This is a genomic window from Occallatibacter riparius (genome assembly GCF_025264625.1).
Classification (GTDB): domain Bacteria; phylum Acidobacteriota; class Terriglobia; order Terriglobales; family Acidobacteriaceae; genus Telmatobacter; species Telmatobacter riparius.
On the sequence record NZ_CP093313.1, the window covers coordinates 2,990,028 to 3,105,370 of the forward strand.

General features: G+C 61.4%; 90 protein-coding genes (2 of these 90 cut by a window edge). 50 read left to right on the plus strand and 40 right to left on the minus strand.

The annotated features are described in order from the left end of the window. From MOP44_RS12095 to MOP44_RS12140, 10 genes are all read left to right on the plus strand, one after another. Positions 1–1,422 carry the 3' portion of an ABC transporter permease gene (locus MOP44_RS12095; RefSeq protein ID WP_260796290.1) on the plus strand. It extends 1,140 nt beyond the left edge of the window, so 1,422 of the gene's 2,562 nt are visible here — the last part of the coding sequence; its start codon lies beyond the left edge, outside the window; it ends in the stop codon at positions 1,420–1,422. A 57-nt stretch (positions 1,423–1,479) separates the two neighbouring features. After that, on the plus strand, positions 1,480–3,924 hold the full coding sequence (locus MOP44_RS12100) for an ABC transporter permease (protein WP_260796291.1): 2,445 nt from the start codon (positions 1,480–1,482) through the stop codon (positions 3,922–3,924). Positions 3,925–3,966: 42 nt separating this feature from the next. Further along, positions 3,967–6,564 carry an ABC transporter permease gene (locus MOP44_RS12105; protein WP_313901069.1) on the plus strand — a complete coding sequence of 866 codons (2,598 nt, stop codon included), beginning with the start codon at positions 3,967–3,969 and terminating at the stop codon, positions 6,562–6,564. Positions 6,565–6,578: 14 nt separating this feature from the next. After that, entirely contained in the window at positions 6,579–9,047 is a 2,469-nt protein-coding gene (locus MOP44_RS12110) for an ABC transporter permease (RefSeq protein ID WP_260796292.1), read from the plus strand. Between the two features lie 17 nt (positions 9,048–9,064). Then, positions 9,065–11,557: an ADOP family duplicated permease gene (locus tag MOP44_RS12115; RefSeq protein ID WP_260796293.1), complete on the plus strand. Its 2,493-nt coding sequence runs from the start codon at positions 9,065–9,067 to the stop codon at positions 11,555–11,557. A gap of 8 nt (positions 11,558–11,565) precedes the next feature. After that, positions 11,566–14,097 (plus strand): ABC transporter permease, encoded by a 2,532-nt coding sequence (locus MOP44_RS12120; RefSeq protein ID WP_260796294.1) that lies wholly within the window; start codon positions 11,566–11,568, stop codon positions 14,095–14,097. A gap of 66 nt (positions 14,098–14,163) precedes the next feature. Continuing rightward, on the plus strand, positions 14,164–14,865 hold the full coding sequence (locus MOP44_RS12125; RefSeq protein ID WP_260796295.1) for an ABC transporter ATP-binding protein: 702 nt from the start codon (positions 14,164–14,166) through the stop codon (positions 14,863–14,865). Then, positions 14,862–16,919, plus strand: coding sequence for a TolC family protein (locus MOP44_RS12130; protein ID WP_260796296.1), 2,058 nt, complete (start codon positions 14,862–14,864; stop codon positions 16,917–16,919). Before MOP44_RS12125 ends, MOP44_RS12130 begins: the two co-directional genes overlap by 4 nt. Positions 16,920–16,997: 78 nt before the next feature. Further along, a complete protein-coding gene (locus MOP44_RS12135) occupies positions 16,998–18,335 on the plus strand; it encodes a sigma-54-dependent transcriptional regulator (RefSeq protein WP_313901073.1) in 1,338 nt (445 codons plus the stop codon). Further along, positions 18,325–19,665 (plus strand): sensor histidine kinase, encoded by a 1,341-nt coding sequence (locus tag MOP44_RS12140; protein ID WP_260796297.1) that lies wholly within the window; start codon positions 18,325–18,327, stop codon positions 19,663–19,665. The genes MOP44_RS12135 and MOP44_RS12140 overlap by 11 nt, the downstream gene beginning before the upstream one ends. 4 nt (positions 19,666–19,669) lie before the next feature. On the opposite strand, the gene MOP44_RS12145 is transcribed toward MOP44_RS12140, so the two are convergent. Next, positions 19,670–20,518, minus strand: a complete 849-nt coding sequence (locus MOP44_RS12145; RefSeq protein ID WP_260796298.1) for an isocitrate lyase/PEP mutase family protein — start codon at positions 20,516–20,518, stop codon at positions 19,670–19,672. Between the two features lie 6 nt (positions 20,519–20,524). Then, a complete protein-coding gene (locus MOP44_RS12150) occupies positions 20,525–20,980 on the minus strand; it encodes an NIPSNAP family protein (RefSeq protein WP_260796299.1) in 456 nt (151 codons plus the stop codon). Between the two features lie 52 nt (positions 20,981–21,032). On the opposite strand from MOP44_RS12150, the gene MOP44_RS12155 reads away from it, so the two are divergent. Then, positions 21,033–21,737 (plus strand): ArsR/SmtB family transcription factor, encoded by a 705-nt coding sequence (locus tag MOP44_RS12155; RefSeq protein WP_260796300.1) that lies wholly within the window; start codon positions 21,033–21,035, stop codon positions 21,735–21,737. A 4-nt stretch (positions 21,738–21,741) separates the two neighbouring features. On the opposite strand, the gene MOP44_RS12160 is transcribed toward MOP44_RS12155, so the two are convergent. Then, positions 21,742–23,193: a retropepsin-like aspartic protease gene (locus MOP44_RS12160; protein ID WP_260796301.1), complete on the minus strand. Its 1,452-nt coding sequence runs from the start codon at positions 23,191–23,193 to the stop codon at positions 21,742–21,744. Between the two features lie 104 nt (positions 23,194–23,297). Here MOP44_RS12160 and MOP44_RS12165 point away from each other — a divergent pair, with 104 nt between their 5' ends. Both MOP44_RS12165 and MOP44_RS12170 read left to right on the plus strand, forming a co-directional pair. Further along, positions 23,298–25,763 carry a serine/threonine-protein kinase gene (locus tag MOP44_RS12165; protein WP_260796302.1) on the plus strand — a complete coding sequence of 822 codons (2,466 nt, stop codon included), beginning with the start codon at positions 23,298–23,300 and terminating at the stop codon, positions 25,761–25,763. Between the two features lie 59 nt (positions 25,764–25,822). Next, entirely contained in the window at positions 25,823–27,268 is a 1,446-nt protein-coding gene (locus tag MOP44_RS12170) for a glycoside hydrolase family 125 protein (RefSeq protein WP_260796303.1), read from the plus strand. 85 nt (positions 27,269–27,353) lie between these two features. On the opposite strand, the gene MOP44_RS12175 is transcribed toward MOP44_RS12170, so the two are convergent. Then, positions 27,354–29,615: a beta-glucosidase gene (locus MOP44_RS12175; protein WP_260796304.1), complete on the minus strand. Its 2,262-nt coding sequence runs from the start codon at positions 29,613–29,615 to the stop codon at positions 27,354–27,356. Between the two features lie 186 nt (positions 29,616–29,801). Here MOP44_RS12175 and MOP44_RS12180 point away from each other — a divergent pair, with 186 nt between their 5' ends. The 3 genes from MOP44_RS12180 to MOP44_RS12190 all read left to right on the plus strand — a co-directional run bounded on the left by MOP44_RS12180 (position 29,802) and on the right by MOP44_RS12190 (position 31,769). Then, positions 29,802–30,413 carry a GWxTD domain-containing protein gene (locus MOP44_RS12180; RefSeq protein WP_260796305.1) on the plus strand — a complete coding sequence of 204 codons (612 nt, stop codon included), beginning with the start codon at positions 29,802–29,804 and terminating at the stop codon, positions 30,411–30,413. 140 nt (positions 30,414–30,553) lie between these two features. Then, positions 30,554–31,129, plus strand: a complete 576-nt coding sequence (gene efp / locus MOP44_RS12185; protein ID WP_260796306.1) for an elongation factor P — start codon at positions 30,554–30,556, stop codon at positions 31,127–31,129. 61 nt (positions 31,130–31,190) lie between these two features. Beyond that, positions 31,191–31,769 carry a DinB family protein gene (locus tag MOP44_RS12190; RefSeq protein ID WP_260796307.1) on the plus strand — a complete coding sequence of 193 codons (579 nt, stop codon included), beginning with the start codon at positions 31,191–31,193 and terminating at the stop codon, positions 31,767–31,769. A 74-nt stretch (positions 31,770–31,843) separates the two neighbouring features. On the opposite strand, the gene MOP44_RS12195 is transcribed toward MOP44_RS12190, so the two are convergent. Together MOP44_RS12195 and MOP44_RS12200 are read right to left on the minus strand one after the other, a co-directional pair. After that, a complete protein-coding gene (locus MOP44_RS12195) occupies positions 31,844–33,562 on the minus strand; it encodes an NAD-dependent malic enzyme (RefSeq protein ID WP_260796308.1) in 1,719 nt (572 codons plus the stop codon). A 96-nt stretch (positions 33,563–33,658) separates the two neighbouring features. Next, positions 33,659–34,861 (minus strand): metallophosphoesterase, encoded by a 1,203-nt coding sequence (locus tag MOP44_RS12200; protein ID WP_260796309.1) that lies wholly within the window; start codon positions 34,859–34,861, stop codon positions 33,659–33,661. A gap of 10 nt (positions 34,862–34,871) precedes the next feature. On the opposite strand from MOP44_RS12200, the gene hemW reads away from it, so the two are divergent. Next, positions 34,872–36,083: a radical SAM family heme chaperone HemW gene (gene hemW, locus MOP44_RS12205; RefSeq protein WP_260796310.1), complete on the plus strand. Its 1,212-nt coding sequence runs from the start codon at positions 34,872–34,874 to the stop codon at positions 36,081–36,083. 345 nt (positions 36,084–36,428) lie between these two features. Then, the gene (locus tag MOP44_RS12210; RefSeq protein ID WP_260796311.1) at positions 36,429–39,488 is read left to right on the plus strand and encodes a two-component regulator propeller domain-containing protein; all 3,060 of its coding nucleotides are present in this window, start codon (positions 36,429–36,431) and stop codon (positions 39,486–39,488) included. A 22-nt stretch (positions 39,489–39,510) separates the two neighbouring features. Here MOP44_RS12210 and MOP44_RS12215 read toward each other — a convergent pair whose 3' ends face one another. The 10 genes from MOP44_RS12215 to MOP44_RS12260 all read right to left on the minus strand — a co-directional run bounded on the left by MOP44_RS12215 (position 39,511) and on the right by MOP44_RS12260 (position 49,089). Continuing rightward, positions 39,511–40,305: a GlcG/HbpS family heme-binding protein gene (locus tag MOP44_RS12215; RefSeq protein ID WP_260796312.1), complete on the minus strand. Its 795-nt coding sequence runs from the start codon at positions 40,303–40,305 to the stop codon at positions 39,511–39,513. A gap of 21 nt (positions 40,306–40,326) precedes the next feature. Then, complete coding sequence (coxB, locus tag MOP44_RS12220) at positions 40,327–41,373, minus strand: cytochrome c oxidase subunit II (protein ID WP_260796313.1); 1,047 nt, start codon at positions 41,371–41,373, stop codon at positions 40,327–40,329. Continuing rightward, positions 41,373–41,912, minus strand: a complete 540-nt coding sequence (locus tag MOP44_RS12225) for a c-type cytochrome (protein ID WP_260796314.1) — start codon at positions 41,910–41,912, stop codon at positions 41,373–41,375. Before MOP44_RS12225 ends, coxB begins: the two co-directional genes overlap by 1 nt. Further along, complete coding sequence (locus MOP44_RS12230) at positions 41,909–42,781, minus strand: substrate-binding domain-containing protein (protein WP_260796315.1); 873 nt, start codon at positions 42,779–42,781, stop codon at positions 41,909–41,911. The genes MOP44_RS12225 and MOP44_RS12230 overlap by 4 nt, the downstream gene beginning before the upstream one ends. Then, entirely contained in the window at positions 42,765–44,606 is a 1,842-nt protein-coding gene (locus MOP44_RS12235) for a PQQ-dependent dehydrogenase, methanol/ethanol family (protein WP_260796316.1), read from the minus strand. The genes MOP44_RS12230 and MOP44_RS12235 overlap by 17 nt, the downstream gene beginning before the upstream one ends. After that, positions 44,594–45,007, minus strand: coding sequence for a c-type cytochrome (locus tag MOP44_RS12240; RefSeq protein WP_260796317.1), 414 nt, complete (start codon positions 45,005–45,007; stop codon positions 44,594–44,596). The genes MOP44_RS12235 and MOP44_RS12240 overlap by 13 nt, the downstream gene beginning before the upstream one ends. Then, entirely contained in the window at positions 45,004–45,429 is a 426-nt protein-coding gene (locus tag MOP44_RS12245) for an alkaline shock response membrane anchor protein AmaP (protein ID WP_260796318.1), read from the minus strand. Before MOP44_RS12245 ends, MOP44_RS12240 begins: the two co-directional genes overlap by 4 nt. Then, complete coding sequence (locus MOP44_RS12250; RefSeq protein ID WP_260796319.1) at positions 45,416–46,042, minus strand: cytochrome c oxidase subunit 3; 627 nt, start codon at positions 46,040–46,042, stop codon at positions 45,416–45,418. The genes MOP44_RS12245 and MOP44_RS12250 overlap by 14 nt, the downstream gene beginning before the upstream one ends. Then, complete coding sequence (locus tag MOP44_RS12255) at positions 46,039–47,922, minus strand: cytochrome c oxidase subunit I (RefSeq protein WP_260796320.1); 1,884 nt, start codon at positions 47,920–47,922, stop codon at positions 46,039–46,041. The genes MOP44_RS12250 and MOP44_RS12255 overlap by 4 nt, the downstream gene beginning before the upstream one ends. Before the next feature lie 189 nt (positions 47,923–48,111). Continuing rightward, positions 48,112–49,089: a GGDEF domain-containing response regulator gene (locus MOP44_RS12260; protein ID WP_260796321.1), complete on the minus strand. Its 978-nt coding sequence runs from the start codon at positions 49,087–49,089 to the stop codon at positions 48,112–48,114. A gap of 254 nt (positions 49,090–49,343) precedes the next feature. On the opposite strand from MOP44_RS12260, the gene MOP44_RS12265 reads away from it, so the two are divergent. The 4 genes from MOP44_RS12265 to sixA all read left to right on the plus strand — a co-directional run bounded on the left by MOP44_RS12265 (position 49,344) and on the right by sixA (position 51,922). Then, positions 49,344–49,604 carry a hypothetical protein gene (locus MOP44_RS12265; RefSeq protein ID WP_260796322.1) on the plus strand — a complete coding sequence of 87 codons (261 nt, stop codon included), beginning with the start codon at positions 49,344–49,346 and terminating at the stop codon, positions 49,602–49,604. 48 nt (positions 49,605–49,652) lie between these two features. Continuing rightward, entirely contained in the window at positions 49,653–50,576 is a 924-nt protein-coding gene (locus tag MOP44_RS12270; RefSeq protein WP_260796323.1) for a hypothetical protein, read from the plus strand. A gap of 32 nt (positions 50,577–50,608) precedes the next feature. Beyond that, complete coding sequence (locus tag MOP44_RS12275; RefSeq protein ID WP_260796324.1) at positions 50,609–51,310, plus strand: class I SAM-dependent methyltransferase; 702 nt, start codon at positions 50,609–50,611, stop codon at positions 51,308–51,310. Positions 51,311–51,388: 78 nt separating this feature from the next. Further along, positions 51,389–51,922 carry a phosphohistidine phosphatase SixA gene (sixA, locus tag MOP44_RS12280; protein ID WP_260796325.1) on the plus strand — a complete coding sequence of 178 codons (534 nt, stop codon included), beginning with the start codon at positions 51,389–51,391 and terminating at the stop codon, positions 51,920–51,922. On the opposite strand, the gene MOP44_RS12285 is transcribed toward sixA, so the two are convergent. Together MOP44_RS12285 and MOP44_RS12290 are read right to left on the minus strand one after the other, a co-directional pair. After that, the gene (locus MOP44_RS12285) at positions 51,874–53,463 is read right to left on the minus strand and encodes a Ppx/GppA phosphatase family protein (protein ID WP_260796326.1); all 1,590 of its coding nucleotides are present in this window, start codon (positions 53,461–53,463) and stop codon (positions 51,874–51,876) included. The genes sixA and MOP44_RS12285 overlap by 49 nt on opposite strands. 93 nt (positions 53,464–53,556) lie before the next feature. Beyond that, positions 53,557–54,489 (minus strand): alpha/beta hydrolase, encoded by a 933-nt coding sequence (locus MOP44_RS12290; RefSeq protein WP_260796327.1) that lies wholly within the window; start codon positions 54,487–54,489, stop codon positions 53,557–53,559. A 120-nt stretch (positions 54,490–54,609) separates the two neighbouring features. On the opposite strand from MOP44_RS12290, the gene MOP44_RS12295 reads away from it, so the two are divergent. Then, positions 54,610–56,595: an ArnT family glycosyltransferase gene (locus MOP44_RS12295; RefSeq protein ID WP_260796328.1), complete on the plus strand. Its 1,986-nt coding sequence runs from the start codon at positions 54,610–54,612 to the stop codon at positions 56,593–56,595. Between the two features lie 122 nt (positions 56,596–56,717). Here MOP44_RS12295 and MOP44_RS12300 read toward each other — a convergent pair whose 3' ends face one another. The 8 genes from MOP44_RS12300 to MOP44_RS12335 form a co-directional block, all read right to left on the minus strand. Continuing rightward, positions 56,718–58,358 (minus strand): DHA2 family efflux MFS transporter permease subunit, encoded by a 1,641-nt coding sequence (locus tag MOP44_RS12300; protein WP_260796329.1) that lies wholly within the window; start codon positions 58,356–58,358, stop codon positions 56,718–56,720. Between the two features lie 144 nt (positions 58,359–58,502). Next, positions 58,503–61,163, minus strand: coding sequence for an ABC transporter permease (locus MOP44_RS12305; protein WP_260796330.1), 2,661 nt, complete (start codon positions 61,161–61,163; stop codon positions 58,503–58,505). Between the two features lie 16 nt (positions 61,164–61,179). Beyond that, positions 61,180–61,509, minus strand: coding sequence for a PadR family transcriptional regulator (locus tag MOP44_RS12310; RefSeq protein ID WP_260796331.1), 330 nt, complete (start codon positions 61,507–61,509; stop codon positions 61,180–61,182). 135 nt (positions 61,510–61,644) lie between these two features. Continuing rightward, entirely contained in the window at positions 61,645–64,299 is a 2,655-nt protein-coding gene (locus MOP44_RS12315; protein ID WP_260796332.1) for an ABC transporter permease, read from the minus strand. Between the two features lie 65 nt (positions 64,300–64,364). Next, entirely contained in the window at positions 64,365–64,694 is a 330-nt protein-coding gene (locus MOP44_RS12320) for a PadR family transcriptional regulator (protein WP_260796333.1), read from the minus strand. A 176-nt stretch (positions 64,695–64,870) separates the two neighbouring features. Next, entirely contained in the window at positions 64,871–65,110 is a 240-nt protein-coding gene (locus tag MOP44_RS12325) for a hypothetical protein (RefSeq protein ID WP_260796334.1), read from the minus strand. Between the two features lie 99 nt (positions 65,111–65,209). After that, the gene (gene ppk1, locus MOP44_RS12330) at positions 65,210–67,390 is read right to left on the minus strand and encodes a polyphosphate kinase 1 (protein ID WP_260796335.1); all 2,181 of its coding nucleotides are present in this window, start codon (positions 67,388–67,390) and stop codon (positions 65,210–65,212) included. 95 nt (positions 67,391–67,485) lie between these two features. Next, positions 67,486–67,911, minus strand: coding sequence for a DUF3788 domain-containing protein (locus MOP44_RS12335; RefSeq protein ID WP_260796336.1), 426 nt, complete (start codon positions 67,909–67,911; stop codon positions 67,486–67,488). 228 nt (positions 67,912–68,139) lie between these two features. Here MOP44_RS12335 and MOP44_RS12340 point away from each other — a divergent pair, with 228 nt between their 5' ends. From MOP44_RS12340 to MOP44_RS12350, 3 genes are all read left to right on the plus strand, one after another. After that, complete coding sequence (locus MOP44_RS12340; RefSeq protein ID WP_260796337.1) at positions 68,140–68,832, plus strand: RNA polymerase sigma factor; 693 nt, start codon at positions 68,140–68,142, stop codon at positions 68,830–68,832. Between the two features lie 237 nt (positions 68,833–69,069). Continuing rightward, positions 69,070–70,524 carry a TolC family protein gene (locus MOP44_RS12345; RefSeq protein WP_260796338.1) on the plus strand — a complete coding sequence of 485 codons (1,455 nt, stop codon included), beginning with the start codon at positions 69,070–69,072 and terminating at the stop codon, positions 70,522–70,524. Positions 70,525–70,526: 2 nt separating this feature from the next. After that, positions 70,527–71,753: an HlyD family secretion protein gene (locus MOP44_RS12350; RefSeq protein ID WP_260796339.1), complete on the plus strand. Its 1,227-nt coding sequence runs from the start codon at positions 70,527–70,529 to the stop codon at positions 71,751–71,753. A gap of 595 nt (positions 71,754–72,348) precedes the next feature. Here MOP44_RS12350 and MOP44_RS12355 read toward each other — a convergent pair. Then, positions 72,349–73,587: a VWA domain-containing protein gene (locus MOP44_RS12355; RefSeq protein ID WP_260796340.1), complete on the minus strand. Its 1,239-nt coding sequence runs from the start codon at positions 73,585–73,587 to the stop codon at positions 72,349–72,351. Positions 73,588–73,690: 103 nt separating this feature from the next. Here MOP44_RS12355 and MOP44_RS12360 point away from each other — a divergent pair, with 103 nt between their 5' ends. The 6 genes from MOP44_RS12360 (at position 73,691) to MOP44_RS12385 (ending at position 80,425) form a co-directional block, all read left to right on the plus strand. Beyond that, the gene (locus MOP44_RS12360) at positions 73,691–74,368 is read left to right on the plus strand and encodes a metal-dependent transcriptional regulator (protein ID WP_260796341.1); all 678 of its coding nucleotides are present in this window, start codon (positions 73,691–73,693) and stop codon (positions 74,366–74,368) included. 75 nt (positions 74,369–74,443) lie between these two features. Beyond that, positions 74,444–75,769, plus strand: a complete 1,326-nt coding sequence (locus MOP44_RS12365; protein ID WP_260796342.1) for an Nramp family divalent metal transporter — start codon at positions 74,444–74,446, stop codon at positions 75,767–75,769. A gap of 686 nt (positions 75,770–76,455) precedes the next feature. Then, positions 76,456–77,634 (plus strand): chorismate synthase, encoded by a 1,179-nt coding sequence (aroC, locus tag MOP44_RS12370; protein WP_260796343.1) that lies wholly within the window; start codon positions 76,456–76,458, stop codon positions 77,632–77,634. Between the two features lie 9 nt (positions 77,635–77,643). Continuing rightward, on the plus strand, positions 77,644–78,153 hold the full coding sequence (gene def / locus MOP44_RS12375; protein WP_260796344.1) for a peptide deformylase: 510 nt from the start codon (positions 77,644–77,646) through the stop codon (positions 78,151–78,153). A gap of 4 nt (positions 78,154–78,157) precedes the next feature. Next, a complete protein-coding gene (gene fmt / locus MOP44_RS12380; protein ID WP_260796345.1) occupies positions 78,158–79,105 on the plus strand; it encodes a methionyl-tRNA formyltransferase in 948 nt (315 codons plus the stop codon). A 3-nt stretch (positions 79,106–79,108) separates the two neighbouring features. After that, entirely contained in the window at positions 79,109–80,425 is a 1,317-nt protein-coding gene (locus MOP44_RS12385) for a transcription antitermination factor NusB (protein ID WP_260796346.1), read from the plus strand. A 10-nt stretch (positions 80,426–80,435) separates the two neighbouring features. On the opposite strand, the gene MOP44_RS12390 is transcribed toward MOP44_RS12385, so the two are convergent. The 9 genes from MOP44_RS12390 to MOP44_RS12430 all read right to left on the minus strand — a co-directional run bounded on the left by MOP44_RS12390 (position 80,436) and on the right by MOP44_RS12430 (position 88,973). Beyond that, on the minus strand, positions 80,436–80,933 hold the full coding sequence (locus MOP44_RS12390) for a heme-degrading domain-containing protein (protein WP_260796347.1): 498 nt from the start codon (positions 80,931–80,933) through the stop codon (positions 80,436–80,438). 36 nt (positions 80,934–80,969) lie between these two features. Next, positions 80,970–82,319 carry an MFS transporter gene (locus MOP44_RS12395; protein ID WP_260796348.1) on the minus strand — a complete coding sequence of 450 codons (1,350 nt, stop codon included), beginning with the start codon at positions 82,317–82,319 and terminating at the stop codon, positions 80,970–80,972. A 38-nt stretch (positions 82,320–82,357) separates the two neighbouring features. Beyond that, a complete protein-coding gene (locus MOP44_RS12400) occupies positions 82,358–83,149 on the minus strand; it encodes a PASTA domain-containing protein (protein WP_260796349.1) in 792 nt (263 codons plus the stop codon). Next, on the minus strand, positions 83,146–83,565 hold the full coding sequence (locus MOP44_RS12405) for an OsmC family protein (protein WP_260796350.1): 420 nt from the start codon (positions 83,563–83,565) through the stop codon (positions 83,146–83,148). The genes MOP44_RS12400 and MOP44_RS12405 overlap by 4 nt, the downstream gene beginning before the upstream one ends. Positions 83,566–83,577: 12 nt before the next feature. Further along, a complete protein-coding gene (locus tag MOP44_RS12410) occupies positions 83,578–85,005 on the minus strand; it encodes a cation-efflux pump (RefSeq protein WP_260796351.1) in 1,428 nt (475 codons plus the stop codon). 16 nt (positions 85,006–85,021) lie between these two features. After that, entirely contained in the window at positions 85,022–85,762 is a 741-nt protein-coding gene (locus MOP44_RS12415; protein ID WP_260796352.1) for a ubiquinone/menaquinone biosynthesis methyltransferase, read from the minus strand. Beyond that, complete coding sequence (aroB, locus tag MOP44_RS12420) at positions 85,762–86,862, minus strand: 3-dehydroquinate synthase (RefSeq protein ID WP_260796353.1); 1,101 nt, start codon at positions 86,860–86,862, stop codon at positions 85,762–85,764. The genes MOP44_RS12415 and aroB overlap by 1 nt, the downstream gene beginning before the upstream one ends. 56 nt (positions 86,863–86,918) lie before the next feature. Then, complete coding sequence (locus MOP44_RS12425) at positions 86,919–87,683, minus strand: Crp/Fnr family transcriptional regulator (RefSeq protein WP_260796354.1); 765 nt, start codon at positions 87,681–87,683, stop codon at positions 86,919–86,921. A 564-nt stretch (positions 87,684–88,247) separates the two neighbouring features. Then, positions 88,248–88,973 (minus strand): ferric reductase-like transmembrane domain-containing protein, encoded by a 726-nt coding sequence (locus MOP44_RS12430; protein ID WP_260796355.1) that lies wholly within the window; start codon positions 88,971–88,973, stop codon positions 88,248–88,250. A gap of 120 nt (positions 88,974–89,093) precedes the next feature. Here MOP44_RS12430 and nadB point away from each other — a divergent pair, with 120 nt between their 5' ends. Continuing rightward, on the plus strand, positions 89,094–90,701 hold the full coding sequence (nadB, locus tag MOP44_RS12435) for an L-aspartate oxidase (RefSeq protein WP_260796356.1): 1,608 nt from the start codon (positions 89,094–89,096) through the stop codon (positions 90,699–90,701). Positions 90,702–90,706: 5 nt separating this feature from the next. On the opposite strand, the gene MOP44_RS12440 is transcribed toward nadB, so the two are convergent. Both MOP44_RS12440 and MOP44_RS12445 read right to left on the minus strand, forming a co-directional pair. Continuing rightward, complete coding sequence (locus MOP44_RS12440) at positions 90,707–91,879, minus strand: lactonase family protein (RefSeq protein WP_260796357.1); 1,173 nt, start codon at positions 91,877–91,879, stop codon at positions 90,707–90,709. A gap of 414 nt (positions 91,880–92,293) precedes the next feature. Beyond that, positions 92,294–92,893 (minus strand): hypothetical protein, encoded by a 600-nt coding sequence (locus MOP44_RS12445; protein ID WP_260796358.1) that lies wholly within the window; start codon positions 92,891–92,893, stop codon positions 92,294–92,296. A gap of 894 nt (positions 92,894–93,787) precedes the next feature. On the opposite strand from MOP44_RS12445, the gene rpe reads away from it, so the two are divergent. Continuing rightward, positions 93,788–94,453, plus strand: a complete 666-nt coding sequence (gene rpe / locus MOP44_RS12450; protein ID WP_260796359.1) for a ribulose-phosphate 3-epimerase — start codon at positions 93,788–93,790, stop codon at positions 94,451–94,453. Positions 94,454–94,801: 348 nt separating this feature from the next. Continuing rightward, entirely contained in the window at positions 94,802–96,343 is a 1,542-nt protein-coding gene (gene bamD / locus MOP44_RS12455) for an outer membrane protein assembly factor BamD (RefSeq protein WP_260796360.1), read from the plus strand. A 189-nt stretch (positions 96,344–96,532) separates the two neighbouring features. Here bamD and MOP44_RS12460 read toward each other — a convergent pair whose 3' ends face one another. After that, entirely contained in the window at positions 96,533–96,709 is a 177-nt protein-coding gene (locus MOP44_RS12460) for a hypothetical protein (RefSeq protein ID WP_260796361.1), read from the minus strand. Positions 96,710–96,864: 155 nt separating this feature from the next. Here MOP44_RS12460 and MOP44_RS12465 point away from each other — a divergent pair, with 155 nt between their 5' ends. The 10 genes from MOP44_RS12465 (at position 96,865) to MOP44_RS12510 (ending at position 109,602) form a co-directional block, all read left to right on the plus strand. Then, positions 96,865–97,515, plus strand: coding sequence for a DUF3761 domain-containing protein (locus MOP44_RS12465; protein ID WP_260796362.1), 651 nt, complete (start codon positions 96,865–96,867; stop codon positions 97,513–97,515). Between the two features lie 250 nt (positions 97,516–97,765). After that, positions 97,766–98,941 carry a dipeptidase gene (locus MOP44_RS12470; RefSeq protein ID WP_260796363.1) on the plus strand — a complete coding sequence of 392 codons (1,176 nt, stop codon included), beginning with the start codon at positions 97,766–97,768 and terminating at the stop codon, positions 98,939–98,941. Between the two features lie 69 nt (positions 98,942–99,010). Next, positions 99,011–101,803, plus strand: coding sequence for a valine--tRNA ligase (locus tag MOP44_RS12475; RefSeq protein ID WP_260796364.1), 2,793 nt, complete (start codon positions 99,011–99,013; stop codon positions 101,801–101,803). A 251-nt stretch (positions 101,804–102,054) separates the two neighbouring features. Further along, positions 102,055–102,939 carry a carboxylating nicotinate-nucleotide diphosphorylase gene (gene nadC / locus MOP44_RS12480; RefSeq protein ID WP_260796365.1) on the plus strand — a complete coding sequence of 295 codons (885 nt, stop codon included), beginning with the start codon at positions 102,055–102,057 and terminating at the stop codon, positions 102,937–102,939. Positions 102,940–102,945: 6 nt separating this feature from the next. After that, positions 102,946–103,722 carry a biotin--[acetyl-CoA-carboxylase] ligase gene (locus tag MOP44_RS12485; RefSeq protein WP_260796366.1) on the plus strand — a complete coding sequence of 259 codons (777 nt, stop codon included), beginning with the start codon at positions 102,946–102,948 and terminating at the stop codon, positions 103,720–103,722. Between the two features lie 27 nt (positions 103,723–103,749). Next, positions 103,750–104,595: a type III pantothenate kinase gene (locus tag MOP44_RS12490; RefSeq protein WP_260796367.1), complete on the plus strand. Its 846-nt coding sequence runs from the start codon at positions 103,750–103,752 to the stop codon at positions 104,593–104,595. Between the two features lie 8 nt (positions 104,596–104,603). Next, on the plus strand, positions 104,604–105,317 hold the full coding sequence (locus MOP44_RS12495) for a hypothetical protein (protein ID WP_260796368.1): 714 nt from the start codon (positions 104,604–104,606) through the stop codon (positions 105,315–105,317). Then, the gene (locus MOP44_RS12500) at positions 105,314–106,696 is read left to right on the plus strand and encodes a class I SAM-dependent RNA methyltransferase (RefSeq protein ID WP_260796369.1); all 1,383 of its coding nucleotides are present in this window, start codon (positions 105,314–105,316) and stop codon (positions 106,694–106,696) included. The genes MOP44_RS12495 and MOP44_RS12500 overlap by 4 nt, the downstream gene beginning before the upstream one ends. A 36-nt stretch (positions 106,697–106,732) precedes the next feature. After that, a complete protein-coding gene (locus MOP44_RS12505; RefSeq protein WP_260796370.1) occupies positions 106,733–109,426 on the plus strand; it encodes a ComEC/Rec2 family competence protein in 2,694 nt (897 codons plus the stop codon). Then, positions 109,426–109,602 carry a hypothetical protein gene (locus MOP44_RS12510; RefSeq protein ID WP_260796371.1) on the plus strand — a complete coding sequence of 59 codons (177 nt, stop codon included), beginning with the start codon at positions 109,426–109,428 and terminating at the stop codon, positions 109,600–109,602. Before MOP44_RS12505 ends, MOP44_RS12510 begins: the two co-directional genes overlap by 1 nt. Before the next feature lie 332 nt (positions 109,603–109,934). Here MOP44_RS12510 and MOP44_RS12515 read toward each other — a convergent pair whose 3' ends face one another. Next, complete coding sequence (locus MOP44_RS12515; protein WP_260796372.1) at positions 109,935–111,659, minus strand: DHA2 family efflux MFS transporter permease subunit; 1,725 nt, start codon at positions 111,657–111,659, stop codon at positions 109,935–109,937. Between the two features lie 81 nt (positions 111,660–111,740). Between MOP44_RS12515 and MOP44_RS12520 the strand changes: the two genes are divergently transcribed. The 5 genes from MOP44_RS12520 to MOP44_RS12540 form a co-directional block, all read left to right on the plus strand. Beyond that, the gene (locus MOP44_RS12520) at positions 111,741–112,640 is read left to right on the plus strand and encodes a hypothetical protein (RefSeq protein ID WP_260796373.1); all 900 of its coding nucleotides are present in this window, start codon (positions 111,741–111,743) and stop codon (positions 112,638–112,640) included. 8 nt (positions 112,641–112,648) lie between these two features. After that, a complete protein-coding gene (locus tag MOP44_RS12525) occupies positions 112,649–113,008 on the plus strand; it encodes a c-type cytochrome (protein WP_260796374.1) in 360 nt (119 codons plus the stop codon). 263 nt (positions 113,009–113,271) lie between these two features. Next, positions 113,272–113,802, plus strand: a complete 531-nt coding sequence (locus tag MOP44_RS12530) for a DUF4136 domain-containing protein (RefSeq protein ID WP_260796375.1) — start codon at positions 113,272–113,274, stop codon at positions 113,800–113,802. Between the two features lie 38 nt (positions 113,803–113,840). Continuing rightward, positions 113,841–114,569, plus strand: a complete 729-nt coding sequence (locus MOP44_RS12535) for a hypothetical protein (RefSeq protein WP_260796376.1) — start codon at positions 113,841–113,843, stop codon at positions 114,567–114,569. Positions 114,570–114,803: 234 nt separating this feature from the next. After that, positions 114,804–115,343: the 5' end (the start) of a DUF6600 domain-containing protein gene (locus tag MOP44_RS12540; protein WP_260796377.1), read on the plus strand. The gene runs 1,950 nt beyond the window's last position; the window shows 540 of its 2,490 coding nt (coding positions 1–540); it begins with the start codon at positions 114,804–114,806; its stop codon lies beyond the right edge, outside the window.

The following is a 115,343-nucleotide window of genomic DNA, read 5'->3' on the forward strand; positions in this document are numbered from 1 at the left end:
GTGCTCAAGCTTGCCTTTACCGGGCCCAACTTCTGGGTTCCCATCGATGCTACGCCTTCCGTTCCGGTGCTCCTGTTTGCGCTTGGTATTTCCCTGCTGACCGGCGTTCTGTTCGGAATCGCGCCGGCGTGGACTACGTCGCATGCTGAGCCGGTGGAGGCTTTGCGCGGCGCGAATCGCTCTACGGAGCACAGCACGCGGTGGTCGCAGAAGGCGCTCGTGGTCGCGCAGGCATCGATTTCCCTCGTGCTCATCAGCTCCGCGGTCATGCTGGCGCAGAGCCTGCGTAACCTGAAGAACCAGAATTTCGGCTTTGATGTTGAGGGCCGATACATGATCTCGCTCGACGTTCACCAGGCTGGTTACAAGCCGGAACAACTCGAATTGATTTACCGGCGGATATTCGACCGCATCCTGCAGATCCCTGGAGTGCAGGGCGTCGCCGGCGCTACTTATGCTCCGATGAGCGGCGATAGCTGGAACGATGGAATTCGCATTCAGGGCAAGCCTGAGCCGCACTCGGGCGATGACGATGGGGCCACGTTTACCCGCGTGACGCCGGAGTTCTTTTCCACTCTGAATAATCGCATCGTGATGGGGCGCGCGATTGATGAGCACGACACTAAGGACGCGCCGCTTGTGGCCGTGGTGAACGAGGCCTTTGCGAAGAAGTTCTTGAAGGGCGAGAACCCGATCGGCAAGCGATTCGGCGAGAACGAGATGATTCACGCAGGCGATTACCAGATCGTCGGCGTTGCCGCCGATATGCGCTATCTGAACTACGGATTCAAGGATCCTGATCGGCCGATGTATTTTTTGCCGACTGCCCAGCACACCCCCTACACGAAGCCAAACGAGATCGAGGGCGAGAAGAGTGGGCACTATCTGGAAAATCTCATTCTCTGGGCGCCGGGGAAACCCGAAGGCTTGGAGATGCAGGTGCGCAAGGCGCTCTCCGAGATCGATCCGAACATCCCGCTCCTGGATTTTGCGAGCTATCACGAGACACTCGCACGTGACTTCGGACAGCAGGACATGATCGCGAAGCTGACGCTGATCTTTGGCGTGCTGGCGCTCGGACTCGCGGCGATAGGCCTGTATGGCGTCATGTCGTACTCGGTGGAACAGCGCACCAGCGAGATCGGCATTCGCATGGCGCTGGGAGCAAACCGCGGAACTGTTCTGGGTATGGTGTTGCGCAGTGCGTTCCTGCAGGTTGCCATCGGGCTCGCTATCGGAATTCCGACGGCCATACTGGCCGGCCGTGCAATCACCGATCAGCTGTACGCGGTGAAGCCCTACGACCCTGTGATTCTTTCGCTCGCCGTGATTGTGCTGGGTGCCGCCGCGCTGATTGCGGCCGCAATCCCGGCGCGGCGCGCGGTGAATGTGAACCCGACCGAAGCCCTGCGGGCCGAATAGTGATTCTGCACCTCGAAACCGGGTAAGTTGTGTACGGCCGAACGGGAACGGTGAACGATGATGAGCCATTTGCTTCAGGATTTGCGTTACGCGATGCGGCAACTGCGCCGCGCCCCGGGTTTCACGCTGGCGGCCGTGCTCACGCTGGCCCTGGGCATCGCCGCCCTTACCACCGTGTTTACCTGGATCAAGGCCGTGCTCTACGATCCGTGGCCGCACGTGCGCGATCCCCGGTCGCTTCGCTTCATCGATGCAACAGTGCGCGGTTCCGAAGGCTATTCGGTTCACTTCGATCAGGTAGAGTATCTGCGCGAGCGCAACAAGAGCCTCGATGATCTGACCGCATTCATGGTCAACTCTGTCGACTTCGCGTCGCAAGGAGCAGCGCCTGAGGCAATTTCGTCTGGTCTTGTTTCCAGCAACTATTTCCGGCTGCTTGGCGTGGCTCCGCAGCTCGGCCGGTTCTTCGATCCCAACGCGAACGACCGCGCTTACGGCTCGCACGACGAGGTTGTGCTGAGCGACCGCGAGTGGCGCGTCCGCTTCGGAGCCGATCCCCAGGTGATCGGCCGCGCAGTGTGGATCAACCGGCACCAGTTCACAGTAGTCGGCGTGGCGCCGCGCGATTTCCTGGGAATTTTCGGCGGCATGGCAGAGGACATGTGGCTGCCGCTTTCAGCTGCGCGATCACTGCAAGCTGATCCGGGTGCCGATCCGCTGAAGACTATGGGGCTGATGGCCGGCGGCAGGCTGCGCCCCGGCGTGTCAGCCGCACAGGCAGCAGCGGAACTCCACACACTGGCGCGCCAATACATGCACGAGAAGAACTTCACCGGATGGGATTTGAACCTGCGCGACTCTGCGCATTTCGAACGCGGATTGTTTGGCATCCTCGGTGAACAAATGCCAATCCTGCTCGGGGCCTCAGTTCTTCTTTTGCTCCTGGTGTGCGTGAACACGGCATCCTTGATGGGGCAGCGCGCCGTGCGCCGCAGCCGTGAGATCGCCATCCGCACATCTCTCGGCGCCACGTCGCGTCGCATTGCTCGGCAACTGCTGGTGGAAGCACTGCTGCTTGCAATGGGAGGCGGACTGATTGGCTGGGCTGCGAGTCTCCTCCTGTCGCATTCGCTGTATGTGCTGCTGCCGACCTTCGGGATGCCGATCAGCTTCAACCTCTCGACCGATTGGCGCGTGCTCGGCGTCGTTGCTGGGCTGGTAATGATTGTTGCCCTCCTGTGCGGCATGATGCCCATCCGGCAGGCGCTGCGCGGTTCGCAGAAAGATGCGCTGCGTGAAGGCGGCCAGTCCATTGTGGGCGCGGCGCGCGGCCGCTGGGCCAAGACCGCTGGCCTAGGGCTCCAGCTTGGGCTTTGTTTCGTTGTCCTGGCGAGTTGCGCGCTGCTGACGCGAACGATGTTGAAGATCGTCGAACGCGCACGCGGTTTCGAGCGCGAAGGCTGCCTGACCGCAAGCCTCTCCCTTTCTCGATCCGGGTATACGGCTGCCAAGGGCTTGGCGTTCCAGCAGAGCTTGCTCGACAACCTGCGTGCTGCGCCCGGCGTGCTCGATGCCACTATGACCACGCATCTGCCCATGGGCGATGACGGATCGGGCAATACATGGGGCTTCGACGTGCCGGGCTACAAATTCGGTCCCGACGAGAGCAAGGTCGTCGTTACGGATCTCGAAGGGCCCGGCTTCTTTCATGCCATGCGCATCGCGATGGAGCAAGGCCGCGAGTTCACCGATCAGGATCGCGACGGCGCGCCTGCAGTAGCGGTGATCAATGAAGACATGGCGCACCGTTACTGGCCGAAGGGGAATGCGTTGGGAAGCACGGTGATGGTTGAGAAGAAGCCTGTTCAGATCGTCGGCATCGTGAAGAACTACGCGTATTACAGCCCGGCCGATACCGATCCGTTGCCGGTGCTGTACATCCCGCTTCTACAGCATTATCAGGGTCACGTCTTCATCGCGGTCCGCTCGCGGAGCACGGAAGGTGCGGCGCTGCCCGCGCTGACGAATACGGTTGCCAAGCTTGACTCCGCATTGCCTCTGGAAAATGTGCAGTCGCTCAAGACGGTCACTGAAACCAGATATCAGATTGCGAGTATTCCCGCCGAACTGCTGGGCGTATATGCATTGGCGAGCCTGCTTGTAGCCAGTCTCGGACTCTACGCCGTGATGGCGTATGCGGTGACAGAGCGCAGCCGCGAGTTTGCGTTGCGCATGGCGGTGGGTGCAACGCGCGGGCAGGTCGTCAGCTTGGTGATGCGCGGCGGGCTGGAAACGGTGTTGGCGGGGCTTCTAATCGGAGGCATCGGTAGCTTCTTTGCGGTGCGGCTGCTGCGCTCGGCTTTATTCGGTGTGGGCCTGTTCGATCCGGTCAGCTTTGCCGGAGCCGCTGCCGTTTTGGTGGTTACGGTTCTCGCAGCAGGCATCGTGCCCGCGCGCCGCGCTGCAACGATTCAACCCATGCAGGTGCTAAAGACTGAGTAGGGTCTGCGCGTGCCAGACCAGAAAGTGAATTGGAGGATGTAATTGCATTCAGCACGAACCAGGGAGGCCGGCTGGCCGGCAGAGATGATGAACCAGGTGATTCAGGATATCCGCTATGCGGTGCGCCAGTTGCGCAAGTCGCCGGGCTTTGCGCTTACGGCAATCGTTACGCTGGCATTGGGCATTGGAGCGAACACCGCCATATTCACACTGGTGCAGGGCATTCTTCTGCGTTCGCTTCCGGTGGCCGATCCCTCTCGCCTTTATCGCATCGGTGACACTGACGATTGCTGCGTGAACGGCGGCTTCGTCGGCGACAATGGCGACTTCGACATCTTCTCCTACGACCTCTACCAGCACTTCAGGAAGTCGGCGCCCGAGTTCGAGCAACTGGCCGCTGTGCAGGCCGGGCAACCCATGTTCAGCGTTCGCCACGGCCAGGCGCCGGCGCAGGAAATTCATGGCGAGTTTGTCTCGGGCAATCTGTTCTCGACGCTGGGAGTGCAGCCGTTCGCTGGGCGCATGATGAGCGAGGCCGATGACCAACTCAATGCCGCGCCCGTGGCGGTACTCAGCTTTCGCGGATGGCAGGCTGACTTTGGCGGCGATCCTTCCATTGTGGGATCGACCATATCGATCCAAGCGCACCCGTTCACGGTAATCGGCATTGCTCCGCCCGCATTCTTCGGTGACCGCGTCACAGACAGCCCAGCGGAGTTCTGGATTCCGATCTCGATGGAGCCGTTGGTCCACGGTGAAGAGCAGGCCATCCTCCATCATCCCGATCAGCATTGGCTTTATCCAATCGGCAGGGTCAGGCAAGGCACCAACATCGCCGCACTGCAGTCGAGGCTCTCGGGTGTGCTGCGCGCGTGGCTGTACTCGCGCGAGGCTTACACCAAGAACGGCGGCAACACGATCATCCCCAAGCAGCACGTCGTGGTTGTGCCGGGCGGCGGCGGAATCCAGAACATGCAGCAGGAGACCGGAAAAGGTCTCAAGATGCTGATGATCCTGTCCTCTGTTGTGCTGCTGATCGCCTGTGCGAATATCGCAAATCTACTTCTGGCGCGCAGCACAGCCCGTCGCGCCGATATAGCTGTACGCATGGCGATGGGAGCTGGTCGTCGCCGCGTTATCCGGCAGGCGATTACCGAGAGCGTGCTGCTGAGCTGTATCGGCGGCCTTGCCGGCCTTGGCATCGCCTATGCAGGTTCGCGCACGATTCTCGCCTTAGCGTTTCCTGAGGCGCACCATCTGCCGATAAGCGCGAGCCCGTCACCGCTGGTACTGGCTTTCGCTTTTCTTGTGTCTCTGATAACCGGTGTGCTGTTCGGCCTTGCGCCGGCGTGGCTTGCTCTGCACGCGCAGCCTGCTGAAGTGCTTCGTGGCGTGAATCGCACAACGCGCGATCGCTCATCCTTGCCGCAGCAGGTCCTGGTGATTCTGCAGGCGGCGCTCTCCATCGTGTTGCTGGCCGGAGCGATTCTGATGACTAAGTCGCTTGGCAACCTGGAGAACCAGAATTTCGGCGTAGCCATAAACAATCGCTACGTCATGCACGTCGATCCGGCTGGCGCCGGTTACAGCATCGATCGCCTGCCTGCTTTGTATCGAGAGATCGAAGACCGATTCTCTGCGCTGCCGGGTGTCGCACATGTCTCCATGGCGCTCTATAGCCCTCTCGAAGGCGATAACTGGGGCGAGTGCGTAATTCAGCAGGGCCATCCTGCTCCCGGCCCGAATGACCGCTGCGGATCGACGTGGGATCGCGTGAGCCCGGGATTCCTGCCGTCGATCGGCGTGCCGATCATTCGAGGCCGCGACATCAGCCAGCAAGACACGGCCGCTTCCCAGCAGGTTGCCGTGGTGAACCAGACGTTTGTCGATCGCTTCTTCGCCAAGCAGGATCCGATTGGGCAGCACTTCGGTATTGACCTGCCACAGTACTCCGGCTCGTTTGAGATCGTCGGCGTCTTCCGCGACTTCAAGATGAACAATCCGCGCAGCAAGATACGCCCGGTGTTTCTGCGTCCGCTGGCTCAGAGTTTCAATGGATACAAGGAACCGCCGCTCAAATCAGGCGAACAGCAGTCCATGTTCATTGATGCGATCATCGTGAACTTCGGTGCGCCGCAGCAAGACGCGGATGCGTTGCTCCGGCGGACTCTTGCTTCCATTGATCCGAATCTCACGGTTGTGGACCTGCGGCCCTTCCAGACGCAGGTTATGGGGAACTTCGACCAGGAGCGTCTGGTCGCGCGGCTAACGAGTTTGTTCGGAATCCTCGCGTTGGTGCTAGCGTCCATCGGACTTTATGGCGTGATGGCGTACTTTGTCGTTCGACGCACCAGCGAAATTGGAATCCGCATGGCGCTTGGTGCGACACGCTCAAACGTAATCGCTATCGTGATGCGCGGGATCGGGATCCAGGTCGGGATTGGACTTGCCCTGGGCATTCCCGCGGCGCTGTTGGCAGGTCATCTGATGGCCAGCCAGTTATATGGAGTGGGTGCTTACGATCCCTGGGCCCTTACTGGAGCAACGCTGGTGCTCGCCTTGTGCGCTGCTGTTGCCGGGCTTGTTCCAGCGCGCAGGGCGGCGTCAATTGACCCAATGCGGGCTCTGCGTACGGAGTAAGAGGAGAGATCCTTATGATCATGCGCGATATTCGTTACGCTTTACGCCAGCTTGCAAAAGCTCCCGGCTTCGCGGCGACCGCTATATTGACGCTGGCCTTTGGTATCGGCGCAACTGCCGCGATCTTCTCCATTGTGGAAGGCGTGTTGCTGCGGCCGCTGCCCTTCGGGAATCCGCATGAATTGATGCTCATAGGCGACACCATTGAGGGCGCAGGATTTCCCGGAGTGTCGGCTCCCGCTCCCGAGATGCTCCAGTACATCCGTGACACGCACGGCTTCTCAAGCATCGGCGGCTTCCGCGACACCTATTACGAGCTTTCCGGCGCAGGCGAACCCGCGCAGGTCAACGCCACTCGCTTGATGGCGAATGTGTTTCCAACTCTCCAGGTGTCACCGGCTCTGGGCCGCGTATTCACACAGCAGGAAGACCAGGGCAAGGTGCAGGTCGCGGTTCTCAGCTATCAGACCTGGCGCAGTCGATTCCACGGTGATCCCCAGGTGCTCGGCCGCACCATACAACTCGATCGCAAGCCTTACGAAATCATTGGAGTCATGCCGCGCGCGTTCGAGTTCCCCTTGGTTCCCGGTCAACTGAATCGCAGTGAGCTTTGGGTGCCAATGAGCCTGACCCAGGCGGATATCTCCAATGCCGGAAGCTGGAACTTCCGCATGGTAGCGAGACTCAAGCCCGGCTTGACCGCGCTGCAGGCGCAGCAGGATATGGACGTGGTCTCTCAAGACATCATGCGGCATTTTCCGGCGGGAATGGCGAGCCTGAAGATTCACGCCAACGTGCAGCCGCTCGACGGCTACACCGTTGCGAGCGCGCGACCGCTGATCCGCACGCTCTTCATGGCTGTCGCGGTTGTGCTGTTCATCGCATGCGCCAATCTTGCCGGACTTCTGCTGGTTCGAGTGATCCGTCGCCGCCGCGAGATCTCTGTGCGGCTTGCGCTTGGTGCGAGCGCTAAAGCAGTACTGACGCAGAATCTGATTGAAACGCTAGTCCTCAGCGTGTCCGGCGGCATTCTGGGCCTTGTCCTTGCGTGGCTTGCCTTGCGCGTTGGAATTCGAGCTCTACCCGAGACACTTCCGCGCGTGAACGCCATCGCTCTTGACGGTAAGGTTGTGGGATTCGCTCTTCTGCTGGCCATCATCACGGGATTGGCTTGCGGTCTGCTGCCCGCCCTCGCAGCCTCGCGTACCCAGGTGAATGATGCGCTCAAAGAAGGTGGGCGCACCGGAACCGCTGCTGGCCATACACGATTGCGCGGCGCGCTCGTGGTCACGCAGCTTGCAGTAGCGCTTGTGCTGCTCACCGCGGCCGGACTCCTGCTCAAAAGCTTCGAGAAGCTGCGCGAGGTCGATCTCGGATTCCACACCGATCACATGCTGACCGCTTCGTACAGCCTGCCGCGTCAGCAGTATTCAACACAGGCCAGTGTGGACAATTTCGATCAGGCACTGATTGCTCGCTTGCAGGAACTGCCTGGGGTTCAGGCAGCGGGCATCACATCGGCGCTTCCCGCTTCCGGCAATGAGGACAATACCGGATTCTTCCCGGAAGGATATGAGCCTGCCAGGGGCGAGACGCTCTTCTCCGGATGGCCATCCGCGATCATCGGCGACTATTTCCATGCGGCAGGTATTCCCATCCTGCGCGGCCGCAACTTTACACCAGCGGATCGCGATGGAGCGCCTCTTGTCGTGATCGTGAACCACGCCCTTGCGCAACGCTATTGGCCCGGCCAGGATCCCATCGGCAAGCGTATCCACATCGGCATCAAGGAAACTCCGCTGCCGTGGATGACCATTGTTGGAGAGATCGGCGACATCAAAGAGACCAGCGTGGATCAGGACACGCGCCCGCAGTTCTATCAACCCGCTGCGCAATCCAGAGCGTCGCTCGGACAATTTGCCACGGAAGGATCGCTGAACGGCGACGGCGGCTCGATTGTTCTCCGCAGCTCCATTCCCCCTGAACAAATGGCCGACTCGCTTCGCTCCGTGGTCCGCGCGATCGATCCGCAACTGCCGCTCACGCAGGTAGAGTCCATGGACCATGTGGTGTCGGAAGGCCAGGCGCCGCGCAGATTTAACACGGCACTCATCTCGGCCTTTGCCGGAGCCGCGGTGCTACTGGCACTGATGGGCATCTACAGCGTCATCGCATTTTCGACGGCGATGCGCACGCAGGAGATGGCCATCCGACTGGCGTTGGGTTCGCAGCGCTCGGGCTTGCTACGGTTGGTGCTGATTTCGGGCGCAAAGCTCGCATTGGCGGGATGTGGGATCGGCCTGATCGGCGGAGTCTTCGCCACGCGTCTGATGCGAACTCTGCTGTTCCAGGTCGATCCTATCGATCCATCGGTGCTCTCTGTAGCGACATTGGCCGTTTTCATTCTTGCTCTTGCTGCTTCCTACATTCCGGCGCGGCGAGCCGCGTCCATCGAACCCATGCAGGCTCTACGCAGCGAATAGAAGGGAGGAACGCCGCAATGAACGCATTATTAAAGGATGCCCGCTATGCTTTGCGCCAGTTGAGGCGTTCGCCCGGTTTCACGCTCACAGCGCTGCTCACGCTCGCGCTCGGACTTGGCGCGACCGCCGCAGTCTACAGCGTGGTGCAGTCTGTCTTGCTGGAACCGCTGCCATACCCAGACGCTGACCGACTGGTGGGCCTGGCGTTTACATTTCCCCACGAGGGGCCCAATGCTGAGCAGACCGGAGCCGCTGCAGAGTTTGTCCGCGATCATACTGACGCTTTCGCCTCCGTCGCCGTAATGGACGACGGTAGCGCCGCCGTGAACCTGTCCGTTGCCGGAGGCCGCGCCGAGCAAGTCAGTTCGCTGCACGTCTCGAACGGATATTTCCGCACGCTGGGTGTTATGCCGGCGATGGGCCGCACGTTCAGTGTGGATGAAGACCGTCCCAACGGGCCACGTGTTGCGATTCTCAGCCACGGACTGTGGCAGCGCGCTCTGAATGGGGATCCAAATATCGTCGGACGCACCGTGCGAATAAACCAGGATACCTTCACCGTCGTCGGAATCATGCCTGCAAGCTTCATAGTGAGCGCGGAGAGCGCGCCCGGCGTGATGGGGACTCCCGACCTCTGGACTCCGCTGCAGCTCAGCCCGAAGGATCCGGGCTACAGCGGTGACAACTACCAGATGATCGGCCGGCTTCGTCCCGACCTTTCGCTGGCGCAGGCACAACAGCAGCTATCTGCGCTGCAAAGCGCGTTCTACGCCCAGTTTCCCAATTACAGGAACTGGACTGATGAGTCGGCGGCAAAGACCCTGCACGAATTCCGCGCGTGGAAATTGCAGGACGTCGTTGTTGCGAATGCACGCCGCAGCCTGATTGCTGTGCTGGGCGCTGTCGTGGCCGTCCTGCTGGTTGCCTGTCTAAACCTTGCCGGCCTTATGATGGCGCGGTCGATGCGCCGCGCACGCGAGCTATCTCTCCGTACCGCGCTCGGCGCCACGCGCACACGGTTGGTTCGCCTCATCGCAGTGGAGGGACTGTTGCTCGCATTGGCCGGAGGTGCGTTGGGTATAGTCGTCGCCCGTGTGACGACTGGTTTTCTCTTGAAGGCCTCGCCGCTGCCGATCCCCAGACTCCACGGCGAGCCGGCGTTCTGGCTGCTCTCCGCCGTTGTACTTGTTCTTGCCGTACTTTCTGCGCTGGTCTTTGCGATCTTGCCCGGATGTTTCGCCTTGGGGAGCCGTTCGAGAGAAGCGCGTCTAAATGGTCCAACGCTGGGAGAAACCATATCGCACGCGCGAATCTCGCGCATGCTCGTCGTTGCGCAGGTTGCCATGGCGGTGGTTCTTGTTTCAACCGCGTCGATTCTCCTCGGTACGTTCCTGCGTTTGCACGCGCTGCCTTCAGGCGTTGAGCAGAAGCAGCTCTCGGTCTTTCAGGTCACGCTGAAGGGCGATCGATATGCAAGCACGCAGCGTACCGGACAATTCGTTAGCACTGTCCTTGAAGAGTTGCGCCACATCCCAGGGGTCGACCGCGTGGCTGCGGTGAACGGCCTTCCTTTGGATCGCGGCTTGAACCAGGGAGGCAATCCTGCGGACCGCCGCGACCTGCGCCAGACCGTCGAGTTTCGCGCCATCACTCCGGGTTACTTCGTCACCATGGGGATGCATTTGATTGCCGGGCGCGATATTACCGATGCCGATCGTGCTGGGTCCGATCGTGTTGTTGTGATCGGCGCATCAGCCGCGCGGAAGTGGTGGCCCGGCCGATCACCCATCGGCGAAAGTGTTCAACTGGGCGGTCCGGTTCGTTGGCGCATCGTCGGCGTTGTGCCTGATGTGCAGATGCATTCGCTGGTCGAAGCGCAGGGAATCGAAATCTACGGCCCGATGGCCCAGCTCTCCGACGAATCGACAGCGGTCCTAAATGGATGGTTCCCCACTACGTTTGCAATTCGCACGGCTGCGCATGTGAACCTCGCGGCGAGCGTTCAGAACGCCGTGGAGAAAGCCGATCCTGAAATCCCAATTGCGCGCTTTACAACGATGCAGGATGTCATCGACTCTACGATTCAAGCCCCGCGCTTTTTCTCGATGATCTCAGCGGGATTCTCAACGTTCGCTTTGGTGCTCACCATCATTGGGATCTTCGGCCTGCTTAGTTACCAGGTCACGCAGAGAACACGCGAAATCGGTGTCCGCATGGCGTTGGGGGCTAGCCGCCGCTGGGTTTTGGGTTCCTACCTGCGGCGCGGCATGGTTCTTACAATCTCCGGAGTAGCGCTCGGCCTGATTGTTTCGACCTTGCTTCGGCCCATCGTCCAAGATCTTCTGGCTGACGCCGGAATCGATACCATCGCTCAGAAATTTGTTGTGAACGGCGTCTCGGCAACGGCCATTGCCGTGTGCGCAGTTGTTGCGGCAACACTCGCAGCAAGCTGGCTGCCGGCCCTTCGCGCAGCTTCGATCGAACCCATGCAGGCACTGCGCACGGAATAGGAGAGATCATGCACTCGTTGATTCAGGACCTTCGATACGGCCTTCGCCAGTTGCTCAAATCGCCGGGATTCACGGTGACCGTGGTGCTGACGCTGGCGCTCGGAATCGGCGCCAATGCCGCTATCTTCACTCTGTTTGATCAGGTGCTGCTGCGCATGCTGCCGGTGAAGAATCCCAAGGAGTTGGTGCGGCTCGATTGGAGCGGAGCGTTTTCTGGATCAATGAGTTCCTTCGGCGGCGACCTGCCGGATCGCCACAGCTACTTCTCCTACCCCATGTACAAGGACCTCCGCGACCAGAACAAGGTATTCCAGGGAGTGATGGTTGCCGATAGATCGCAACTCGGCCTCTCGTGGCACAACGAAGCCGAGAGCAGAGACGGAGAAATCGTCAGCGGGAATTACTTCGACCTCCTTGGGCTCAAACCCGCCGCTGGGCGGCTCTTCACCCCTCAGGACGAGACAGCCAAGAATGCCAACGCCGTCGTGGTTCTGAGCTACGACTATTGGCGCACTCGATTCTCCGGATCCCGCGATGTTCTTGGCCAGACGCTCCTCGTCAACGGACATCCATTCACAGTAGTTGGCGTTGCACCAAGTCATTTTGATTCGGCCATCGGAGGCTACCGGCCTGCAGTCTTTGTTCCGGTCACGATGGTTGAGTACGCAATTCCCTGGCGCGCGCAGCTCGACGACCTGAACAATCACAAGTCGGCATGGCTGACCGTAGTTGCTCGTCTGAAGCCCGGAGTAAGCGCTGCCCAGGCGCAAGCCGCACTTGCGCCGCTGTGGCGCTCGCTGCGCACCTACGAGTTCTCGCTTTACAAGTCGCAATCGGAGCGATTCCGCCAGCGTTTCATCGATGCCTCGCGGCTGAGTGTCGTTGACGATTCCCGAGGGTTCAATCCCAACCGCGCCGATCTCCAAAAGCCGCTCGTCATTCTAATGAGCATGACCGGCCTGCTGGTGTTGATGTGCACAATCAACGTTGCCACGCTGCTCCTCCTGCGAGCGTCCGCTCGGGCAAGAGAGATGTCGATGCGCTATGCGCTCGGTGCTCGCCGGGGCCGCATTCTTTCGCAGCTGCTCGTTGAGGGCGGCATGCTCGGCCTGGTCGGTGCTGCCGCAGGACTGGCCTTTGCACCACTCGTGACGCGCCTGCTCATCCGCATCATGACCAGTGCCGATCCGGGCACCGAGCCATACTCCAGCGCCATTGATGTGCGCGTGCTTCTGTTCACGCTCGGAGTCTCACTCTTCGCCAGCCTGCTCTTCAGCATCGCGCCCGGCTTTCACTTCATGCGTCCGGACCTCGCCGGCTCGCTGCGCCAGTCTTCGGGAACAGCCTCGCGCGAGTCGCAGCGCTTCCGCAAGATCGCGGTCGGCGCGCAGATCGCTCTAAGCGTCATGCTCCTTGGTGGCGCTGGACTGTTCGTTCGCACACTCGACAATCTTCGTCACGAGCAGGTGGGCTTTGAAACCAGCCATCTCGCCACGTTCGTCCTTGATCCAACCAACTCCGGATATGGTGAGGACCGCACACCGCAGATCGTCACCAGTGCCATTGAATCACTGGATCGCATCCCGGGCGTTGCTCAGGCTGCGGGCACCACAGATCCCGAACTCACCGGAGACAGCAACACGTCGAACTTTTCCATTCAGGGCTACAAACCTGGTGAAGAAGAGAACATGAACTTTGAGGCGGGGACGGTCACGCCGGGCTACTTCTCAACACTGCACCAGCCTGTGCTTGCGGGCAGAGAATTCACGGTCGCCGATGCCAAAGGCCAGCCCAACGTTGCAGTCGTCAACGCAGCGTTCGCAAAGCGTTTCTTCGGGTCGCCGCAGAATGCGATTGGCCGCCAGTTGGGCAAAGGCTCAGGCAACGATACCAAGTACGACATTACGATCGTCGGCGTCGTAGGCGACATCCGTCACACCGATCTTCGTACGCCGCTTGGCCCGGCAGTCTATAAGCCCTACTTCCAGGAAGAGCACCCAACCGGTGTGGAGATGTATGTGCGCACAGTACAGCCGCCGCAGATCATCGAGCCCGCCATCCGCCGCGCGATGCATGAGCTCGATGCAAACCTCGTGGTCAACGGCCTCCGCACCATGGAAGAAGAGATCGACCGTAGCGCATCCGACGAGCGCGCGCTTGCACTGCTGGCTATCGGCTTCTCGCTGCTCGCTGTGATCCTCGCCGCAGTTGGGCTCTATGGTGTGCTGGCCTACTCTACCGAGCAGCGTACGCGCGAAATCGGCGTACGGCTTGCGCTCGGTGCGCAGCGCTCCAGCGTGGTTGCTCTTGTGCTTCGCGAGATGGTGCTCATCGCAAGCATCGCTGTGGTCGTGGCTCTGCCTTCCACCGTGGCTCTAGCGCACCTGTTTACCAGCCAGCTCTATGGCGTAAAATCAACCGACCCAATCACCCTTGCAGTAGCTGTAGTCGTCACGGCTCTCATGGTCATGCTTGCGGCCGCTCTTCCGGCGCGGCGCGCCGCCGGTGTTCAACCCATGCGTGCATTGCGCACCGAATAACGAGGCCGCGCCGGCTCCCCGCCGCAGTCGACCCCAGTCAGGTTTTCGAGATCGGAGTAAACACAAATGATTGACCTCAAGAATGTAGAACGCAGTTACAAGACCGGACACACCGAGACGTGGGTGTTGCGCCGCGTCGGCCTCACCATCAATGAGGGCGAGTTCGTGACCGTCATGGGACCCTCCGGAGCAGGGAAGTCATCGCTCCTGAACGTGCTTGCCCTGCTCGATGACGGCTGGTCAGGCGAGTATTGGTTCGGCGGCACTGCGGTGCACGCGCTTAACCGCAAGCAGCGCGCGGATCTAGCGCGACAGCGCATCGGCATGGTCTTCCAGAGTTATCACCTGCTCGACGATCTCACGGTTGCTGAGAACATCGATCTTCCGCTCTCCTACAAGAACCTCGCCGCGAAGCAGCGTGCCGGCATGGTGGCCGACATTCTCGATCGTTTTCAGATCGTGGCCAAAAAGGATCTCTTTCCCAATCAGCTCTCCGGCGGCCAGCAGCAGCTTGTCGGCATCGCGCGCGCCGTGGTTCACGCGCCGTCATTGTTGCTCGCCGATGAGCCTACCGGCAACCTGCACTCTACGCAGGCACGCGAAATCATGGAGCTGTTCCGCGAACTCAACAAGCAAGGTACCACTATCGTGCAGGTCACGCACTCTGAGGAAAATGCCCGCTACGGCTCGCGCATTCTCGAACTCCACGACGGATGGCTCACCAAAGACATTGCCGTCGATTCTCCAGTTGTCACGGGGGCCCAGTGAAAGACGATCGAAATCAGAAAGCATTCGACACGCAGATGAATTGCCGCACTCATGTTCCTATGCGCACGCGCCTGCAGGCCGTGCTTGCCATTCTCCTTCTGCAGGCTAATTTGGCGTTGGCTTTTGAGCCCGCGCCCGCCCAGCAATCAACTCAGGCGCCGCCTGCTGTTGCGCCCGACACGCCTGCGCCCACGGCGACTACGGCGCCGGCGACGCAGCCAACGCTCGCGCAGACCATGCAGCAGCAGGCTGCTGTGCCGCCGCAACAACCGTTTTATGTGGAACTCCCGCATTCGCGGAAGCCGTTCTCTCCATACAGGCCCAGCACGGCGCCCGAGTTGAACCTCGCCAATTCGCCGCGTCTGCAAAACCTCATGCGCGACGGCAAGCTCTACATCTCGCTGGACGACGCGATTGCTCTTGCGATTGAAAACAACCTCGATCTGGCCTACTTCCGTTACAACTTCCCCATTTCCCAAACAGACTATGCGCGTACCAAGGCCGGCGGCAGCGCAAATGGCGTCAATACGGGGATTGTGCAGTCATCCACGCAGGGTGGTTTTTCCGGCGGCAATTCAGGTGGCGGTGGTAGCAGTGGCGGCGGTGCGGCTGCGGGAGCAGGCGGCATCGTCACCTCCACGCTGGGTGCCGGAACTGCGGTCCCCTCATTCGATCCCTTCATCAACTTCAAAGGGTTCGTGGACCACAATGTCACCCAGGAGGCAAATCAATCTCAGGTCGGTGTCCCTCTCTTCAAAGAGAATACGATTGAGGGTTTGGTGTATTACACCCAGTCATTTCCGCTGGGCACAAACGTGAACATTAATTACCAGGGCGAGCGCCTCACCAACAATAGCCCCTACTTTGCCATTAATCCCGAGCTCTTTTCAAATTTCCAGTTTGTACTTTCGCAGCATTTACTGGCCGGCTTTGGATTCGCGACGAATCGTCGCTACATGCAGATCGCGAAGCAGAATATGCAGATCACTGATCTGGCCTTTCGCCAGCAGGTGATTGCGACGGTCACGCAAGTCGAGAACATCTATTGGGACCTTGTGAATGCCTATCAGGACGAGCAGATCAAGGAGAATCTGCTGGCGTTTTCGCAGAAGACTCTGTCCGACGACCAAAAGCAACTTGAGCTTGGCGCCATTCCCGCGATGCAGGTCATGAAGGACGGATCGGACGTTGCTACCAGCGAGGGCGATCTTACAGTGGCGCGCGCCACGCTGCGTCTGAATGAACTCCTGATGAAAAACGCGATCACCAAGACCGACGATCCGACCATTGCCGTGATGCCGGTGATCCCTCTCGATACCAAGGGTCCGGACAATCCCAACGCAACGAAATCGATTGACGACCTGATTGCCCAGGCCGAAAAGAAGCGCCCCGATGCCGCCCAGGACGAGATCGCAATGCAAAAGGCGGCGCAGAATCTGCAGTCCATCAAAAGCACCCTGCTCCCGACATTGGACGCCTATGGTGTGTATGCGGGATCGGGAACGGCCGGAGAGAAGAATCCAAACTGCCATCTAGGCGCGGATCAATGCGCTTCGGATGTCCCCCCGGGGTTCGGCGACATGTTCAAAAACACCTTCAACTACACCGCGCCTGAATATCAATTCGGCATCAATCTGCAGATCAATCTGCGCAACCGCCAGGCCAAGGCCGATCAGTTCAGAACCGTCTTGGAGTATCGGCAGACACAGATCACATTCGAGGAGCAGAAGAAGACTATCCGCTTCGACGTGCGCAACTCGCAGTTCGCCTTGCAGCAGGCGCAGGCCCGCGTAGACGCAGCACAGAAGTCGAATGATCTGGCGCAGCGTACATTTGACATCACCAAGGAGGAACAGAAGCTCGGAGCCAAGTCCAACTACGACACGCTGGTCGCGCAGCACGCGCTGGCCATCACCCAGTCCGCTCTCGTGGCTGCAAAGACCGAGTATGAGAAGCGTAAAGTGGACATCGATCGCGCCACTGGCGAGACTTTGGAACGCATGGGTGTTTCGATCGATGATGCCAAAACAGGGGTCGTCTCGCATGCGCCGTAAAATGTCAGAAGTATCCGTAAAGAAGAGCGGCGCAGTGGGAGGCTAGCCATTCCAAGTAAGCAACCGAAAATCCGCGTTCTGGTAGCCGACGATCAACCGCACATCCTCGAGGCTGTAGAGTTGCTCCTGCAGCCTCAGGGGATCATTGTCGATTGCGTCCGCTCGCCGCAGCTAGCTCTTGAAGCGCTAGGCCAAACCGACTACGATGTACTGCTCATCGACCTCAATTACACGCGCGACACGACCTCCGGGCAGGAAGGTCTCGACCTTCTGGCCCGCATCCAGGAGATGGACTCGCGCCTCCCTGTGATCGTGATGACAGCCTGGGGCAACATCGACCTGGCTGTCGAAAGCATGAAGCGCGGAGCACGCGATTTCATCCAGAAGCCGTGGGAGAACGAGCGACTCATCAGCCTCATCAAGGTCCATGCCGAACTGCACCAGGCCTTGCGCCGCGCCCGCCAGCTTGAGTTGGAGAACCGCCTTCTGCGCGCCGAAGGCATGCCGGAATTTGTTGCCAGCGCTCCTTCCATGCAGCCGGTACTCGAGCTCATCGCTCAGGTTGGCCCGTCGGACGCCAACGTGCTTATTACCGGTGAGCACGGCACCGGCAAAGAAATCGTCGCCAAGCTCCTGCACGCTGCATCGCCGCGCTCGCGCATGCCATTGGTCGCGGTGAACGCCGGCGGATTGCCTGAAGGCACGTTCGAGAGTGAGATCTTCGGCCATGTCAAGGGTGCATTCACTGACGCCCGCACTGACCGCATCGGCCGCTTCGAACTCGCCAACAACGGCACGTTGTTCCTCGACGAAATCGCCAACGTCCCTATGCGTCAGCAGGCCAAGCTGCTCCGCGTACTTGAGACCGGAGAACTTGAGCGCGTCGGCTCATCGCAAACGCGCCGCGTCGATGTTCGCGTGCTCTCCGCAACTAACGCCCAACTTCACGAAGAGGCTGTGGCCGGCAATTTCCGCGAAGATCTTCTCTTCCGTTTGAACACGGTGGAGATTCATCTCCCCGCGCTGCGCGATCGCCGCGAAGACATCCCGCTGCTGGCGGTGCACTTCCTCAATCGCAGTCGCGCGCGCTATCGCAAGCAGGTCACCGGCTTCTCGTCCGCCGCGATGCAGCAGATGATGCAATATGCGTGGCCGGGCAATGTTCGCGAGCTCGAGCATACAGTCGAGCGCGCAATCCTGCTCTGTCGCACAGATGAGATCGACCCATCGAATCTGGCCATCTCAACGGCGCGTGCCACTACACCCTCTTTCGATAATATGAGCATCGACGAAGTCGAGGCTCTTCTGATCCGCAAAGTGCTTCGCCGTTGCGACGGCAACATCTCGCAGGCTGCCGACGTGCTGGGGCTCAGCCGCGCCGCACTATATCGTCGTATCGAAAAATATGGCCTCTGAGCGGAAGCCGCGCAGGCGCCGCCCACGCTCTGCGGTGCGGCGGGCGTGGCTCTTCTGTTTCTGGCTCTCACTGCCGGGACTGCTGTTCGCGAGTATTCTTCTTTACCAACAGAAGCTCAGCACCGGCGCGGCGATCCTGATCGCATGCTCGCTTCTGCTCTATCTCGTCTTGATCGCCGCGGCACTGATCGAGTCTCTCGTGCGCCCGTTGCAGACCCTGTCGAATGTCGTTGCGTCCATGCGCGAGGCCGACTACTCATTCCGCGCACGTGGAGCGGGCTCGCCCGACGCTCTGGGCGAACTCGCCACGGAAGTCAACCTCCTTGCTGACCTGCTTCAGAAGCAGCGCGTCCGCTCCCTCGAGGCTACTGCGCTCCTCGCTCGCATTCTCGAAGTCATGCACGCACCGCTCTACGCGTTCGATCGCGAAGACGTACTGCAGCTCGTGAACACGGCAGGAACACAGCTTCTGAACAGACCCTACGCGCGGTGCTTCGGGCACTCGGCACAGGAGCTTGGCTTGGAAGATCTGCTCAAATCAGCTGACCAGACGATACATTCCTTCGGCGACAAGGGCACTCGCTGGCTGCTCCGCAAAACGTCATTCCGTCAGGAGGGAATCCCTCATACACTGCTCTTGCTCGCGGATGTCAGCGTGCCCCTGCAGGAAGAGGAGCAGGCAGCGTGGAAACGGCTCATCCGCGTGCTGGGGCACGAACTTTCCAATTCGCTAGCGCCGATTAAATCCATTGCCGGCAGCCTGCTCGCGCGCGTCGATGCAATGGATGGCGACCCCGACACCATGCGCGATTTCCGGCGCGGCCTTGGTGTGGTAGAAAATCGCGCTGATTCGCTGCACCGTTTTGTGCAGTCCTATCGGCTCCTTGCGCAATTGCCGCCGCCGCACCTCAAATCCGTTTCGCTGCATCGCCTTCTTGAGCAGGTCGTCTTGCTCGAGCAGCGCCTTTCCGTTGTGCTCGAGGCGGGCCCTCCCATTACTCTGCACGCCGACCCGGATCAACTCGAACAAATGTTCATCAACCTGCTCGCCAACGCGGTGGATGCCACAGTCGCCAACAATGCGCAATCCGTACACGTCGGATGGCGCGTTGCCGATTCCGCTGCCTGGGTCACCATTGAAGACACAGGTATGGGCATTGCGAACACCGATAATCTGTTCGTGCCTTTCTATACCACAAAGCCTAAGGGCAGCGGCGTGGGCCTGGCTCTGGCACAGCAGATCGCCCGCGCCCATGGCGGTGAGATTCGCCTTGTAAATCGAGAAGGAGACGAAGGCGCACGCGCGACGGTCCGGCTTCCCATAGCCTGATGAGTCAGTTCTGGCCGGAAGATTTGCGCCAGGATTCCAGCAGTGGCACCACATCTTTCGAGTTCGCTGCTGCCCCCTCTACAAACCCGAACGTGCCGTGAATCGCCATCTCTTTTGCGCTCAGAAGGAAGCCTCCTAGCGCCGCGCGGGCCAACGCGCTACCTGTGCTGATGCGCTTCACGCCGATCGCCGAAAGCTCCGCCGCGCTCAGCCGCATTGCCGGCATCCCCGCCAGCACATTCACCGGCCGATCCACCGACCCTACTACCGCCGCGATGTCTTCTCTGCTCGTGAGCCCCGGCGCATAGAGAACATCCGCGCCGGCCTCCTGGTACGCCTGCAGCCGGAGAATCGTGTCCTTCAGATCGGGCCGGCCATGCAGAAAGTTCTCGGCCCGCGCCGTCAGCGTAAAGGTGAACGGCAACGCCCGTACAGCCTCTGCTGCAGCCTGAATGCGCTCTCTTGCCTGCTCCAGCCTATAAATTGGATCCGCCTCATTCCCCGTCGCATCTTCAATCGATCCGCCCGCGAGCCCTTGCCCTGCGCCCATGCGAATCGTCTCTGCAACAGTCTCAGGAGAGTCTCCGAAGCCGTTCTCCAGGTCGGCGCTCACCGGCAGATCCGTCGCAGCCACCAGGTCCGCTACGTGCGCCATCATCGCATCGCGTCCCACTGCGCCATCAACAGTGCCGCGCGAAAACGCATAACCTGCGCTCGTAGTTGCCAGCGCTTCGAAGCCAAGTTGCGCGAGCATGCGCGCCGTTCCCGCATCCCACGGGTTCGGAATGATGAATGCCCTATCGCGCTCATGCAGCGCGCGAAACCTCTCTGCTTTTACCGCTTGCGTCACCATGACAGCTCACCCGTTCTGTTTCATATGCGATGGACGATGAATGGTCCCTTCGACACCTTCTACAAACGTCCGCTCCTCTCGCAGAATAAAGCGCAAATGTTGCGCCGTCGAGAAGTTCTCCATTGCTTCGCGATCCTCGCGCAGCCGCTGCCGATAAGCCTCGTATTCCGCAAGGCTGGCAAACGAGATTAGGCCCCAAGCAATGTCATTGGTGCCTTCGCGAGGCAGAAAATAGCCGACCAGGTCGCCGCCGCAGCGCGGAATGATGCGTCCCCAGTTCTCGGCATATTTCTGGAACGCTTCGCGCTGGAATGGATCGATCTGGTAGCGGATGAAACACGTGATCATCATGCGGGTTCTTGCCTCCGGGTACGCCGTAGTGCCGTCGAGCGCCTGCGCTATCGCGGCGACGGCCACGCCACCTAACACCGCGCGTCTTGTGAGTGGCGCTGCTGTTGCCATGCCGCCAGTATCCTCTCTTGCCCTGTAGCGACACTTCGATTACGGTAAAACTATGAATGCAGATGTCCCCGTAGATGCCGCTGTCTCGCGTATCGCGGCTGCCATCGGCGAGCCGGCGCGCACTCGCATGCTCTACTGCCTCCTCGATGGCCGCGCTCGCACCAGCACGGAACTGGCCATCATCGGCGAAGTCACTCCGCCAACTGCCAGCACGCATCTCAATCGCCTCAAGGCCGATGGCCTGGTGACCGCGCACGTCCAGGGAAGGCATCGCTACTACACCCTCGAGAGTGCTCACGTGGCCCGTGCTCTTGAAGCTCTGAGCGTCATCGCCGGCCGTCCTGCGAGGGAGTTTCAGCCGAGCACGCCAACGCGCTACCGTCTCGCGCGCAGTTGCTACGACCATCTCGCTGGCCGCATCGGAGTTGCGGTCTTCGAGCGCATGCGCGCCAATGGCTGGCTCCGCGGCATAGCGGCCGACGCCGCCAACAGCTACGACCTGACTCACGATGGCTCCTCCGCGATCGCTGCCATGCGGATCGACCTCGAGCAGGCCCGCGGGCAGCGCCGCCGTTTCGCATATGGCTGCCTTGACTGGAGCGAGCGGCGGTTTCACCTTGCCGGGGCGCTCGGCGCCGCTCTGTTTAAATCATTTCTTCAGTGCAGATGGTTGGAACGCGATCTCGATTCGCGCGCCCTCGTAGTCTCTGCTGCGGGTCGCCGCGAGTTGCGCAGCCGATTCAATGTGGAGTGTTGATGCCTTACTCCGGGCTGACGCTGAATCTCATCGTCCGGTAATCAAACGTATAGCTGCGCAATTGGTCGAGCACATCGATGCCGAGCACCCCATACACATCATCCAGAGCCGCCGAACCCAGCGGCTGCGCGAGCACCTGTAGATAGTGCGCCCGCACCATCGTTCCGCCTACATCCAGCGGCACCGTCTCTGCAAGATACGCCGGCTGCGGCGGAATCGAAGGATCCGACGGAATCGAGAATCGAGACGTTGGCTCTCCTGAGAACGCGCTGGCATGTTCGGCGTAGTACCGCGAAGTCAGATAGCTCTGCTGTCCGCCCGCATCCACCACAAACATCCGCTCGTTCCCCGTCGACCCCAGCGCGACGATCACCTGATCGCCATCCAAAAAGAAGTGGGCGCCCGGCGCATCTGTTCCATTCTTGCCGGCCGTTAAGGCCGCGCCGTCTTTTGTACTCGCAACCGTGGCCGGATCGGGCTCCTTTCCAGGAACTACCTCAATCGTCGCGTCGCCTGTGATCTTCACGCTGCCCAGCGCCTGTAGAGCCGCGTATCCAAGCACTCCCTGCACCTGGTATTTGGTCTGCGGAAAGGAATAGTCAGCGTCGTCAAACACAAATGCCGTCATATTCCGCAGCGTCAGCCTGCCGCCAATCGTGAAGCGAGGAATCACCGTCACGTGCACTTTGATCGGCTTGCCCGTGAGTGACCGAATCGTCACTGCGTCGTCCGAAACCTTCAGCCCCACTTCACGCGCGACCGAGCGCGCAACCAGATTGAACGGCGCTGTCGGATCGAGCATCCAGCTGTGCGGCGACGCATCCACAAACACCGGAATATCCGTCAGGCCCAGCGGGTTCTTGCTCACCTGCATCAGGAACTTGTCACATGGGTCTACGGTCATCGGCGGGTTGGCCGCAGCCAGCGGAAGCATCTTCACCGGCATCTCGATCTCGGCCTGTTCATCTGGGGTGAGCTTGCCCTCCATGCGCGATTCCAGTGTTTCGTACGCCTTGGCCGCCTTGCCCCAATCGCCCTCGCGCAGATAATCCTCTGCCAATGCTTTGCGCAGCAGCTTCTCGTTCGCCGTATCTCCGCTTGCCGTCACCTTGTCGATCAGCGGCTCGAGCAGTTCAATCGACTTCGGCGTGTCGTTCGATCGATTGGCAAGGAGGCCACGATAAAACTGGGCCTGTTCTGGAGACAGCTGGTCCAGCTCATCCGCAACCTGGAAGTATTGATGATCCGCAAGCAGATTCCGGATCCGCACCTCTGAAGTGACCCCGACGTTGGTTCCGGTGTGCACTTGTGCGCCTGTTCCGGGCTGCTGTTGATCCTGAGGCGCAGGTGAGGTCGTCTGTTGCGCAAAAGCGCAATTACCCGGCAGGTTCATCGCTGCCCACGCCGCCAACAGGCACCAGCTTCCCGCTTGTGCCTCTCTGCCCAACCTGCCCATGATTATTAAGACGGTAACAGATTCCCGGGATTTGCGAATCTGTCGATTTCCGACTGATTGAAAACGCTTTTAAATGAACCGCAATTAGACTGATAGCAGCGCGAATGGCAAAACGAACGATCGAACAATATGAGATTGTGCGCCGGCTCGGCGCCGGAGGCAGCGGCGTTGTCTACCTGGCAACCGACACCCTGCTGCAGCGCCCCGTCGTGCTCAAAATCCTTCGCACCGGCGTAATGTCGGCCGAGAAGGGCCGCGCCACCATGTTGCGCGAAGCCCGCCTCGCCTCTGCCATCGAGCATCCCAACGTCTGCGCCATTTACGAAGTGGGCGAGAGCGGCGGCGAAGCCTACATTGTCATGCAGTACGTCCCCGGCCAGTCGCTCGACCAGCTGATTGCGCGCGGGCCAGCCAGACCGCAGCTTGTCCTCTCGGTCGGCATTCAGGTTGCCGATGGCCTTCAGGCCGCCCATGCGCTCGGCATCTTCCATCGCGATCTCAAGCCGCAGAACGTGATGCTCACCGAAGGCGGCCTGGCCAAAATCCTCGACTTCGGATTGGCGCGCCGTCTTCGGCCTGAAGACGCTACCTTCGATCCAGCCAAGCCCGCGCTTGCCAAAGAGGCTAAGCTCGCCGCCACCTATACAGCGCGCGGCGGCACCATCCGCTACATGGCTCCCGAGCAGTTCGTCACCGGCCACTCCAGCGTGCAGTCCGACATCTGGGCTCTCGGCGTCATCCTTTACGAACTCGTCTCCGGCCGCTACCCGTTCGCGCGCCCTGATGCCGAAGACTTCCAGGCCATCCGCTCCATTCAGTTTGCCGATCCGCCTGATCTCGCCGAGGCAGCTCCGAACATCCCCGCCGAGCTGCGAAGCGTCATTCTGACGTGTCTCGAAAAGAATCCTTCCGCACGGTACACCTCCGCTGCCGAGGTCCGCGAAGCCCTCAAGACCATCATGAAGGCTCTGCAGATCGAAACCGGCAGTATCCCCGGCGATGCGGCTGCCAACCTGCCCACCACCGACGCCGAAGCCGAGAAGCGCAATACCGGCCTCCTTTCGATGCTCGCCGAGCGCTTCCGCGAGTCCGCCGGCGACCGCCCCCATCCGAACTCGCTCGTCGTCCTGCCGTTCGCGAATCTCGGTGCCAGCGAGGTTGCGCCGCTCTACGGCTACGCACTGGCCGACGCCATTGCGGCGCGCCTTGCGCGCATCCCAGGCCTTGTCGTCCGCCCCACCAGCACGCTCATGGCCCTGCCCGTCGCGCAGATGGATCCGCTCCAGGTGGGCCAGCGCCTTCTTGTTTCGTTCGTTCTTGCCGGCAGCTTTCTTCGCTCCCAGCACGGCTTCGACCTCAACTGGCAGTTGCTGGAAGTCGGCTCGCAAAGCGTCCGCTCCGGGGGAGCCATCCAGGTCACTTCGCTCGATCTCATCGCCGTCCAGAACGAAATCTCGACTGAAGTCTTTGCCGCCTTGCATGGCCTCAGCGCCAACGAGCAGATCGACGCTCCTCGCTCCGTCGCGCGCGAGGCCTCGCTTCCCGGTCTCGTCAGTGAAGAGTACCTGCAGGCTCGTGCTCTACTCAGCTCTTTCATGGTGCGCACCGGATCGCGTGCCGATCTCGACCGCGCACATGCGCTTTTCACCAGCGTCACCAGCAAAGACCCGGAGTTTGCTGCCGGTTGGAGTGGCCTCGGCATCGCCGAGTTGCAGTACACGCGCCACGGCTTCGCCGGCCAGAGCCACATCATGCTCGCGCGTCGCGCCTTTGACCAGGCTCTCAAACTCGACCCCGCCGCCACCGAGCCCAATCTTTACCGCGTGTACATGCTTCTCTCGCGCGGTGAAAAGGAATCCGCCCGTCACGGAATCCTGAACCTGCTCTCTATCGCCGAGAACGACTGGAACGTCCACATGGTCGCGGGGCTCGCGCTGCGCGGCGATGGAATGTACGATGAGGCGCTTGCCCAGTTCAACCGTGCTCTCAAGCTGAACCCAGCAAACGCGGCCATTCTTTATAACCATCGCGCCCGCGTCTATCACTACCAAAACCAGCTGGAACTCGCCGGCGATGAGCTCGACAAAGGGCTCGCTCTCGAGCCGCGGCACCCGTTGCTCCGCACATCTTCCGGCTATCAGCAGATGCGCCTCGGGAATATCGGCGCCGCCATCGATATCCTGGAGAGCGTCATCCGTGACGACCAGTTTCTCCGCATCGCCGTTCCCACGCTTGCCATCTGCTATGTGTCCGCCGGCGAGCGCGCCCAGGCCGCGGCGCTGCTCAAGGATGAGACGCTGGCTGCTGCCGAAGCTGACAGCGAGATGGCCTACCGGCTTGCAACGTACTTCGCCGTGGAAGGTGACGCCACGGAAGCGCTGCATTGGCTGCGCCGCGCCATCTATCTGGGCAACGAGAACTATCCCTGGTTCCAGAAGAATCCCGCGTGGAACAACTTCCGCACCAACGCCGACTTCGACCGCATCCTCGAAGACCTGAAGAAGTCGTTCCGCAAGAACCAGAAGACCTGGAAACGCCTCCTCGAGCAAGTCCCACGCGAACCCGAGTAAGGCTCCCTCGAACTCCCGCTGCCGCTCCCGCCGCTATCATTGAACCCGTGAGAACCCCGATGCATTCTGGCCCCCTGTCGCGCCGTACCGTCCTCCGCACCATGGCCCTTACCGCCGGAGCGTCGTGCCTCCCTGCCGCCGCTTCCTTTGCAGAATCTTCCTTCGAGTCGAAGCGCCCCGCACCCTCCGCCCGCAAATTCCGCAGCAAGGCTGTTGACGCCGCAATCGATGCCACGGCCGCAAAGCTCCGCGATCCCGAACTCGCCTGGCTCTTCTCCAACTGCCTGCCCAATACGCTCGACACCACCGTCGAATTCGGCAGCTACGAAGGCAAACCCGACACAGTGGTCGTCACCGGCGACATCCCCGCGATGTGGCTTCGTGATTCCTCGGCGCAAGTCTGGCCCTACCTGCCGTTCCTCGCGCAGGATGCCGATCTTGCTCACCTCATCGAAGGTGTCATCCGCCGCCAGACCCGCTGCATCCTGGCCGACCCCTACGCCAACGCCTTCATGCCAGACCTCGCCACCCGCACGCCGCTGGAGTGGTCGCGCGATGACAAGACCCAGATGCATCCCGGCGTCGGCGAGCGCAAATGGGAAGTCGACTCGCTCTGCTACCCGGTTCGCCTTGCGCACCGCTACTGGAAAGAAACGCGCGACACATCGCCCTTCGATGCACGCTGGGCCGAGGCGATGCACACCATCATCGAGACCTTCAAGACGCAGCAGCGCAAAACCTCGCGGGGTCCTTATTCATTTCAGCGCTCGTCGGCCGCTCCCACTGACACGCTCAGCGAGGACGGCTTCGGCAACCCTGCGCGGCCCGTTGGCCTCATCTTCTCCGGCTTCCGTCCCTCCGACGACGCCTGCGCTTATCCGCTCAACATTCCCGGCAACTTCTTCGCAGTCCGCACGCTGCTCCGGATCGAAGAAATGCTCACCGAGATCGCGCACGATGCCACCATCGCCCGCAGTGCGCGCCAGCTCGCGGACGAAGTCAAGGCCGCCCTCCATGCGAACGCGCGCCTTCATCACCCCACCGGAGGCGAAGTCTACGCCTACGAAATCGACGGCTTTGGCAACGCCATCTTCATGGACGACGCCAACGTTCCCAGCCTGCTGGCCATGCCATATCTCGAATCCTGCAACATCGACGACGCCGCATATCAAGCCACGCGGAAGTTCGTCCTCAGCGACGCCAATCCTTACTTCTTCCGCGGAACAGCGGCCGAGGGCATCGGAGGCCCCCACATCGGCCATGACATGATTTGGCCCATGTCCATCATCATGCGCGCCCTCACCACCCACGACGACCGCGAGCAACTGCAATGCCTGCGCTGGCTCAAATCAACCCATGCCGGCACCGGCTTCATGCACGAGAGCTTCAACAAAGATGATCCGAAGAAGTTCACCCGCTCCTGGTTTGCCTGGGCCAACACCCTCTTCGGCGAGCTCATCCTCACGCTTGCCAAGAATTCTCCCGGCGTCCTTGCGCAAGCCTGAATCGGTTTCCCGCGCATTTCATATTTCAGCGCAAACAAAAAGGCCGGAGCACCCGCTCCGGCCTCTTCGCATCAACAGCACTCAACTACTTCAAGCTCACCGTAGCCTTCAACGGAAGCTTGTCGCTCGATCCGCCGACCATCAGCGTGTAATCGCCCGGCAGCAGCGACCAGTCATTCTTGCTCTCATCCCAGATCGACAAATACTTCTTCTCGATCTCGATCGTGACCGGCTTCTTCTCGCCCGGCTTTAGATTCACCTTCGCGAATCCCACAAGCCGCTTCGGCGGTTCCTGCGCAGCAGCCGGCAGAGCGGCATAAACTTCCGCAACCTCCGCGCCTTCCTTCGCTCCGGTGTTGGCAAGCGTGAACGTCACCTTCACGGTGTCGCCCGCGTCGGCCTTCAGCCCCGAGTAGCCGAACGTCGTATACGACAGCCCATACCCGAACGGAAACAGCACCGTCTTCTTTTCGGTGTCATACCACTTGTAGCCCACCTTCACGCCTTCGTCGTAGGTCACGCCGTAGTCAGGCACCTTCGGCTCTGATCCGTCCTGAGACGGCGCGCTCCAGTGCATCGGCGGAGGCGGCGCAATCTTCGGCCTCGGCAAATCGTCTTCGCTCTTTGGGAACGTGTTCGGCAGCTTGCCGCTCGGATTCACAGTTCCGAACAGCACATTGCCTACCGCATTCGCGCCGTCCGATCCCGCATACCAGGCCTCGAGGATCGCCGCCGGAGCGTCCACCCACGGCATCGTCACCGGGCTGCCGGACTCCAGCACCACAACCGTGTGCGGATTCGCCGCGGCCACCGCCGCAATCACAGCATCCTGGTCCACTTCCTTGCCGTCAGCCTTGTACTTCTCCAGAGACAGGTTCGGCAGGTCCATGCCCTCGCTCTCCCACCGGTACGCGAAGACAATCGCCACATCCGCGCCCTTCGCTGCCGCGGCCGCGGCAGCCGGGTCGACACCCGCGTCGTACTTTACGTTCGCATGCGGAGCCCGCGCCTGGATCGCCTTCAACGGCGACGACGGGAACCAGATCTCCTCGAGCCAGTGTGTCGGCCCCTGCCCAAACGGCTTCAGCGCATTCCCGCCAATGGGATCCACCTGCGCCGAACCGCCGCCCGAGATCATGCCCACATCGCTGTGCGCGCCGATCACGGCAATCGTTTTCACCGCGTTCGCCTTCAGTGGCAGCGCGTTGCCCTTGTTCTTCAGCAGAACAATGCTGCCTTCTTCGATCTTCCGCGCCGTCTCCAGGCCCGCAATCGGATCAACAACGAACCGCTGCCGCGGATGATCGATCACGCCGGTTGCAAACATCGAACGCAGAATGCGGTGCACATGCTCATCCAATTCAGCCTGCGGGATTCTGCCTGCCTCCACGGCCTCCTTGTACTTCGGTCCGAAGAACCGCCATCCCGGCTGCTCGTTATCCAGCCCGTTCTTCGAAGCCTTCTCCGTCGAATGCGTTCCGCCCCAGTCCGACAGCACAAAGCCTGGGAACTTCCAGCCCTTCTTCAGCACTTCATTCAGGAGCCAGTCGTTCTCGCAGGCAAAGTCGCCATGCACCCGGTTATACGAGCACATCACCGCCGCCGGCTTGCCCTTCAGCACGCCAATTTCGAACGCCAGCAGATCGCTCTCGTGCGCCGCGCGCTTGTCCACTGTCACATCTACGATGTTCCGGCCGCTCTCCTGGTCGTTGAACGCGTAGTGCTTGATGTCGCCAATCACGTTCTGCGACTGCGTGCCCTGGATCAGCTTCGCCACCAGCTCGCCGGCCAGAATCGGATCCTCGCCCAGATACTCGAACGTCCGCCCATTGCGCGGCTCGCGTGTAATGTCCACGCCGCCGCCCAGCGTCATGTTGAAACCCTGCGCGCGCAGCTCCGTGCCGATCAGCTTGCCGTACTCATAGGCAGCATCGGTATCCCAGCTCGCTGCCGCTGCCACGTTCGCAGGCAGTGCAGTCGAGTAGCGTCCGTTCACGCCGCTTGAGCGCACGCCATATGCCGCGTCGCTCATGTCAATGCCCGGAATCCCCAGTCGCTTGACTCCCTGCGTATAGCCCACTCCGCGGTTCGAATCAGCATTCTCGGGCGTCACCGGTTCATCGGTAGGCATGCCCACGCCGTGCAGCAGCGCAATCTTCTCATCCAGCGTCAGTTCCTTGAGCACGAGATCGGCGCGCTCATCCGGCGACAGGCTCGTATTCTGCCAAGGCCCAGTCACCTTGTGTTGTCCCTGCGGCCGCTGGGCCAGCATGGGAATCGAAATCGTTGCGACAGTAGCGAGCGTCAGGGCCAGACGTACAGGTGAAGCAGGTCGGTTCGACCGCATAAAACCCCCAGTGATAAAACGTTTGTGTAGATCGCTCCAATTCAACTATGCCGCCCGCAAAGTTCGCAAGTGGGAATCGATACTTTAACCAAACTTAAGGTTTGGCCCTTCGCACCGCTTACCCTCGGCACAGGCAATCGGTCAAACCAGCGGTTACGCCACTACACTTTCATCGCGGAGGACCACATGCGGAACCCCCGATCTAACCACGTCGCAGCATCAATCGTCGCGCTTCTGCTCACCTGCACTGCGATCGGGATGAGGGCCAGTCTTTCCGCCCAATCGCCTGCCTCTGCAAACGGCGCTCACACTCCGCTTGTCGGTCCATACCTGACCTGGATTAATCAGGACGTCGTCTGGATCATGGCCGCTGATGAACGCGCCGCATACATTTCTCTGCCCACTAACTCCGAACGGCTCCAGTTCATCAAGGATTTCTGGGATCGCCGCAATCCCAACCCGGGTTCCAGCGAAAACATGTTCAAACAAGAGCATTACCGGCGTCTAGCCTACGCAAATCGGCGCTTCGCATCGAACCAGCCCGGCTGGGAATCCGATCGCGGCCGCATTTATATCATCTATGGCAAGCCGGACTCTATCGATGCACATCCCTCCGGCGGAAACGGGGAGGGAGGACCTTTCGAAGTCTGGCACTACAACCAGGCTCGCTCCAGCGCAGCGCAGGAAGGGACCACGGGGAACGGTGTTACATACGGGCTCGATCTCCGCAATGCCGACCTGCAATTCACTGATACCTGCCGCTGCGGCGACTACAAGTTGACCTCGCCCCTTCCGTAATTCAATCCGCAACTTTGGAAGCGAATCCGGGCTCCCCGTCCAAGCTCTGCTTGGGCCGGAGGCAACTCGCCCGCTCACACCCATTTACCATTGAGAATGGATCTGACCACTAATCTCTGATCGCTGACCACTGAGGGAATATGGCCGCACTCATCGACGCCATCGATATCAAGCGCAAGACCTATTTCGAGTTCGAGAACGCACCCTATCTCTGTCTCGACGTCGAAGTATCCACCCCCACCGCCCGCGGCGGCCAGACCCTTGTCCGCATCAAGATGCGCAACCTGATCACGCGTGCCGTCTTCGACAAGACCTTCAAGGCCGGTGAGAAGTTCAAAGAGCCCGATCTGGAAGACGTCGAAGCGTCCTACCTCTACAGCGACGCCGACGGCTCCTACTTCCTCGACCAGACCACCTTCGAGACCATCTCCCTGAATAAGGAGAAGCTCGGCGACGCGCTCGACTTCCTCACCGAGGGCGCCATGATCAAGCTCGATAAGTTCAACGGTAACCCAATCGGCATCCAGCTTCCCCAGCAGGTCGCGCTCAAGGTCGACTACACCGAGCCTGGGGTGCGCGGCGCCACGGCCTCTGCTACTTCAACCAAGCCCGCCCGCCTCGAAACCGGTATCGAGATCAAGGTGCCGTTCTTTGTGGAAATCGGCGAGACCGTCAAGGTCAACACCGAGACCCGCGAATTCTCCGGCCGGGCTTAACACCTTTTTCCAAAGCAACTGGTATGCTGGCCTCTCTCTTTCCGAGAACCAGGAGGTCCGTATGAAATGCAAGTTTTCTGCTCTCGTCCTAGGCCTGATAGCTCTTCCTGCCGCGCTGCTTGCCCAACAGGCAGCCCCAGCCCCATCCGCCGCACCCGCTAATCCCATCACCGCCAGTGAAAGGGGCCTCTATATGTACCTGAGCGGCGCGGTGGTTCGCGCCGCGGAAAAGATGCCAGAAGAGAATTACAGCTTCAAGGCCTCGCCGGATGTTCGCAGCTTCGGTCAGCTCATCGGCCACGAGGCTGACGCCAATAACATGTTCTGCGCGCTGGCCACCGGCGAACCTAATCCAGCCAAAAACATCGAAAAGACCAAGACCTCCAAGGCCGACCTGGTCGCGGCCGTCAAAGACGCCGTCGCCTACTGCGGCAAGGCCTTCGACGGCATGACCGACGCGAAGGGCGCCGAAATCATCAAGATCTTCGGCAGCATGAACATCGCACGCCTCACTGTCTTTTCGCTCAACACCGCCCACACTGACGAGCACTACGGCAACATCGTCACCTACATGCGCCTCAAAGGCATCGTGCCACCCACCAGCGAAAGCCAGCCCGCACCCGCATCCGCACCCAAGTAACCGCTGCTGGATCCCCAAGAACCAGAGTGTCCCATCCTGCGTTCGGGCTTTATCGAACGTGGGATGGGAAACGGTCAGCAATCCCCCTTCACCAGCTCATACCGCCGATACACCGGCTCCCAAACATACTTCCGCAGCTCGTCACCCAGCTCACCAGGCTTCATATCCGAAACGCCTTCCGCAATCGCTGCCATTCCAACAGCCTCAGCCACCGCAAGCCCAACCTTGCGCGAATCCCCAATCGGCGGCAGCAGTGGAGCATTCGCATCCTGCACCGCCGGCGATAACGACGCCAGCTTCTTCGCCGCGGCCATGATCATCCCATCCGTCACGCGCCGCGCTTTCGAGACCAGAATCCCCAGCGCCAGCCCCGGAAAGATGTACGAGTTGTTGGTCTGCGAAATCCGCACCGTTCGCCCATCAATCTCCACCGGCGCAAACGGACTCCCCGTTCCAATCAGCGCCTTCCCATCGGTCCACTTCAGCAGATCGGCTGGCGCAGCTTCGGACTTTGATGTGGGATTAGACAGCGGCAGGATCACCGGCCGCTCCGCATTGCGAGCCAACTCCCGCACCGTCTCTTCGGTGAACGCTCCGGCCTGCGCCGAAGTCCCCACCAGCACCGTGATCTTCGCGTTCCGCACGGTATCGAAGAGAGAGATGGGCCCGGCCGTATCGACCTTCCAGCCCTCTACGTCTTCTTTCTTCCGCGCCAGCGGCATTTGGCTTGCCCGCAGCGCCGGATCACCCTCCACCATCAGCCCATGCCGGTTGAACGCGTAAATCCGTTGCCTCGCCTCGGCCTCGCTTAACCCATCGTCCTTCAGCGCCGCAATCAGCAGATTGATGATCCCCACACCCGCCGACCCCGAGCCGAACATCGCAATTCTCTGATCCTTCAACGGCACGCCCGTCGCCTGCACCGCCGCCAGCAGCGTTCCTGTCGTCACCGCCGCCGTGCCCTGCACATCGTCGTTGAACGTGCACAGACGGTCGCGATACTTCGCCAGAATCTTCAGCGCGTTCTCGCCGGCAAAGTCCTCCCATTGCAGCAGGATGTTGGGCCACCGCCGCATTACCGCCGCCACAAACATCTCGATAAATTCGTCGTACTCCGGCCCGCGCACTCGATGATGTTGCCAGCCGATGTAGATAGGATTGTCCAGCAGCGCCTGGTTATCCGTTCCCGCGTCCAGTAAGATCGGCAAACAGTGGTGCGGCGGGATTCCGCCCAATGCGGTGTACAGCGCCATCTTGCCAATCGGGATGCCCATCCCGCCCGCGCCCTGATCGCCCAGGCCCAGAATGCGTTCGCCGTCGCTGACGACGATGCAGCGAATTTCGTTGTAGCGGGGATTGGCAAGCATCTTGTCCATCAGATGCCGGTCAGGGTAACTGATGAACAAGCCCCTCGGCTTGCGCCAGATCTCCGAAAAACGCTGGCACCCCTCCCCCACCGCCGGCGTGTAAACCACCGGCAGCAGCTCTTCGATGTGGTGGGCAATCAGCGAGTAGAACAGGACCTCATCGTTGTCCTGCAAGTCCCGCATCAGCGAATACTTGCCGAACGCCGTCGGCTCGTTGTCCAGCGCCTTCTTGCGCCGCTCCCGCTGGTTCTCCAGCGTGCCGATGTGGGGAGGTAGCAGCCCGTGAAGCCCGAACACATCGCGCTCCTCTTCAGTGAACGCGGTTCCCTTGTTCAGACCGGGATGCAGCAGCAGATCATAGCCGGTGCGGTGGGTACGGATGACATTCTTGGCTTCGGAGGCGGAGTCGTGAAGCTGGTTCGGCACGGTGATTCCTGACACTTCGATTTCTGGAACACCCAAATCCTACCGCCGAAACCAGCCACCATGGAGCGACGCAGATCACACCAGTGGCGAATGCGGCTAGGCGAACGTGATCAGAATCACCTCGGGAGCGGTGCCTACGCGCATCGGCGGACCCCACGTTCCCGCGCCGCTCGATGTCAGTACCTGCAGGTTTCCGAACCTCTGCAATCCATAGGTGAATTTCCCGAATGCTCGCTGCGTAAACCACGTGAATGGGAACACTTGCCCGCCGTGCGTATGTCCCGAGAGCTGCAGGCTCACGCCCGCCTTTTCGGTGATCGGCAGCCGGTTCGGCACGTGATTCAGCAGAATGCTAGGCTGGCTCGGATCGAGCTGCAATCCTTCCATAAAAGTGGCAAAATGCATCGGATACACCGAATCAGCATACGGGATCCCGATGATCTTAACGCCTTCCACATCAACCACTTCACTGCGCAAAACCCGAATGCCGCCATCGCGCAGAGCGGCGCAGAAGCCAGCCGCATCCCCGTGGTCCTCGTGGTTTCCTTCAGAGAAATACACTCCCAGCGGCGCCTTCATTTCGAAGAGAGGTCGCGCCAGCCGCTCCGCATCGACGACCGATCCGTCATATAGATCACCCGCGATAAAGACGATAGACGGATCAAGCCTGCGGAAGATCTTCAGAATGCGCCGCGAGAATCCTGCCCCGTTCACGTTGCCCAGGTGAATATCGCTCACCAGCATGGCCTTACGTCCGCGCCACGCCTCTGGCAGATTGGGCAGCTTCACCGTGACACGCCGCTCACGAATGAGCCGCGCATTCACGAATCCAAACAGTGAAACGATCACCGCTATCCCGAACAGAATCAACGCAACCCAGGGCCGGACTTCCAGTGAGGCGTGGGGAAGCGTGACTCGCAGAAACAGATCGGCAGCCCAGCACAAACAAGCTGCCCACACCAGAAAATTCAGAAATCCCAGCCAGATGGCCGCCAGCTTGTAAAACACAGCAATGAAAGCGTTTGTCGACCGAAATCCCAGTATGGTCGAAGTAACGAAGGTCAGGGATAGCACCAGTAGAACCGCGCCCAGCGGCATGGTGATGTCCCGATCCAGCGACCAGAATGATTTCCAGGTCACGTACAGAAGCACATGTCCCAGGAAAATGATGGTTTGCATGATCGCGACGGCGGCAAAGGGGATGGAACGCCGGACCGGCTTGGCGGCTTCAGCAGCCTGCGGAGCCGCTGGCGAGCTCACACGTGGCTGGACGTCTGAGCCCGTGACAGAATAATCCATAGTGAGATTGATGCTGGAATCTTCAATTGGTATCTACGTTTCGGTGCCTTTTTGCAGGTCGAAGTGCACCTATTGCAATTTTGCTTCGGGAGTGTATCCAGCAAGTGAACACGCACGATATATTGCGCGGGTCATCGAAGAAGTAACGGGGGCCAGGAACTGGGCTGAGAAGCTGGCGCTCGATTTACCTCACCCTGTCGACACGATTTATCTGGGGGGCGGCACGCCGTCGCTGCTGGAGCCGGAGCTCTTCGAGCGCCTGTTCGGGGCGATCCGTCGCGACTTTGATGTCGCCGCCGATGCCGAGATCACGGTGGAATGCGCCCCGGGACAGCTTCCACAGGCGACGCTAGACGCGATGGCCAGCGCCGGCGTGAACCGCGTAAGCCTGGGCGTGCAATCGTTCATCGACAAGGAAGCCCATGAGAGTGGCCGCCTGCACGGCCGGGCCATTGTGCTCGACGATCTGCGTCGGCTGAGAGCTTCTGGAATCAGCAACCTGAACGTGGACCTGATCGCCGGGCTCGCCGGCCAGACATTCGCGTCCTGGGACGAGTCGCTCGGTGTGCTGCTCGATTCAGGCGTGCCTCATGCCAGTGTGTACATGCTCGAAGTGGACGAGGATTCGCGGCTGGGGCGGGAACTCATGGCCGGCGGAGCGCGCTACCGGGCCGGGCTGGTGCCCACGGACGACGCCATCGCGCAGATGTACGAGACCGCCATAAGCCGCCTGGAGTCAGCAGGGCTGAAGCAGTATGAGATCTCGAACTTCGCGCAGCCCGGGTCCGAATCGCGGCACAATCTCCGGTACTGGCAAAGAAGGCCTTACCTCGGGCTTGGGCTGGATGCCTCGTCGATGCTGCGGGACCGCGAAGGCGAGTTCGTGCTGCGGGCGACCACCACAGACGACCTCAAAGGCTATCTTGAGGGCGACACGGCCCGCGAGACCGCGTGGCTGGGCCCAGAGCGGCAGGTGGAAGAGGCCTGGTTCCTCGGGCTTAGAACCAATGCCGGCGTAGATCCCTCAGAACTGGAAGAGGAGTTCGGCACGGAATCGACGGCTGATTCCGTCGGTGTGGCGGAGGGGCTGGTGGGCGATGGGCTTCTCACTCAGCAGGAAGGCCGGTTCAGGCTCACTCCGCGGGGCCGTCTCATCTCGAATGACATCTTCCAGGAGTTCCTGGCAGAGACCGGCCACGAGGCATTAGGAACAAGTGGATAGAGATTCGTGAAACGCGGGTGAGTTGGTCACGTGCCCGGCCGGTATCGCCAGCCCTTCGCCGGTGCCCCGGCTCCAAACCCGCTTACTGACGCGCGAAATCCAGGTGGCAGGAGCCCCAAAGTTGAAGATCGCCGGATGCGTCTTTGTGCCGGGATTGTGCTGCGAGAGATTTGGTGTGGCGATTTGAGCTTCGAATCTCCCATTCCATGGGTTTCAAGGACTTATGCCCCATGAGTGGGATGGCGTAATCGGCCCTGAGTGTCAATACATAGTATGGAACCGTTCCGATGACATCAGCGTGTTGCTAAAGCGTACTGATGCCAGGCGCGGACAGGTAATGTAAAAATGCGTCAGGTCTTTGAGCGCACGGCTCTTTTACTTCTCCGGGTCTATGTGATGGTGGCGGCTGCGATTGTCGCAAGCCCTCCGGAGACCTATGCGCTCGACCCCACCAAGGCCGTCACGCAGTATGTCCAGTCAACATGGAATAGCGAACACGGGCTGCCTCAAAACTCCGTACATGCCTTGGCGCAAACCCAAAACGGCTTCTTATGGCTGGGAACCGAAGAGGGACTGGCTCGATTTGACGGTGTCACGTTCGAAGTCTTTACCAGCCACGGTTCCAATGGCTTAGCATCCGACTACGTTCAAGCTCTTGCAGCGGATCCCGACGGAAGTCTCTGGATCGGAACTGACAGCGGCTTGACTCATTGGGTTCCAGGCCGCGGAGCCAGCTCGGCCGAAGGGACATTTCAGCGCATCAGACTGAGCCAGGCTCCAGCCGAGGATAGCGTGACCGCGTTGGCGATCGATTCAAGCGGAATGCTGTGGGCAGGTACAACTCAGGGGATGCGATTTCTCCGTGAGGGGCAGGTTGTCCAATCTCCTTACTCCAGCCGGCTCGCAGAAGTCTCCGTACGCGCACTGGCAGCCCAGCCCGACGGCACCCTCTGGATCGGAACGAACAAAGGCCTGTTTCGAGGTTCCAAGGAACATCTCGAGCAGTGGACCAAACATGATGGCCTGCCGAGCGATGTGGTAACAGCCGTTGCCGCGACGCCCGCGGCTGGCGGGGACGTATGGGTAGGCATGTCGGGAGGCGGGCTGGCGCTCATCCACGACGGTCGCCTCTCAATCCCAGCTGTCTCCCTAAGCTGGAAGGAGATTGACGGGCTATTGCTGGATCGCGATGGAGCTCTATGGATCGCCTTCGACCGGCACGGCTTTGGGCGGCTCTTTGATGGGCGACTTTCACTCTACGATTCGTCGAGCGGGTTGCCCAGCAATCGCTGCACCAGAGCGTTGCTTGAGGACCGCGAAGGAAACCTTTGGCTTGGCCTTCTGGATGCCGGAGTCGTCGAGTTGCGCGACGCAAACTTCACAGTCTTCGGCAAGCCGGAAGGGCTCGCCGGAAATTACATTGGCAACGTGTTGCAGACGCACGATGGGAGCGTGTGGATCGGAAGCGACAGCAATGGGCTCAATCAACTGCTCCCGAACGGCCAGGTGAACATATGGGGCCACAAACAGGGCCTGCCGGACAGCGCTGTGTATTCCCTGCTTGAGACGCGCGATCGAAGTCTGCTGATCGGCTACCGAAGCGGGGCTCTGGCCCGGCTTCGCAATGGACAAGTGACTGTCTACCATGACCCTGGTGCCGCGGATGCTTCCCTGAATTCGCTGTTCCAGGATCGAGATGGCAACGTGTGGGCGGGCTTTTACGGCAAGGGCGTGGCGCGGTTTGAGAATGGACGTTTCGATCATCTGCGCTTGACTGGTCGGATTCCCGGCATTGCCCAGACTCCCGATGGTGCGTTGTGGTTTGCAGAGGATGGCGGCGGCGTAGAGCGATGGTTCCGCGGACAATGGACACGCTTCACGGTAGCCAACGGTCTGCCGAGCGATCACGTCATGTGCATTTATGCAGACAATGCTGGGGACGTGTGGCTGGGCACGGCAAGCGGTGGGCTGAGCCGAATTCGCGGCGATCGGATTGTGAATTGGACGGTGGATCAGGGGCTTCCAGGAACCACCATCGGGTCCATCGTCGAAGATGATGAAGGTTATCTGTGGCTAGGAGGGGACAGCGGAATTGCGCGACAATCCAAGGCAGAACTGAACGAGGGCCTGCAGCGGCTGAATCCTGCCTTGTTCACCGTTGTGAACGGCCTGCGATCCCGCGAGACGGTCTACGGGGGCATGCCTTCGTCCTGGAAAGGCCTGGACGGAAAGCTGTGGTTCGCCACTGTTTTGGGTGCGGCGTCCGTCGAGCCGGGCAAACTCCACCCGAATCCGGTGTCGCCTTCTGTCTTGATTGAAAGCGTCACATTTGACGGTCGTAGAATCGAAGGGACGGGGAAGCTGACGCTGGGAGCGGGCTCTGGCAACCTGCATGTCATCTACACCGCTCCTAGCTTCGTGGCTCCAGCGCGGGTACAGTTCCTGTATCGGCTCAAAGGATTCGATAAGGACTGGGTTGCGGCCGGAAGCCGGCGTGAAGCCTGGTACACCAACCTCCCCCCCGGCAAGTACTCCTTTGAGGTACGAGCGTCCAATAGCGACGGAGTGTGGAGCACGAAGGATGCGTCCCTCGAGTTGGAATTGCAGCCGCCCCTCACTCAAACTCCACTGGCATTTGTCTGCTATTTGCTGACAGTATCCGGCGTGGTGTGGCTTATCGTGCTTCTTCGGACGCGTCGGCTGATTCGCAATCGGGAAGAACTCAACCGGATTGTCGCCGAAAGAACCGCTCAGCTCGAAGCCGAGAAGGCAGCTCTGGAAGAAGCTCGCCGCGAGCTACACACTCAGGCCACCCACGACTCTCTCACTGGGTTATTCAACCGCGGAGCCATCTTGGAGCACCTGGATCGGGAGTTGGCCCGCGCCACACGCGAGAAGTCGGCTCTGGGAGTCATCCTCGCCGATCTGGATCATTTCAAGCGCCTCAATGATACTTATGGCCATTTGGCTGGGGATGAGGTAATCCGCGAAACCGGACGGCGTCTACGGCAAGCCACGCGGACTTACGATCTTGTGGGCCGTTACGGCGGCGAAGAGTTCCTCATCCTGCTTCCCCTGTGGGATCCCGAATTGGCGCCTGGCCGGGTCGACCTTCTGCTCGAGTCTATTCGCTCAACACCTTTTGCGCTCGATGCGCGGGAGGTACAGGTCACGTGTAGCTTCGGCGTCACCTCGTTCCAGCCGGGGACACCCATCACCGCGAAAGGACTCCTGAGCTCCGCCGATCGAGCCTTGTACGTCGCGAAGAATGCTGGTCGTGATAGGGCGAGCTTTGCGGATGCCACCTCGGACGATCCAAATGGAAGCATCGAGATCGGATTCGGTGTGCCATCCGATTCCTCCCGGCCATTGCACTCAGCGGCTGATCTGCCTGTATCCAGGTAGCCGCTCGCGGCTGCTGCGCAACTCATTTCGATTTCGGCCCGGTGGGAAAGTTCTTCGACAAATCCTGGATGATTCCGTCGGCCTGGTTACCGCCTTTGCAGGATGGGTGGCCGAAGCCGCTCTGGCTTACTCCGTTGTTGAAGTCGAGAATCAGGTTGTCGTTGTGGTCGGGGCTTGGCCCCATGGGCACGGCATCGAGATGCAGCTCATGGCGTACCTTCCACGCGATGACGTGGTCGGTGCATGAGGTGTCACCACTGAGGCCCAGGCCGCCTACGATCTTTCCGTCATTGGCGTAGAGGGGCAGGCCGCCCGCAAACACGATGATTCCGCCGATAGCTTTGCCGACCATCGGATCAGTAGGTGTTCCAAAGGTGGTTGGATTGCCAAACACCGCGAGAGGATTGGGCGGAGCGGCTGTCGCCAGGCTGTAGAGACTCTGGCCGGGCTGCGCGGCCGCATACACGTTCGCGGTGGAGAGCGCGTAGTCGCGGCCGCTGAGGGCGTTGGCCGTGTTCGCCTTCTCCGCGGCGATAACGCGGCTGCCGGGCCACTGGTCGCTGCGCGTAGTGCCGCTGAACACGATGGCGCAAACCACTCCATCGCGATTCACCACGGCGGCCCACTCCTGATTGCCCATGCCGCCATTCTTCGACGCGCCTTCCTTTACGACGCTCTGCACCACTGAACGCAGGCGGCCCGCATCGGGCAGCCCTGAACAGTCGGGCTTCATCTGCGCTGCGAGGGGCAGGGCAGCGCATGCCGCGCCGAGTGCGATGACCAATCGAAAGCCGGTTGCCGTGTGCGATGCGATCATGGGTTCTCCTGTGCGCCTGGGCTATTGAAGCTGGCGCAGATATGCAGTGAGATCGGCGAGTTGCTCGCCGGTGAAATGTGTCAGGTTCGGCATCTGGGTCTGTGGCTTCAGCGACTGTGCGTGCGTGATCCACGCCTCGAGGTAAGCGTCGTTGTTGCGGTAGTAGTTGGCCGCGATCATCTGGCGGCTCCCGATGTGCGTCAGATCGGGCGCGACGTTTCCGCCAGCCTGCGTGCCGCGCACCGTGTGGCACATGGAGCAAGGACCCGCGAGAAAGATCTTCTGGCCGGCTTTCGCCGCCTCGGTTGCGGGTTCGTTGCCAGGCTGGCGCTGGCCTGCGAGCCAGGCCTCGTATTCGTTAGGTGTTTGCGCGATGGCGAGGATGCGCATGCGCGCGTGTTCGGCGCCGCAATACTCGGCGCATTGTCCCTGGTACTCGCCGGGTTGCGCAGCTTCAATGCGCAGATAATTCGGCTGGCCCGGAATCAGATCGACCTTGCCATGCAGCGCGGGCACCCAGAACGAGTGCATAATGTCGCGCGTCTCAAGCCGAATATTTACCGGCTTGCCGACGGGCAAGTGAAGCTCGTTCGCGGTTGTGACTTCCATCGATGGGTCGTCGCTGAGATAGTGAATCTCCCACCACCATTGATGGCCGACGATGAGGATGGCGGGCTTCATGCTGTGCGCCATCATCGCGTGGCTCGGGCCGCCGTGCATTCCGTGGATGGGGAAGGCGCGCAACAGCGCGAGGCCCCAAACGAAGAGAACGCTCAGCACGATAAGCGGAATCGCGATGCCGCCAACGGCGATCCACATCTCGCCGCCGCCGGTATCGATGGGCGCGTGCTCGGTGAGATCGCCGCGGCGCTTGTAGAACGCGATGGCGAAGAGCAGCCACATGATCGCCGTGATGACGAGGAACAGCACGGTCATGAAGAGAGACAGGTGCGAGATGCGTTCCGCGGCCGGCCCGTGCGGATCGAATGTTGATTGCACCGTGTGGCAGCCGGCCAGAGCCACAAGCATGGCTGCCGTTGCAAACACGCTGAGGACCCGGCGTGGCATCAGTGCTTCTCCGCTGCGGTGGTTTGCGTTGCAACGCTCGGCTTTTCTTCCTGCTGCGGATTGGGCTGCTGCTCGTGGACAGGCTCAACGGGGGGATCCGGTTCTTCCGGCGTGCCCATCGACTTGATGTAAGCGACGAGTTCCCAGATCTGCTGCTGCGGAATCTTTGAGCCCCACGAAGGCATGCCGCGGGAACGGCCGTGCGCGATGGTGTCGAAGATCTGGTCATCGCGATTGCCATAGAGCCACACGGGATCGCGCAGGCTGGGCCCCATGCCGCCGCCCGCGTGGCCTCCGTGACAACCGGAGCAGTTGTACCAGTCGAAGAGGCGACGGCCATCCTGCAGCGCGACGGGATCGTGTTCGTATGGGTTGGTGGGATAGTGGATGTTCTGCACGCCGCCGGGCACCGGGCCGACGGGGTTGTCGGTGATGGCGGGGCCGTTGACCGCTACCGAGTTTGAGTTGGAGGAGCGGCGACAGCCGGCTGCACACGCGAGCAGCGATGCGGAAAGCACGAGTACGGTGAGGGGTTTCATTCAGGCCTCCCTGTTTGCTCGCGGGCGCTGGCGGACTGCGTGGAGCGCTCTGCTTGCGGGATGCCGTAGTTCTGGAGGATGGCGCTGATTTCGGCCCGCCGGCGATCGAGCTCGCGGTCGAGCAGATCACGCCAGCCGGTGTCGCGCTCGCGCACGCCGATGCCGATGTCGAACTGGAACGGCATGTCCGGTTGTTTGGAATCGGCCGTGATCGGCGTAATTTCGAGCGGCACAGAGGAGTTGCGGCTGAAATATCCGCCGAGCGGACCCCATACGATGGCAACATCGACTTTGCCATCCTGGAGCGCTCGAATCACGTCGGCGGAAGGATCCTTCTCGTTGAGATTTCCAAAGATGCTGTAGCCGACAAGGTTCTTGACGATACCGCGGTGGATGAGAGCGTTGACGGGTGGCGTGTTGTCATTTGCATCGCCCAGGATGTGCACACCGATCTTCAGCGTGTGCAGGCGCGGATCATCGAGCGAAGCGATGTCGAGGTGACTGTCGCGGCGCGTGATGAATACGTAAGTCGAGCGGTAGTACGGTTTCGTAGTCGCGGCTTCGTCAAAGCCTGTCGGTACGCCCATCACGATGTCGCATACGCTGCTGTTCAGCGTCCTTCTGAAGAACTTCTCGCCCTGCCGGAACCAGAAGTATTCGACCTGCATGCCGAAGTCTTTCGCGATGAGATCGGCGATCTGGTTTTCGAATCCCTGCTTCTGATCGTTCGAATAAGGAAGGTTGTTCGGGTCAGCACACACGCGCAGAACCTTGGGCAAATTAGGCGTACTCGTCTGGCCGAATGCTGCCGGACCGCAAAATGCCGCCGCGATGCAAGCCATCAGGAGAAATCTAGAGACCGAAGACATAGAGCAGATCTCCTGGCGGGCTGAGGGTTTTGATCTTCTTCATTGCCCCGACAACACCAAGCGCAGCATAAGGATCGTCGGTTGAGACTTCAGGCAGCGCTGTCGCGCCCATCCAACCGCCAACACCGGAATAGATAGCGACGTATTGCTTGCCATCTGGGCCAGTGAATGTCATCGGATTGCCGACGATGCCGGACGGCGTTTTGAACTGCCACAGAACCTTGCCGCTGTGCGCATCGAGGGCGCGGAACCAGCCGTCCATCGTTCCGTAGAACACAAGGTCGCCGCCCGTTGATAGCACGCCGCTGTAGACGGGCAGGTCGGGCTCCTTGACGCTCCACACCTTCTTGCCTTGTGCGACGTCCCACGCAACGAGTTCGCCTTGATAGCCACCTGGCCCGGGATACATGCGCACGCTGGCGCCAAGGTACGGCGTTCCGGCGATGTAATTCACCGCAGTGCCCATGTAGTCCATGCAGGTGTTGTGCGCGGGAATGTAAACGAGGCCCGTGCGCGGCGAGAACGACGATGGGATGAAGTCCTTCGCGCCCGTTGAGCTGGGGCAGATATCGGTGGAGTACTTGCCGAAGTGCGTCTCCTTCGCCTTCACCTCGATGGGCTGCCCCGTCTTGAGGTCGTAGCCGGTGGCCCAGTTCGTCGGCTCATATTGCGAGGCCGACAGCAACTCGCCCGTCGTGCGATCCATCACGAACACAAAACCTGAGCGGCCCGGATGAATGAGCAACTTGCGCATCTGCCCCTTCCACGGCATGTCGACGAGTATGTTCTCCATGATCTCGTCGTAGTCCCACTCATCATGCGGGCCCAATTGCCAGGCCCACTTCGCCATGCCCGTGTCGGCGTCGCGCGCGAATATCGTGACTGTCCACTTGTTGTCACCGGGGCGCATGTCAGGATTCCATGGGCCGGGATTGCCGGTGCCGTAATAGATGAGATTGAGCTCCGGATCGTAAGACACCCAGCCCCAGATCGTGCCGCCGCCGATCTTCCACTGCCCCGGCGTCCACGACTTGATGCCCTGATCTTTGCCCTGCTGATCATGTGCGTAGAACGGCTTGAAATCCGGGCCGATACGCACGTCCTCATCGGGGCCCGTGCTCCACGCGGTCCAGTCGATCTTGCCTGTCTTTACATCGAGTGCGGTGAGCTTGCCGCGCACGCCCAGTTCGCCGCCGCTGTTGCCTACGTAAACCTTGTCCTTGACCACGATCGGCGCCATGGTGGTGGTTTCGCCATAGTGAATGTCGCCAACCTGCGTGCGCCAGACTTCGTGCCCAGTCTGCGCGTCGACTGCAACCACGTGCGCGTCGAGCAACGCATAGATGATCTTTCCGTCCGCGTAGCTCGCACCGCGATTCACCACATCGCAGCACGCAATTCCCTGCGACGCAACATCGGGGTGAGGCTCATATTTCCACTTGAGCGGGAAGTTCGGCTGCGAAAGATCGTAGGCGATGAGATTGTTCGGGAAAGGCGTAACCATGTAGAGCATGTTGCCGACGACGAGCGGGCCGCCCTCGTGCCCATGTGGAATTCCATCGGCCATGTTCGCGACGACATGAAGGTTGTGCACATTGCTGGTGTTGATCTGCCCCAGTGGCGAGTACCTCAGGTTGCCGAAGTCGCCAGCGGGCATAATCCATTGGCCGTTCGCGACGGGCGCAACCAGATGTACATTCGGCAGAGCGCCGGGAATATTTGTGGTGGACCCGTTCGCTGCTTCCTTCTGCGCCAATCCAGTGCCGGCCGCGATGATCAGCCCCGCGATTGCCGCGCGCCCGAGAATTGGAATCAGTCGATCCATGATGTTCCTTCCCGTCCTCTCAGGGTGTAGAGATAAGCAGCGATGTCGTTAGCTTCATCCTGCGTAACTCCCAGCTCAGGCATTGCTGTCTTCGGTTCAACTTCTCGTGGGTGTTGAATCCAGTGCTTGAGATTAGACGGCGTGTTGGGCAGCTCGCCGGCGATCATGCTGCGCTCAGAGAAGAACATCAGCGGCGGCCCCACCTTGCCTCGCGCACCATGCACGCCCGGAATCATGTGGCACGCGCCGCAGCCGTAGCTCTGAATGAGTTGCTGTCCGTGCGCAGAGTTGCCAAGCTGCCCCACTGCTACCTCGCGCGTTGTCTTGCCTTCATTGCATCCGGCCAATGCGGCGCACATCGCCATGCAGGCCAGTGATGCGAAGCATGCGCGTACGTTCATCGCGCCCTCCAGCACAGATCGAGAAAAAGGGGCGGCAATGCCAGCCACAAAATTCCCATGCCCATGGTGACGGCCACGATTACTCCGCCAATCGCGAGGAACTCGCGCCGCTGCACTGCTTGCGAGTCGAGCACATGACGCTGCTCCGATAAGAAGCGCCACGTACGATATGAGGTGACGCCCGCAAAGACGGTGATGGCCAGCAGTGCGAGCGCAACAACAAAGTAGAGGATTCGCACATCGGGCCGCGGGGTTGGAATGCCATAGTCTTCCTGCACCATGCATGCGCGCCACGTGATGACGATGTCGGCGCATCCCAGAAGGACCCATGCGACTGCGGCGGTGGCGGTGCCGAACAAGAGCCGGCGCGGCGGCACCGGTTTTCCCTCGCGCACATGCAGGTTGGGCTCAGTGGTGGACATGCATGTACCTCTGGATGTTCGGAATAATGTAGAGCAGAAGCACGATCAGCACCCACACTGCATCGACAAAGTGCCAGTACATTGCGACCGTCTTGTAGGGCTTGTGCGGCGTTCGGCGGGTCCAGCCATAGCGAGGCATGACGCCGATGTATAGCAGCATCAATAGTCCCGCAATTACGTGCAGCGCGTGCAGGGTGGTGATGGTGTAGAAGATCGAACCGTAGGAATCGCTGTAGGGAGTCTCATCTTTCCATTCCACGCTGTATTCATAGCCCTGCAGCGCCATGAATCCGGCGCCGATGAGAATGGTGATCCAGCAGGCGATGCGCGCCATGCTGAACCGCTCCGCCTCGGCCTGCTTCTCGCCCCACATCAGCACCGCGCTGCTGGCAAGCAGAATCGCCATCAGGATCAACGCGAGCCAATACTTCGGCGCAACGTGATCTGCCCAGCGGTCCTTGTTCGAACCAAGATAGTAGTACGCGCCGAACATGGAGACGAAGAGCATGAACTCCGTTGCAATCACGCACCACATCGCATTGAGTCCGCGCTTCTGATCGATCGGCAGTGTCGCCACTTTGACTTGCGGCGGAGGTATCTGGACGGTGCTCATTCCACTACCTCCTTCTCAACGTGAGGCCACATCCAATAGCAGCCGACGAGGAAAGTGACGATGACCGATGCCACCATCCACCAAAGCATCTGGTAGATGACGAAAAGGAAAAACGCGAACAGCGCCAGGCTCATCCACAGCGGCGCAAGCGAGTCCGCTGGAATCGTTGCGATACCCGCCGGAATCGCGTCGAGCGCGGTGGTCGTCGGCGTCAGTCGGCCCCAGTCGAGCACGCGATCATCGTCAGGATCGTCTTCCTCTTCGAATTCATCCCAAAGCGGATGACGCGACACGACTACCGGAATGTGCTCAGAGCCGTAGACCTGCGGCGGCGATGTGGTGGACCATTCGAGCGTGTCGGCATTCCAGGGGTTCTCGCCGGCCGGAGCGCCCGCGCGCAACGAATGGAAGAAGTTAATGATGCTGATCAGTATGCCGATGCCGAGCACGAACGCGCCAAATGTGACCAGCTCGTTGAGTCCGTCAAACCCCGCGCCGGCCGGATAGGTGTAGATGCGGCGCGGCATTCCCAGCAGGCCGAGATTGTGCATCGGGAAGAAGCCCAGATTGAATCCGATGAACATCACCCAGAAGCTGATCTTGCCGAGCTTCTCGTTCATCCTGCGGCCCATCATCTTGGGCAGCCAGTAGTAGAACCCGGCAAACACCGGGAACATATTCGAGCCGATCAGGACGTAGTGAATGTGCGCGACCACGAAATACGAGTTGTGCGCCTGCCAGTCCGCCGGGATGACACCGGTGAACACCCCGCTCAAGCCGCCGATGACCAGCAGCACGATCGATCCCACTGCGTAGTACATGGATGCCGTTGCAACCGGCCGCCCGCGCCATATTGTCGCCAGCCATGCGAATACCTGAATCGTGGTGAACACGCTGACCGTCATGCTGCCTGCCGAGAAGATGCTCATGGCAATGTCAGACATGCCCACCGTGAACATGTGATGAAGCCACACGCCGAAGCCCACAACGCCTGTGAGTACCGTAGCGATCGCGACAAACGGATATCCGACGATCGGGCGTCGCGAGAAGACAGGCACAATCATCGACAGCATTCCGGTTGCCGGCAGGAAGATGACATAGACCCAGGGATGACCGAAGAACCAGAACAACTGCTGCCATAGAAAGGTGTCGCCGCCACCAGCGATACGGAAAAAGTGTGTGCCCCACCTGCGGTCAAGCTCGAGGAAGATGCAGTTCGCTGTGAGCGAGGGAAGCGAGAAGAGGATCACAAACGAGATGGTGCCTGTGCTGTAGAGAAACAGCGGCATGCGGCTGATAGCCATGCCCGGGGCGCGGAGCCGCAGAATGGTCACGATGAAATTGATCGCACCGCCTGTGGTGGAGATTGTGAGGAGCACCAGCGAAGCGGCGTAAAAGTCCATACCCATGCCGGGCGAATACTTGGTCAGCGTGTAAGGGACATAAGAAAACCAGCCGGCATGCGGCGCCTGCCCGATGAGAGGCGATACGTAGAGCAGGATTCCGGAAAGCAGGAAGGTCCAGTATGTGAAGGCGTTGAGGCGCGGGAACGCCATGTCGCGCGCGCCGATCATCAGCGGCACCAGGAAGACGGCGAAGCCCGAGAGGATGGGCGAGGCGTACCAGAAGATCATGGTCACGCCATGGAGGGTGAATATCTGGTTGTATTCCTCAGGGGTAAGCACCGCCATGTCGGATCGCGTCAGCTGCAGGCGCATCACCAGCGCCTCGAGGCCTCCGATCACAAGGAACGAGAACGCGGTAACCAGGTAGCGGATGCCGAGCGTCTTGTGGTCGACGGTAGCAAACCATCCGTAGACGGTTTTGGGAGTCTCCCATAATGTCGTGAGGCGACTTATTGTTTGCGTACTTGAGGCCATTTCATTGAGATCCTGGTTGTTGGTGCGGATGGAAGACTCAATGATGCAAATGCATTATGCGGGCAACCGTGCTCGACTACTTACTCACGCCAGAGATGCGAATGCATCGAGCGAGGTTGCCATCGTCAGAGGCGCCCAGGATATTTTGATTTGCATCGATGCAATTCGGGGTCGGACCAAGGCTTCGAACTACCAGCAGAACTTATCGTCCGTCGCCAGAAAGGCGGTTGGGGCAGGTGACGCCTGGGGAAGGCCGGCGGCGCATTGGATGGTCTCTGGACCGCTAGCCCGCGCCAGGCGCAGCGCTTCTTCCGCTTCCCGCAAAACCACGACAGGCGAACGGCCGTTGCTCGGAGCGATGCCGAAGCATGCGCTGAGGCGGACCGCTCTGCCGCCGGCGGTGAAGGGGAGGCCGAAGACCTCGTCGCGGATGCGCTCGGCAAGCAGGACAGCGTTGACCACAGTGCAGCCCGGCAGGCCGGCGAGGAACTCATCCTTCCCGACGCGGCCGAGCAGGTCGTAGCTGCGCAGAAGGCGAGCGACGCGCTTCGCCACGTCAACAAGGAGCTGGTCGCACGGGGCGCTGCCAAGCTCGGTGTTCCAGTGGCCGAAGTCGTCGATATCGAAGAGGATCGCGCAAAGCGAAGTCTTCATGCGCTGCACGCGATCTGTTTCGCGGAAGAGCGCGGCCAGTATGGCCTCGCGGGAATGGACACCGGTGAGCCGGTCGGTGCGGTCATCGCGTGCCATCTCGTCACGGAGGTGATCGAGTTCGCGCTCGCGCCGATCCGCACGCAGAAGCATATCGAGGCGCACAGCGAGCTGGCCTGCGGTAATCGTGGTGGGCAGAACGTCGTTGAGCACCCCTTCCTCAAGACGGCTCTTAACTTCGTCAGAGATTGTGTCCGAAAACAGGACGATGGGGCATCGGCCGCCCGCCTCTGCGCGGGCCGTGGCGAGGAAACGTCCCAGATCCAGCTCCGGCAGGCGCGCGTCAATCCACGCAGCGGCGGGCGCGTGCGGGCCGATCATCGCTTCAAGCGCAGCTTCAGGCGACAGGACTATGCGAACCTCCGCGCCAGATGAGGCAAGGACCCGCTCCACATTCGCGAGCAACGCGGGCTCATTGGAGGCCAACAAGTATGTGGTTTTGAGCGTCTGCGGCATGGGGAGCAGGTCCTCGATGGGGAAGTTATCGGCGCAGATTAGAAAAACCTTAGAGAACGGGCGGGCCGACTGCGACCGAGGGTATCGCGGCTGTCGTTACTTTGGTGGAATTGGGGCGCAGAACCCCGGTGATATCATCTGGTTGTTCCCGCCTTTGCGGTGCACCCCATCCATTTTGTTGAGCGAAAGTCATGGGGAGGCCCTTTGTTGTTTCGGGCCTGAGGCAGGGAAGTAATTGCAGTAGAGGAGTATCCGTGGGAATTTCAGCACCACAGACTTTCAAGGGTGTCACACCTGAACGTTATGAGATTTTGGCAAGCCGCGCCCGTACGGCGGGAATTCCACTGAGCGGGAACTCCGGGTCGGCATCGCTGTTCGGTATTGAGGTGTGTTGGAACTATTCGCATGAGACGCAGGAACTTATCGTGCAATGCCTGCGCACGCCGTTCTTCATGAAAGATGGCGAGGTCGATGCGAAGATCCGTAACCTGGTAGAGCAAACCGCGATGGCCTAGGGCGGCTGCCCGCGTCAGGCAATGTAAGAAACGATTAAAATAGGGGAAGTGGCATTGGTTCCCCTCAATCCGCCCGCGGCCGAGGCATTCGCACGGCCTGCGGCCTGGAGCGGTCCCGCAGCATTGAAGTACTGGCATCTCGCCAGCCTTGACGCCCCCTCAGTGGCGGCGGCATGGGCTTGTGCGTTGGCATGGGCAGCGCGGGTGCGTGTGTCGCAGGCGATGATTGTCGTGCTGGCACTGGTGGTCTGGGCAATCTATTTGGTTGATCGCCTACTCGACGCGTGGACCGGACTTCGCGATGCAGGCAGACATAACCTGCAAGAGCGCCACTGGTTCCACTGGCGGCACCGCCGGCTGTTCACCGTGTTGGCGGCTACTGCAACCGTCGCGGCTGGATGCATGGTCTTGTCGCGGCTGCACGCTGCCGCTCTGCGGCGCGATTCCCTGATCGGATTAGCCACCCTGGCGTACTTCTCGGGCGTGCATGGCGGTCGAAGCCCGCGTTGGATGGATTGGCTGCGCGGGCGAATCGGCGGTGTCTCGCGCGAGTTCGTGGTTGGAGTGATCTTCAGCGCCGGCTGCGTGCTGCCTGTGCTTCCCTCTGCGCCAACGGGACTGACGAAGATGTGCGCCTTACTAGTCCTGCCCGCGGCGGCATTTGCGATGCTCGCATGGCTGAATGTGAAGGCGATCGGCCGCTGGGAAGAGTGGGCGCAGCTTCCCGGCTCTGAGAGCGGCGTGAAGCGGATTGCTCTGCGACTGGCTCTTGCGTGCGGCCTTTGCGGTTTGGGGCTCGGAGCGCTGCAGCCGCGCCCGGCGTTGTTGCTGGCGTTGGTTGCGGTGAGTGCGCTACTGCTGGCGTGGCTGGACACGCTGCGAGACCGGATGGATGCAGTGACGCTGCGCGCCGCAGCCGACCTGGTACTGCTGACACCACTGGCGCTGCTTCCCATTGAGTTGATGCGCTGATGGAACAGGCGAAGAGCAGATTCCCTGCAGGAATGACGGATCAGGAAAGTGAAACGCCCAAGCTGAACTTCGACAGGCTGGCTGGCCTTTATCGCTGGATGGAGTGGCTGAGCTTTGGCCCTTATCTCGACCGCTGCCGACGTGCATTTCTGCCGGAACTCGCAGACGCCCGACGTGCGCTGGTGCTGGGCGATGGAGACGGTCGATTTACGGCTGCACTGCTCAAGCGAAATGCAGCAGTATGCGTAGATGCCATCGACGTGAGCGAGGCGATGCTGGAAAGCCTTAAGTTCAGAGCCGGCGCCGGCGCTGTGCGAGTTCGCACACAGGCGCGCGATGTTCGCGTGTGGACTCCGCGCGAAGAGGCAGAATATGACCTCATTGTCACGCACTTCTTCCTTGATTGCCTGACGGCCGACGATGTGCGAAGACTTGCAGAGCGGCTGCGGGCGAACCTGCAGCCGGGCGTGCGTTGGGTAATTTCGGAGTTCGCCATACCTCACAACGCCTTCGGCCGATGGGTGGCACGGCCGGTAGTCTCGTTCCTTTACTGGGCTTTCCGCGTGCTGACGGGCCTTCAAGTGGAGCGCCTGCCAGACTGGCAATCAGCGCTGCAAGCTGCCGGATTCCAGCGGGCGACGGAACGCCGCTTCCTGCGCGGGCTGCTCACCAGCCAGCTGTGGGTGCTGCCGCAATCCCCAAATCAGGACCTGGCAACGGGAGTTCGGCTTTAACCAACGAAAGTTACAAACGTGTTAATATTGCTCCCTACTATAAAAGGAGCATTCCTGTTTCCGAGGGAATGATTCACTATGAACGTTTATCTTATGCGGCACGCCAATGCAGGACTTCGCCGCGAGAATCCGATACTTGATGCCAAGCGGGCCCTTATCAAAGAAGGCAAGGATCAGTGCATGCTGATGGCGCGCACCCTGAGCGCCCTGAAAGTGCAGATTGACACGGTCGTATCGAGCCCGCTGAAGCGCGCCCTGCAGACGGCGCAGTTCGTGGGCACCGAACTGGGATTCGACTCCAAGGTCGACACCAGCACAGCGCTGCTGCCGAATTCTCCCTACGCCGCGTTTCAGGATCTTCTGGCGAAGTACGAAAGAGATGGCCGCGAAGGGGTGCTGGTGGTCGGGCACAACCCAAGCATGTTCCAGTTTCTCGGCGCCATGATCACCGGCAACGGTCCTGCGGCCATCCGTATGCGCAAGGCATCCGTTGCGCGCGTGGATATGGAAAATCATCCGCCCCGCCTGCAGTGGCTTATCGATCCGCGCACCGCGCGCCTCATCTACGAGAGTGCGGGAAAGAGCTCGCGGCCGAAGACCTCGCGGAAGTAGTCAGCCTCTTTGCGAAGCGACCACAGTTCGAGTTCCGCGCCCGTGCGTCCCGGCTTGATGTCGATGTAAATGCGCTTGGGATACACGCGCGCCGTTACGCGAAGCACATCACTGGCGCGGTCCTGGTTGAGCGCGACCGCAAGCCGCAGTAACACCACGGCGCGTGTCACGCTCTTGTGCTCCTCAGTCGGAATGTTGCGCAGGGCTCGATCAGAGGGCTGCGGCCGGCTCTTGCCCAGATACCGAGCAATCGCCGAGATGATGGTTCGCTGCACCGGCGTGTAGCCGTACATCTCAGAGCTCGAAATGATGTACTGCGTGTGCCGATGATGGCCCTGATGGTTGATGTACTTTCCGGTATCGCGCAGCACAGCCGCCGCCCCGAGCAGGTTCTCGTATTCGGCGGGCAATTCGTGCAATGCGCGCATCTCCCGGAAGAGCTGCAGCGCGTGCTCACGAACCGGATCGTTGCTTCGCACCTCCACGCCATAACGGCGGGCCGTCGACAGAACCGATTCCCAGCGCTCCTTCTCGAATTCCTTGTGGCCGCTGGCGCGAGTGTCGAACTCAGCAAGCATCTGCGCCAGCAATCCATCACGCAGGCCAAGCGGTGAGTAGCGAAATCCAGGCAGCGAGAAGCTCTCCAGCATCTCAGAGAACACGTGCGAGCCGGCGATGATGATCTCGGCCCGGCGCGGGCCGATGCCGGGAATGGCTTCGCGCTCCGGCAGTTGCATCTTCTCCATGCGCGCGGCGAGTTTGCGCACCAGCGCCGTGGGCGCAATACCCGCAGCTACTCCGGCGCGCGCAATGGCTTGGGCCATGCCGCGGCCCTGCTTACCAACGGCCTTCCGCGCGGGCTTGGCGGAATTCGCCAGAGCAGCACACGCGTCAGAGAGTGCGGCCGCTGTGCCCGATGTAGCAATGACATGGTTGATGTCTTCAGCGTGGACGCGGCGGCGCGCACGGCGCAGCTCGCGGGCGATGAGCTGACGCATCTGGCCCAGGCCTTCCGGCGTAGGCGGGTCTTCCGACAGAAACTGCTGCGTCAGCCGGACAGCGCCGAGCGGCAGGCTGACGGTTTCCTTGATACGCTTGTGGTCGCTCAGCGTGATTTCGCAACTGCCACCGCCCAAGTCAATGAGCAGCACGCGGCCCGTGGCGGCGGGCTCGCCGGCCATCACGCCATGATGGATGAGCCGGCCTTCTTCAAGCCCCGAGATGACTTCCAGCGTCCAGCCGGTTTCAGCCTTCACCCAGGCCTGGAAGGCCTCTCCGTTGCGAGCGTCGCGCATGGCGCTGGTGGCTACAACGCGAACGCGGTCTGCCGCGTGGGTCTGCACCGCACGCTGGAACCGTTTGAGCGAGCGCAGCGTGGCAGCCATGGCTTCCGGCGAGACCAGCCCGGATTCGAAAACACTAGCGCCCAGACGCGTAACTTCGCGGTCTTCGTGCAGCGTCTTGAGGCGGTGAGCGACGACGCGGGCAATCTTGAGACGGCAGGAGTTGGAACCGACATCAATGGCGGCAAAGACAGGCATGCGCGGAAGAAGGTCTCCTCTGAAAGCGTCTCTCAGGTCAACATACACGACGAGGGTTCGTGGTGGGTTAACGATGATCGGCCGCAGAGCCGTTCAGTGAGCATCGTGGGCGACGAGCCACCCGATCACATGTGCCTCATACCCGGCAGGGTCTGCGGATGAGGCGCCGCAATGATCGGCATGCGGTGGTTCCCACAGTGCGACGCCAGGTTGTGCGCGCTTGATCTGCTCCGAGTGGCGCGGCGGAATATTGGTATCAGCGAGTCCGTGGATGAGCAGGACTGGCGTTGCGCTTGCAGCAACGGCGTGCAACGGCGAGGCTCTGTCGAGGTTCATTCCATACTTCACCCCCGCATAGAGAAAGCCCAAGTCCACGGCCGGATGCAGAATCGTGCGGCCGATCCACGGGCCAGTTCCGAACCACTGTCCCATCCGGTCGTAGGCCACTTCGCGAAAGCTCGAAAAGGACGACTCGGCGACCACGGCGCAGTAGCCGTGTTCCACTTCCAGCGAACGCAGAAGCTCGGCCGCGCCCATGGAGTCGCCAATACCGTCAACGCAGCGCGGCTGCTCGGCATTCCTCATCCACGCAACCCAGCGATGGATGTCGTCGGCCTCGAGCACGCCGTAAGTGGCGATCGCGCCGCCGCTCTCGCCATGAGCGCGCGCATCCGGCAGCAGAACTGCATAGCCATGCCGGAGCAGCAGACCAGCAGGGCCAAGCAATCCGGCGCGGTTGTCTGCCTGGCCGTGCAGCAGAATGACGGCATCCCCGTTGCGGCTCGCGGGAACGATGCTCCAGGCGCGCAGAGTCGAACCATCCCCGGCAGTGATCGACACATCGGCAAGCAGGCCGTGATTCTCGGCTGCGAGCTCGACGGCACGCTCCCGCAGATTCCCGGTCAGCGGATTGCGCCCGGGATGCAGAGCCCCCTCAGCAGCAAAGATGCCCGCCAGGATGCAGACGAGCAGCCACATCGTTATTGCTGCGAGCCCAGTTGCAACAATGCGACGGCGGACACGCATGCAGTTGGTACGCGGATCGGGCGGGCGCCGTTCCAGAACGTATCCGCCGCTCGCGCATCTTCCATTACGGAACGCCGTCTCACCCTGCTGATATTCTGGAACATGCTAGACGCAGGACGAATGAATAGAGATTCCGACACGCAGAGCCGCACCCAGGGCAGGCCATCCACTTTCGCCGCATGGGTGTTGCTGGCGTTGATTTTTCTTTCCGTACAATTTGGTTCGCTCTTCACGCCGCCGCTGCTTGACGACGTGGACGCCTCGCATGCGCAAGCCGCGCAGCGCATGGCGGAGACGGGTGACCTGGTCACGCTCTACGTGAACGGCGTGCGCTATCTCGAAAAGGCCCCGCTGCCATATTGGCTCGCTGCAGGATTCTTCAAGATCTTCGGGCAGAACGTCTTTGCAGCGCATCTCGCGAATTCGCTGGCCGTACTCGGCTGCGCGATTCTGGCTTGGCTGTGGGCCCGGCGCGCGTGGGGCCGTCGCGCAGGCTTCTACGCCGCGCTGGGCGTACTCACATCCATCGGCATCTTCCTCTTCACCAGGTTTTCGATCCCCGAGGCGCTGCTGAGCTTTCTGCTGATGTTTGCGCTCTACAGCTTCATCACAGGATTCGAGAGCTACAGGCCGATGCGCTTTTACGGCATGTGGGCGGCGTTGGCGCTGGCTACGCTGACGAAGGGACTGATCGCCCCTGTCTTCTTTGTGGCTGCGGCTGTCCCCGTTCTGATGCTCAGCGGACTGTGGCGCCGCTGGCGCAGCATGAAGCCGTTCACGGGCGCGCTGTTGTTCCTGTTGATCGCGGCGCCCTGGCATGTGCTCGCGGGCTTGGCGAATCCTGACCAAGGGAACCCGGTGGGCAATCATCCCACGCCCGGCAATGTGCACGGCTTCTGGTACTTCTACTTCCTCAACGAGCACGTGTTCCGCTTCCTGGGCACGCGGTTCCCGCACGATTACAACCGCATGCCGGTGATCTGGTACTGGCTCGGCCATCTCGTGTGGCTCTTCCCCTGGAGTCTGTTTCTGCCGGCGTTGCTTGTGGCAGCGTGGCGGACGCGCAAGAACTGGATGCAGCACCTGCGCCGCGATGCCGGCCAGACGGTGGACTTCTATCTTGATCACGCCGAACGGGAAGATGTGGCCAGCTATGTCGCGCGGCTCAAATTCCGCGTGCGCTCGGCATGGCTGCTGGGGTGCTACTCCGCCTTCGTGTTGCTCTTCTTTTCGCTCTCCACCAATCAGGAGTACTACACGTTTCCAGCGTGGCCTGCGCTGCTCATTCTGACCGCGGCCATTGTTGCGGCAACCGAAGAGCGGCGCGGATCCGACGAAGGCAAGCCGCTCCTGAGCACCCGGTGGCTGACAGGCGGGCAGGCGGTGTTCGCCATGGCGGGCGTGGCGGCGGCAGCAGCGTTGTCGTGGGGCCTGTGGGAGTCGCGCAATTTGCCCTACGTATCTGATATCGGCACCCTGCTCGCGCACCGCGATGTGGGTAACTACACGCTCGCCACGTCGCACTTCTTCGACCTGACCGGACCTTCGTTCGCTGCGCTGCGGCTACCGGCAATCATCGCCGCCATTACGTTGCTCGTGGGTCCGGCGGTGAGCTGGTTCCTCCGTTTGCGGCGCAAGCATGTAGCCGCAACAACAGTGCTGGCGGTGACGAGCGCATTGTTTCTCGTCGCGGCGCACATCGCGTTCGCGCGGTTCGATCCCATGCTGAGCTCGAAGCAACTGGCCGACGTGATTGTGCAGAAGGCCTCCCCGTCCGATTCCTTCATCATCTACGGCGACCAATCGGACGCCTCGTCAGTCGTGTTCTACACGCACAATTTCCTACGTAAGCCGGCATATGTAGTCATGCAGCCATGCTCGCCCAACGGCCAGGGTTCATCGCTGGTGTGGGGATCGTGCTGGCCTGACGCGCCGAAGATCTTCCTGAACGACGCGCAAGTGCAGCAGATGTGGGGCACCGGCGCGCGCAAGTGGATCTTCGCCCAGGACGCGAACCAGCCCAAGGTGGAGCAGCTGCTGCAAGGAAAGCTATATCCGGTTAAGTCAATCGCCGACAAAGCGCTCTGGACGGATAGACCGCTGTAGTGGTCCGGATTTGTGCTCACGAAACAGAAGATAGTCGTGCCAGTAGCCATCAGCCGGTAGCCTTTAGCTGATCCAGTCAGCTACGGGCTACCGGCTACGAGCTTGGAGCATGAGTCGTCTGGTTAATGCATCGATTTTTCAGGATCCACGTGATGAAACGTCACCTTGCGGAACAACCATCCAACGATCGCGGCAAAGCCGGCGACGATCGCGCAGCCCAGGAAGATCTCAGTAAATGAGATGAGCAGCGCCTGTTGCATGACCAGGCTGTAGATGGACGCGAGCGCGAGCGGCTTCCCGTTGGCCCATCCGAAGTGCATCCCAAAGTATCCCGTGAAGCTGTGCAGGTGCTGCTGCAGAGCAGGATCGGACGGATGAAGCGAATCGACCAACCGCGCCTGGTGGAATGTCGTTCGGCGTACTAACTCCGTAGAGGCGATAGCGATTCCGACCGATCCGCCAATGTTGCGCAGCAGGTTAAAAATGCCTGTCGCGTTCCCCATTTCTTCATTGCTTACAGTCGAAGTGCACATGTTGCCGATGGGCACAAATAGAAAGCTCATGCCGAAGCCCGTGGCGACGATAGGAATGAGCAGCGTGTAAGGCCCAATGCCGAGATTCAGCGAAGACAGCGCCAGCGAAGACAGACTGAAGATAACGAACCCGATGAAGAGCAGCCAGCGATTGTCGAAGCGCTGCGACAACAGCCCAACCATAGGCAAGCCACACATCGAGCCGAGACCGCGCGGCGCCACAATGATGCCCGCAGTGAGCGCAGTGTAGCCGAGGAGTTCCTGGTAGAAGAGCGGCACCATTGCGACCTGGATGTAGAGCACGAATCCGAGCAGGAAAATGAGAATGCACCCAATGCCGAAATTCCAGTTACGCGTGATGATGTGCAGGTCAACCAGTGGAGCCCGCGCGCGCCACGAGTGCACCACAAACCACACGAAGGACACGGCGAGAGTGACGGCCGCCCAGCGCACCCATGTGGAACTGAACCAGTCGACCTCCTGGCCTTTATCGAGGATGATCTGCAGGCAGCCCGTCCAAAGGCAGAGCAGTCCGAAACCGAGATTGTCGAAGGGCCCAGCTTTGGCGTTCTTGATGTAATGCGGATCATGCACAAAGCGGCTGATCATGAAGATCGCCAGCAAGCCAACCGGAATGTTGATGTAGAACGCGTAGCGCCATGAGTATGCGTCGGTGAGCCAGCCGCCCAGCGTTGGACCCAGAACCGGCGCAACCACCACACCGAATCCATATACCGCCATGGCAGCCCCGCGCTTTTTCGGCGGGAAGCTTTCCAGCAGGATGGCCTGTGCGGTGGGCTGCAGCGCTCCGCCGCCTATGCCCTGCAGCACGCGCGCGATGAGTAGAAAAGCGAGCGACGGCGCCGCGCCGCACATGAACGACGAAACGATGAACAACACCACGCACGTAAGCAGAAACCGCTTGCGTCCGAAGCGCAGGCCGAACCAGTTGCTGGCCGGAAGAACCACCGCATTCGCAATCAGGTATGTGGTGAGAACCCACGTGGCCTCGGAGTTCGACGCTCCCATCGATCCAGCAATGTTCGGCAGCGCGACGGATGCGATGGAGGTGTCGAGCACCTCCATGAATGTCGCCAGCATCACGCTGATTGCGACGATCCATGGATTTACCTGCGGGAAGCCATCAATCGAAGCAGGCTTGCGCGGCGGCGGTGGTGGAGTGGCAGAAATCTCTGACGTTAATTGCGGCGGTTCCAGAACGCTCGCCACTGCCTGATTCCATCCTTGCCGCGCTCGACGGAGCGACACTTCAGGCTAGGTCGGAAAAGGGCCGCAGGGCTGTGCCGGGAATCACAAAAGGCAGAGAACAAGGTATAGGAAGGCGGGGGCCGCGGTCGCGGCGCGGCCCCAGTCTCACTCCGCCCGGAGGGTTTGCATAGGGTCGGCTCGAGCAGCCCTGCGCGCCGGCACGTACGAAGCGAGCAGCGCAACCGCGGGCACCATGAGGATCACGCATCCGTATATGAGCGGGTCGGCAGTGCTCACGCCGTAAATCAGCGTCTGCATCACGCGGCCCAGGCTAAGCGCCAGCGCGACGCCGATAATGGTTCCCGGCACCGCGAGCTTTGCGCTGTGAACGAGCACCATCCGCAGGAGATCGCCGCGCTGAGCGCCGAGCGCGACCCTGAGGCCGAACTCAGTACTCCGCTGCGCGACGGTGTATGCAATCACTCCGTAAGCGCCGATACCGGCGAGCACCACGGCGAGCGCGGCGAAAAGTCCCACCAGCACAAACGTAAATCGCGGCGTCGAGATCGATGCGTCCGCAACCTGATTCATCAGCTTGATGTCGGCCACGGCCAACTCTGGATCGAGTTGGTGCACCGCGTTGCGCAATCCATCCGCCACCTGACGCGGATCGGATTGCGTGCGAATGGCGATCGACATATCGGACTCCGACGCTTGGTACTCCGACCACCAGAAGGCCGGTTCGGCCGCAGGACTGTTGGGCTGGTCTTTCACATCGCCCACCACGCCAACCACAGTCATCCAGTCCTCATCCTTCTTGGGGTTGTCTTCGAAGCTGATGCGCCTTCCGATAACGTCTTCGCCGGGCCAGTACTTCTGCGCCATGGCCCAGTTGATGATGAGCACCCACGGCGCGCCCTTCTTATCGGCCTCCGTAAAGAAGCGCCCCTCGAGCAGCGGAATCCCCATGGCGCTAAAGTAGCCTGGAGTGGCCATGTGATACCGCGCGTGAGTCTCATTGTGCGGGTCGGGCTTCTTCCCCTCGATAGTCCATCCGCCGTTGTTTTCGTCGTAGCCTGTCCATGGCAGATCGCTGCCCGCGCCGGCGCTCACCACTCCAGGCAACTGGCTCAGCGTTGAGCTCAGCCGGCTGTAGAACTGCGCAGTCTGCTCGCCGGTCTTGTAGCGCTGGTGTGGAAGAGACAGGCTGGCGGTGAGCACGCGGTCTTCGCTGAACCCCGGATTGAGATGGAGGAGATTCAGGAACGTCCGCAGCATCAGCCCCGCACCAATCAGAAGCACACATGCAAGGCTGACTTCTGCGACAACGAGCGCATTGCGCAGGCGGTTCTGAGGGCGCGTGGCGGTAGAGCTTCGGCTGCCTTGCTGCAGACCGGTCTTCGGATCGGTGTGCGAAGCCTGCAGTGCAGGCGCGAGCCCAAACAAGATTCCAGTAAGAACACTGATCAGCAATGTGAATCCCAGCACAGGCCAGCTGACATGAATATCATGCGCGCGCGGGAAGTCAGCGGGCAGCAGCGAGACAAGACCGCGCACTCCGCCGAATGCCAGAGCCAGCCCGAGCACTCCGCCGGTGAGCGAGATGATCAAGCTCTCCGTGATGAGCTGGCGAATCACGCGCAGCCTCGGCGCGCCCAGCGCCAGCCGTACGGCAATCTCACGCTGCCTCGCCGATGCTCGCGCCAGCAGCAGATTCGCCGCATTAGCGCAAGCGATCAGCAGCACGATACCGACCGCGCCGAGCAAAACAAGAAGCATCCGTCGCGTATTGCCCACAACTTCGGAATAAAGCGGAATGAGAAGGACGCGCCAGCCGGTTCCGTCCGCGGAGTGCTCGCGACCAATCTGCGCCATGATGGCGTTCATCTCGTCGTGCGCCTGCTGAACGCTCACGCCCGCCTTCAGCCTCGCAATGCCTTCAATATAGTGCGAGCCGCGTTGGTTCGAGTTTCCCCCAAACGAGAACGGCCACCACACATCCACGCTTTCGCCATATGCAACCGAGTGATAGACGTTTCCCGGATGCTCAGTTCCCGGCGGCATCACACCAATCACTGTGAATGGTTGCATGTTGAGCGTGATCTTGCGCCCAATGATGTTAGGGTCGGCGCCAAAGCGCGTCCGCCAGAGACGGTCGCTCAGGACCACCTGCAATCCATTGCCGGGCACTTCGGCCTGGAAGTCGAACTCGCGCCCGAGCTGCGGATGGAGGCCCAGCACCCGGAAGTATCCGGAGGTGATGCCGAAGCCGTTCAAACGCACCGGCTCGCCATCGCCCGAAAGCTGCACGTCGCCGCGTGTGAATGCCGCCATCGATTCGAACGAATGATTGCGTGCACGGAAATCGAGGAAGTCCCACGGGTTGAGCGGAAACTTCGGGAATTCCTGGCTCGTAAGGAATACCCGTACCAGGCGCTCGGGCTGATCGTAAGGCAAACGCTTGAGCAGCACTCCGTTGATCACGCTAAAAATGGCGCTGTTGGCCCCGATGCTGAGTGCGAGCGTCGCGATCATCACAATCGCAAACGTGGGATTGGCCACGAGTTGGCGCAGCGCATACTTCGTGTCGTCGATGGTGAGTTCGATAAGGCCGGTGCCGCGCGCATCGCGGCAGTCTTCTTTCACCTGTTCGTGTCCGCCAAAAGATAGGCGGGCCTGGCGCTTAGCTTCCTGTTCTGACATGCCGGACCTCATGAGTTTCTCGACCTGACGATCGAAGTGAAAGCGAAGCTCTTCGTCGAGCTCGTCTTCGATCTGCTTGTGGTGAATCAGCGCGCGGGTGCGATAGCGGAGATCATCCAGCATGGCTTCACGCTCCTTCTCAGGCGCCTTCCAGAACCTGTTCGACAGCGACGGCAAGCTTGCGCCACGCCTCGGTCTCCGCATCCAGCTGCTTCCTCCCCGTGCGCGTGAGCTCGTAGTACTTGGCGCGGCGATTGTTATCGGATGTGCCCCACTCAGCCTTAATCCACCCGCGGCGCTCCAGACGATGCAGCGCGGGATAGAGCGACCCCTGCTGGATGCTGAGCACCTCGCTGGAGACCTGCTGCACGCGTTCTGAGATGGCCCAACCATGCTGCGGTCCAGGCAAAAGAGTACGCAGGATAAGCAGGTCGAGCGTGCCCTGCGGAAGTTCGATGCGTCCAGTCAAAACCGTCCCCTTTCACTTCTACAAGTGGAGAGTAATACGACCTGTTGTAGAAGTGCAAGGGGAAACTCAGAGCCCAGGATAGAAGAGCGTGGGGAATCTGTGTGTCAATCGAGCGAGCCAGCGCATGAGATCTCCTTACTCGGTGCGAAGCGCCTGCATGGGATCGATGCGGCTTGCGCGCCACGCCGGCAGCATGCAGGCAATTCCGGCGACAACCAGAAGGGTTGCCGCGACGGCGGTATAGATGCCCGCATCCAGCGGCTTCGTATCGAAAAGCATGGAAGCGATGAGGCGGCCTGTTGCTGCCGATCCCGCGAGACCCAGCACCAGGCCGATCAGTGCAGGCCGCAGTCCGTCGAGTAGCATGAGGCGCATCACCTGCTTCCGCGGCGCGCCCAGCGCCATGCGAATCCCGATCTCCCCAGTTCGCTGCGTAACCAGATAAGCAAGCACACCATAGAGACCGGCTCCTGCAAGAATGAGAGCAATGACCGCGAAGCTCAGGATGAGCAGTGAGTCGAACTGTGAGTCAATCGTCGATTTTGCGATACTCTCACGGAACGTCATGACGTTCGAGACTGGCAGATCGCGATCGAGCCGCCCCACTACGTTCTCAATCGGCATTGCCAGCGACTCAACATTTCTCCCTCGCACGAAGATTGTTGCCCCGGTCCAGTCGTGCCCATACAGCGGCATATACATGGTGGGCTTGGGTGGCTCGTGGATATCCCACCGTACGTCGCCCACTACGCCGATGATTTCGTAAACGTCTTTGTTATATCCGAAGTGCAGGTGTTTCCCGATTGGATCCTGACCGGGGAACAACTGTTGCGCGGTAGAAAGAGATATCAACGCCACATCAGACCGCGAGAGGCGTTCGTCAGATGTGAAGATGCGTCCTCGCAGCAGCGGGATTTGAGCAGCGGCGAAATAGCCTGGGTCCGCGGCCCGCCGATGTATGTCGAGTAGGTCTTCCTGGCGTCGGGGCTGCTCGAGGGTATCCGCGAGCGAGTCGCCGCCCCAGCCCTGGCCGGGCGCAGTGCTGACCAGGCCGGCTGCTTCCACTCCCGGAAGCGCGCGCACTCCGGCGATCAGCTGTTCAAAAAATGCGACCTGCTGCACCTCTTCCTTGTAACGCGACTCCGGCAGGCTCACGTGCAATCTGAGTGCATTGTTAATGGGAATGCCCAGGTCGGTGGTGCGTAACCGCTGATAACTCTTGAGCAGGAGACCAGCCCCGGCCAACAGTACGACCGTGAGGCTGACTTCCAGGACAAGCAGAACCCTTCGCAGCGTGGCGCGCTGATGGCTGCCGCGATTCGCTCGCGACGACTCCTGCAGTGCGCTGAGCAGTCTCTTCCCATCTGCGCCCAGCGCGGAAATCAGCCCCGCGAACAGTGCGCAGGATGCAATCGCCGCAATCGTGAACAGCGCCACACCACCGTCGATGCGGATCGACTCGACGCGGTTCATGTCGGGGCGCATCTTCACAAGCAACTGCAGCGCAGCCCAGGAGATGCCGATCCCCACGGCTCCCGCCATTACCGAGATGAGAAGGCTCTCTGTCAGGCGCTCGCGCATCAGGCGCATGCGGCCGCCGCCAAGAGCGGTGCGGATGGCCATCTCCTTGCCCCGGGCGGCCGTGCGCGCAATCAAGAGGCTGGCTACGTTCATGCATGCGATGAGGAGCACGCAGCCGGTGGCGGCCAGCAGAGCGTAAAGTGGAGTTTTGTAATCGTGAACCGCGTCGTCGAGCATGGAGCGGCCATTGACGGCGCCGTTGACTCCTCCAGCCGCGTGCTCCTTCTTGATCTGAGCCTGCACCGCGCCCAACTGCGCAAGCACGGATTGAAGCGTTACTCCGGGCTTCAGACGCGCCATCACAATTCCTTCGTGATCGTCGTACGCCTTCAGGAGAGCCTCGGGGAACTCGTGCCCAACGGGCGTCCAAACTTGGACAGTATTGCCGCCGAATGCACTGTTGAACAGAAACGACGCAGGAAGAACTCCGACCACCGTGTAAGGTTTTGCATCGAGCCAGATGGTCTTGCCCACGATTGCGGGGTCCCCGGCATAACGGCGGCGCCAGAATGCATCGCTCAGCATTACAGTCGATTGCGCACTATGCTCATCGTCTGCCTCAGCGAATGTGCGGCCCAGTGCCGGCTGCACACCAAGAAGCGAGAACAGATTCCAGGAGCAGAATCCGGCGTCGATGCGTTCGGGGAGCTTTCCGCCTTCCGCGGAAACGTTGTAGTTCTGGAATGGCGATACCAGGGCCATCTGTTCCACGCCTGTAGCGGCGCGCTGCCACTCGGAAAAGCTTCCGGCCGCAACAGGGTTGAACATTCCCAAACCTTCGCTGGCAGACCGCTCATACAGGGTGACCAGGCGCTCCGGATCAGAGTAGGGAAGCGGCTTCAACAGCACGCCCCGCACGATCGTGAACAGCGCGACATTAGCGCCGATTCCGAGTGCCATGACGAGAATCGCAATCACCGTGAAGCCGGGCGTGCGCAGCAGCGTGCGGCAGCCGATGCGAACATCGTGCAGGAGAGACTCGGCGGCCGCCCAGTTCCATGTGTCGTGCGCCTGGTCGCGCAGCAGCGCGGGATTGCCGAAGGTGCGCAGCGCGGCGGCCCGGGCAGACTCATCGCTCATGCCACGCGCGGTGTTCTCAGCAATCTGCCGGTCGAGATGGTCGCGCAACTCCGCGTCCAACTCGCGATGCGCCCTGTTGCGCGAGAACAGCATCCGGAACTGCACACCCAATCGGCTCAGCCATCGCATACCGCTCACCTCGTCTCCTCGTAGTTGTCTTTGTCCCTTTGTCCCTCGGTCCCTTGTCCCTGTTGTCACGCTTCGCTGACGATGAGGTTGATAGCGGCGGAGAGGCGGCTCCAGTTGGCGGACTCGGCATCCATCTGCTTGCGGCCGGCGGCGGTCAGCGAATAGAACTTCGCCTGGCGCCCGGTCTCGCTTTCGTCCCATTTGGCCTTGATCCAACCCTGCTGCTCCAGGCGATGGAGCGCTGGATAGAGCGAGCCCTGCTGCACCTGGAGCACTTCGCCCGACATCTGCTGGATGCGCTTGGCAATAGCCCAGCCGTGCATCGGCTCTAGGGCGATGGTCTTGAGAATGAGAAGGTCGAGAGTGCCTTGAACGAGATCGCTCGGTTTACCCATGCCTAGATTATCTACACTCCGTGTTGTAGATAGTCAAGGTATTTGTTGTAGATCGTCAAGGTATGTTTCGGCAGGCAACACGCAACAGGGAACAGGGAACAGGGAAAAGGGGCACGTACCAAATCTCGGCCACGACTCCCTAATCAGTAATCCCTACTCCCTACTCCCTGTCTTTTTCACTCCTCGTGTTTGCGGCTGCGCTTCCACTCTGCAACCAGTTCCGATTCGTCCTGCCGCGGAGTCCAGAAGCGGGACACAGCAATGCCGGCGCATATCAGCACGAGCCCTATAGAAATATCACGCGTCGGAACCGCATGCCATGCGATGTAGGGAATGGGCACATCAAGCCCCATGGCGAGAAAGAAGGCTCCTGCAGCAATAAGCAGCGCGACCACCGGCGTCCTGATAAATGGCATGGAGAAATACCTCCTGGCCGTTCCCTGAGCGGACGCCGGTATCGTAGCAGAGATCAGGGAAAAAGGAGTAGGGAACAGAGAATAAGGAGCAGAACTGCCTCAGTCGGCAGCTACCGCCTTCTTGGCAGACCTGCGATTGCTGGCTGTTTTCGTCGCTCGGGCTGCGGGGCGGGGCCCCGAGGAGGCTGCCTTCGGAATCGCCGAAATATCGGTCTTGCCCTCCGCCAGCTGCATCAGGAACTCCTGAGCCGAAAAAGCGGGTGCATCCTTCATCGCTTTGTTTGCGCGGACGTAGGTGCCATCTGCCTGCTGCAGTCGCGCCTTCGTCGTGTCGGCGAGGTAAGCGGGCAGAATCTCGTCGTGAATGCGCGCCAGTGCCGCAGGGTCGCGCACCGGAAACACGACTTCGCAGCGCTCGAATAGATTACGCGGCATCCAGTCCGCCGAGCCCAGATAAATCTCGTAATTGCCGCCGTTCGCGAAATGGAAAATGCGCGAGTGTTCCAGGAACCGGCCCACCACCGATCGCACACGGATATTGTCAGAAAGCCCTTTGACCCCCGGCTTCAGGATGGAGACCCCACGGATAATGAGGTCCACCTCCACGCCCGCCTGCGATGCCTGGTAGAGCGCTTCGATAACCGAGGGCTCGAGCAGCGCATTCATCTTGGCGATGATGTGCGCAGGCCGCCCGGCGCGCGCATGTTCTGCTTCGCGGCGAATGAGCCCCAGGAAGCTCTCCGCCATGGTGAGCGGCGCCACCAGCAGCGGCCGGTAGTCGTCCACCTCGGCGTGCGCGGTCAGGTAGTTGAACACCATGTGCACGCGTTCAGTGATCTCGGGATTCGACGTCAGCAGGCTCAAATCGGTGTAGAAACGCGCCGTAACCGGGTTGTAGTTTCCGGTGCCCAGATGGCAATAGCGCCTCGTCACGCCATCTTCGTCGCGGCGGACAACCAGCGCGAGTTTGCAATGTGTCTTCAGGCCCACCACGCCGTGAAACACCTGCACGCCGGCATCTTCCATGTTGCGCGCCCAGCGAATATTCGATGCCTCATCAAACCGCGCCATCAGTTCCACCACCAGCGTCGCTTCCTTGGTCGCGGCGGCTTCAGTGATCGCCTGAAACATCGGCGAATCGGAACTGGTGCGGTAAAGCGTCTGCTTAATGCTTACGACATTCGGATCCTGCGCGCCCAGCTCAATGAAGTTCACCACCGGGTCATAAGAGTCATACGGATGGTGAAGCAGAATGTCCCGTGTGCGCAGATCCTCAAAAATGTTAGCTGCCTTCCGGCTCAGCGAGAGGGGATGTGGCGTGAACGGCGGAAACTTCAGGTCCGGCCGCTGCACGTCGCTGTAGAGCGACATGATACGCGACAGGTTTACCGGGCCTTCGCCCTGGAAGACCTGGTCCTCCTCCAACTCGAAGTTGGTCCGCAGCCGCTCCACAATCTCGTGATGCGCTCCGGCCTCGATCTCCAGCCGCACGGCATCGCCCTTGCGGCGATTGTGAAGCTCCACGCGAATCGTCTCCAGCAGCGAGCGCGCTTCTTCCTCTTCAAAGTAGAGATTCGAATTGCGCGTCACCCGGAACGCCGTATACGCCTGCACCTCGTAGCCGCGATACATGCCGGCAAGATTCTGCGCGATCAGATCCTGCAGCAGAACGTAGTCGAACTGACCCTCGGCACACGGCAGCCGCACAAACCGCGGCAGCGCGCGCGGGACCGTGACCACCCCCAGCACCAGCGGACCCGAGCTTCGCCTCTTCGGCCGCAGCAACAGCGCCAGGCACAGCGCCTTGTTCAGCACGCGCGGAAACGGATGCGCCGGATCAATCGAGATCGGCGTAAGCAGCGGATCCACCTCGCGCTGAAAGTAGTTCTGCGCGAACGCCCGTGCTTCCTCGTCGAGTTCGTTCCAGTCCAGAAGTCGGATGCCCTGCTTGCGCATCTCCGGCAGCAGACGCTTGTCCCAGCAGGCGTACTGCGCAGCGACAAAGGAATGAATCTCGCGGGTGAGCCCCTCAAGCGATTCATCAGGACGCAGGCCGTCGTACCCCGGCTCTTGGTAGCCGTCCTCGATGCGCTGCATCAGGCCGGCCTGGCGAATCTCCACGTACTCATCGAGGTTCGACGCGGTAATGGCCAGAAACTTGACGCGTTCGAGCAGGGGATTGGTAGCGTCCTCGGCTTCTTCCAGGACGCGCCGATTGAACTGCATCCAGGACTCGTCGCGGCCGTTGAACTGCCGCTGAATTTTCGTGCTCTTGGCCATTCGAATGACACCAGCGCGTGTTCGTCAGGATAACGGATCAGAGTGAAAGGGACAAAGTTCTCCCGCCGCGTCTGGCGCTGCGCAGGATCTCGCCCTCAGTTAGCCAGCTTGATGCGGGCGATCTTGCGGATCGCCGGCAGATCGGCTGGGCGGTTCACGGTAAGGCGAAGCCCCGTACCCTCGGGATAGCGCGGCGCCGTGGCCAGTGCCTCCACAACGGCCTTGGGTAAATGAGCCTCTTTTGCGGCGGTCACGGCCTTATCGCTCAGCGTAAACGCCACCTTGAAGCAATTGTGGCAGGGCGACATGAAAATGATGTTGCGGCTCTTCTGTTTCAGCCGCAGCGACCAGCCATATTTATTAACCACGATCCCCTTCCACTCCTGGGTCAGGTTGCCGCCATCGCTGCTGACTTCCTCGATGAGCTCAGACCAGAGAGGTGCTGCCGTACCCAGCGCGGTAATGACTTCGGCGTGGGAGGGCTGATTGGCTCTGCCTATAAATGCGTTAGCCAAATCCATTGAGTTTCTCCTTGACGGCCTTTTTGGACGGGGAATTGTAGCGCTAATCCAAACATTCCGCAGTGACAAGCCGCGAATCCCTTTCCACGCGCAGCCCACCGTCTGCGGCTGGTGATTCGCCCAGTAGCCAGACCGCTTGGGAACCTGAGAATTGACCTGTGACGCCGTGGGGTTGAGGATGGTAGTAGGCACCCGCTGCACGCCGAGTCCCCCAAGAGGAGCGCTCCGATGCCGAATCAAGATCAGAACCCGAAAGCCATGCTCGATCCCAGGGAGCCGCTCCCGCCGCAGGCCCAGGATTTCGCGCGTAAGTTGAACAAAATGCTCGATGGCCACCAGAAGGACGAGGCCACCGTCGCCCAGCAGTTCGAGGGCCTCGAGGGCATGTTCGACCTGATCGCTGCGGGGCTTTACAGCCTGGCCTCCATGCTGGTCGGCGAGGGCGAGGACTCCATTCGCCTGGTCGAAACGGCCGTAGCCAACGCGGAAGTGTCAGCTTGTTCGCAGCCGGAAGAAGCAAGGCTGTCCGGCCGCCGCGCGCTTGTGGCAGCCGCTCTCAATCTGATCGCAGCGCGTAACCCCGAGAGCCTCGCCGCTCCCGCCGGTCTTGAGCACGCCGATACCTGCATCGAAGACGACGACCTCGACGCCGCCGGTGTCTCCCGCGAGGAACTGGAGCGCATGATGGCCGGGCCGGACCGCGATCGCATGCGTGCATGGCTCGAGAGCCTGCCCACCCCCACGCGGACTATCTTCGTCCTCCGGGCAGTCGCCGGTTATTCAACAGCGCAAACGGCGGCCGCTTTGGCTGAGTTCGCCGGCCCCCGCGCTGCCGGATGGAAGCCTGAAGCCGTGCGCGAACTCTTCCGCCAGGGACTGTGCTCGCTGGCCTCGCAGATGGTCAAAGCCGGCATCCACTAAGTCGATCCGGCTCCCTCCCTAAGGCGGACAGCGGACCCTAGCGTCCACAACCCTGTCCGCCATCACAGATTTCGGTCTTTTTGCGTTCGATACACTAGATTTAGAACCGCGCCGCGGATGAACTGCATCCATTGGATGAGCCAAGTTATAAGGCCATCGCCTTCTTATCAGTTTTGACCGGACCGAAGATCATTGATGCCAATTGACTGTTCACAAAAGCTCTCAACCCGTTGCCGTGTGCCTTACGCTTCGTTAGGTTCACTCTTTCTGGCTCTGGGACTGACGGCAACAGCAGGGACCGCGCGGCTGAATGCGCAGGCGCAGACGGGCCCGGCCCTGCCGAGCGCCCAGACTATTCAGACCTCGGTGCCCTCCGCCGCGCCCAGCACGGCATCGAGCTTCCAGGGCAGCGTTCCCGTCGGACAGGCGACCGATCAGACCATCGATTTGACCCTCGACGACGCAATGCAGCGCGGGCTCAAGAACAACCTCGGCGTCATCCTGAGCGGTCAGCAGACCGCCGGGGCGCGCGCCGAGCGCCTCAGTGCGCTGCAGGCGCTCCTGCCCACTATCGACGCCAACCTCAAGGCGTCGGTTCAGCAGGTGGACTTGGCGGCCCTCGGCCTGCGCGTTCCCGGATTCCCCACCGTTGTGGGCCCCTTCGGCTACGAAGATCTGCGTGCTTATTTCCAGTGGTCGATCGTCGATGTGAAGTCTCTGCGCAGCTATCTGGCGTCCAAGCATAACTTCAGCGCGGCGCAGCTCACGGCTGATGATGCGCGGCAGATGGTCATCCTCACCGTGGGCAATGCCTATCTGCTGGCGCTGGCCGATGAGTCGCAGGTGCAAAGCGTAGAGGCCCAGGTGAATACCGCAAAGGTTGCGCTCGACCAGGCCGTTGCCAGCCACCAGGCCGGCACCGCTCCGCTCATCGACGAGCTACGTGCCCGTGTCGCCTACCAGACACTCGAACAGCAGTTGATCGTGGCGCAGAACCGGCTCGACAAGGACCGCATCGCGCTGGCCCGAACCATCGGTTTGCCGCTGGCGCAGAAGTTCAATCTTGCCGACAAGGCCCCCTACGCCGCCTTCGATCAGGTAGATCTCGAATCCACGCTCAAGCAGGCGCATCTCAATCGCAAGGACCTGCAGGCCCAGGTGGAGCAGACCAAGGCGGCCGAGGAGCAGCGCAAGGGCGCGACGGCCGAACGCTTTCCGAAAGTCATGACCAATGTGGACTACGGCCTCATCGGCGTAAACTTCGGCAGCTCCCACGGAACCATCGATGCAACCGGCGCCGTGAGCGTGCCGGTGTTCAAGGAATTCGGGCTGCGCGGCGAGGCCGAGCAGGCCCAGGCCCAGTTGGATACGCAACGGGCGCACCAAAGCGACGCCAGCGCGCAGGTCGATGCCGACGTCCGCGATGCTCTGCTCGATATCCAGGCTGCCCAGCGGCAGGTGGAAGTGGCCCGGTCCAGCGTAGATCTGGCCAATGAGGCCCTGAGCCAGGCCCAACAGCGTTATGTGGCAGGAGTGGACAACAATCTGGCTGTGACTCAGGCGCAGCAAAGCGTGGCCCAGGCCAACGATCAGCTTGTGAGCAGTCTCTATCGGCACAACATTGCCAAGCTGAGCCTGGCGCGTTCGCTGGGTGCGGCCGAGAACTACAAGAGTTATTTGGGAGGGAAGTAGACGTGGCGGAAACAACGACAACGCCCGCTTCAACAGAGCAGGAAACAGAGATCGTCCAGCCGCGGTCGCGGCGCAGGGGCATCATCATTATCGTGGTCGCGATTATCGCGGTCGCTGCTCTGGCGTTCTGGTGGCATTCCACTTTTTATGAGGACACGGACGACGCCCAGGTCAGCGGGCACCTCATCCAGGTCAGCTCGCGTATTCAGGGCCAGGTTCTGCACGTCGACGTGGCGGAGAATCAGGTCGTCAAGAAGGGCGACCCCATCGCCGAACTCGATCCGCGCGACTACCAGGTCGCCGTCGAAAACGCGAAGGCCGCGCTGGCCAGCGCCCAGGCCGCAGCGCAGGCTGCGAACGTCGCCGTTCCTCTCACCACCATCAACACCGGAAGCAATCTGACCTCGGCCAACGCCCAGTTGTCCGGCAGCCACGCGCAGGTGCAGCAGGCCCAGGGACAGCTCCAGGCGGCCCAGGCCCGTGTAACCCAGGCGCAGGCCAACGCCACCAAGGCGCAGAACGATCTCGAACGCTACAAACCGCTGGTTGAGAAGGACGTCATCAGCAAGCAGCAGTTCGATGCCGCCGTTGCTGCAAACGCGGCAGCGCAAGCTGCCGTCGCGGACGCCACCGCCAGCGCGGCAGCGGCCGCCGATGCGGTGCGCGTGGCTCGCCAGCAGGAAGCCGCGTCCGAGGCCAGTGTGAAATACGCCCAGACCGGCCCGCAGCAGATTGCGGCGCAGAACGCGCACGCCCGCCAGGCTGCAGCACAGGTGCAGCAGGCCCAGGCGCAGTTGGACCAGGCGGAACTGAACCTCAGCTACACCAAGATCGTGGCTCCCGACGATGGCATCATCACCCGCAAGAGCGTCGAAGTGAACCAGAACGTCTCCAGCGGGCAGAACTTGCTCACGCTGGTCAGCCTGAGCGACATCTGGGTGACGGCCAACTTCAAAGAAACCCAGCTCAAGCACATGGGGCCCAACCAGCCCGTGGAGATCAGCGTCGACGCGACCGGCAAGAGCTATCCCGCGCACGTCACCCAGATCGGCGGCGCAACCGGTTCGGTCCTGAGCCTCTTCCCGCCTGAGAACGCCACCGGCAACTACGTCAAGGTGGTGCAGCGCGTCCCGGTCCGCATCGACTTCGACGACCTCAAGCGCGATGACCCCAACCACCAGCTCCGCCCCGGCCTCAGCGTCGAACCCAAGGTCCGGGTGAAGCAATAACAACCTCTGAAGGCATGTAGGGCCGGCCAAGCGCCGGCCCTCTTGTTTTGTAACAAGCGCGAAACGCACGACTTCACAGGCTGCTGAAGAATGCCATTCGGAACGGGTCTTGTATCAGGGGCTGCCTTCAGGCAGCCCGCATGCCGCTTTCCTGGTTGACCTGGGGCTTTAGCCCCCGAGGGATGCGTTTCAATCGCTGCGCTGCAATGAGGCCCATGATCATGCGAAAGGGCACGACCTTAATCGTGCCGAAATCAGGTTCTTCCGTATCACCTCACACTGTGATCCCCGGCACAGCGCCGCCGCCCGTTTTGCCGCACACTCAATTCACGAGGAGAGTTGTTGCTCTCTTCTGTACTATGAACTTCCGAGCAATACGACCTTGGTTCTGTTAACCAAAAAAATAACAGATAAAATCTTCTTTTTAACTGGAGTGACTCCGGATAAATAAGTAAACGATTTAAATGCATAATCTTAACAAACGGTATCAAAGTAACCATTTTCGCCCGTAACCCGAATAAAATACGAAATTAAGGCGAAAACTGGCGATCCATCCTCATCCCGATGTTTACTTTAAAATAAACAGTCTGCCCCCTCAACGATGCCCCGTCGTCGCTGAAGCCTCCGCCCAATAACTCGTCCGCGCCGTCACTTCCAATCCTGAATATCCAGGCAGACTCAGCCGCAGCGTATGCAGTCCCGCCCGCGGCGATTGCGGATGGAAGCTCAGCGCATACCGGTTCGGCAGCCGATTGCTGATCGCCGCCAGATCCCGCTCCAGGCTCTTTTCGTTGCCCAATTTGAAATACTCGCCGCCGGTCAGCCGTGCCACCGTCGCCGGCACATTCTTCTGCAGGCTGTCACCCGTAGCTATCGCCGCCATCTTGGCAAACGTCAGCGGCGGCAGAAGCTGCCCCATGCAGTCGTAGAACTGCGACCACCGGCTGAGCGGCGCATCTGGATCGGGATTCGGGTCCTTGCCCATGCACCCGTTCGGCGGATTGGGATGGTGGTTCTCCAGGCTCAGAATCCCCGACGGCCTGCCGCTCGGCTGCGTCGGCAACTGCCGCGCCGCATAGTGCGACGCCTCCGACTTCGCCGTGGAGAACCCGATGCTGTAGATGGTCGTGTTCGACTCGGTGATTGCCCGCACAGCCTGCTCAATCGTCGTTTGGCTGCCGCGATCGAGTGTCTCGCTGATCAGCAGAATCGCGCGCCGGTAACTCGGCGGCTCAACCCGCAGCAAGTTCACGGCGTAAGCGAGCGAGTCGAGAATCGCGGCGCCGTTGTCACCCAGCGGCACATCGTGAATGGCAGTGGGCCACGCGCAATTGTCGAAATGATGCTGCCGACCGCACCCGGGACGCAACCCGCGCAGCGCCCGTGCCGCCTGGTCCACATCGCTTGTAAAGGGTTGCAGCAGGTCCGGTTCGCTATCGAAGGTCACCACCGCCACTCGCCGCTGCTGCACCCCGCCAACGATAGATCCGAGCATTGGCCCAAGCGGCGGCGCCAACGTGTCATATTTCTCGAACTGCCGCGCTCCAGCGCCGCCGACCTCGAGTACCACCACCAGTGCCAGTGGCTCGCTGCCTCCATCTGCATCCAGCGTCAGCTTCTGCGGCACGCCATCATCGGTCAGCCGAAAATCCTCCGGCTTCAGCGTATAAACAATCGCACCATTCTTATCCCGCACCAGCGTCGGAACAAGCACGACAGTAGTCTGCGTCGTGAAGATGGAGCCTTGTTGATCGGCCGTCTCCTGCGCGCGCAACACGCCAGGCGCGAAAAGAGCGCAGAGCGCAACGGCGGACAGAAGGGTTCGGCTGTTCATGCGGCCCCGGCGGAGTCTCCCGACCTCACAGCTTAGACGAGCAGGAGCCGAGCCCGTCGTCTTTCAAACCGCGGGCTCGGATTAGACTATTCCCAACAGATACATGCGCGATTCGATACACGTCTCGAAGGAAAACTATCTCAAGGCCATTCTCGAGGCCGAGGCCGAAGGCCGCCAGGTCATCCCAGCCACGTTGGCCCACTGGCTCGAGGTGTCGCCGCCCGCCGTAACCATGGCCCTGCGCCGCCTCAAACGCGACGGTTACGTCCTGGTCGGCGACGACGGCATCGTCCGCCTCACCGAAAAAGGCCGCGAGACCGCCTATCAGACCGCCCTGCGCCACCACCTCATCGAGCGCATGCTGAGCGAGATCTTCGGCATGGAGTGGTACGAGATTCACGAAGAAGCCGAGCGCCTGGAGCATGCCGTCTCGCCCGCCTTCGAGGCCAAGCTGAAAGAGAAGCTCGGCGAGGGAGCCTGTCCCCACGGCAACGCCGTGCTGCCCCTCGACCCCGCGACGAGAAAGCTTCAAGGCGAAGTGCCTCTATCTGAGGCCCCCGAGGGCAAGCAGTACCGAGTAGTCAGCCTGCAGGAACGCGACCCGCTGCTCCTTCGCTTTCTGCATCGAAATGGAATTGGCCCCGGGCAAACCCTCCGCGTCCTCAGCCAGAACTATGACCAAACCGTCTCAATCGAGCTGGATAACGGAAACTCCATCCTCGGAAGGCCGGCCGCCGAAGCGGTCTGGCTCCGCCCCGGCGGGACAAATAAGTCAGAATAATCACTCGATATTAACTATGATTAACTAACCTGTGCCATACTGCATTTAGCAAGGTCTGGGTCCCTTCTCCTTCCTATGGCCACCGACATTAATCGAGATCTAGTGGTGACCGAACCCTCTTTGCCCGAGGTGAACGCCAGCGTGCGCATCTCCGGCTCGCCCTTCTACTGGCGTCGACTGCTGGGCTTTATCGGACCCGGCTTCCTGATCTCAGTCGGGTACATGGATCCCGGCAACTGGGCAACCGACATCGCGGGCGGCTCGCAGTTCGGCTACACCCTGCTCTTCGTCATCATGCTCTCCAATCTGATGGCGATCCTGCTGCAAAGCCTGAGCCTCAAACTAGGAGTCGCGACCGAGCGCGATCTGGCGCAGCTCTGCCGCGAATCGACCGGCCGGGTCGGTGGCGCGGTGCTATGGTTGATGGCCGAGATCGCGATTGCGGCCTGCGACATGGCCGAGGTGATCGGTTCGGCAATCGCGCTGAACCTGCTCTTCCACATTCCGCTCTTTTGGGGAGTGCTGATCACCGGCCTGGACGTGCTGCTGATCCTCCTGTTGCAGCGCTGGGGCTTCCGCGCCGTCGAGGCCATCGTGATCGTGCTCATCGGGACGATCCTGGCGCTGTTCATCGTTCAAACGGTGCTTTCCCGCCCGGAATACGGAACCGCGCTGGGGAGCCTCTTCATCCCGTCGCCGATCATCCTGACAGACCGAAAAGTCCTGTTCATCGCCATAGGCATGCTGGGCGCAACGGTGATGCCCCACAACCTCTACCTGCATTCCTCCATCGTGCAGAGCCGGCGCTACAAGCGGACGCCGGAAGGCAAGCGAGAAGCCATCAAATTCGCCAATCTTGACTCCGCGCTCGCCCTGACGCTGGCCCTCTTTGTAAATGCCGCCATCCTCATAGTCGCTGCGGCGGTGTTTCATCGCACTGGACACTTCGAGGTAGGAGCCATCGAAGACGCCTACAAGCTGCTGAGCCCGCTGGTGGGTGCCACGTTTGCCAGCACGCTGTTCGCGGTCGCCCTCCTGGCCTCTGGACAGAACTCGTCCATCACGGGCACCCTCGCCGGCCAGGTGGTAATGGAAGGCTTCGTGCACATGAAGCTCGCCCCCTGGCTGCGTCGCCTGATCACGCGTGCGATCGCCATCGTTCCCACCATCGTGGTGGTCGCGTTTTATGGCGAGCACGGCACAGAGAAGCTGCTGCTGCTGAGCCAGGTCATCTTGTCGCTCCAGCTTAGTTTTGCCGTAATCCCGCTGGTGATATTCACCAGCAGCCGAAAGCACATGGGCGAGTTCGTCAATGCGCCGTGGCAGAAGGGCTTGGCCTGGGTGGTCGCCTCGGTAATCGTGGGGCTTAACGGATGGTTTCTGGTGCTGATGGCGAAGTAGAAACTGCGAACTGTGAACTAAGAACTGCTCTCGTGACCGCAATCACAGTAAACCCTGCCCGCAGTCCGGCATACTAACGCTCTGCCGCCCAACTGCAGGCGAAGGAAACGTGTGCCCCAAATCAGCCCATCCCGTCTGCGCACTCCCACCGGCATCTCCATCGGTCGGTCACTCGGCCACCCCCTACCCCCCTCCTCCTCTACCAGAGCGACCCGTCCCGGCCACAGCCCAAGGGTGCCCCATATCTCCGGACAGCCCCACAGTCCGGAGATGTGGGAGGCCACGAATCCAAATCAGCGACGACGGTACCCCCACCCCTCCCGCGGGGCCGGCAACACAGCATTCGCTCCTCCCGCCCCCAGCGGTTCGGCCGCCCAAAAGGTGCAGAGGGTTACTGGAGGATTAACCCACCCCCCTCCCCCTCAGAGCCGCGTCGCGGGCTGCAACCCATCCCACCCCCCTCCCCCTCTCGGGCACTAACTAGTTGAAAATAGAGAATCGGAGTTCAAGGGTCCAAATTAAAGGAACCAAGCTTCCCGCCAGACCGGACTCAAGTCAATCATGCTCGCGTTTTATAAGTTGGTTAACACCGGCTTCACACTACCCGCCCGAAGCCACCCTCCTGAAAAGCCCTCACCCTGCGTGACCCCCCACCACTTCTCTATTCCTTTACAATCAATACAGATATGATCCGATTTTCAAGTGCCGGGGAGTCGCACGGCGAGGCTCTGATCTCATTGATCGAGGGCCTCCCCGCGGGCGTGCCGGTCGATCTCGAATTTGTGAACCGCGAACTGTGGCGTCGCCAGCAAGGCTACGGCCGCGGCGGTCGCATGAAGATCGAAACCGACAAGGCCCATGTGCTCTCGGGCGTGCGCCACGGCAAGACCATCGGATCGCCGGTGGCGATCGAGATCGTGAATCGCGACTGGAAGAACTGGGAAGAAAAGCTGCCCGTCGAAGCCGGCGATCCCGCCAAGCACCAGGTCGTTGCATCGCCGCGTCCCGGCCATGCCGACCTGGCCGGTGCGCTCAAGTACAACTTTCCCGATGCTCGCTACGTGCTAGAGCGGGCCTCCGCCCGCGAGTCCACCTCGCGCGTAGCAGCCGGCGCCTTCGCCAAGCTCATGCTGCGCGAACTGGGCATTGAGATTCTGAGCCACGTCATCCGCGTGGGTCACGCGGAACTGCAGCGCACGGCCACCTGGGACGAAATCGTCGCCGTGAACGCGAAGGACGAAGTTCTCCTCGGCTGCGTCGATCCCGAGACCGAAGCGCGCATGAAGGAAGAGGTGGAGCAGGTATCACGCACCGGAGACACCGTAGGCGGCGTCTTCGAGGTGGTGGTGCACGGGGCGCCCGCCGGCCTGGGCACCTATGCGCAATGGGACGAGCGCCTGGATGGGCTGCTGGCCTGGAGCGTGATGAGCCTGCAGGCGGTGAAGGCCGTCGAGATTGGCCGCGGTGTTACGGCAGCCGAATCATTCGGCTCGCAGGTACATGATGCGATCCACTACGCGCAGGAGAGCAACGGCCGTCCAACGCGTTTCATCCGCGAGCAGAACAACGCTGGCGGCATCGAGGGCGGCGTTTCGAACGGCGAAGACATCGTGGTGCGCGGGTATCTGAAGCCGATTTCTACCCTGCGGCGGCCGCTTGAATCCGTACGTTTCGACACGCGTGAGGCCACCAACGCCGCCTATGAGCGCAGCGACATCTGCGTGGTGCCGGCTGCGGGAGTGGCCGCGGAAGCCATGGTCGCGCTGACCATCGCGGATCTCGTTCAGCGCAAGTTTGGCGGCGACTCAGCTCTCGAGATGAAGCGAAACTTCGCCGGTTATATCGAACAAATCAGGAGCTATTAGTCGCAAGCGATGATTCTGAAGATCGTTAAATATCCCGAGCCGGTGCTGTCGCAGCCAGGCGAACCCGTTACCGAGTTCAATGATGAGTTGCGCAAGTTCGTTGCCGACATGTTCGAGACGATGTATGCCGCGCAGGGGATCGGCCTCGCAGCTCCGCAGGTGGCCGTGTCGAAGCGTGTTACGGTGATCGACCTCAGCATGGGCAAAGACCCCGCGCAGAAGCTGGTGCTCATCAACCCTGAGATCATCGCGCGCGACGGCAAGCAATACGAAGAAGAGGGCTGCCTCAGCTTTCCTGATATTCGTGAGAAGGTGCAGCGCGCTTGGCAGGTAACGGTGCGCGCGCAGGATGAGTTCGGCAAATGGTTTGAGATGGACGGCGAGGAACTGCTCTCGCGCGCATTCCAGCACGAAATCGACCACCTCGACGGCATGCTGTTCATCTTCCGCATGAGCGGGCTGAAGCGTGACATGGCGCTGCGGAAGATCCGCAAGATGCAGCGCGAAGGAACCTGGTAGAACCGTGAAGATCGTATTCTGCGGGACTCCGCGGTTTGCGGTGCCGACGCTGGAGGCGCTGATCTCCGCGGGGTATGAGATTCCGCTCGTCGTCTCGCAACCCGATCGCCCCGTGGGCCGCAAGCAGGAACTGACCGCACCGCCGGTGAAGCAGACAGCGTTGGCGGCCGGACTCGCGGTCACGCAGCCGGAAAAGATTCGCAACAATGCAGAATTCCGTACAGAGCTTGAGGCCATTCAGCCCGATGCGATCGTGATTGTCGCCTACGGGCGCATCATTCCGCCCTGGATGCTGGCTTTGCCGAGGCTCGGCTGCATCAATCTGCACGCATCGCTGCTGCCCAAATATCGCGGAGCCGCCCCGATTCAATGGGCCGTGGCCATGGGAGAAACAGTCACGGGCAACACGACGATGTTGATCGATGAGGGGCTCGACACCGGCCCGATGCTGCTGCAACAGGAGTGTCCCATTGGCCCTGAGACAACCGCAGCCGACCTCTTCGAGAAGCTCTCAGTGGACGGTGCCCTGCTCGTGGTCGAGAGCCTCGCGCTTCTGGAGGCTGAAAGCATCACGCCGCGCCCGCAGGATAATTTGCAGGCGATCCTGGCGCCGTTGCTAACGCGTGAAGATGGCCGCATGGACTTCGTAGCGCGTACCGCCCAGGAGTTGAAGAATCGGTGGCGCGGCTTCCAGCCGTGGCCAGGAGCTTTTACGGCTCTCGACGGCAAGAAGCTCATCGTGCATCGCCTGAGTGTGGCTGAATCAGCCGGAGGCTCTGCTACTGATTTTGCTCCCGGCACTGTGGCCGTGGATGACCAACGAATGCTCGTCGCCTGTGCCCAGAGTACATGGCTGGAACTACTCGAAGTGCAACCGGAAGGCAAGAAGCCCATGGCTGCCGCGGAGTTTCTGCGGGGCCATTCGAACGCGTCGGGCATGCGGCTGGGCTGAGTCATGGCGCAGGTCTCCCCAGCGCGCAAAGCTGCATTTTTCATCCTGCTGGCAGTCGATCGGGGCGAACGCCATTCGGACGATCTGCTGCGTGCGCAGTCGCTTTCGAAGCTCTCCGCGGTTGATCGCAATCTCGCAACGGCCCTCGTGCTCGGGGTATTGCGCTGGCAGATTGCGCTGGATGCTGCTGTGCGTCCGCTGTTGAAGAAACCGAATGCAAGGCTCGATGTCGAAGTGCTGATCGCGCTGCGCTTGGGCGCATTCCAACTGCTCCAGATGGATCGCATTCCGGCACGTGCGGCGATTGACGAAAGCGTGGAACTGGTTAAGCAGGCCGGTCACCGATTTGCATCGGGCATGGTGAATGCCGTGCTGCGCAAGCTGGCTGCGGGTGGGAAGAAGACTGCCGATGCGACCAGCGCGTACCCACAATGGATGGTTGAGCGCTGGACTCAAACATTTGGCGAGGACACGGCGTGCGAAGTATGCCGTCTTGGACAGGCCCAGCCGGTGATTGGGGTGCGGGTAGCCGATGCGCCCGTCGAGCAAGAACTGGCCACAGCAGGCGTCGAACTTGTGCCGGGATCTCTGTTGAGCCGGGCGCGGATCGTTCTGGCGGGAGACATTACGACTACGAGCGCATTTCGCGAAGGCCGGACTCGCGTTCAGGACGAGGGCTCGCAACTCATAGGTGAAATTGCGGGCACCGGAACGGCGATCCTGGATTGCTGCGCGGCGCCAGGCGGTAAAACCCTGGTACTTGCAGAGCGGAATCCGGAGGCGCGCATCGTTGCGTGCGAGGTGAGCGAGCCAAGGCTGCATGCACTGCGCGAGCGACTGAGTCCGCTCGGCGGTCGGATTGAGTGCAGGTTGGCCGATGCAACGCATCTTCCATTCGAAGCAGAATTCGATCTCGTCCTTGCCGACGTGCCTTGCACCGGAACGGGTACGCTGGGACGCAATCCTGAGATTCGCCACAGGCTCGTGGAGGGTGACTTCGCGCGTCAGGCAGAGCGTCAGAAGGAGATTCTGGCGAGTGCCCTCCGTGCGGTCCTGCCCGCCGGTCGGGTCGCATATTCCACTTGCTCGCTGGAACCAGAAGAGAATGAGCAGGTGATTGCAGCGGTTCTCGGCGCGACCGCAAGTGCTCGGTTGACCCCAATGCAAGCGCGCCTCGAGGAGATGGAGCGCGAAGGCATCCTCATCTCCGGTGCGGCGGCGAAGCTCAATCAGTGTGTCACACCCGCGGGTTATCTCAGGCTGCGCCCCGGCCAGTTCGGAACCGACGGATTCTTCGTCGCGCTCATCGAAAAAATGTGAGCGGCCGCCCTCATCCCGGCGGAAGCTGTAACTCTGAGTACTTACGTCCCAGCAGTGCGCACAGCGCTTCGATAACAAGTTCATGGTCGGCACGCATCGGAAGACCCGACACCGTAACGCTGCCCACGATGCCCGCGCCCGCGACGCTCAGCGGGAACGATCCTCCGTGCGTCGCGTAGTCGGCCAGCGGTAGCCCCTGCGATTCGCAGATGGTCTCGCCTTTGATCTTCTCTTTGATCCCGATTGCATAGGAGCTGTGATGGAAGCGGGCGACGACATTGTTCTTGCGACGAACCCATTCGACGTTATCGGGAGTGGTGCCGTCCATGGCGGCGTAGAAGAGCGGCTGACTGAAACGGCGGATGTCGATGACGACGGGGAGTCCGCGTTCTTCAGCAAGATCGCGCAGAAGCGAGCCCAGCTTCCACGCGGTCTGCGAGTCAAGTCGCGGAAGGACGAGTTCGCGCTCCTGCCGGGCGATGATTTCGAGATCTTCATGAAGGCCCATGACCCACTATCGTACAGGTTGACGGTTTAGATCTGATCAGGACTCGGCCGCTCCGTCCAGCGGAATCTCTTCAGGCGAAGTTTCCCGGCGCGGAATGATGCCGAGTTGCTCGTATATGGGTCGCATGTCGCGGCGGATTGCGCCTAGGCGGCCCCAGAAGAACAGGGAGCCGATGATGCAGGCGATGCCGCTGACGATGACGGTTCGGGGCGCGCCGATACGATGAGCCAGCGCGCCGGCGAGGAGGCTGCCGAACGGAGCCATTCCGACGAAGGCCATGGTGTAGTAGCTCATGACCCGACCACGCATTTTCTCGTCAACGAGCGTCTGCAGGATCGTGTTGCTGGTTGTTAATCCCTGCATCATGCCGAAGCCGGTGACCAGCATGGTGACGAGTGACAGCCACTGGCTGTGCGAGAAGCCGAATGCGATGAGACCGACGCCGAAGATAGCCGCGGCGATCGGAATCATCTTGGTGAGTCCGCGGACGGAGCGGCGCACTACGAGCGAGAGGGCAGAGACCAGCGAGCCAACGCCGACCGCGCCCATGAGGAAGCCGAGGGTGTGGGGGCCGCCGTGCAGCACCTGCGCGGCAAAGATGGGCATGAGTACCATGAACGGCCAACCCATCAGGCTGAGCAGTGCGAAGAGCAGAAGGATGCCACGAATGGGGCGCGAACCCGCCACGTAAGTCCAGCCCTGACGCAGTTGCTCGAGCATGGTCACGCCGTGATGATGCATTGTCTCGGGCTTGACGCGCATCATGAGCAGCGAAGCGATCACTGCGATGTAGCTGATGCCGTCGATGAAGAAGCACCAGCCCTCATTGGTGGCAGCGATGACCACTCCGGCAAGGGAAGGGCCGATGAGACGCGCCGCATTCACCATTGAAGAATTGATGGCGATGGCGTTCGAAAGGTCTGCGCGCTCTTCCACCATGCGGATCATGAACGACTGGCGGCCCGGCATGTCGAAGGCGTTGATGACGCCCTGGAACGCGCTGAGGATGAGAATCTCAGTGATCGTGATGCGGTTGGACAGTGTGAGCCACGCCAGCAGCAGCGACTGCAGCATGGCTAACGCCTGGGTCCAGACGAGAACCTTGCGGCGGTCAATGCGGTCGACGACGACCCCGGCGAGCGGTGCCAGAAGAAACGTAGGGATCTGGCCAGCGAAGCCAACTGTGCCCAGCAACACGGCAGATTTGGTGAGCCGATACACGAGCCACGAGGTGGCAACCCGTGTCATCCATGTGCCGATGAGCGAAATACTTTGTCCGCCGAAGAAGAGGCGGAAGTTGCGGTGGCGGAGGGCTCGCCACGCGTGCGACATGCCTTCGTTCGGCGCGTCTTCTGCTGCGCCAGATTGTCGCGAGTCGCTTGCCATTCGCTGATTAGATGCTGGGCGGTGCGCTTCGGACTGAGTTAACGAGCCACAGTGAGATGGACCTGCATGCTCTGATCAACGCGAGAGCCTGGCGACGGCTGCTGCGCGAGAACCGAGCCGGGTGTGACCGGCGGTTTGGGGGGTGCGTTACCCTGGCCCACCGGGGGAATCGCGACGTCTACGAATGTTGGGGGAGCAAAGGTTATGCCCACGCGGCTAAGCGCGGTTTGCGCGGCCACGATCGGAGTGCCGGTGAAGTCGGGCATTACAAATCCGTCCGCTGCCTCATCTGGAGGCGCGGCGACAAGCAGATTCACGCTGGGGCCTTCAATGCCCTGCGCATGTGCAGGCGGATCCTGCGCAAGCACGGTGCCTGCTGTCGTACCCGCATAGGGCAGTTGCGCATTGACTCCGACAGAAAGGCCCACACGGCGCAGGTTCAACGCAGCCACGCGCTCATCGGTGCCGACGGTGTTGGGCACCTCAACCTTCTGCGGACCGAGGCTCTCGGATACGCGCACACGCCACTCGCGGCGGACAACGGAGCCGGCGGCCGGTGATTGCGTCAGGATGTGTCCCGCGGCCACGCCGGATGAGTAATAGCGGTTGTCGACATCGAGATTCAGGCCCAGGGCAGCCGTCTCGCTGCGCGCCTCGGCGACGGTCATATCTTTCAGGGCAGGCACCTGCACTTCTGCACCGTGAATGGCGAAGTGCATGGTGGTGATGGCTGCCAGGAGCGCGATGGCCACCAGCATCACCACTAACAACCCAGCGCGAAAAAAACGGACGATGGGATGTATCTCCTGCCGCTTTGCCGATGGTCTCATGGCTCCGGTTCTCCGTCGGGATACACGATCTCGTAGTCGATGGTGGCCGCCTTTTCGAGCATCTTCGATACGGAGCAATATTTGTTCTTGGAGAGCGAAACCGAATCTTCCACAGCTTTGCGGCTCAGCTTGCTGCCACGCACCGCATAGGTGAGCTTGATGTGCGTGAAAACGCGCGGCGGCTCTGGCGCGCGCTCGGCAACGGCGCTGACGCGAAGACCGGTCACGTCCTGGCGCTTCTTTTTGAGAATGGAGACGACGTCGACGGACGTGCAACTGCAGAGCGCGGCGAGCACTGCTTCCATGGGGCTGGGGCCGTTCGGGTACGGAGCATCCGTGTCGAACTGGATCTTGTTACCGCTTTCCGTAACGCCTTCAAAGACGCCGTCGTGCTTCCATTCGCTGTGAGCGACCATGCTTCTAACCCTCTATCGCGTATTATCGGTCACCGGCTCGGGATGGATGGTGACACGGTTGACTTCAGGGCACTCGAGCTTGAGACGATCTTCGAGACCGGTGATGACTTCATGGACACGCAGCATGGGGAGTTTGTCAGGCAACGTGCAGTGGCACGAAAGATCGACGTGATCATGAGCGCGTAAAACCGTTAGTTCATGCACGTCTACGATTTCAGGAAATGATTTCGCCGCTGCGCGCAATGCTATTTCGATACGACGGTCGTCCACGACGATCTCGTCCGGCTGCTCGATGGTGGCGGGTTCGCTCTCAATGTGAGTCAGAACCGAGTCCACTTCCGGAGCCTCGCGAAGAATCTCCTGCTCCATGCTGGTGATGAATGAGTGGGCGTCGAGCAGCGGCATGTTTTCGTCCAGCTCGACGTGCTGCTCCACACGCAAGCGCCCCTGGTGTGATTGAACGCTGAGCTCATGGACCGAGACGTTGTTACGGGCTGCAACCGCGCGAACGCGATCGAAGATACTTTGGGCGTTCGTCTGGCGCGGAACGGTGTGGATGACGACATCGGCCTGTGGCACAATGCGCTGCACGGCTTCGGTCGCGGCACGAACCAGTTCGCCCGTGTGCTCGAAGGTGGTGCGGCTGGGCAGCGCGAGAGTGAGATCCGCGAAGTACGCTGCTCCGGAACGGCGCACGCGGACCTGCTCAACGGCGAGGACTCCTTCGACGCCTTCAACTTCATCGACGACGCGCTTGCGCGTTTCGACCGGGATCTGGTCAGTGAGAGCGCCTATGGTCTCGCGCGTGAGGTGCCAGGTCATGCGCAGGATCATCAGCGACACGACGACAGCCGCAAAGGGATCGGCATAACGCAATCCGGGAATGCCGAACTGCTTTCCGGCCCAGCTTGCGGCGAGACCGCCGAGCACCGCGAGCGTAGCCCATATATCGGAGGCGAAGTGAAACGCATCGGTAGCCAGAGCCGGAGATCCGGTGCGGCGCGCAACTTCGCGCAATTGGCGCGAGCGCCAGTAGTCCACGGCGATGGATGTGACCAGCACGAGGACCGGCCACATCGAATGTCGGAGTTCAACGCTGTGGCTGTATATGCGCTGCAGCGCTTCATAGATGATCCATGCGCAGGAGATCGCCATCAGGCCGGCTTCGATAAAGGCCGAGATGTTCTCGACCTTACCGTGACCGTATGGATGGTTTTCATCGGCGGGCCGATCAGAGACCCGGACCGACAGGAAGGTGAGCCCCGCGCCGGCGAGATCGAGGCCGGAGTGGGCAGCATCGGAGAGTACGCCGAGAGATCCGGAGACGATGCCAGCGGCAACCTTGAGCGCCGTCATTGCCGCCGCGGCTAGCATGGAGTGCAGGGCGACGCGGCGCTTTTCTGCCGATATGCTTTCGAGGCTCTGAACTCCGGAACTCATCTCGATAAGCCTACTATCAGGTTCGCGTTGCCGTGTAGAGTCCGGCGATGCCGAAGGTGTAAGGCTGCCAAGCACAATCGTCATAGCCGACTGCGCGCATCATTTGAAGCATCTGCGGAGGCGGCGGAAAGTTGCCGACCGAAGTTGGAAGGTAGTTGTACGGGCCGTCCTTGCCGCAGATCATGCGCCCAATCGCGGGCAGAACACGACGAAAGTAAATGGCGTAGGCTTTGCCGATGAGGCCGCCGGGCTCGCTGAAGTCGAGTATGCCCAGTTGTCCGCCGGGCTTAAGCACGCGATGAAACTCGCGCAGGCCGCCTTCGTAGTTCGACAGGTTGCGAAAGCCGAACGCAGTCACGATCAGATCGAGCGATTCGCTGCGCAGAGGGAGATGCATGGCGTCGGCCTCAAGTGCGATGGCTCCGCGGCCCGCGAACTTGCGTGCGCCTCGCGAAAGCATGGCGCGCGCGAAGTCGCCGGCGAGAACGGGACGAGCGCCGGTGGGGCGGTGTTTGAGCAGGGCCATGGTCATGTCGCCCGTGCCGCAGCAGATGTCGAGAATGGCCGCGTCGGGGTTCGACAGGATGGTGCGGAAGCGCCGCGCGGTGCGCCGCCACCAGAGGCGATCGATATTTGCGGAAAGGACGTGGTTCAGCAGGTCGTAACGCGGCGCGATGGAGTTAAACATCTGCTGGACGGCCTGCGCCGCGCTAGACTCATTGTCTGCGCCTGCCGGTTTTGCGCCCGAGACCGGCATCAGGCATGCCTTTCAGCGGCGCGAGCCAGCATGTATGCCGCTGCGCTTTCCAATTCGGCTGGAGTTACATCTTCGACGACGCCTGCATCGCCGATTCCTACCGGAAGTACGAATCGGCGCACGCCGCCGGTGTTTTTCTTGTCGGATCCGCTGGCGGCCACGAGTTTACCCGGGCGCAGCTTGAGAGGCGGCAAAGGACCGTATAGATACACCAGGCTCTCGAGACGCTCGCCCTGGCGGCTGCTGATGGTGCCCCGCTTTTTGGCAAGATGCAGTGCGGCGATCATGCCCCAGCCGACAGCCTCGCCATGCAGCAGCGCCTTGTAGCGCGTAACCTGTTCGATGGCGTGGCCGAGAGTGTGGCCGAAGTTGAGAATCATGCGCAGGCCGCTTTCGCGTTCATCGCGATTGACGACGTCGGCCTTCATGCGAACCGAGGCGGCGATTACTTTTTCGAGAGCCTTGGGGTCGCGCCTTAGCACGTCGTCGACGTGTTCTTCCATAAAGCGCACCAGGGTGCGGTCGCGGATGATGCCGGCCTTGATGCTTTCCATCAAACCGGAGCGCAACTCGCGATCGGGCAAAGTGCCGAGCACACCGATATCCGCGAAGACGGCGAGGGGATGATGGAAGCTGCCGATGAGGTTCTTGCCCTCAGGGAGGTTGACACCGGTCTTGCCGCCGACTGAGGAATCAACCTGGGCGAGGAATGTGGTGGGCACCTGCACGTAACGGATGCCGCGCATGAAGATGGCGGCGAGGAATCCGCCGACATCGCCGACGATGCCGCCACCGAATGCGATCAGCAGGGAACTGCGATCGCCGCCGGCGGCGATCATCTGACGCGCCATCTTCTCTACGTTGACGAGGTTCTTGTGCTTCTCGCCCGCAGGCAGAAACAGCGCAAGGGGCGGTTCTGGGAACGACTCCGAAAGTGCTTTGCCCCACAGCGCCCAGATCTCAGGCGATGTGAGGACGAAGATGCGTCGCGGAAGCCGCCCCGCGATGCGCTCAATGCGTGGCGCCAGCGAGCGCAAAAGTCCGCTGCCGACGAAGACGTCATACCGGGCCGATGGGGTTTCTACTCGTATGGTTTGCACGCTGCTCTTATCGTAATCCACCGGGAGTGCGAAGCAGAGCAGCGGGCTGTGCGGAGTTATGCGGTGTTTGGCCTGGCCATCCTGGCGTCAAGCTCAGGCGCACCGCAATAGAAGCTGCCGTAGAGTTCGCGGATGGTTGGATAGCATTCGCATGCTACCTGTTCCAGCCCTTCGGGGTCGGACACATGAATACGCCCGCGGCTGTAATGAATCAGGCCGCGCCTCTGTAGCTCGCCTGCGGCCGCGGTGACCGTGGTGCGCCGCGAACCCAGCATCACGGCAAGGAATTCCTGGGTGATGAAGAAGTTGTCGCTCTCGGTACGGTCACGGACCATCAGAAGCCAGCGTGCGAGACGTTCCTCAGCCTCGTGCAAGCGATTGCAGCCGGCAAGCTGACCGAAAATGGCGGTCTGGCTTTGCACGCCCTGTAGAACGCAGTTGCGCAGTTCCGCGCAGTCGTGGAACTCCCTCTGCAGTTCATGGAACGGCATGCGGAGGGCCGTGCTTTCCATCTGCACAATGCAGCGGTTTGGAATGCGGGCGTCTCCGAGAAGGTGGAAGCTCTCTACGAGACCTTCGCGGCCCCAGAGGCCCACCTCTGTGCTGGCTCCGTTGGACATCGAAACGACGATCGACGCCACTCCGGAGGTTAGGAAGTGCGCGTACTTGGGCACTTCGTCGGCCTCGTAGATGATCTCGCGAGGAGCCAGAGTTACGGTGCGCATACGCGCCACCAACGAGGCGCGATAACTCGGAGAAAGTGCTGTGAGCAGCAGATTCGATGGCTGAGCAACCATTGCGAATTTCGTCCAGTTGTTCATGTGCAGAAAGCCCCAAAAAGCTACTACCTCTTCGATGCGATTCTGCGCAGAAGGGAAAGTTGAGTTGCGGTTCGAAAAGGGATTATTTCATTCATAATCAAGAAATTATGTCCTGCAATGGACATAGAGAATGCTTTCGTCCATAACCCTCCTCAGCTTCCGCCAGGGTATGCACCGATTCGTTCCATGGAGCGTCGTTGACGCAGCAGAGGCTGAGTCCTGGCGACGCAGAATGGCTTCCGTTTTTTGTGCCAACCGGGTGAGCAGAGGAGCGGGTTGGCTGACAATCAGCCGCAGCAGGTGCTGCTCACAAAACCGGCTCGGGATACGCGAGGATACGAACGTCTAAGTATTCCTGCCGCACAATCCCCAGGACCGCCCGCCGCTACAACTGCGAACGGCTTTCATGTAATGTGACGCGATTTTTTCGCAGAGGGTTAGCCGCGGACCTTGACAGATAAGCAATGTTCATGCTGATCGGCTGACGTCAGGTAAATTGCATCTAAGTGTAGCTTGCGATAAGTTAGCCGGCTAACCGGTGCTGTAGCTGCAATTGCGCAAACTTCATGGCCTTGGCTGTCGCAATGCGCCATCCATAAGTGGACCCGATACAGCACGCTTTGATGCAAAGCGTTTCGAAAAGCCGAGCGCCTGCATGACGAGTGTGATGGCGATACAGATTGCGATCACTGTGTCGAACGGAAGCTTCTGCTGCTCTATCACCAAATATCCAATGGCGTGGGCGGCCGCAAGGGCAAAGACGGCGTAGTTCCAGCGCTGCAAACTTTTCCATTGGCGCGTGCCCAACCGGCGCAGCGACCAGTCGTTCGACATCGCGAGCAGAGCGGCGAGCAGCAGAACGCTGAGTGCTCCCGCGTAGTTTGAGAATCCGAAGACGTCGTGGCGCAGGCCGTGGTGATGCTCCTGCGGACCGTACACGTAGTAGAGCCAGGGCTTTCCGCGCAGATGAACACATTGGCCGACTGCCGTGTGAATGACTCCGAGAATGCCTGCCCATATGCCGATGTCGCGGCGCAGATCGCTGGAGACCGGATTGGTGCGCCGACGCAGAATGTTCCAGGGACCTGTGAGTAGTGTGATGGCAAGAAGCGCCATCGCCGGATACGCGGTTGAGAAGCTGAGGCGCGTGAGCACGTCGGGATAAGGGCGCGTGAAGTAGAGCGCAGATGCAGAGGCGCACGAGAGCAAGAAGAGCGGCAGGTGATGACGAAGCAGGCGTTTCTGCAGACGGCTCTTACGCGGTGAAGCAATGGGCCCGGTGTTCTTCAAAGCAGATTGATCCTTTGTTGTTGGTACGCGAATTTGGGGAGCGCGGAACACGATGATTATAGGGTTCCGAGTGCGTTGCATGTGTTTGTGCGCCGGGCTGGCTTTGATAGCCTCGAATCAATGAACATTGGGGGCATTTCGCGGGCGCGGTGCGACTTTCTGGTGATGGGCGCGGGCGTGGCCGGGCTTCGGGCGGCGCTCGAGTTGGCTGCACATGGCGACGTGCTTGTGGTCACCAAAGAGGCGGTCAAGGAATCGAACACTCACTACGCGCAAGGCGGCATTGCGGTTGCGGAGAACGACAGCGAAGATATTGCTCTGCATCTGGGCGATACCGTCAATGCCGGTGATGGACTGGTGCATCGGCCCGCGGCGCAGGTGATGGTGAGCGAGGGGCCGGAGCGCGTTGACGAGCTGATCGAGTGGGGCGCGCACTTCGATGAAGAGAACGGGCGCCTGTTGCGTACGCGCGAAGCAGCGCACTCATTGCCGCGTATTCTGCACGCGAACGGAGACGCTACAGGCGCGGAGATCAGCCGGTCACTGGCAACAATGGCGCGCTCGCACGGCAGCATTCGGTTTGCCGAGTGGACATGCGTTACGGAGCTGGTGGTGAGCGACGGCCGTGTTGTGGGCGCCGATCTGCTGGATGCGGGAAACAATGCGACGCGGGTGTGTGCGCGGGCTGTGCTGATTGCGGCGGGCGGCGCGGGACAGGTGTATTCCGATACGACGAACCCCGCTGTGGCTACTGGCGATGGGATTGCTCTTGCGGCGGAAGCAGGCGCGGAACTGGCAGATATGGAGTTCTACCAGTTTCATCCGACGGCGTTTTCGCTAGAGGGCGCTCCGAGGTTTCTGATTTCAGAGGCGCTGCGGGGCGAGGGTGCGTATCTGCGCAACGATCGCGGCGAGCGGTTCATGGAGCGGTATTCGCCGATGCTGGAGTTGGCTCCGCGGGCTGTGGTGGCGCGCGCCGTGGCGCGCGAGGGCATGGGCGAGCGGCTAGACGCGGTGAGGCCCGTGTATCTCGACATGCGCCATGTCAAAGGTATGGACCTGCAAAAGCGGTTCCCGGGGATCAGTGCGTTTCTGGCGAAGTATGGTCTGGAGCTGCAGCGCGATTTGATTCCGGTGCGGCCTGCGGCGCATTACATGATGGGCGGCGTGAAGACCGATCTGGATGGGCGGACTACGATGCCGGGCTTGTATGCGGCGGGCGAGGCCGCGTGCACGGGAGTGCATGGAGCGAACCGGCTGGCTTCCAATTCATTGCTGGAAGGGCTGGTGTTTGGTGCGCGGGCGGCGAAGGCCATGCTGGCGGATGGGCCGCCGAGTGTGGGTTCGCCGGAGCCGGGAGCTGCGCGGACGGCGATGGCACCCGAGGATGAGGAACTGGTAAGCGTCGTGGTCCAGAAGCTGCAGCGGCAGATGTGGAGCTATGCAGGGCTGCTCCGCGCGGAAGAGACGCTGCGGTTGGGCCTCGAGGGGCAAGGCGAATGCGAGCAGGTTGTGGAACGGCTTCTGCAGGAAGGCAAGCAGAGCCGGGCCTTGTTTGAGGCTCGCGCTGTGAGTAGCGTGGCGAAAACCATTCTGCGGTCGGCGCTGGCGCGAACGGAGAGCCGCGGCGCGCACTTTCGCAGTGATTATCCGCAGCGGAACGATGCGGAGTTTCAGAAGCACTCGATTGTGGGCCGCGGCGATGAGGTTGTGTTCGAAGCTTGGTAAGAGCTTCAGGGCACGGCGACGATTGCGTTGGGACGGGTTGGGTCGGTTCCGGTGGACGCGGTGGCGCCCGCTACCAGCTTGCCGGGCGTAGTCGTGTCGTAGGTGTAGGTACTGAGGTCGGGACTTCCGCCGGCATTCACGGCCAGCAGGTAGGTTCCGGTGTTTTCCTGCGCGAGGCCGACGGTGTTGGTGCCGGCATTGATGGTGTTGATCACGGCCCCGAGCGAGTAGACGCCGCCGGTGGAGACGATGGGGAAGCCGGTGATGTTGCTGGTAGTGCCGGCGCCGGTCACCGTCTTGTTGGCTACGTAGACATAGTTGGTCAGGGGCACGATGGCAGACGGGCCCGCGCCAGCGGTGGCGTAGGGCGAGCCGGAGACCTCGGCGATGTGCGTGGAACTGATGGTGAATACGCGCAGGCCGCCGGTCTGGGTGCCGGAGACGGCGACGGTTTCACCCACATAGAGGAGACGATTGGTGGGATCGACGGCGATGGCGGTCGCGCCCCCGCCGGACTTAAGCACCTTGATGTTGCTGAGAGTGCCAAAGGGATTGCCGGTGGAGTTTGCGGTGAACGGCAGGATTTCGGTTCCGCCGGTGCCCATGGCTACGAAGATGTAGGGGGTGCCCTGATTGGCCGGCGAGGCCGCGATTCCGTTGAGGAAGGTGTTCGGCAGCTGGGCGGTTTGCACGGTGCGGGCGGTGTCGAGGATGCCAGTGGAGGCGGAGATGGGGATGGCGTTGAGGATGCCGCTGCCGCCGATGGATTCGATGAGCCAGGTGCCGGTGCCGTCGACGGCCATGGAGGTGGGGAGATCCTGGCTGATGGCCTGGGAGTTGTTGAGCAGGGTGAGCGCGCCGCTGGAGGCAATGCTGTAGGCGAAGATGCCGCCGCCGGTGCTGACGTAGAGGAAGCCGCCGCCGGGTGCGATGGCCATGGCGTACGGGATTACTCCGAGGGACGCCGAGCCGCCGGTGACGGCTTTGGGCGTGGTTGAGCCGGAGGCGAACGCAAAGCCGACGACCTGCTGGGTGGTCTGATTCAGCACGTAGAAGACGCCGCTGGCGTTGCCGCCGCCTCCGCCACCGCCGCCGGAGGGCTTGTCCCAGAAGCCGCTGCAGCCGGTCAACAGTACAGCCAAACCGAGGGCCAGGTGCGCCCAACGAACGCGATTCATTGCCTGCTCCTTTGTGCTTAAGCCTTGCGCGGATCACCCCGGCGGAAGGATAAATCCGCGAAGAACACGTTCAGGGTATCGCCCGCAGGCGAGAGTTGTCTCGCGCGCGGGATGTTGCGCCGGTTCAGTCAATTGGACGCAGGGAGGGGGGGATACGCTCGAAGGCGGGGAGTAGGGAGTAGGGAGTAGGGAGTAGGGAGTAGGGAGTAGGGAGTAGGGAATAGGGACCGGGGACTAGGGACCAGGGAACAGAGAGGCAGGGACAAGGGAAAAAGGGACAAGGGACAGTCAGCTGATCTTTTGGGCAGGGATATCCTGTGTGGCTCGTTGGCATGGGGTGAAGCGGCAGGGTGTTGAGTGGTTCAGGGGTCTCCTTGGCAATTTAGCAGGTTGGCGCGTCGGCGAGTTAGCAGGCTAGCTGGCTGTCGGGAGGGCCAAGCCGCTCTTGGTGAAGGGGGAGGGGGTGGGGGGTGCCTTCTTCCAGGGAGCCAGAGGGGCTTCAGGGATGGTTTTGCCAGAGAGGATCTGCTCGAGCATGGCCTGCACGTGGGCTTTCTCCTTGTCGTTTGCCACCTGCGGTGGGGCCATCGCGCCTGCGGCGCCATTCTTGCCTGGGGGGAGGGGGGTGGGCACCTGCGCCACCTGCGGTGGGGCCACTGCGCCTTCCGCGCCTTTCGTCGCTAGGGGAGTAGGGGTGGGTGCCGGTTGGGGCTGCGGTGCTTTGGATTGCTGTTGAGCGGTGCGGCGGGAGCCGACGGCGATCTGGGTGGCGTAGAGGAGTTTTGCGGCCTCGGCGGTGGTGAAGATTTCGAGGACGAGGCCGTGGGTGACGCAGGCCAGGAATGCGTCGATGGTGGCCGGGGTGAGGAAGGGCATGGCTCGGCGGTAGGCGCGGTTGACACGGGCGAGGGATTCAGGACTGTGGTCGTTGCGGGCATCGTCTTCGGCGCAGGCTTTGTTGTAAGCGTCGAGGCAGCGTTGTACGGCGGATTCTGGTGTGATGGTCGTGGACATGGTTGTACCTTTCGTAAATGTGGTTGTGGTTTCACCCGGTCGCGGTGAGTTGTGCGGGCGCGGGGGCCCCTCCCCGGTCCCCAAAAGCTAGGGACCGGGGGCACCCTGCGCCCGGATTGGGTTTTGGGCAAAGAAAAGCCCGCCGGTTTGGCGCCGGCGGGCGGTGTTTTTCCTGATTAATTTAAGTGTGGCATATTTCGAAGGTAAATCGGCAATTATTTTCGATTTGTATGTAGCTGATAATTTGGCTACTTACAGACTATTTTTCGAAATACCCCTTGACAAGATTTCCACACCACCTGCGGTGGGGCCAACCGCGGCTTCGCCGGCATGCTCGGCAGGGCACCTGCGGTGCGGCTGACCGCGGCTTCGCCGCCATTCTCTGGCCACCTGCGGTGGGACCACTGCGGCTTCGGCGCCATTCTCGGCTGGGATTGAGTTGGTGGCTTCCAGTCAAGGGGTCGTGCGGGAGCGGAACGGGTGGAAAAGCGGGTTCTTCACTCCGTTCAGAATGACAAGTTCGTTGGTGGGAACGCCCAGCCCGAGCAGCAGATTCCCTTCGGGATGGACCAGAAAGAAGAGCAAAAGCAAAGACTCAGGCTGGGTGGGGTTCGCGGTTTCCCAGGTCCCAAAACCGGGGACCTGGGGCACCCATTTTGTGTGGGGGAACGAGCGGGTGGCTGGGTTGGGATCTGTGGTTTCCCACCCTGTCGCTAGAAGGAAGCGACAGGATGGGGCACGGTGAGTTCGTTCGTGAACCGGCAAGGCACATGCGGGTCCTTCGACTGCCCCTTCCGCTTCGTTGCACCAGGTCGCGGCTCGATATCCAGATGACCAAGCAAAGGCGAGGCGGCTGGTAGACTGGCGTTGCAGGGAGGCGTTCCCGTTAAGCGCATGGTTGAGCTTGTTCCATCGATACTTTCCGCTGATTTTGCGCGACTGGCCGAGGAGATTGCGGCGGCGGAGCGCGGAGGCGGGACCGTGATCCACGTGGACGTGATGGACGGGCATTTTGTGCCCAACATCACGATTGGGCCGCCCGTGGTTGCCAGCCTGCGGAAGGCTACGAAGCTGCCGCTGGATTGCCACCTGATGATCGAGAATCCCGATGAGTTTATTCCGGCGTTTGCTGATGCGGGCGCGAACTGGGTGAGTGTGCACTATGAGGCTTGCCGCCACTTGCACCGGACGCTGGAACTGATTGCGAGCCACGGGATGAAGCCGGGGGTGGTGCTGAATCCGGCGACGCGGGTGGAAGTGATCCGCGACATTCTGCCGATGGTGCACCACGTGCTGATCATGAGCGTGAATCCAGGGTTTGGCGGGCAGAAGTTTATCGAGTTCTCGCTGGACAAGATTCGCGAGCTGGCGCGGCTGCGGGCGGAGCTTGGCTTGAGATTCAGGATCGAAGTGGACGGCGGGGTGGCTCACGACACGGTGGAGCGGGTCGTCCAAGCAGGAGCGGAACTGCTGGTGGCCGGGAATGCGGTGTTCGGCGCGGGGGATGCGGAGAGGCATGCCCGGGACTTGCTCGATGCTGCTAAGCGCGCCGCTGGTTGAGGTTTGTGGTTTCCCACCCTGTCGCCAGAAAGAAGCGACAGGATGGGGCACGGCGGATTCGAGGCGGAACCGGCGGTGTTGAAAGCGGGTTCTTCCCCTTCGCTGCACTCAGGGTCAGAATGACAAGGTTGTGGGAGTGTCCAGGAAAGACAAAGGCAAGAACAACCGCAGATCCTTCGCTCCGCTCAGGATGACAGGCCTGGTGGGGATGCTCGGGATCAAGGGCATTTCAGGGTGGGTGTGAGCGGATAAGATAGGGAAGATCCCCAGAGCAAGACTTGCGGTGCGAGACGGGCGAGAACAATCGGGTAGAGGCGGGGCAAGGCTGATCCGCCGCGAAGAGGAATTATGAATCGGTATTCGAACAGGATGGTCGCCGGGGCGCTGGCTGCGCTGTTGCTGACGAGCGCGTCGGCGTATTCGCGGGAGAAGCAGCCCAAGAAGAAGAAGAACCAGGACCTGAGCGCCAATCCGCTGGCCAATGTGAATTCGAAGCAGCCGGACAAGGAACTGTTCGACAAGGCCATGTTGGCGTTGAAGAAGGGCAAGTTCGACGTGGCGCGGCTGGATCTGCAGACCATGCTGAACACCTATCCCGACTCGGAATACAAGATGCGCGCCAAGCTGGCGGTGGGCGACAGCTGGTTCAAGGAGGGCGGTACGGCTGCCCTGACGCAGGCCGAGGCCGAGTACAAGGACTTCATCACGTTCTTCCCAGATGCGCCGGAAGCTGCCGAAGCGCAGATGAAGGTGGGCGACATCTACTACCAGCAGATGGAGAAGCCGGACCGCGATTTCAATAACGCGGTGAACGCGGAGCGTGAGTACCGGAACATGATCAACATGTTCCCGGATTCGACGCTGATTCCACGGGCGAAGCAGAAGCTGAGGGATGTGCAGGAAGTTCTGGCGGAGCGGGAATCGCAGATCGGGCTGTACTACCTGAGCAAGGAGAACTACCCGGCTTCGATTGCGCGTTTGCAAACGGTGGCCGATACCTATCCGCTGTACTCGAAGGGCGACCAGACGCTGCTGAGCATTGGCGATGCGTATGCGGGCGAGGCGAGGCTGTGGGCCATGTCGAAGGCGTCGGGCGCGGTGAAGGAGCGCATGCGGGCGCTTTACCTGGACAAGGCGGCTCAGGCTTACGGCAAGGTGGTGACGCGGTATCCGATGGCTCCCCATGTGGAGGATGCGCGCGACCGGCTGGTGGCAATGAATCGTCCGGTGCCTGAGGCGACGGCGGCACAGGTGGCCGAGAACAAGGCTGAGCAGGACAGCGAACAGCCGATCCGGTTTACGGACACGATTCTGGGGCTGATCAAGCGCGGCCCGACGGTGGTGCAGGCGGTGCACGTGGGTGATCCGAGTCTGCAGGATGCGAAGCGCACGCTGGCGCCGGATATCACGAAGGAAAACGTCGCGTACTTCAAAGAGGCGACCGGTCAGCCGGTGGAGAATCCGAACGGTGCGAAGCCGACGGGGGCGAATGAGCCTCCGCGGAGCGACCGGCCGAGCGAAGCACCGGTGCAGACGGGCGGAGAAGGCGGTACGGGCGTGGGCGTGCAGATTGTGGGTGCACCGGGCGCGGGTGCTGTGCCGGCGACGTCGGGGAATACCAATCCGGCGACAGTGGGTTCGGGTGTCGGCAACAGTGCGGATCCGAACGCGCTGGTGAAGCCGATTGTGCCGGAGACGCGGGCAATGCCACAGGCGGAGAAGCCGGCGGCGGCACCGGACCAGATCAACGACATCAAGCCTGGGCAGAACCAGCAGACGGCCGACGCGGCGGCGAACAGCAAGCAGAAGAAGCCGAAGGCGGACCTGAGCGAAGAGTCGTCGAGCAAGAAGAAGAAGAAGAAGGGGCTGGGTAAGTTGAACCCGTTCTAAAAAGGCAGGGAACAGGCAACAGGGAACAGAAAAGCAGGGATTAGGAACGGAGTAAAACGGCGGGGACCCTTCGACTGCACTCAGGGGCAGGCTCCGGAACGAGGGACGGAAGGGGCAAAGAGGCCGCATCCAGGTTTGGGTGCGGCCTTTGTGTTTGTGGTGGGTGAGCGTGGTGGTTGCGCTGTGGTGTTAGACGGTGGTGTGGTTGTCGGCCCAGGCTTCGCGCAGGGCATCGGCGGCCTTCTGGACGGGGATTTGGTTGCCGGAGTTGGCGCTGAGGGCCTTGGCGCGATTGAGCCAGGTCATGATGGCGGCGACGCCAGCGATGCTGGCGATCAGGTATAGAGACAAGCGGGCGGGTCCCATTCCGTTCGATCCTCCGGTGGGGTAGATGCGGCGGGGTGCGGAGGGAGATGCCGCGGGACGTGCGCAGCGCTGGAGCGGTGTCAGGTCCGGTTTGCGGGGCCCACGTTTGAGCGCGGTTCTGCATCCTATCGGTCCGAGAGATGGGAGGCAGGACTATGAGTGGACAGTTTTTGCGGATCGGATTGGGTGTGATGCTGGCGGCGGCTACGGCTTGCTACGGGCAGGGAGCGCAGGCTGGGGCGAGCGGGCAGGCGGCGGGTACGTCAGCCAAGCCGGGTGATGCGACGGGGCAGTGCAAGGACGGGACGTATACGACCAATCCCAACAAGAAGAAGGCTTGTGCGCAGCACCAGGGTGTGAAGGACTGGTACCAGACGGTGGGCGGCGCGACCGATCCGGATATCAAGGGCGCGGGGACGGGTTCGCAGTCGAAGACGGCGAAGCAGACGTCGAAGTCGGATGAGACGGTGAATCCGCGGGACAATTCGACGATGTCGAACCAGCGGAAGGATGCGATCAACAAGAAGTCGCCGAACGCGGTGGTGGCTACTCCCGATGACAACGGGAAGACGGTTGTGGGTGCCGGGGCGAATGGGTCGGGCGCCGTGGCGGGGTCTGGTTCGGGACGGAAGGCTGCGCCGGGCGGCGGCCCGGGGATGGTGTGGGTGAATACGGACAGCAGTGTTTACCACTGTTACGGGTCGAAAAATTATGGCAAGACGAAGAACGGGAAGTATGAGTCGGAGCAGGATGCCGTGAACTCGGGCGCGAAGCCGGCGATGGGGAAGGGGTGCTCGGTTAAGTAAGCCACCTGCGGTGGGGCCACTGCGGCTTCGCCGCCATTCTCGGCCGGTTGAGGGTCGTGGTTTCCCACCCTGTCGCCAGAAAAAAGGCGACAGGGTGGGGCGCGGTGCGGTTTGGGTAAATCAGGAAAGGCAAAAGCGGGTTCTTCGCTCCGCTCAGAATGACAGAGTTTTGGCTGAGCGCAAGGTGGTGGCGATGATCTGACCTGCTAAGGTTGTGGGTTGTCTTCTGAGGACGTGGGGGGAGGCGGCTTTGCAACCTGTTTCGAGACGGAGATTTCTGGGATCGGCTGCGCGGATTGGTTTGGGGGCGGTGGGGGCTGCCGCGGCGGGGCCGTTTGTTCTGCGGGGACGCTATCGCGTGTTTGCGGCGCCTGCGCCGGAGTATCCGGAGCGCGTGGTGCGGCTGATGCGGGAGTCGACGGTGGTCGACATGCTGAACCAATTTTTGTACAGGCTGGACCAGAAGGACCTGGAAGAGCGCTGGCTGACCGAGGCGGGTGCGTTCAAGCAGACGGATTTCGAGCGGTTCAAGGGATCGGGCGTAAATGCCATTAGCTTCGGGGATGGGGCGGATAGCTTTGCGGACGCGCAGACGCTGTTCTCGAAGTGGAACAACTTTATTGCGATGTATCCGCAATGGCTGATGCGGATTGACTCAGCCGCGGATATCGCCAGGGCGAGGGAGCAGGGGAAGTTCGGGATTCTGTATGGGCTGCAGAGCAGCGCGCAGTTCGAGACGCTGGACGATGTGAACAAGTGCCATGGGCTGGGGCTGCGGGTTTCGCAACTGAGCTATAACTTCCGGTCGCTGGTGGCGGATGGGGCGTTTGAGCCGGTGGATGCGGGCGTGAGCGAGTTCGGCGGCAAGGTGATTGAGCGCATGAACACGGTGCGGATGGCGGTGGACCTGGGGCATGCGAGCGACAAGACGAAGCTGGACGCGCTGGAGATTTCGAAGGCGCCGGTGATTTTGTCGCATGGGAATTGCCGGGCTCTGATTCCGGAGGGGCGGCGAGCGACGACGGATGAGGCGATCAAGAAGCTGGCGGCCAAGGGCGGCGTGATGGGGATTACCGATATTGCGTTCATGGTGAAGGGCACGGAGCCGGTGCGGATTGACGACGTGGTGGACCACTTCGACCATGTGCGGGACTTGGTGGGTATCGAGCATGTGGGGGTGGGGTCGGATGCCGGCATTGAGAGCAACGACCTAGGCGATCCGGCGAAGCTGAAGGGGATGCTGACCAAGGCGGATAAGCGCTATCGCGTGCATGGGACGCACGAGATTGTGCAGGGCCTTGAGGGTCCGAACCGCATGTGGGAGCTGTGCGCGGCGCTGGTGCGGCGGGGGTATACCGATGAGCAGATCGGGCTGGTGCTGGGCGGCAACTGGGTTCGGGTGCTGAAGGAGATATGGGGGAACTGATAAAGTTAGAGGTTGTCCCCTTGCACGAGGAACAGCGCGCAGAGACACGGGGGCACGCGATCGAGCCCCATGCCCCACGACCTTCCGAAAGCTTACGATCCCACTGCCATTGAAGACCACTGGGCCGAATACTGGGTCCGGGAGAACCTGTTTGCGCAGCCGACGCCCGAGGCAGGCGATGTGGAGGAGGCGCGCGAATCCCAATTCTCGATTTTGCTGCCGCCGCCGAATGTGACGGGGCGGCTGCACATGGGCCACATGCTCAACCAGACGGAGATGGATATCCTGACGCGCTGGCGGAGGATGAGCGGCCGGCGTGCGCTGTGGCTTCCGGGGACGGATCATGCGGGCATTGCCACGCAGATGATGGTCGAAAGACAACTGACGTCGGAGGGGTCGTCGCGGCAGGCGCTGGGACGCGAGAAGTTTGTGGAGCGCGTGTGGGAGTGGAGGCGGCACTACGGCGGGGCGATCCTGGAGCAGATGAAGAGGCTCGGGGCGTCGGTCGACTGGAGCCGCGAGTACTTCACGATGGACGAGCGGCTGAGCGTGGCGGTGCGCGAGGCGTTCGTCAAGCTGTGGGAGCAGGGGCTCATCTATCGCGGGGCGTACATCGTGAACTGGTGCCCGCGGTGCCAGACGGCGATCAGCGATCTCGAGGTTGTCTACGACGAGCACAAGGGACACCTGTGGGAGATTCGCTACCCGGTGCATGGCGATGATGGGCGCGAGACGGGCGAGTATCTGACGATTGCAACGACGCGGCCGGAGACGATGCTGGGCGATGTGGCGGTGGCGATTCATCCCGAGGATGAGCGCTACAAGCATCTGCACGGACGGAAGCTGCGGCTGCCGTTAATGGACCGCGAGATTCCGATTGTGCTGGATGACTATGTGAGCCGCGACTTTGGGACGGGCGCGGTGAAGGTGACTCCGGCGCACGATCCGAATGACTTTGCTATTGGCGAGCGGCACAATCTGCCGTCGATCAACGTGATGGACGCGGAGGCGCGCATCAACGAGAACGGCGGCGCTTATGCCGGCCTCGATCGCTATGCCGCGCGTAAGAAGATTGTGGAGGACCTGGAAGCGCAGGGGCTGCTGGCAGGCGTGAAGGATCACGTGCACAACGTGGGGCACTGCGATCGCTGCAAGACGGTTGTAGAGCCGCGGCTTTCGACGCAATGGTTCATCAAGATTCAGCCGCTGGCTGATAAGGCGATTGCGGCGGTGAAGCCCGATGCGAACGGGAACAAGGCCATTCGGTTTGTGCCGGAGATGTATGAGAAGACGTACCTGAACTGGATGGAGAACATCCACGACTGGTGCATCTCGCGGCAGTTGTGGTGGGGGCATCGGATTCCGGCATGGCATTGTGCGACGTGCCACAAGATCACGGTGGCGCGGGTGGATCCGGATAAGTGCGGGCATTGCGGATCGGCGGAGATTACGCAGGAAACCGATGTGCTGGATACGTGGTTCTCGTCGGGGCTGCTGCCGGTGAGCGTGTTCGGGTGGCCAAATATCATGGCGGAGACGAGGGCCGACTTCGACACGTTCTATCCCACTTCGCTGCTGGTGACAGGATTCGACATTCTGTTCTTCTGGGTGGCGCGGATGATCATGCTGGGGTGCTGGTTCTCGAGCGACGTTCCGATGGCGGATGGCTCGCCGCGGCCGGCTGCGGAGACGGTGCCGTTCCGCGAGGTTTACATCCATGCCCTGGTGCGCGATGCGAACCGCGAGAAGATGTCGAAGACCAAGGGGAACGTGATCGATCCGATTGAGATTGTGAGCCAGTACGGCACGGATGCGGTGCGGTTCACGCTGGCGAGCATGGCGTCGCCGGGGACGGATATCGCGTTCAATGTGGCGCGGACGGAAGGGTATCGCGCGTTTGCCAACAAGATATGGAACGCGGCGCGGTTCATTTTTATGAATGTGGATCGGGCCGCGGAGATGGGCATTCACGTCGACCGGTCGGGGTTCGGCATCATGCCAGTGGAAGCGCCGGATGCGCCGCTCGAAGCGCGGTGGATTGTCTCGGAGTTGCATGCGACTGCGGCGAAGGTGAATGAGGCGCTCGAGGATTATCGGTTTGACGAGGCTGCGAGCACGATCTACCAGTTCTTCTGGGGCAGCTTCTGCGACTGGTACCTGGAGATTGTGAAGCTGCGGCTGGACTTCAGCGAGACGGCCCATAAGTTCGCGACAAAGGAAGCACTGACGACGCTGGTGACAGTGTTTGAGGCGGCGCTGCGGCTGCTGTCGCCTTTCATGCCGTTCCTGACGGAAGAGCTGTGGCATGCGGTGTATGACGGCGCGCCGCCGGCGAAGTCGATTGCGTTGACGCGGTTTCCACAGGCGGCACCGGCGGGCGCGGACAGCGATGCGGAAGAGCAGATGGCGCTGCTGCAGAGCCTGATTGTTGAAGTGCGCGCGCTGCGCAAGGAGATCGGCGTGGAGGAGAAGGCGGCAGCCGCGATTGAGCTGCGCGCCGACGCGCTGACGCACAGGGCGGCGGAGAAGAATGCGGCGATTGTGGAGAAGCTGGCACGGGTGAGCGAGATCCGGTTTGTGCATGCGGTTACGGCAGGGTTGTCGAAGCATCACACGGCGAACTTTGATGTGGGCGTTGTTTACGAGCGCACCATTGATGTGGCGGCTGAGCGGGAACGCTTGACAAGGGATATTGCGAAGTATGAAAAAGGCGTGGCGGCGGCCGAGGGGAAGCTGAGGAATGAAGGATTCATGTCGAAGGCGCCGGCGCATATTGTGGAAGGTTTGAAGAAGCAGGAGGCGGAGACGCGGCTGTTGCTGGAGAAGGCGCGGGAGGCGTTGAGGAATTTGCCGCCGGAGTGATTGGAACAGCAGATTCCCTTCGGGAATGACAGAAAGAAATGCAAGTGCAAGAGCAACCGCAGATCCTTCGCTTCGCTCTGGATGACAGCGTTTTGGGTGAGGTGCTCTGATGAGTGATCAAACAGCGGGTTCTTCGCTGCGCTCAGAATGACAGAGTCTTTTGGATGCGCGGGATGTTTGGATGGAACAGCAGATTCCCTTAGGGAATGACAGAAAGAAAAGCAACGGCAACTGAGAACTGAACACCGCCTATGGATTGGAAGAGCCAACGCATTGACGCATTGCTGGAGCAGGCACTGGTGGAAGACCAGGCGGCCAGCGATAGCACGACTAACGTGACCATCGACCCCGATCTGCGCGCCGCGGCATCGATACTTGCGCGCGAGGACCTGGTGGTTTCAGGCTTGGGCGCGGTGTCGCGCTTCTTTGAGATTTTTGCGCGACTGGATAAGCGGGCGCAGGCGCAGACGCGGTTCGAGGTGGTGAGCCACCCGGAGATTTTTGACGGCGTGCGCGCGAAGAAGGGGCAGGTGCTGGCGGTGATCCGGCATAATGCGCGCGTGCTGCTGAGCTGCGAGAGGGTGATTCTTAACCTGATGCAGCATCTGAGCGGGATTGCGACCAATACGCGGCGGTATGTGGACGCGATTCAGGGCACGCATGCGCGGGTGCTGGATACGCGGAAGACCGTGCCGGGGCTGCGGGCGCTGGAGAAGTATGCGGTGCTGTGCGGCGGCGGGACGAATCACCGGCTGGACCTGGCGAGCGGGATATTGATCAAGAACAACCACATCTCGCTGGGCGGTGGATTGCGGACGGCGCTGGAACATGCGCTGGAGCGGCGCAAGGCGGGGCAGCGGGTGCAGGTGGAGGTTCGCAGCGCGCATGACCTGGAAGAGGCGCTGGAGGGCGGTGCGGAGGCCGTTCTGCTGGATAACATGACGCCGCGCGAGGTGAAGGACTCCGTGGTTCGCATCAAGCAGGAGACGCGCTGGATTCCCACGGAGGCCTCGGGCGGGATTGTGCTCGAGAATATTCGCGAGTATGCGGAGACGGGTGTGGACTTCATCAGCGTGGGTGCACTGACGCACTCGGCGCGCGCAGTGGATATTTCGATGAGCATCGCGGCGGAGTAGCGGCGCGTGTACGAGCTGGTTTCTCTCGAGTCAGCGCTGGCGGGCACGGTCTTCGCGGGCAAGCTGCACTATCTACCATCAACAGGTTCGACGAACAGCGATGCCATGACGGCTGCGCGGAATGGCGCGCCGCATGGGTCGGTCTGGTTTGCCGATGAGCAGACGGCGGGGCGCGGGCGCGGCGATCACGCGTGGCACTCGGCTGTGGCGCAGGGGCTTTATGTAAGCGTGCTGCTGCGGCTCCCAATTGCTCCGGCGGATATGCCGCTGCTGCCGCTGGCGGCGGGGCTTGCTGCGGCCGATGCGGTGAGGGCGGCGAGCGGGTTGAGTGTTGATTTGCGATGGCCGAACGATCTGCTGATTGGAGAGCGCAAAGCTGGCGGGATTCTGGTCGAGTCGCAGGCAGGCTTTGCGGTGGTGGGGATCGGGATCAATGTGCATCAGCAGAGTTTTGCGGCGGACCTGGCGACACCGGGGACTTCGCTGGATCTGGAGTCGGGACGGTGGATCGATCGGCAGCCGCTGCTGATTGCCTTGTTGGAGGCGCTGGAGCGCGAGGCGCGCGGGCTACTGGACGCTGCGGCGGTGCGCGGAATTCCGGAACGCGTGGCGAGGGCTTCGACCTGGGTGAAGGGCAAAGAGGTCGAGGTGCATGGGCCGCAGGAGTGTACGGGCGTGACTGATGGGCTGGATGAGCATGGGTTTCTGATTGTGAGGACCGCGACAGGTGTGGTGCAGGTGCAGACGGGCGGGATCAGAGTGGCTGCCACGCGCAACGGATGAGGATTCCGCCAATTTACAATCGAAGCGATGCTACTCGCGCTTGACGTTGGAAATACGAATACTGTGCTGGGGCTTTACCGGCTGGATGTTCCTGTGCGCGCGCCGGGGGCTTCGTCTGCTTCGCAGTCTGAGGGCGAGCGCGAGCTTGTGGCGCACTGGCGCGTGACGACGCATCGCACGCAGACTTCGGATGAGTACGGCGTGCTGTTTGTGAATTTGTTCAACATGCACGGGCTGGCAGTGGACCAGGTGCACCACATCATCATCTCGAGTGTGGTGCCGCCGGTGGAGAGCACGCTGCGGCGGGTGTGCGAGAAGTATTTCCATCTGCAACCGATTTTTGTGGAGCCAGGCATCAAGACGGGGATGCCGGTGCTGGTGGATAATCCCGCGGAGCTGGGCGCGGACCGGTTGGTGAATGCGATTGCCGCGTATGAGCGCTACGGCGGGCCGTGCATCGTGGTGGATTTCGGGACGGCGACGACGTTCGATGTGATCAGTGCGAAGGGCGAGTACCTGGGCGGCGCGATTTCGCCGGGGCTGGGGATCAGCGCGGATGCTTTGTTTGCGCGCGCGGCGCGGCTGGGGCGCGTGGACATCAAGCGGCCGCAGAAGGTGATTGGGACGAACACCGTTACGCATCTGCAGAGCGGGTTGTACTACGGGTATATCGGGCTGGTGGATGGGATTCTGGAGCGCATGATCAAGGAGATTGGAACGGATGTGCGCGTGATCTCGACGGGTGGCCTGGCGCGGCAGATCAGCGCGGACTCGCGGTATATTGCGCAGATTGACGATATGCTGACGCTGGATGGATTGCGGATTCTGTTTGAGCGGAATCGCGCGGCGCGGCCGCGGGCGCGCGCGCACTGAGGCGCGCTGTGCAGAATTATTTCAATTACTTTACGGAGATCGAGGAGCGCTTTCAGCAGAGGCGCGGGTCGCTGCTGCTGTTGTCGACGCTGGACTGGGCGCTGATTGAGATGTGGCGCGATGCGGGGCTGCCGCTGGAGGCGGTGCTGCGCGGGATCGATGCGGCGTTCGATAAGTATGAGGCGCGGCAGCACAAGGGGCACAAGCGGAAGATCAACGGGCTGGCGTGGTGCGCTCAGGCGGTGATGGAAACCGCGGAAGAGATGCGCGAAGCGGCGGCGGGTGCGTCGACCGAAACGAAGTACACCGGCACGGACGAGACGGGTTTCGAGCACGAGCGGGTGGCGGCGCATCTCGATGCGGCGGCTGCGGCGCTGGATGGGGCCACTGTCGCGACGGGTGTGTGCGCGGCGACGGCGGCGCGGCTGCGCGAGATTGCCGGCGAGGTGAGGGCAGCCGATGCGAAGAAGCCGCTGGAGACCGAGGCGCTGGAACGCAATCTCACGGTGCTGGAAGAGAAGCTGTTTGCGGCGTTGACGACGGCTGCTCCGGAGGATTTGCTGGTGGGGCTGAAGGAGCATGCGGCGCGCGAACTGGCGCCGTATCGCAGCCGTATGGGCGCGGTGCAACTGCGGCAGGTGGAGCACCAGTTTGTGCAGAAGCAGTTGCTGGCGCACTATAACCTTCCGCGACTGAGTTTGTTTTATATGAGCCAGGAATGAAGGGACGCCAGGAGAGGAAGTCGCAACGGAAGCTTCGCACCCCGGTCCCCAAGGGCGAGGGACCGGGGGCACCCGCGAGGACATCCGAGGTGGAGGTGGTGACGATAGAGAAGCCTGTGTATGGCGGGAGCTTTCTTGCGCGCGTGGAGGGGAAGGCCGTGTTTGTTCCCATGACGCTGCCGGGCGAACAGGCGCGGGTGCGCATCACGGAGGACAAGGACAAGCGCGGATACGCGAAGGCCGAGGTGGAGCAGTTGATTGCGGCGGCGCCGGAGCGGATCAAGGCGCGGTGCCCGCATTTTGGGCCGTGCGGCGGATGCAATTATCAACACACCGGGTACGAGAATCAGATTGCGTTCAAGAAGGAGATTCTGCGCGAGACGCTGGAACGCGCGGGCGTGACTGCGCCGGATGAGATAGGTGTGCTGGCCGCGGAGCCTTGGGAGTATCGCAATCGCATTCGCGTGGGGTTTGATGCGGAGGGACGGCCGGGGTACCGGTCGCGGCGGTCGCATGATTTGATCGCTATCGCCGAGTGCCCGATCAGCGCTCCTCTGCTGGTGCGGGCGGCGATGGGTGCGGGCGAGGTTCTGGCGCGCGTGCCGGCGAACCTGCGGCCGCACGAGGTGCTGCTGTTCTGCAACGCGGAGGAGCGGGAGCTGCTGGCGACTTTCTTTGTGAAGGAAGGGGCGCAGCTCAAGCTGGAGCCGATTGCGGCGACGTTGCGGGAGCGTGTTGTAGAGCTTGCGGGCGCGGAACTGGCGACGGGAGGAAGGCCGGGGCATCCGCCGCGAACGATGGCGCGATGGGGCTCGGGCTCGCTGACGTATCGGGTGGGGGCGCAGGATTATCGCGTGGATCACGGCGCGTTCTTCCAGGTGAACCGGTGGCTGATTGATGGGATGGTGGAGCGCGTGACTGCCGGGCAGCAGGGCATGCTGGCGTGGGATTTGTTCGCCGGTGTGGGGCTGTTTGCGCGGCAGCTTGCGAATGGGTTCGACAAGGTGGTGGCGGTGGAGTCTGCGCCGATGTCGACCGAGGCGCTGAAGGCGAATCTGGCGGGGACGACAGGTGAGGCTGTGGCGGCGTCGACGCTGGATTTTCTGCGCGAGAACGCGCGAGGCGTGCGGCCGGATTTGATTGTGGTTGATCCGCCGCGGACCGGGCTGGGCGAGGAGATCAACACGCTGCTCAACGCAGTGGGCGCGCCGGCGCTGGTGTATGTGTCGTGCGATCCGGCGACGCTGGCGCGGGATTTACGCGCGCTGATTGCGGGTGGGTATGCGCTGGAGCGAGTGACGATGACGGATTTGTTTCCGCAGACGTTTCATCTGGAGACGATTGCGGTACTGCGGGGCCCGGCACTGCGGCAAGGCTGATTTCCTGCTATAGTTCCCCTTCAATCGCAGATGTAGATGGAACAGGGCTCAGTCAGGAACGGGACCTTTGCCGAGGCCGCGGTTGGCGGCGTGGCGGGCGTTCCGCTGTTTCATGCAGCGTGGTTGTTTGCCGCAGGGATTGCGCTGACGGCTGCGGTGTGGATGCAGCCGGGAACGCTGCTGATTTCGTTGATCCTTCTTACGGCGGCGTGTGCGGCGGCAGCGCTGCGCGCGCCGCGCATGACGTGGATTCCGATGGCGTTGCTGTGGGTGCTGCTGGGCGCGTGGTGCGCGGAGATGGAGCCGCATCCTGCGCCGGCTGAGCCACTGCATGGGCTGAGCGACGGGTTGTTGCGCACGGTTGAAGGCACGGTGACGAGCGCGGGCCCAGTGCGCGGCGAGCTGGAGCCGGATGTCAATGAATCTGGTGCGGAGCTGCCTTCGCAGCGCGTGGATGTGAGGCTTGCGTCGATTGAAGTGGTGGATGATGCCTCAGACCGCCTGACGACGGTGAATGGAACGGTGCGGCTGACGATTCGATGGGCAGAGGGGCAGACGCCGTTCACGATTGGGTGCGGGGAGCGGATTCGCGCGGCGGGGCGGCTGCTGCCGCCGCAGAGGTATCGCGATCCAGGGGCGTGGGATCGCGCGGCGTATCTGCTGGGCCAGGGCGTGACTTCGACGGCGACGGTGAAGGCGGAGCGCGTGGAGCGGCTGGGTGTTGCGCAACGGCGGACCGGGCTTCCTTTCTGGCCCTGCCTGCTGAGCAACGCGCAGCATGCGGCCGCGGCGCGGCTGCTGGCGCTGCCTGCGGCGATGCGAGGCTGGCCGGGGCCGCTGCGGATTTCGCAGGAAGACGCGATCATGCTGGCGGCGATGGTGACGGGGGATCGCACATTTCTGAGTCACGGATTGCGCGTTGGCTTTGAGCGAACGGGCTCCTTCCACATGCTGGTGGTGAGTGGGCTGCACCTGGCGATTGTGGCCGGATTCATTGCGTGGATTGCGCGGAGGCTGCGCATTCCGCGCGCGCCGGCGACGCTCCTTACGATTGCGGTGTCATTCGGGTATGCGCTGTTTACGGGTTTCGCGACGCCGGTGCAGCGGTCGTTGTGGATGGTGTCGCTTTACCTGGTGGGGCGATTGATTTACCGCGAGCGCAGCCCGCTGAACACGATTGGATTCGCAGTGCTTTGCCTGCTGGTGGCAAGTCCGCGGAGCTTGTTTGAGGCGAGTTTCCAGATGACGCTGCTGGCAGTGGTGACGATCGCGGGGATTGCGGTGCCGCTGCTGAAGAACAGTGTTGAGCCTTATAAAAATGCGACGCGCGATCTGCGGACAGTTGCGATGGATGTGAAGCTTGCGCCGCGCGTGGCGGAGTTCCGCGTGACGATGCGGATGATTGCGGCGCGGATGCGGCGGGCAACGGGGTCGCGATGGGTTGGGGCGAGGGCGCTTCCGTGGAGCGTGCGGTTTGTGTTGAGCTGCGTGGAAGCGCTGGTGGTGACGCTGGTGGTGGAACTGGCGATGACGCTGCCGATGGTGGTGTATTTCCATCGCGTGACGCTGTTTGCGCTGCCGGTGAATCTATTCATTCTGCCGCTGCTGCTGGTGCTGATGCCGGCGGCACTGGTGACGCTGCTGGTCGCGTTGATTTCGCCGGCGATGGCCGCGGTGCCGGGTGCGGTTACGGCGGCTCTGCTGCATATCGGCGTGGGGCTGGTGCGGTTGTTCGGGTCGAAAGCATGGGGTGATCTGCGCATGCCTGCGCCGGTTGCGGTTCAGGTTGCGGGGTTCTGCGCGCTGCTGGCGATGGCGATTCTGCTGGCTCGGTTGCAGCGGAGAGGTCTGAGGCGGTCGGCGTGGGCTGCGCTGATTGCAGCGGCTGTCGTGGCGGTCGCGCCGCGGGCGATTGAACATCCGCGCGATGCGCTGCTGGTGGAGGCGATTGATGTGGGGCAGGGGGATTCGCTGCTGATTGTGACGCCGGATGGGAAGACGCTGCTGGTGGATGGCGGCGGCTTCGGCGGAGGGCCGCGGATGAGCGCACCGGAGTTCGACATTGGCGAGGAGGTGGTGTCGCCGGCGCTGTGGGCGCGGGGGATTCGGCACCTGGACGCGGTGGCGCTGAGCCACGCGCACTCCGATCACATGGGCGGATTGCCGGCGGTGCTCCGCAATTTCCATCCCGATGAGCTGTGGGTGGGGAACAATCCGCCAGTCGCGCCGTATGAGGCGCTGGTGAGCGAGGCTGCCGCGCAGCACACGCGTGTGCGGTCGCTGCGAGAGGGGGATGCGATGACGCTGGGTGCGGCGCAGGTGCGCGTGATGGCGCCGCTGCCGGATTACGCGCCCGGCAAAGAGCCGTCGAATAACGACTCGTTGGTGCTGCGCGTGGCGTATGGGGCGAGCTCAGTGCTGCTGGAGGGGGACGCGGAGGCGCCAGTGGAGCGCGGGATGCTGGAGGAGGCTGGATTGGAGAGCACGCTGCTGAAGGTGGGACATCATGGGAGCACGTCGTCGTCGAAGCCGGAGTTTCTGGGGCGGGTCAGTCCGCGGTGGGCGGTGATCTCGTGCGGGCTGCGGAATCGGTATGGGCATCCGCGACAAGAGGTGCTGGAGGAATTGCAGGCGGCGCATGTGCGCACGGCGGTTACGGATGTGAATGGGGCGGCGTGTTTTTCGCTGGATGGCAAGACGGATGTGCGGATGAGCGGATGCGGGAGGTAGTGGGCGAGAGTCTGGCGGCTGCCATTGCGATTCTCTTTCGCCGCCGGCAGGGAGGGGAAATCGCGAAAACCCTCCTCCTCTCGCCCGGGTACAGCTACTACGGTTACGACGGCCCCGGAGGCGATGCTCTGCGCTCCGGGGCGATTGAGTTTACCGAGTTGTTGCGGTCGTTCTGAACATCCAGCCGGCAAACTGGCCGGCCCGGCGTTCGTGTGGGTAGGAAGCTGCAATATTGCTAGCAGGTTGCTTTCGTGTGGAATTAGAAAAATTGACGGCTGGAGCATTCTCGGTGCGTCGCTTCGGCTATCTGTACCATCCCTCGGGGGCTAAAGCCCAAGTCAACCAGGAGCAGCGATTGGGCTGCCTGAAGGCAGCCCCTGATACGAAGCACCACTCTTCGCAGTTTGCCGCAAGCCAGCAGGATTTTGGCGGCCATCGAATATTCGCTCGCGAAATCGGATGGGCGGGAAAATGCGTCGTTCGGGCGTTAAAGAGGCTGCGGTCGGATCTAGTGCGCGCCGGGGGGTGGGGCTAGGTGCTTGGCGGGTTTCTTGAATAGCCAGACGGCGCCGGCGCAGAAGAAGGCGAGCAGGGCGGTCCAGCGGAAGATGTCGACGTAGGCGCGGAGGGCGGACTGCTGCATGAGCTCACCGTACATGAGGCCGAAGGCGCCGGGGCGGGCGGCTCCGCGGCCGAGCTGGTGGGAGAGATAGCCGCCGATCATGGTGGCGCGGTGCTGGAGGGCGGGATCGGACGGCGAGAGGTGCGCGCCGATCTCGGTCTGGTAGAAGGCGGCGCGGCGGATGAGCGCGGTGGAGGCCATGGCGATCCCGATGGATCCGCCGATGTTGCGGAGCATGTTGAACAGGCCGGTGGCGTTGCCCATCTCCTCGCGCGGGACGGTGGAGGTGGTCATCGTGGCCAGCGGCACGAATACGAAACTGAGCGCGAAGCCCGTAAGCACGATGGGCCACAGGAGCGTGGTGGGTCCGATGCTGAGATTCACGGTTCCGAAGATCAGAGAGCAGATGCCGAATCCGATGAAGCCGACGCTGAGCAGCTTGCGGGGGTCGATGCGCGAGCCGAGGAAGCCGATGATGGGCGATCCGATGAAGGAGCCGACGCCGCGGGGGCCGACGACGAGTCCGGCGGAGAAGGCGGTGTAGCCGAGGATCTCCTGGTAGTAGAGCGGCAGGATGGCGATGGTGATGTAGATGCACATGCCCAGCAGCGCAATGAGGAAGCAGCCGGTGCGGAAGTTGCGGTCTTTGAGGATGTGCAGGTCGACGAGGCCGCGATGGTGGAACCACGATCGCCAGACCCATCCGATGAAGGAGAAGATGAGCGCGGCGACGGCCCAGCGTACCCACACTGCGCCAAACCAGTCGTCTTCCTGGCCTTTGTCGAGGACGATCTGGAGGCAGCCGGTCCAGACCATGAGCAGGCCGAAGCCGATGTTGTCGAAGGGGCCGACCTTGGCGTTCTTGATGTAGGGCGGGTCGTGGATGAAGCGGCTGATCATGATGACGGCGAGGATGCCGACGGGGATGTTGATGTAGAAGGCGTAGCGCCAACTGAAGGTGTCGGTAAGCCAGCCGCCGAGGGTGGGGCCCAGCACCGGCGCGACGACGATGCCGAGGCCGTAGGCCGCCATCGCCTGGGAGCGCTTCTCGAGGGGGAAGCTTTCAAGCAGGATGGACTGCGAGAGGGGCTGGAGGGCTCCGCCGCCTGCGCCCTGAAGCACGCGCGCCAGCAGGATGACGGCGAGGGACGGGGCCGCTCCGCAGAAGAAGCTAGCGATGGTGAAGACCACGACGCAGAAGAGCAGGAAGTTCTTGCGTCCGAAGCGGCGGGCGAACCAGTTGGACGCCGGGAGGATGACGGCGTTGGCGACGAGGTAGCTGGTGAGGACCCAGGTGGCTTCGGAGTTGGAGGCGGAGAGGCTGCCGGCGATGTAGGGGAGGGCGACGGAGGCGATGGCGGTGTCGAGCACCTCCATGAAGGTGGGGAGCATGACCGAGACGGTGACCAGCCAGGGGTTTACACCCTGGGTGAGCGGGTAGCGCTGCAGGGCGGGGGAAACGATGGTGCGGCCGAGGGGCTGGTCGGGTTGAAGGGCCGAGGTGGTCATGGCGGGTGGAACTACCCAGCTTACTTCTTTCACATAGAGGGTGCCGAGGCGGGGACGGCGGAGCGCAGTGTGAGCTGGCTCACATTGTGTGACGGACGGCATTGCATTGAAACTCGGACTAATTTAGTCTTCGTTTAGACCATAAATGCGACTAAAAGAGTCGCATATGTAAGGAGCTCGATTTTGTACCGTATTTCTCTCGCCAATTTCATCCGTCGTGGCGCATGCGCCGCTCTCCTGGTGGCTGGTCTGGGTGCCTTTGCAGGCGCACAGGAGAAGCCTTACTTTGTTACCTACTCGCACGATCTGGAGGAGCCGGGAAACCTCGAGATCGAAACCAAGACTACGCTGGGGCGGCCTGATGGCGCGAACCGCTTTGGGGCGCTGGCCACGGAGTTCGAGTACGGCGCACGGGCGTGGTGGACCACGGAGGTTTATCTCGATGGGCAGACCACCGCGAACGAGTCGACGATTCCGACTGGGTTCCGCTGGGAGAACCGGTTCCGGCCGCTGATGAAGGAGCACTGGATCAATCCGGTGCTGTATGTGGAGTTCGAGAACATTAACGGGGCTGACAAGACTCTGCTGGAAGTGGTGGGGCACGACGGACAGGAAGATCTCGCCGAGCACAACGGCGTGGCCCGGGAGGAAGTGGAGCACGAGGGTGAGCTGAAGCTGATTCTCTCGTCGAACTTCCGCGACTGGAATATCTCAGAGAATTTCATCGCCGAGAAGAACTTTGCGCATGAGCCGTGGGAGTTCGGGTATGCGGTGGGTGCGAGCCGGCCGCTGAAGACGGCGCTGAGCCTGCGGCAGTGCACGTTCTGCCTGGAGAAGCTGAGGGCCGGGGTGGAGGCGTACGGCGGGTTGGGCGATACGTGGGACCTTTCGCTGAGTAACACTTCGCACTACATTGCGCCGCTGGTGGGCTGGGACATGCCCGCTCGGATGCGGCTGAGCTTTTCGCCGGGATTCGGACTGACGGGGACGAGCATGGACCGGGTGTACCGCGTTGGGTTCGCGTACGAGATGCCGCAGATCGGCTCGTTGTTCCGCGGTCGCGGCAAGGGAACGGTGCGATGAGGCGCGGGATGGTGCTGATGATCGTGCTGGCCGGGGGCCTGATGGGCGCGGGGGCGCAAGAGGCTCATTTCGCCGGAGTTCCGGCGAAGGATCATGCGCGGGCGAATCCGCTGGCGGGGAAGCCCGAGGCGGTCAGCGCGGGAGCGGCGCTCTACAAAGACCACTGTGCGGAGTGCCACCAGGCGGATGCGCAGGGAGATGGCAAGAAGAAGCCTTCGCTGCGGACGCCGGCGGTGCGAAGTGCCACGGACGGGGATCTCGAGTGGTTTTTGCGGCAGGGCGATCTACGGCACGGAATGCCGTCGTGGTCGAGTTTGCCGCAGGCGCATCGGTGGGCGATTGTGGCGTACCTGCGGTCGCTGCAGTAACGCTGAGGATAGGAGCCTCCGAGCCAGCTAAAAGCCTCCCTCGATCTGGAGCACGGCATGGAGCACGGCATGAGCCGTGCTCTTTGTTTTTGAGTTGACGATGTGGGTGGGTAGCTCCCCTGTTCTTCGCAGATCCGAGTGGCTGGCAGAACTCCCAGTGGACGAGGGGCGGGCGGCAGGTTCAGGGTTGCAGGGATCTCACCCCGGCTTTGGCACTCGCAAGGAACGATCAGGCCTCAGGCCTGAATAGGAGGGTTTTGGCTATGCAAAGGATGAGACGCACATTTTTGGCGGTCGCAGGGCTGGTTCTCTCAATGAGCGTGATGGGAATTGCGCAGGACGTAAAGACCAACTCCATGCCTGGCACCGACTTCTCGAAATATCACACCTACAAATGGGTCGCCATTGAGGGCGCATCGCACCCCGACCAGATCGTGGATGCCCAGATCAAGCAGTCGGTGGATGCGCAAATGGCTGCGAAGGGCCTGACGAAGGCGAGCGGCGACACTGCCGATCTGTTTGTCGGGTACCAGATCGCGGTTGACCAGGAGAAGCAGTGGAACGCGTACGGAATGGGTGGAGGGCTCCGGTGGGGCGGAATGGCGAACGCCACGAGCTCCACGATCAGTGTGGGAACGCTGGTTCTCGATATGTATGACCCGGGAACCAAGCAACTGGTCTGGACCGGCACCGCGACGAAGACCCTCGATGCGAGTTCCAAACAGGACAAGAACCAGAAGAACCTGGACAAGGCGATGGAGAAGCTGCTCAAGGATTACCCGCCCAAAGCTTAGCTGCTTCGCAGCAAAAGGGCCCAGTCAAGGAGACGTGCATGAGTCGTTTTGTAAGTCGTTGCCTGATCCCTGTCTGGCTGCTGGTCACTGGCGCAGGGATCGTCGTGGCTCAGAATCCCGAAATGCAGCAGAAGATCGCCGAGGTCAAACAGGCCGCTGCGGCGAACAAGCAGGCTCTCGCCCAATACACCTGGGTGGAGCAGGTGAGCATCAGCCTGAAGGGCGAGCAGAAAAAACTGCAGCACTTCCAGGTGCGTCTTGGACCCGACGGCAAGCCGCAGAAGCAGTCGATGGACCTGCCGGCCCAGCCCGCCGCCAGCAGCGATGCAGGTGGCGGCCGCAGAGGGCAACGGGTGAAGGAACACGTCGTCGACAAAAAGAAGGAGGAATACGAGGACTACGCGGATCAGATCAAGAGCCTGATCCAGCAGTACGTGCCTCCTGAGAAGGAGATGCTGGAGCAGGCGGCACAGAAGGGGAATATTGCGGCTGGGCCGGCAGCCGGCACGGAGGGCCAATACCGCCTGGTGATCTCCAACTACGTGAAGCAAGGCGATAGCATGACGATTTTGTTCGACACGGCGCGCAAGGGCATTGTGAGCCTCGCGATTGCCAGCTATCTCAGCGACCCCAAAGACGCGGTGAATGTCACGGTGGATTTTGCGTCGGAGCCCAGCGGGTTGAGCCATGTGTCCACGGAGACGATTAACGGAGTCAGCAAACAACTGACGATCGCGATTCAGAACAGCCAGTACAGACAGATGTAGGGTCCGGTGGGCAAACGTGGACTATTTACTTTTGCTGCAGTGGGTTAGCCTTGCAGGTTATGCGGCAAGCGGGGCGATATATTACTTGAGCGCACTCCAATTCTGAGTGTCCGGATCACCATCTGGAGAAGAATTGATTCTTAGCATTTCAGGCCGCCCTCGGGTGGCCTGATTGCGTGGACGGCGAAACAAAGATTCGAAAAAGCCGTTTACCCGAGAAGAAAGGACTTCCCCATGGACGTTGTTCCCACTTCTTTAAGCAGGAAACTTCGCACCGGCTGGGCACTGCCGGCGATCCTGCTGCTGGGATCGGCCGTAGCGTTCGCTCAGGACTACGGGCAGAATGATCAGGATCCACCGCCGGAGGCCGGGCGGCTTTCGGCTATTAACGGCAATGTGAGCGTGCAGCCCGCGGGCGCACAGGACTGGGGCCAGGCTTATGCCAACCTTCCGCTAGGGCCGGGCGATCGCATTTACACAGACGCGGGGAGCCGCGCCGAGATCCAGGTGGGGCAGACCTACCTGCGCGTCGGGCCAAATACCGATGTGACGCTGGTGGACGCGACCAATCAGGCGATCACCATAGGAATGGGCTCGGGATCGCTGAATGTGCACGCGTATGGGTTGTGGCAGAACCAACAACTGCAGGTTCAGACCCCCAGCGGAACGGCCACGGTGTATCAGCCCACGGACTTCAGGGCGGACGTGTACGGCGGGCAGGGACAGGACCAGTCGCAGGATCAGCAATTGTCGGCGGTGTTCACGCCGTTCAAT

Coding starts and splice junctions, on each gene's coding strand:
- MOP44_RS12100 (WP_260796291.1), top strand. CDS start 1,480: ATGATGAGCCATTTGCTTCAGGATTTGCGTTACGCGATGCGGCAACTG.
- MOP44_RS12110 (WP_260796292.1), top strand. CDS start 6,579: ATGATCATGCGCGATATTCGTTACGCTTTACGCCAGCTTGCAAAAGCT.
- MOP44_RS12115 (WP_260796293.1), top strand. CDS start 9,065: ATGAACGCATTATTAAAGGATGCCCGCTATGCTTTGCGCCAGTTGAGG.
- MOP44_RS12120 (WP_260796294.1), top strand. CDS start 11,566: ATGCACTCGTTGATTCAGGACCTTCGATACGGCCTTCGCCAGTTGCTC.
- MOP44_RS12125 (WP_260796295.1), top strand. CDS start 14,164: ATGATTGACCTCAAGAATGTAGAACGCAGTTACAAGACCGGACACACC.
- MOP44_RS12140 (WP_260796297.1), top strand. CDS start 18,325: ATGGCCTCTGAGCGGAAGCCGCGCAGGCGCCGCCCACGCTCTGCGGTG.
- MOP44_RS12145 (WP_260796298.1), bottom strand. CDS start 20,518: ATGGTGACGCAAGCGGTAAAAGCAGAGAGGTTTCGCGCGCTGCATGAG.
- MOP44_RS12150 (WP_260796299.1), bottom strand. CDS start 20,980: ATGGCAACAGCAGCGCCACTCACAAGACGCGCGGTGTTAGGTGGCGTG.
- MOP44_RS12155 (WP_260796300.1), top strand. CDS start 21,033: ATGAATGCAGATGTCCCCGTAGATGCCGCTGTCTCGCGTATCGCGGCT.
- MOP44_RS12160 (WP_260796301.1), bottom strand. CDS start 23,193: ATGGGCAGGTTGGGCAGAGAGGCACAAGCGGGAAGCTGGTGCCTGTTG.
- MOP44_RS12165 (WP_260796302.1), top strand. CDS start 23,298: ATGGCAAAACGAACGATCGAACAATATGAGATTGTGCGCCGGCTCGGC.
- MOP44_RS12170 (WP_260796303.1), top strand. CDS start 25,823: ATGCATTCTGGCCCCCTGTCGCGCCGTACCGTCCTCCGCACCATGGCC.
- MOP44_RS12175 (WP_260796304.1), bottom strand. CDS start 29,615: ATGCGGTCGAACCGACCTGCTTCACCTGTACGTCTGGCCCTGACGCTC.
- MOP44_RS12180 (WP_260796305.1), top strand. CDS start 29,802: ATGCGGAACCCCCGATCTAACCACGTCGCAGCATCAATCGTCGCGCTT.
- efp (WP_260796306.1), top strand. CDS start 30,554: ATGGCCGCACTCATCGACGCCATCGATATCAAGCGCAAGACCTATTTC.
- MOP44_RS12190 (WP_260796307.1), top strand. CDS start 31,191: ATGAAATGCAAGTTTTCTGCTCTCGTCCTAGGCCTGATAGCTCTTCCT.
- MOP44_RS12200 (WP_260796309.1), bottom strand. CDS start 34,861: ATGGATTATTCTGTCACGGGCTCAGACGTCCAGCCACGTGTGAGCTCG.
- hemW (WP_260796310.1), top strand. CDS start 34,872: ATGCTGGAATCTTCAATTGGTATCTACGTTTCGGTGCCTTTTTGCAGG.
- MOP44_RS12210 (WP_260796311.1), top strand. CDS start 36,429: ATGCGTCAGGTCTTTGAGCGCACGGCTCTTTTACTTCTCCGGGTCTAT.
- MOP44_RS12215 (WP_260796312.1), bottom strand. CDS start 40,305: ATGATCGCATCGCACACGGCAACCGGCTTTCGATTGGTCATCGCACTC.
- coxB (WP_260796313.1), bottom strand. CDS start 41,373: ATGCCACGCCGGGTCCTCAGCGTGTTTGCAACGGCAGCCATGCTTGTG.
- MOP44_RS12225 (WP_260796314.1), bottom strand. CDS start 41,912: ATGAAACCCCTCACCGTACTCGTGCTTTCCGCATCGCTGCTCGCGTGT.
- MOP44_RS12230 (WP_260796315.1), bottom strand. CDS start 42,781: ATGTCTTCGGTCTCTAGATTTCTCCTGATGGCTTGCATCGCGGCGGCA.
- MOP44_RS12235 (WP_260796316.1), bottom strand. CDS start 44,606: ATGGATCGACTGATTCCAATTCTCGGGCGCGCGGCAATCGCGGGGCTG.
- MOP44_RS12240 (WP_260796317.1), bottom strand. CDS start 45,007: ATGAACGTACGCGCATGCTTCGCATCACTGGCCTGCATGGCGATGTGC.
- MOP44_RS12245 (WP_260796318.1), bottom strand. CDS start 45,429: ATGTCCACCACTGAGCCCAACCTGCATGTGCGCGAGGGAAAACCGGTG.
- MOP44_RS12250 (WP_260796319.1), bottom strand. CDS start 46,042: ATGAGCACCGTCCAGATACCTCCGCCGCAAGTCAAAGTGGCGACACTG.
- MOP44_RS12255 (WP_260796320.1), bottom strand. CDS start 47,922: ATGGCCTCAAGTACGCAAACAATAAGTCGCCTCACGACATTATGGGAG.
- MOP44_RS12260 (WP_260796321.1), bottom strand. CDS start 49,089: ATGCCGCAGACGCTCAAAACCACATACTTGTTGGCCTCCAATGAGCCC.
- MOP44_RS12275 (WP_260796324.1), top strand. CDS start 50,609: ATGACGGATCAGGAAAGTGAAACGCCCAAGCTGAACTTCGACAGGCTG.
- sixA (WP_260796325.1), top strand. CDS start 51,389: ATGAACGTTTATCTTATGCGGCACGCCAATGCAGGACTTCGCCGCGAG.
- MOP44_RS12285 (WP_260796326.1), bottom strand. CDS start 53,463: ATGCCTGTCTTTGCCGCCATTGATGTCGGTTCCAACTCCTGCCGTCTC.
- MOP44_RS12290 (WP_260796327.1), bottom strand. CDS start 54,489: ATGCGTGTCCGCCGTCGCATTGTTGCAACTGGGCTCGCAGCAATAACG.
- MOP44_RS12295 (WP_260796328.1), top strand. CDS start 54,610: ATGAATAGAGATTCCGACACGCAGAGCCGCACCCAGGGCAGGCCATCC.
- MOP44_RS12305 (WP_260796330.1), bottom strand. CDS start 61,163: ATGCTGGATGATCTCCGCTATCGCACCCGCGCGCTGATTCACCACAAG.
- MOP44_RS12315 (WP_260796332.1), bottom strand. CDS start 64,299: ATGCGATGGCTGAGCCGATTGGGTGTGCAGTTCCGGATGCTGTTCTCG.
- MOP44_RS12320 (WP_260796333.1), bottom strand. CDS start 64,694: ATGGGTAAACCGAGCGATCTCGTTCAAGGCACTCTCGACCTTCTCATT.
- MOP44_RS12325 (WP_260796334.1), bottom strand. CDS start 65,110: ATGCCATTTATCAGGACGCCGGTGGTCGCGCTGCTTATTGCTGCAGGA.
- ppk1 (WP_260796335.1), bottom strand. CDS start 67,390: ATGGCCAAGAGCACGAAAATTCAGCGGCAGTTCAACGGCCGCGACGAG.
- MOP44_RS12335 (WP_260796336.1), bottom strand. CDS start 67,911: ATGGATTTGGCTAACGCATTTATAGGCAGAGCCAATCAGCCCTCCCAC.
- MOP44_RS12340 (WP_260796337.1), top strand. CDS start 68,140: ATGCCGAATCAAGATCAGAACCCGAAAGCCATGCTCGATCCCAGGGAG.
- MOP44_RS12355 (WP_260796340.1), bottom strand. CDS start 73,587: ATGAACAGCCGAACCCTTCTGTCCGCCGTTGCGCTCTGCGCTCTTTTC.
- MOP44_RS12360 (WP_260796341.1), top strand. CDS start 73,691: ATGCGCGATTCGATACACGTCTCGAAGGAAAACTATCTCAAGGCCATT.
- MOP44_RS12365 (WP_260796342.1), top strand. CDS start 74,444: ATGGCCACCGACATTAATCGAGATCTAGTGGTGACCGAACCCTCTTTG.
- aroC (WP_260796343.1), top strand. CDS start 76,456: ATGATCCGATTTTCAAGTGCCGGGGAGTCGCACGGCGAGGCTCTGATC.
- def (WP_260796344.1), top strand. CDS start 77,644: ATGATTCTGAAGATCGTTAAATATCCCGAGCCGGTGCTGTCGCAGCCA.
- MOP44_RS12385 (WP_260796346.1), top strand. CDS start 79,109: ATGGCGCAGGTCTCCCCAGCGCGCAAAGCTGCATTTTTCATCCTGCTG.
- MOP44_RS12390 (WP_260796347.1), bottom strand. CDS start 80,933: ATGGGCCTTCATGAAGATCTCGAAATCATCGCCCGGCAGGAGCGCGAA.
- MOP44_RS12395 (WP_260796348.1), bottom strand. CDS start 82,319: ATGGCAAGCGACTCGCGACAATCTGGCGCAGCAGAAGACGCGCCGAAC.
- MOP44_RS12400 (WP_260796349.1), bottom strand. CDS start 83,149: ATGAGACCATCGGCAAAGCGGCAGGAGATACATCCCATCGTCCGTTTT.
- MOP44_RS12405 (WP_260796350.1), bottom strand. CDS start 83,565: ATGGTCGCTCACAGCGAATGGAAGCACGACGGCGTCTTTGAAGGCGTT.
- MOP44_RS12410 (WP_260796351.1), bottom strand. CDS start 85,005: ATGAGTTCCGGAGTTCAGAGCCTCGAAAGCATATCGGCAGAAAAGCGC.
- MOP44_RS12415 (WP_260796352.1), bottom strand. CDS start 85,762: ATGCCGGTCTCGGGCGCAAAACCGGCAGGCGCAGACAATGAGTCTAGC.
- MOP44_RS12425 (WP_260796354.1), bottom strand. CDS start 87,683: ATGAACAACTGGACGAAATTCGCAATGGTTGCTCAGCCATCGAATCTG.
- nadB (WP_260796356.1), top strand. CDS start 89,094: ATGAACATTGGGGGCATTTCGCGGGCGCGGTGCGACTTTCTGGTGATG.
- MOP44_RS12440 (WP_260796357.1), bottom strand. CDS start 91,879: ATGAATCGCGTTCGTTGGGCGCACCTGGCCCTCGGTTTGGCTGTACTG.
- MOP44_RS12445 (WP_260796358.1), bottom strand. CDS start 92,893: ATGTCCACGACCATCACACCAGAATCCGCCGTACAACGCTGCCTCGAC.
- rpe (WP_260796359.1), top strand. CDS start 93,788: ATGGTTGAGCTTGTTCCATCGATACTTTCCGCTGATTTTGCGCGACTG.
- bamD (WP_260796360.1), top strand. CDS start 94,802: ATGAATCGGTATTCGAACAGGATGGTCGCCGGGGCGCTGGCTGCGCTG.
- MOP44_RS12460 (WP_260796361.1), bottom strand. CDS start 96,709: ATGGGACCCGCCCGCTTGTCTCTATACCTGATCGCCAGCATCGCTGGC.
- MOP44_RS12465 (WP_260796362.1), top strand. CDS start 96,865: ATGAGTGGACAGTTTTTGCGGATCGGATTGGGTGTGATGCTGGCGGCG.
- MOP44_RS12475 (WP_260796364.1), top strand. CDS start 99,011: ATGCCCCACGACCTTCCGAAAGCTTACGATCCCACTGCCATTGAAGAC.
- nadC (WP_260796365.1), top strand. CDS start 102,055: ATGGATTGGAAGAGCCAACGCATTGACGCATTGCTGGAGCAGGCACTG.
- MOP44_RS12490 (WP_260796367.1), top strand. CDS start 103,750: ATGCTACTCGCGCTTGACGTTGGAAATACGAATACTGTGCTGGGGCTT.
- MOP44_RS12500 (WP_260796369.1), top strand. CDS start 105,314: ATGAAGGGACGCCAGGAGAGGAAGTCGCAACGGAAGCTTCGCACCCCG.
- MOP44_RS12505 (WP_260796370.1), top strand. CDS start 106,733: ATGGAACAGGGCTCAGTCAGGAACGGGACCTTTGCCGAGGCCGCGGTT.
- MOP44_RS12515 (WP_260796372.1), bottom strand. CDS start 111,659: ATGCCGTCCGTCACACAATGTGAGCCAGCTCACACTGCGCTCCGCCGT.
- MOP44_RS12525 (WP_260796374.1), top strand. CDS start 112,649: ATGGTGCTGATGATCGTGCTGGCCGGGGGCCTGATGGGCGCGGGGGCG.
- MOP44_RS12530 (WP_260796375.1), top strand. CDS start 113,272: ATGCAAAGGATGAGACGCACATTTTTGGCGGTCGCAGGGCTGGTTCTC.
- MOP44_RS12535 (WP_260796376.1), top strand. CDS start 113,841: ATGAGTCGTTTTGTAAGTCGTTGCCTGATCCCTGTCTGGCTGCTGGTC.